The sequence below is a fragment of the Alteromonas sp. 4NH20-0056 genome (assembly GCF_057539655.1).
In genome coordinates this window covers 1-115343 of sequence record NZ_BAAJLS010000005.1, presented here as the reverse complement: position 1 = coordinate 115343, position 115343 = coordinate 1, and the positions used below count along the sequence as shown (strand labels likewise).

The 115343-nt window shown below is 43.3% G+C and carries 107 protein-coding genes, 1 tRNA gene and 2 pseudogenes (1 of these 110 running past the window's edge); 50 read left to right on the top strand and 60 right to left on the bottom strand.

The annotated features are described in order from the left end of the window. Together AC27EZ_RS11005 and AC27EZ_RS11000 are read right to left on the bottom strand one after the other, a co-directional pair. On the bottom strand, nt 1-14 hold the start of the coding sequence (locus tag AC27EZ_RS11005) for a DUF3703 domain-containing protein (protein ID WP_421131516.1). 352 nt of this gene lie to the left of the window's left edge; 14 of the gene's 366 nt are visible here — the first part of the coding sequence; its start codon is at nt 12-14; its stop codon lies off the left edge, out of view. Beyond that, nucleotides 11-637 (bottom strand): cation efflux transmembrane domain-containing protein, encoded by a 627-nt coding sequence (locus AC27EZ_RS11000; protein WP_487135361.1) that lies wholly within the window; start codon nt 635-637, stop codon nt 11-13. The genes AC27EZ_RS11005 and AC27EZ_RS11000 overlap by 4 nt, the downstream gene beginning before the upstream one ends. 81 nt (nt 638-718) lie before the next feature. Here AC27EZ_RS11000 and cadR point away from each other — a divergent pair, with 81 nt between their 5' ends. Continuing rightward, on the top strand, nt 719-1144 hold the full coding sequence (gene cadR, locus AC27EZ_RS10995; protein ID WP_421131518.1) for a Cd(II)/Pb(II)-responsive transcriptional regulator: 426 nt from the start codon (nt 719-721) through the stop codon (nt 1142-1144). A gap of 101 nt (nt 1145-1245) precedes the next feature. Here cadR and AC27EZ_RS10990 read toward each other — a convergent pair whose 3' ends face one another. Next, nucleotides 1246-1701 carry a hypothetical protein gene (locus AC27EZ_RS10990; RefSeq protein ID WP_421131519.1) on the bottom strand — a complete coding sequence of 152 codons (456 nt, stop codon included), beginning with the start codon at nt 1699-1701 and terminating at the stop codon, nt 1246-1248. A 941-nt stretch (nt 1702-2642) separates the two neighbouring features. Here AC27EZ_RS10990 and AC27EZ_RS10985 point away from each other — a divergent pair. The 6 genes from AC27EZ_RS10985 to AC27EZ_RS10960 all read left to right on the top strand — a co-directional run bounded on the left by AC27EZ_RS10985 (nt 2643) and on the right by AC27EZ_RS10960 (nt 8413). Further along, nucleotides 2643-4463: a copper resistance system multicopper oxidase gene (locus AC27EZ_RS10985; protein ID WP_487135360.1), complete on the top strand. Its 1821-nt coding sequence runs from the start codon at nt 2643-2645 to the stop codon at nt 4461-4463. Nucleotides 4464-4473: 10 nt separating this feature from the next. After that, nucleotides 4474-5223 carry a copper resistance protein B gene (locus AC27EZ_RS10980; RefSeq protein WP_421131521.1) on the top strand — a complete coding sequence of 250 codons (750 nt, stop codon included), beginning with the start codon at nt 4474-4476 and terminating at the stop codon, nt 5221-5223. A 22-nt stretch (nt 5224-5245) separates the two neighbouring features. Next, nucleotides 5246-5662: a two pore domain potassium channel family protein gene (locus tag AC27EZ_RS10975; protein WP_421131522.1), complete on the top strand. Its 417-nt coding sequence runs from the start codon at nt 5246-5248 to the stop codon at nt 5660-5662. A gap of 21 nt (nt 5663-5683) precedes the next feature. Next, nucleotides 5684-6193: a DUF305 domain-containing protein gene (locus tag AC27EZ_RS10970; RefSeq protein WP_032094218.1), complete on the top strand. Its 510-nt coding sequence runs from the start codon at nt 5684-5686 to the stop codon at nt 6191-6193. A 46-nt stretch (nt 6194-6239) separates the two neighbouring features. After that, the gene (locus tag AC27EZ_RS10965) at nt 6240-6980 is read left to right on the top strand and encodes a MauE/DoxX family redox-associated membrane protein (protein ID WP_032094219.1); all 741 of its coding nucleotides are present in this window, start codon (nt 6240-6242) and stop codon (nt 6978-6980) included. A gap of 95 nt (nt 6981-7075) precedes the next feature. Then, nucleotides 7076-8413 carry an APC family permease gene (locus AC27EZ_RS10960; RefSeq protein ID WP_487135359.1) on the top strand — a complete coding sequence of 446 codons (1338 nt, stop codon included), beginning with the start codon at nt 7076-7078 and terminating at the stop codon, nt 8411-8413. A gap of 106 nt (nt 8414-8519) precedes the next feature. On the opposite strand, the gene AC27EZ_RS10955 is transcribed toward AC27EZ_RS10960, so the two are convergent. The 6 genes and pseudogenes from AC27EZ_RS10955 to AC27EZ_RS10930 form a co-directional block, all read right to left on the bottom strand. Beyond that, complete coding sequence (locus tag AC27EZ_RS10955) at nt 8520-8729, bottom strand: hypothetical protein (RefSeq protein WP_421131524.1); 210 nt, start codon at nt 8727-8729, stop codon at nt 8520-8522. A gap of 52 nt (nt 8730-8781) precedes the next feature. Further along, the gene (locus AC27EZ_RS10950; RefSeq protein WP_421131525.1) at nt 8782-9147 is read right to left on the bottom strand and encodes a cation transporter; all 366 of its coding nucleotides are present in this window, start codon (nt 9145-9147) and stop codon (nt 8782-8784) included. A 59-nt stretch (nt 9148-9206) separates the two neighbouring features. Continuing rightward, nucleotides 9207-9859 (bottom strand): annotated as a pseudogene (locus AC27EZ_RS10945) (methyltransferase family protein). Then, complete coding sequence (locus AC27EZ_RS10940) at nt 9849-10148, bottom strand: DUF2933 domain-containing protein (protein ID WP_421131526.1); 300 nt, start codon at nt 10146-10148, stop codon at nt 9849-9851. The pseudogene AC27EZ_RS10945 and the gene AC27EZ_RS10940 overlap by 11 nt, the downstream one beginning before the upstream one ends. Nucleotides 10149-10177: 29 nt before the next feature. Beyond that, a complete protein-coding gene (locus tag AC27EZ_RS10935; RefSeq protein WP_421131527.1) occupies nt 10178-10534 on the bottom strand; it encodes a cupredoxin domain-containing protein in 357 nt (118 codons plus the stop codon). 9 nt (nt 10535-10543) lie between these two features. Then, complete coding sequence (locus tag AC27EZ_RS10930) at nt 10544-12895, bottom strand: heavy metal translocating P-type ATPase (RefSeq protein WP_421131528.1); 2352 nt, start codon at nt 12893-12895, stop codon at nt 10544-10546. A gap of 795 nt (nt 12896-13690) precedes the next feature. Here AC27EZ_RS10930 and AC27EZ_RS10925 point away from each other — a divergent pair. Next, nucleotides 13691-14692 carry a hypothetical protein gene (locus AC27EZ_RS10925; RefSeq protein WP_487135358.1) on the top strand — a complete coding sequence of 334 codons (1002 nt, stop codon included), beginning with the start codon at nt 13691-13693 and terminating at the stop codon, nt 14690-14692. A 175-nt stretch (nt 14693-14867) separates the two neighbouring features. Here the strand turns inward: AC27EZ_RS10925 and AC27EZ_RS10920 are convergent, their stop codons facing one another. From AC27EZ_RS10920 to AC27EZ_RS10870, 11 genes are all read right to left on the bottom strand, one after another. Further along, a complete protein-coding gene (locus AC27EZ_RS10920) occupies nt 14868-15938 on the bottom strand; it encodes a hypothetical protein (RefSeq protein WP_421131531.1) in 1071 nt (356 codons plus the stop codon). Between the two features lie 507 nt (nt 15939-16445). Beyond that, the gene (locus AC27EZ_RS10915) at nt 16446-16793 is read right to left on the bottom strand and encodes a cupredoxin domain-containing protein (RefSeq protein ID WP_013783923.1); all 348 of its coding nucleotides are present in this window, start codon (nt 16791-16793) and stop codon (nt 16446-16448) included. Nucleotides 16794-16958: 165 nt separating this feature from the next. Then, on the bottom strand, nt 16959-17312 hold the full coding sequence (locus AC27EZ_RS10910; protein WP_013783922.1) for a hypothetical protein: 354 nt from the start codon (nt 17310-17312) through the stop codon (nt 16959-16961). A gap of 94 nt (nt 17313-17406) precedes the next feature. Beyond that, complete coding sequence (locus tag AC27EZ_RS10905) at nt 17407-17814, bottom strand: hypothetical protein (RefSeq protein WP_421131532.1); 408 nt, start codon at nt 17812-17814, stop codon at nt 17407-17409. Nucleotides 17815-18099: 285 nt separating this feature from the next. Beyond that, nucleotides 18100-18582, bottom strand: a complete 483-nt coding sequence (locus AC27EZ_RS10900; protein WP_421131533.1) for a YybH family protein — start codon at nt 18580-18582, stop codon at nt 18100-18102. A 46-nt stretch (nt 18583-18628) separates the two neighbouring features. Continuing rightward, nucleotides 18629-19555 (bottom strand): copper resistance D family protein, encoded by a 927-nt coding sequence (locus tag AC27EZ_RS10895; protein ID WP_013783919.1) that lies wholly within the window; start codon nt 19553-19555, stop codon nt 18629-18631. A 28-nt stretch (nt 19556-19583) separates the two neighbouring features. Then, the gene (locus tag AC27EZ_RS10890) at nt 19584-20006 is read right to left on the bottom strand and encodes a copper resistance CopC family protein (RefSeq protein ID WP_487135357.1); all 423 of its coding nucleotides are present in this window, start codon (nt 20004-20006) and stop codon (nt 19584-19586) included. Between the two features lie 182 nt (nt 20007-20188). Next, entirely contained in the window at nt 20189-23326 is a 3138-nt protein-coding gene (locus AC27EZ_RS10885) for an efflux RND transporter permease subunit (RefSeq protein ID WP_421131535.1), read from the bottom strand. Beyond that, entirely contained in the window at nt 23323-25155 is a 1833-nt protein-coding gene (locus tag AC27EZ_RS10880; RefSeq protein ID WP_421131536.1) for an efflux RND transporter periplasmic adaptor subunit, read from the bottom strand. Before AC27EZ_RS10880 ends, AC27EZ_RS10885 begins: the two co-directional genes overlap by 4 nt. Beyond that, on the bottom strand, nt 25152-26513 hold the full coding sequence (locus AC27EZ_RS10875; protein WP_421131537.1) for a TolC family protein: 1362 nt from the start codon (nt 26511-26513) through the stop codon (nt 25152-25154). Before AC27EZ_RS10875 ends, AC27EZ_RS10880 begins: the two co-directional genes overlap by 4 nt. Next, nucleotides 26513-27037: a DUF411 domain-containing protein gene (locus AC27EZ_RS10870; protein WP_421131538.1), complete on the bottom strand. Its 525-nt coding sequence runs from the start codon at nt 27035-27037 to the stop codon at nt 26513-26515. Before AC27EZ_RS10870 ends, AC27EZ_RS10875 begins: the two co-directional genes overlap by 1 nt. A 761-nt stretch (nt 27038-27798) precedes the next feature. Between AC27EZ_RS10870 and AC27EZ_RS10865 the strand changes: the two genes are divergently transcribed. Next, nucleotides 27799-28482 carry a heavy metal response regulator transcription factor gene (locus AC27EZ_RS10865; RefSeq protein ID WP_421131539.1) on the top strand — a complete coding sequence of 228 codons (684 nt, stop codon included), beginning with the start codon at nt 27799-27801 and terminating at the stop codon, nt 28480-28482. Beyond that, complete coding sequence (locus AC27EZ_RS10860) at nt 28466-29863, top strand: heavy metal sensor histidine kinase (RefSeq protein WP_487135356.1); 1398 nt, start codon at nt 28466-28468, stop codon at nt 29861-29863. Before AC27EZ_RS10865 ends, AC27EZ_RS10860 begins: the two co-directional genes overlap by 17 nt. 281 nt (nt 29864-30144) lie before the next feature. Here AC27EZ_RS10860 and AC27EZ_RS10855 read toward each other — a convergent pair whose 3' ends face one another. The 4 genes and pseudogenes from AC27EZ_RS10855 to smc form a co-directional block, all read right to left on the bottom strand. After that, on the bottom strand, nt 30145-32079 hold the full coding sequence (locus AC27EZ_RS10855) for a BRCT domain-containing protein (RefSeq protein WP_421131540.1): 1935 nt from the start codon (nt 32077-32079) through the stop codon (nt 30145-30147). Nucleotides 32080-32266: 187 nt separating this feature from the next. Then, nucleotides 32267-33295 (bottom strand): annotated as a pseudogene (ligA, locus tag AC27EZ_RS10850) (NAD-dependent DNA ligase LigA); the annotation flags it as partial. 127 nt (nt 33296-33422) lie between these two features. Further along, nucleotides 33423-34895, bottom strand: a complete 1473-nt coding sequence (zipA, locus tag AC27EZ_RS10845) for a cell division protein ZipA (RefSeq protein ID WP_487135355.1) — start codon at nt 34893-34895, stop codon at nt 33423-33425. A gap of 20 nt (nt 34896-34915) precedes the next feature. Next, the gene (smc, locus tag AC27EZ_RS10840; RefSeq protein WP_487135354.1) at nt 34916-38377 is read right to left on the bottom strand and encodes a chromosome segregation protein SMC; all 3462 of its coding nucleotides are present in this window, start codon (nt 38375-38377) and stop codon (nt 34916-34918) included. A gap of 225 nt (nt 38378-38602) precedes the next feature. Between smc and cysZ the strand changes: the two genes are divergently transcribed. Next, on the top strand, nt 38603-39364 hold the full coding sequence (gene cysZ, locus AC27EZ_RS10835) for a sulfate transporter CysZ (RefSeq protein WP_487135353.1): 762 nt from the start codon (nt 38603-38605) through the stop codon (nt 39362-39364). A gap of 37 nt (nt 39365-39401) precedes the next feature. Here the strand turns inward: cysZ and AC27EZ_RS10830 are convergent, their stop codons facing one another. Further along, complete coding sequence (locus tag AC27EZ_RS10830; RefSeq protein ID WP_487135352.1) at nt 39402-40973, bottom strand: tetratricopeptide repeat protein; 1572 nt, start codon at nt 40971-40973, stop codon at nt 39402-39404. Nucleotides 40974-40984: 11 nt separating this feature from the next. Continuing rightward, entirely contained in the window at nt 40985-41881 is an 897-nt protein-coding gene (gene nlpI / locus AC27EZ_RS10825) for a lipoprotein NlpI (protein WP_487135351.1), read from the bottom strand. A 124-nt stretch (nt 41882-42005) separates the two neighbouring features. On the opposite strand from nlpI, the gene cdd reads away from it, so the two are divergent. Continuing rightward, on the top strand, nt 42006-42413 hold the full coding sequence (cdd, locus tag AC27EZ_RS10820; protein ID WP_487135350.1) for a cytidine deaminase: 408 nt from the start codon (nt 42006-42008) through the stop codon (nt 42411-42413). A 72-nt stretch (nt 42414-42485) separates the two neighbouring features. On the opposite strand, the gene AC27EZ_RS10815 is transcribed toward cdd, so the two are convergent. From AC27EZ_RS10815 to AC27EZ_RS10755, 13 genes are all read right to left on the bottom strand, one after another. Further along, nucleotides 42486-43079, bottom strand: coding sequence for a hypothetical protein (locus AC27EZ_RS10815; RefSeq protein ID WP_487135349.1), 594 nt, complete (start codon nt 43077-43079; stop codon nt 42486-42488). Then, nucleotides 43079-43657, bottom strand: a complete 579-nt coding sequence (locus tag AC27EZ_RS10810; RefSeq protein WP_487135348.1) for an RNA polymerase sigma factor — start codon at nt 43655-43657, stop codon at nt 43079-43081. Before AC27EZ_RS10810 ends, AC27EZ_RS10815 begins: the two co-directional genes overlap by 1 nt. Before the next feature lie 10 nt (nt 43658-43667). Further along, entirely contained in the window at nt 43668-44321 is a 654-nt protein-coding gene (locus AC27EZ_RS10805; RefSeq protein WP_487135347.1) for a TonB family protein, read from the bottom strand. Nucleotides 44322-44490: 169 nt separating this feature from the next. Further along, complete coding sequence (locus AC27EZ_RS10800) at nt 44491-44850, bottom strand: DUF4870 domain-containing protein (protein ID WP_487135346.1); 360 nt, start codon at nt 44848-44850, stop codon at nt 44491-44493. 146 nt (nt 44851-44996) lie between these two features. Continuing rightward, nucleotides 44997-45227, bottom strand: a complete 231-nt coding sequence (locus AC27EZ_RS10795) for a hypothetical protein (RefSeq protein ID WP_487135345.1) — start codon at nt 45225-45227, stop codon at nt 44997-44999. Between the two features lie 183 nt (nt 45228-45410). Then, complete coding sequence (locus AC27EZ_RS10790; protein ID WP_487135344.1) at nt 45411-46028, bottom strand: FMN-binding negative transcriptional regulator; 618 nt, start codon at nt 46026-46028, stop codon at nt 45411-45413. 102 nt (nt 46029-46130) lie between these two features. Beyond that, the gene (locus AC27EZ_RS10785; protein WP_487135343.1) at nt 46131-46424 is read right to left on the bottom strand and encodes a DUF1244 domain-containing protein; all 294 of its coding nucleotides are present in this window, start codon (nt 46422-46424) and stop codon (nt 46131-46133) included. Between the two features lie 102 nt (nt 46425-46526). Beyond that, nucleotides 46527-48638: a polyribonucleotide nucleotidyltransferase gene (pnp, locus tag AC27EZ_RS10780; protein ID WP_487135342.1), complete on the bottom strand. Its 2112-nt coding sequence runs from the start codon at nt 48636-48638 to the stop codon at nt 46527-46529. A 105-nt stretch (nt 48639-48743) separates the two neighbouring features. Then, nucleotides 48744-49634 carry a mechanosensitive ion channel family protein gene (locus AC27EZ_RS10775; protein WP_487135341.1) on the bottom strand — a complete coding sequence of 297 codons (891 nt, stop codon included), beginning with the start codon at nt 49632-49634 and terminating at the stop codon, nt 48744-48746. A 145-nt stretch (nt 49635-49779) separates the two neighbouring features. Continuing rightward, nucleotides 49780-51027: a glutamate-5-semialdehyde dehydrogenase gene (locus AC27EZ_RS10770; RefSeq protein ID WP_487135340.1), complete on the bottom strand. Its 1248-nt coding sequence runs from the start codon at nt 51025-51027 to the stop codon at nt 49780-49782. Beyond that, complete coding sequence (gene proB, locus AC27EZ_RS10765; RefSeq protein ID WP_487135339.1) at nt 51024-52133, bottom strand: glutamate 5-kinase; 1110 nt, start codon at nt 52131-52133, stop codon at nt 51024-51026. The genes AC27EZ_RS10770 and proB overlap by 4 nt, the downstream gene beginning before the upstream one ends. 14 nt (nt 52134-52147) lie before the next feature. Continuing rightward, a complete protein-coding gene (putP, locus tag AC27EZ_RS10760) occupies nt 52148-53647 on the bottom strand; it encodes a sodium/proline symporter PutP (RefSeq protein ID WP_487135338.1) in 1500 nt (499 codons plus the stop codon). A 416-nt stretch (nt 53648-54063) separates the two neighbouring features. Next, the gene (locus AC27EZ_RS10755) at nt 54064-55131 is read right to left on the bottom strand and encodes a DNA topoisomerase IB (RefSeq protein ID WP_487135337.1); all 1068 of its coding nucleotides are present in this window, start codon (nt 55129-55131) and stop codon (nt 54064-54066) included. A gap of 558 nt (nt 55132-55689) precedes the next feature. Here AC27EZ_RS10755 and AC27EZ_RS10750 point away from each other — a divergent pair. After that, complete coding sequence (locus AC27EZ_RS10750; protein WP_487135336.1) at nt 55690-56238, top strand: hypothetical protein; 549 nt, start codon at nt 55690-55692, stop codon at nt 56236-56238. A gap of 45 nt (nt 56239-56283) precedes the next feature. Here the strand turns inward: AC27EZ_RS10750 and AC27EZ_RS10745 are convergent, their stop codons facing one another. Together AC27EZ_RS10745 and AC27EZ_RS10740 are read right to left on the bottom strand one after the other, a co-directional pair. Next, complete coding sequence (locus tag AC27EZ_RS10745) at nt 56284-56985, bottom strand: SDR family NAD(P)-dependent oxidoreductase (protein ID WP_487135335.1); 702 nt, start codon at nt 56983-56985, stop codon at nt 56284-56286. After that, on the bottom strand, nt 56978-57529 hold the full coding sequence (locus AC27EZ_RS10740) for a DUF2878 domain-containing protein (protein WP_487135334.1): 552 nt from the start codon (nt 57527-57529) through the stop codon (nt 56978-56980). The genes AC27EZ_RS10745 and AC27EZ_RS10740 overlap by 8 nt, the downstream gene beginning before the upstream one ends. A 128-nt stretch (nt 57530-57657) precedes the next feature. Here AC27EZ_RS10740 and AC27EZ_RS10735 point away from each other — a divergent pair, with 128 nt between their 5' ends. From AC27EZ_RS10735 to AC27EZ_RS10725, 3 genes are all read left to right on the top strand, one after another. Beyond that, nucleotides 57658-59292, top strand: a complete 1635-nt coding sequence (locus tag AC27EZ_RS10735) for a diacylglycerol kinase family protein (protein WP_487135333.1) — start codon at nt 57658-57660, stop codon at nt 59290-59292. A gap of 3 nt (nt 59293-59295) precedes the next feature. After that, entirely contained in the window at nt 59296-60636 is a 1341-nt protein-coding gene (gene gdhA, locus AC27EZ_RS10730; RefSeq protein WP_487135332.1) for an NADP-specific glutamate dehydrogenase, read from the top strand. A 203-nt stretch (nt 60637-60839) separates the two neighbouring features. Continuing rightward, the gene (locus AC27EZ_RS10725; protein ID WP_487135331.1) at nt 60840-61283 is read left to right on the top strand and encodes a hemerythrin domain-containing protein; all 444 of its coding nucleotides are present in this window, start codon (nt 60840-60842) and stop codon (nt 61281-61283) included. Between the two features lie 112 nt (nt 61284-61395). Here AC27EZ_RS10725 and AC27EZ_RS10720 read toward each other — a convergent pair whose 3' ends face one another. From AC27EZ_RS10720 to rlmE, 9 genes are all read right to left on the bottom strand, one after another. Continuing rightward, entirely contained in the window at nt 61396-61554 is a 159-nt protein-coding gene (locus tag AC27EZ_RS10720) for a YqaE/Pmp3 family membrane protein (RefSeq protein ID WP_487135330.1), read from the bottom strand. 151 nt (nt 61555-61705) lie between these two features. After that, nucleotides 61706-64000, bottom strand: a complete 2295-nt coding sequence (locus AC27EZ_RS10715; RefSeq protein ID WP_487135329.1) for an EAL domain-containing protein — start codon at nt 63998-64000, stop codon at nt 61706-61708. Between the two features lie 174 nt (nt 64001-64174). Beyond that, nucleotides 64175-64260: transfer RNA gene (locus AC27EZ_RS10710), tRNA-Leu, on the bottom strand. A gap of 11 nt (nt 64261-64271) precedes the next feature. Continuing rightward, entirely contained in the window at nt 64272-64652 is a 381-nt protein-coding gene (secG, locus tag AC27EZ_RS10705) for a preprotein translocase subunit SecG (protein WP_487135328.1), read from the bottom strand. A gap of 10 nt (nt 64653-64662) precedes the next feature. Beyond that, nucleotides 64663-65409, bottom strand: coding sequence for a triose-phosphate isomerase (gene tpiA, locus AC27EZ_RS10700; protein WP_487135327.1), 747 nt, complete (start codon nt 65407-65409; stop codon nt 64663-64665). A gap of 96 nt (nt 65410-65505) precedes the next feature. Next, nucleotides 65506-66849 (bottom strand): phosphoglucosamine mutase, encoded by a 1344-nt coding sequence (gene glmM / locus AC27EZ_RS10695; protein WP_487135326.1) that lies wholly within the window; start codon nt 66847-66849, stop codon nt 65506-65508. Between the two features lie 9 nt (nt 66850-66858). Next, nucleotides 66859-67683: a dihydropteroate synthase gene (gene folP, locus AC27EZ_RS10690; protein ID WP_487135325.1), complete on the bottom strand. Its 825-nt coding sequence runs from the start codon at nt 67681-67683 to the stop codon at nt 66859-66861. Between the two features lie 81 nt (nt 67684-67764). After that, a complete protein-coding gene (ftsH, locus tag AC27EZ_RS10685) occupies nt 67765-69711 on the bottom strand; it encodes an ATP-dependent zinc metalloprotease FtsH (protein WP_487135324.1) in 1947 nt (648 codons plus the stop codon). A gap of 104 nt (nt 69712-69815) precedes the next feature. Next, nucleotides 69816-70445 carry a 23S rRNA (uridine(2552)-2'-O)-methyltransferase RlmE gene (rlmE, locus tag AC27EZ_RS10680; RefSeq protein ID WP_487135323.1) on the bottom strand — a complete coding sequence of 210 codons (630 nt, stop codon included), beginning with the start codon at nt 70443-70445 and terminating at the stop codon, nt 69816-69818. A gap of 95 nt (nt 70446-70540) precedes the next feature. Here rlmE and yhbY point away from each other — a divergent pair, with 95 nt between their 5' ends. Both yhbY and AC27EZ_RS10670 read left to right on the top strand, forming a co-directional pair. Next, entirely contained in the window at nt 70541-70834 is a 294-nt protein-coding gene (yhbY, locus tag AC27EZ_RS10675; RefSeq protein WP_421131572.1) for a ribosome assembly RNA-binding protein YhbY, read from the top strand. Between the two features lie 95 nt (nt 70835-70929). Beyond that, a complete protein-coding gene (locus tag AC27EZ_RS10670; RefSeq protein WP_487135322.1) occupies nt 70930-71706 on the top strand; it encodes a 3-hydroxyacyl-CoA dehydrogenase in 777 nt (258 codons plus the stop codon). Between the two features lie 105 nt (nt 71707-71811). Here the strand turns inward: AC27EZ_RS10670 and AC27EZ_RS10665 are convergent, their stop codons facing one another. Next, complete coding sequence (locus tag AC27EZ_RS10665) at nt 71812-74208, bottom strand: Lon protease family protein (protein ID WP_487135321.1); 2397 nt, start codon at nt 74206-74208, stop codon at nt 71812-71814. A gap of 271 nt (nt 74209-74479) precedes the next feature. Here AC27EZ_RS10665 and AC27EZ_RS10660 point away from each other — a divergent pair, with 271 nt between their 5' ends. The 16 genes from AC27EZ_RS10660 to AC27EZ_RS10585 all read left to right on the top strand — a co-directional run bounded on the left by AC27EZ_RS10660 (nt 74480) and on the right by AC27EZ_RS10585 (nt 90492). Then, nucleotides 74480-75103 (top strand): SRPBCC family protein, encoded by a 624-nt coding sequence (locus AC27EZ_RS10660; protein ID WP_487135320.1) that lies wholly within the window; start codon nt 74480-74482, stop codon nt 75101-75103. 272 nt (nt 75104-75375) lie between these two features. Then, nucleotides 75376-77979, top strand: coding sequence for a leucine--tRNA ligase (gene leuS / locus AC27EZ_RS10655; RefSeq protein ID WP_487135319.1), 2604 nt, complete (start codon nt 75376-75378; stop codon nt 77977-77979). 1 nt (nt 77980) lies between these two features. Then, nucleotides 77981-78499, top strand: coding sequence for an LPS-assembly lipoprotein LptE (locus tag AC27EZ_RS10650; protein ID WP_487135318.1), 519 nt, complete (start codon nt 77981-77983; stop codon nt 78497-78499). A 3-nt stretch (nt 78500-78502) separates the two neighbouring features. Continuing rightward, a complete protein-coding gene (holA, locus tag AC27EZ_RS10645; RefSeq protein ID WP_487135317.1) occupies nt 78503-79531 on the top strand; it encodes a DNA polymerase III subunit delta in 1029 nt (342 codons plus the stop codon). Nucleotides 79532-79537: 6 nt separating this feature from the next. Continuing rightward, nucleotides 79538-80170: a nicotinate (nicotinamide) nucleotide adenylyltransferase gene (nadD, locus tag AC27EZ_RS10640; RefSeq protein ID WP_487135316.1), complete on the top strand. Its 633-nt coding sequence runs from the start codon at nt 79538-79540 to the stop codon at nt 80168-80170. A gap of 15 nt (nt 80171-80185) precedes the next feature. Then, the gene (gene rsfS, locus AC27EZ_RS10635; RefSeq protein ID WP_421131580.1) at nt 80186-80503 is read left to right on the top strand and encodes a ribosome silencing factor; all 318 of its coding nucleotides are present in this window, start codon (nt 80186-80188) and stop codon (nt 80501-80503) included. A 48-nt stretch (nt 80504-80551) separates the two neighbouring features. After that, complete coding sequence (rlmH, locus tag AC27EZ_RS10630; protein WP_487135315.1) at nt 80552-81022, top strand: 23S rRNA (pseudouridine(1915)-N(3))-methyltransferase RlmH; 471 nt, start codon at nt 80552-80554, stop codon at nt 81020-81022. Between the two features lie 11 nt (nt 81023-81033). After that, nucleotides 81034-82929 carry a penicillin-binding protein 2 gene (gene mrdA, locus AC27EZ_RS10625; RefSeq protein WP_487135314.1) on the top strand — a complete coding sequence of 632 codons (1896 nt, stop codon included), beginning with the start codon at nt 81034-81036 and terminating at the stop codon, nt 82927-82929. After that, nucleotides 82926-84041 (top strand): rod shape-determining protein RodA, encoded by a 1116-nt coding sequence (gene rodA, locus AC27EZ_RS10620; RefSeq protein WP_487135313.1) that lies wholly within the window; start codon nt 82926-82928, stop codon nt 84039-84041. The genes mrdA and rodA overlap by 4 nt, the downstream gene beginning before the upstream one ends. A 2-nt stretch (nt 84042-84043) precedes the next feature. Next, entirely contained in the window at nt 84044-84928 is an 885-nt protein-coding gene (locus AC27EZ_RS10615) for a septal ring lytic transglycosylase RlpA family protein (RefSeq protein WP_487135312.1), read from the top strand. A 291-nt stretch (nt 84929-85219) separates the two neighbouring features. Continuing rightward, entirely contained in the window at nt 85220-86404 is a 1185-nt protein-coding gene (locus AC27EZ_RS10610; RefSeq protein ID WP_487135311.1) for a serine hydrolase, read from the top strand. A gap of 89 nt (nt 86405-86493) precedes the next feature. Further along, nucleotides 86494-86757 (top strand): DUF493 family protein YbeD, encoded by a 264-nt coding sequence (gene ybeD, locus AC27EZ_RS10605; RefSeq protein WP_487135310.1) that lies wholly within the window; start codon nt 86494-86496, stop codon nt 86755-86757. After that, nucleotides 86758-87414: a lipoyl(octanoyl) transferase LipB gene (gene lipB, locus AC27EZ_RS10600; RefSeq protein ID WP_487135309.1), complete on the top strand. Its 657-nt coding sequence runs from the start codon at nt 86758-86760 to the stop codon at nt 87412-87414. It begins immediately after the preceding gene. After that, nucleotides 87407-88369, top strand: a complete 963-nt coding sequence (gene lipA, locus AC27EZ_RS10595; RefSeq protein ID WP_421131587.1) for a lipoyl synthase — start codon at nt 87407-87409, stop codon at nt 88367-88369. The genes lipB and lipA overlap by 8 nt, the downstream gene beginning before the upstream one ends. 265 nt (nt 88370-88634) lie before the next feature. Further along, nucleotides 88635-89642 carry an asparaginase gene (gene ansA / locus AC27EZ_RS10590; RefSeq protein ID WP_487135308.1) on the top strand — a complete coding sequence of 336 codons (1008 nt, stop codon included), beginning with the start codon at nt 88635-88637 and terminating at the stop codon, nt 89640-89642. Between the two features lie 7 nt (nt 89643-89649). Further along, nucleotides 89650-90492, top strand: a complete 843-nt coding sequence (locus tag AC27EZ_RS10585; protein ID WP_487135307.1) for a DUF2797 domain-containing protein — start codon at nt 89650-89652, stop codon at nt 90490-90492. Here the strand turns inward: AC27EZ_RS10585 and AC27EZ_RS10580 are convergent. Together AC27EZ_RS10580 and AC27EZ_RS10575 are read right to left on the bottom strand one after the other, a co-directional pair. Beyond that, entirely contained in the window at nt 90489-91040 is a 552-nt protein-coding gene (locus AC27EZ_RS10580) for an NAD(P)H nitroreductase (protein WP_487135306.1), read from the bottom strand. The genes AC27EZ_RS10585 and AC27EZ_RS10580 overlap by 4 nt on opposite strands. A gap of 77 nt (nt 91041-91117) precedes the next feature. Beyond that, the gene (locus AC27EZ_RS10575) at nt 91118-91717 is read right to left on the bottom strand and encodes an HvfX family Cu-binding RiPP maturation protein (RefSeq protein WP_487135305.1); all 600 of its coding nucleotides are present in this window, start codon (nt 91715-91717) and stop codon (nt 91118-91120) included. Nucleotides 91718-91762: 45 nt separating this feature from the next. Here AC27EZ_RS10575 and AC27EZ_RS10570 point away from each other — a divergent pair, with 45 nt between their 5' ends. The 3 genes from AC27EZ_RS10570 (at nt 91763) to AC27EZ_RS10560 (ending at nt 94450) form a co-directional block, all read left to right on the top strand. Further along, nucleotides 91763-91969, top strand: a complete 207-nt coding sequence (locus AC27EZ_RS10570; RefSeq protein WP_487135304.1) for a hypothetical protein — start codon at nt 91763-91765, stop codon at nt 91967-91969. Nucleotides 91970-92064: 95 nt separating this feature from the next. Beyond that, a complete protein-coding gene (gene sppA, locus AC27EZ_RS10565; RefSeq protein WP_487135303.1) occupies nt 92065-93930 on the top strand; it encodes a signal peptide peptidase SppA in 1866 nt (621 codons plus the stop codon). 19 nt (nt 93931-93949) lie between these two features. Then, entirely contained in the window at nt 93950-94450 is a 501-nt protein-coding gene (locus tag AC27EZ_RS10560) for a SprT family zinc-dependent metalloprotease (RefSeq protein WP_487135540.1), read from the top strand. Here the strand turns inward: AC27EZ_RS10560 and yfbV are convergent. After that, nucleotides 94443-94892 (bottom strand): terminus macrodomain insulation protein YfbV, encoded by a 450-nt coding sequence (gene yfbV, locus AC27EZ_RS10555; RefSeq protein ID WP_487135302.1) that lies wholly within the window; start codon nt 94890-94892, stop codon nt 94443-94445. The two genes, AC27EZ_RS10560 and yfbV, sit on opposite strands and share 8 nt — an antisense overlap. A 354-nt stretch (nt 94893-95246) precedes the next feature. Here yfbV and trxB point away from each other — a divergent pair, with 354 nt between their 5' ends. From trxB to infA, 4 genes are all read left to right on the top strand, one after another. Next, nucleotides 95247-96206 (top strand): thioredoxin-disulfide reductase, encoded by a 960-nt coding sequence (gene trxB, locus AC27EZ_RS10550; RefSeq protein WP_487135301.1) that lies wholly within the window; start codon nt 95247-95249, stop codon nt 96204-96206. A 50-nt stretch (nt 96207-96256) separates the two neighbouring features. Further along, complete coding sequence (aat, locus tag AC27EZ_RS10545; protein WP_487135300.1) at nt 96257-97003, top strand: leucyl/phenylalanyl-tRNA--protein transferase; 747 nt, start codon at nt 96257-96259, stop codon at nt 97001-97003. Next, the gene (locus AC27EZ_RS10540; RefSeq protein ID WP_487135299.1) at nt 97000-97713 is read left to right on the top strand and encodes an arginyltransferase; all 714 of its coding nucleotides are present in this window, start codon (nt 97000-97002) and stop codon (nt 97711-97713) included. The genes aat and AC27EZ_RS10540 overlap by 4 nt, the downstream gene beginning before the upstream one ends. A 75-nt stretch (nt 97714-97788) precedes the next feature. Beyond that, a complete protein-coding gene (gene infA, locus AC27EZ_RS10535) occupies nt 97789-98007 on the top strand; it encodes a translation initiation factor IF-1 (RefSeq protein ID WP_006010397.1) in 219 nt (72 codons plus the stop codon). Between the two features lie 109 nt (nt 98008-98116). Here infA and clpA read toward each other — a convergent pair whose 3' ends face one another. Together clpA and clpS are read right to left on the bottom strand one after the other, a co-directional pair. After that, complete coding sequence (gene clpA, locus AC27EZ_RS10530; protein WP_487135298.1) at nt 98117-100384, bottom strand: ATP-dependent Clp protease ATP-binding subunit ClpA; 2268 nt, start codon at nt 100382-100384, stop codon at nt 98117-98119. A gap of 24 nt (nt 100385-100408) precedes the next feature. Continuing rightward, complete coding sequence (gene clpS, locus AC27EZ_RS10525) at nt 100409-100729, bottom strand: ATP-dependent Clp protease adapter ClpS (RefSeq protein WP_487135297.1); 321 nt, start codon at nt 100727-100729, stop codon at nt 100409-100411. Between the two features lie 201 nt (nt 100730-100930). Between clpS and cspD the strand changes: the two genes are divergently transcribed. Next, the gene (gene cspD / locus AC27EZ_RS10520; protein ID WP_421131600.1) at nt 100931-101149 is read left to right on the top strand and encodes a cold shock domain-containing protein CspD; all 219 of its coding nucleotides are present in this window, start codon (nt 100931-100933) and stop codon (nt 101147-101149) included. A gap of 225 nt (nt 101150-101374) precedes the next feature. Here cspD and AC27EZ_RS10515 read toward each other — a convergent pair whose 3' ends face one another. Further along, nucleotides 101375-103594, bottom strand: a complete 2220-nt coding sequence (locus AC27EZ_RS10515) for an NADP-dependent isocitrate dehydrogenase (RefSeq protein WP_487135296.1) — start codon at nt 103592-103594, stop codon at nt 101375-101377. Between the two features lie 348 nt (nt 103595-103942). Between AC27EZ_RS10515 and AC27EZ_RS10510 the strand changes: the two genes are divergently transcribed. From AC27EZ_RS10510 to AC27EZ_RS10480, 7 genes are all read left to right on the top strand, one after another. Then, entirely contained in the window at nt 103943-104485 is a 543-nt protein-coding gene (locus AC27EZ_RS10510) for a pseudouridine synthase (protein WP_487135295.1), read from the top strand. 234 nt (nt 104486-104719) lie between these two features. Then, nucleotides 104720-105829 carry a tRNA 2-thiouridine(34) synthase MnmA gene (gene mnmA / locus AC27EZ_RS10505; protein ID WP_487135294.1) on the top strand — a complete coding sequence of 370 codons (1110 nt, stop codon included), beginning with the start codon at nt 104720-104722 and terminating at the stop codon, nt 105827-105829. Next, nucleotides 105829-106455 (top strand): high frequency lysogenization protein HflD, encoded by a 627-nt coding sequence (hflD, locus tag AC27EZ_RS10500; protein WP_487135293.1) that lies wholly within the window; start codon nt 105829-105831, stop codon nt 106453-106455. The genes mnmA and hflD overlap by 1 nt, the downstream gene beginning before the upstream one ends. 14 nt (nt 106456-106469) lie before the next feature. Further along, entirely contained in the window at nt 106470-107837 is a 1368-nt protein-coding gene (purB, locus tag AC27EZ_RS10495) for an adenylosuccinate lyase (RefSeq protein WP_487135292.1), read from the top strand. Nucleotides 107838-107901: 64 nt separating this feature from the next. Continuing rightward, nucleotides 107902-109092: an adenylate/guanylate cyclase domain-containing protein gene (locus AC27EZ_RS10490; RefSeq protein ID WP_487135291.1), complete on the top strand. Its 1191-nt coding sequence runs from the start codon at nt 107902-107904 to the stop codon at nt 109090-109092. Between the two features lie 59 nt (nt 109093-109151). Then, a complete protein-coding gene (locus AC27EZ_RS10485; RefSeq protein WP_487135290.1) occupies nt 109152-110279 on the top strand; it encodes a JmjC domain-containing protein in 1128 nt (375 codons plus the stop codon). 8 nt (nt 110280-110287) lie between these two features. Beyond that, nucleotides 110288-110746, top strand: coding sequence for a GNAT family N-acetyltransferase (locus tag AC27EZ_RS10480; protein WP_487135289.1), 459 nt, complete (start codon nt 110288-110290; stop codon nt 110744-110746). 38 nt (nt 110747-110784) lie between these two features. Here AC27EZ_RS10480 and AC27EZ_RS10475 read toward each other — a convergent pair whose 3' ends face one another. Both AC27EZ_RS10475 and ydiJ read right to left on the bottom strand, forming a co-directional pair. After that, a complete protein-coding gene (locus AC27EZ_RS10475; RefSeq protein WP_487135288.1) occupies nt 110785-111201 on the bottom strand; it encodes a DUF4826 family protein in 417 nt (138 codons plus the stop codon). Between the two features lie 11 nt (nt 111202-111212). After that, entirely contained in the window at nt 111213-114254 is a 3042-nt protein-coding gene (gene ydiJ / locus AC27EZ_RS10470) for a D-2-hydroxyglutarate dehydrogenase YdiJ (RefSeq protein ID WP_487135287.1), read from the bottom strand. A 267-nt stretch (nt 114255-114521) separates the two neighbouring features. Here ydiJ and AC27EZ_RS10465 point away from each other — a divergent pair, with 267 nt between their 5' ends. Beyond that, the gene (locus tag AC27EZ_RS10465; RefSeq protein ID WP_487135286.1) at nt 114522-114737 is read left to right on the top strand and encodes a tellurium resistance protein TerC; all 216 of its coding nucleotides are present in this window, start codon (nt 114522-114524) and stop codon (nt 114735-114737) included. A gap of 237 nt (nt 114738-114974) precedes the next feature. Here AC27EZ_RS10465 and AC27EZ_RS10460 read toward each other — a convergent pair whose 3' ends face one another. Then, nucleotides 114975-115124 carry a hypothetical protein gene (locus tag AC27EZ_RS10460; RefSeq protein WP_487135285.1) on the bottom strand — a complete coding sequence of 50 codons (150 nt, stop codon included), beginning with the start codon at nt 115122-115124 and terminating at the stop codon, nt 114975-114977. Nucleotides 115125-115343: the final 219 nt, after the last annotated feature.

The following is a 115343-nucleotide window of genomic DNA, read 5'->3' as shown; positions in this document are numbered from 1 at the left end:
TGTGTAAAATTCATAACACTTCTCCATTAGATGCGCTGTTATTATGAAGTTCTTGCTTAGCATCTTTTAAGATTAAGACTGCACCTCGCAAAACGATGATTGAAACAATAAAGCCAATCACTAAATCGGCCCAGCGAGTGTCAAATAGATACACCGTCACGCCCGCTACAATGACGCCCATGTTGGCAATAACGTCATTCGCCGAGAAAATCCAACTCGCTCGCATATGTACTTCGCCGCTCTTCTGTTTTCTAATGATTGCTAAACATATAATGTTAGCGATTAAGGCAACAAAACCCATCCCCATCATTAACAATGACTCGGGGTCACTGCCTAATATCGAACGACGAGCAATATCAAATAAAATAATAAGGCCTAGAATCAATTGAAAATATCCGCTAATTTTTGCGGCGTTTGCTTTGTGAGTAATGGTTTTACCCACTGCATAAATACCAATGCCATACACAACCGCATCCGCAAGCATATCCAGTGAATCTGCAATAAGCGCTGTTGAGTCAGCCAATAACCCTACACTCATTTCAACGACGAACATCACGGCATTAATGCCTAACAACCAATACAACACCTTTTTTTGTTCTTGGTCTTTGATTTCAATGTCGCACCCACAGCCACTCATAAAAACACTCGCTTTACTGAATCATGACACAAGTGTAAACTCTATACTTGGTATAGAGTCAAGCGTGTCAGGTAAAGAAACATGAAAATCGGACAGTTAGCAGATAAAACAGGCCTAAGTATTCAAACTATTCGCTTTTATGAACGAAAGGCGTTGTTAGCAGCACCACAGCGCACGCAATCGAATTATCGAAGTTATTCGGACGAAGCACTAAAGCAGTTGCTGTTTATTAAGCAATGCCGTGCACTAGATATGACGATTGAAGAAATTAGTTTAGTACTAGAAACACGAACTAACCCAGAAAGCAGTTGCGAAAACGTCAATACCACAATAGACAAACATATTGATGATATTAAGCATCGAATATCTGAGCTAAACGCTCTACAGAAAACACTTAAATCCATACGAGCCGCTTGTAACGACGATAAGAAAATCAAGGAATGCGGTGTTTTGCACAGAATAGACAGCATTGTAGATTCGCACTGCCCTGCAAAACGTAACGACTGAGCCTCAATGACTCGTTCGCTAGCGAACGGTATAACAAGTTGTTGCCTCACGATAAATAGTATTTCCAATGAAACGCTAGTTTTACCGATTGATTTATAAAGTTACATATCCTGAAATCTATTTAATCCTTGAGCCATCCGCACAATTTCTTGATTTTCCAGTGCCAGTAAGTTGTCCAAAAGTTCTTTATGATGAGGGATTACAGCCTGCTCTCTTAGATAAGAATAAAGTGCTATCACTTCTTGATGTTGTTCAATTACGATTGCTGCAATCTCTGAGTCTGCCTTTTGTTCAAATGCGCCGTCGCAATGATCGTGTAAAACTATTGGATTCTTTTCCAAATATTCTATAAAGAGCGTTTCCAACTCTCCAGATTCCGCTTTTACTGAAAATGATTTAATAAGCGCTGCTAAATGCTCCTCATGAGCAATCAAGTATTGCATTGCCATTTTTGAGCGCTCAGAATTATTTGGTTCGCAATGCGTGAGGCAGCTTGCTAGTTGTTTATGTAAATCCATGGTCCACTCTAAAATATCTCTTACACTTTCTATTTTCATACTAACTCTCGATATCCCGCACAGATTAAAAAGGCTCCAGACAGAAATTTAAATTAAATACCGCTTAAAATCATAACGGCTAGATTACAGTTGCATTACAAATTTGTCAGATCCGCTCGTTTATATGGTATTTCACGTTGGGTCACTTTGAATTAAAAATTAAGCCATGAATACGTCACCACTTATTCGCTTATTTCAATTAAGAATGAGGCTAAAACTCTCATCTAAGCATGACTACTCATAGTCGGACTGCTTTTTGCACTACTCTCAAATAAGATTAGGAGAGAGTGACTATAAGGACATTAAGTTGTGCTCTACTTCCCAAGAACTAGGCGTTTTGACTTGATTTGTTGTAGAAGAGCGATTTTTTATTTCTGTAAGGTTGATTGCAATATTTACCTACATATGTGAACTTTTTACTCGATATTGACGGGGTTTGAGCAACGTTATGGACGCAAATAAAACAGATAAAGGATTACTTGGTGCATTTGTAAAATGCGCTGCGTGCCTCGCTTTGCTTGTTTTATCATTGTCTAGTGTTGCATGTGAGCCTTCAAACAAAAATGACGCAACGGTCAATTTCATTGAGTCTGCAACGACTCAACATCAATCTGACAATATGCAACATTTGGAACATTCGCAACACTCGGAACATCAAGATCATACAGAGTGCGACGGTAAGTGTTGTGACGGTGTTTGTGAGTGTAAATTAGGCTCGAGCTCTAACCTTTCATCAATGGTTGCACCTGTTTTGAAATCAATCAATGCACCATCTTTTTCAAACTTTTATTTCTTCAATTTTTATCATTTCTACTCGGGGTTTAGCCTCCTGAGGCCGCCTAAACTCAACTTCAATTCTTAAGCCGTTTGTCAGGTTAATACCTGACAAACATGTAGACAGTGCAGCGTATCGCACATATCGCTAAAGAAGTGAGGTTCTTATGAATAATCGAATGAAGCAACATAGGCGCATTTTTTTGAGAAACGCGGCTTATGCCACTGGTGGCTTTGCCCTGCTAGGTCAGATGAGAGCACCTTGGGCTTTCGCAGAGGGTTATAGCAATAGCAAAAATGACAACAGTATTGCAGAGGTAAACTACGGGGATGCAGTAGTAAGTGGAAAAAACATCAACATGACAATTTCTCGCCAGCAAAAGAAAATTGCCGGCGATGTTGCAAGCCCTATTACCATCAACGACATATCACCTGGCCCATTGCTCCGGTTAAGAGAAGGTCAGCAAGTTAAGATTCATGTTACCAACGAATTACCAGACAGCACGTCTATTCATTGGCATGGTTTTATTCTCCCATTTAACATGGATGGAGTACCTGGCGTTTCATTTCCTGGTATCGAACCTAACTCTACGTTTACCTATGAATTTGATATAAAACAAAACGGCACCTATTGGTATCACAGCCACTCGGGGCTGCAAGAGCAACTGGGGCACTTAGGCCCTGTCATCATTGACCCTTCCGACGGTGACATAGGTGCAGACAGGGAACATGTCATTCAATTAAGCGATTGGACCTTTGAAGATCCACACGATGTGTTCAGGCATTTGAAAGTGGCAGAGGGTTACTACAACTATCAACAACGCACCATAAGCGACACTGTTAAAGATATTAAAAAGCAAGGTTTTGTTAATACAGTAAAAGAAAGAGCTATGTGGGCGAATATGCGGATGAATCCCAGAGATATTCTCGATGTAACAAGCTCCACATATACATATTTAATGAATGGCAGAGATGCTCAAACCAACTGGACTGCGCTCTATAGGCCCAATGAAAGCATTCGATTAAGGCTCATAAATGGCTCCGCAATGACGTATTTCGATTTTCGTATTCCGGGCCTCGAAATGACCGTGGTGGCTGCTGATGGACAACCAATAAAACCCGTTAAAGTCGATGAACTTCGAATTGCGGTTGCTGAAACCTATGATGTAATTGTAAGGCCAATCGGCACGACTACATACACTCTTTTTGCAGAAAGCATGGACAGAAGTGGCTTCGTTCGTGGAACGCTCAGTACTGAACTTGGAAAAGAAGCGCCTGTACCAACATTGCGTGAAATGCCAGAGCGTGGCATGGCGGCCATGGGGATGAATTCAGATATGGCCGGGATGGAAGGCATGAACAAGCAATCTAATAAGCCAATGAATAAAGAGGGGTCTTCTGAGTCATCAATGGACACAATGAATGACCATTCATCGATGCATACGCGAGCGCTCCCGGTAAATAATATTAATATAGAGCATGATGAGGAGGGTCATGGACCCGGTGCAAGTATGCTTGCAACAAACCCTACCAGTCGACTTGATGAGCCAGGCATTGGCTTAGAGGACGCAAAACATCGGGTACTATTATATAGCGACTTGACCGGCGCTGAGGAATGGCCCGACACCAGAGAGCCGACCCAAACTATTGAATTACATCTTACTGGCAATATGGAACGTTATATGTGGTCGTTTGATGGACTCAAATTTAACGAAGTCGATGGCCCTATTCATTTTAGGTATGGCGAACGAATTCGTTTGATTTTAGTGAACGATTCTATGATGAACCATCCAATCCACTTGCACGGTATGTGGATGGAGTTAGAAAACGGGAATTATCCGCCCCCCCGAAAACATACGATAAGTTTAAAACCCAGCGAAAAAGTGTCGCTCTTGATAAGCGCAGATGCCCCCGGAAATTGGGCATTCCATTGTCACCTGCTCTATCACATGGATGCGGGCATGTTCAGAATCGTATCAGTCTCGTAGGGGAAATTATATGAAAAACACGTCTAAAATTTTCAGTACTTTACTAATTGGTCTTTGCGCATCGTCTAATGCGCAAGAGATTCCATCAGATTGGCCGAAACCAGTCGAACAGTACAACACGGGCATGATTTTATTTGACCGTTTTGAATATACACGCACAAACGATGAAGAAAACATCGGAGTGTGGGACATGATCGGATGGTACGGCGGTGATACCTATCGCCTTTACTTCAAAAGTGAAGGCGAAAACAAGCAAGATGATGGCGAACCAACAGATTTAGAGCGAGCTGAGCTCCTTGCTAGTAAATTAATTGCGCCATTTTGGGAATTTCAAGCCGGTATTGGCACAAGAGGACTGCTAAGTAGCGATACGAGTATGGAGCACTATGCCGTCATTAGCTTGTATGGGGTTGCTCCTTATCAATTCGAAATGGATAACTCCATCGTGATTAATGAGGATGGTGATGTCAGTTTCTCAGTAGAAGCCGAGTATGAAATAAGAGTAAGCCAAACGTCATTCTTACAACCGAGACTTGCCCTTGCTGGTTCGCTTTCAGAATCTGAAAGGTTTGACCGCCCCTCTGGCTTCAATTCGATACGCTTAGGTTTGCGATATCGCTATGAGTTTGCAAGAGAATTTGCACCATACGCAGGCATTTATTGGAGTCGGAGTCTCGGTAATAGCGCTGATATTGCTCGAAACAAGGGTGAGTCGGTAAGTGAAACTGGTTTCGTGGTGGGTGCTCGATTCTGGTTTTAAGCGCTTTAAAAAGGAGCAATCAATGGAAGTAATTATTCAGTTGATGATAGCTTTAGTCGCAATAGGCCTCGCTACGACGAGTCATTTTTTAAGCCTCAGAGCGTTAAAGAATTACGTTGTTAGCTCAGACCTCTCTGCATACTTAAAGCTCATTGCAGTAGTGTACGGCATAACCTTTAGCCAGTTGATAGCTGCCTTTTGGTTCGCCGTAGGGTTTCTGTTATCTATAGAGATCGGTCTAGGCGATTTGCAGGGATCAAGTTCTCTTTATTTTATTGAAATTTATTACTTCTCACTCATTAACTTAACCACCTTAGGACTAGCTCAACTAGAGCCAATTGGGCATTTAAGTTTCTTATCAGGTTTGGAGGCAATGACGGGCTTTTTGCTTGTTAGCTGTTCGGCCTCTCTAATATTTAAAACAATGAATCAGTCCTAGAAGGACAGACAGGATAACGTGATGACTAAATATACAAAATTTTTAGCAATGATCTTTACATCAACTGCGGCCATGCTGTTAATGATGTATTTCAATACATATGCATTTGACCACATTTTTTTTAGCGAAACGCGGTTTTACATGGCTATCTATATGGGCTCAATAATGGCAATCATTATGTTGCTATTTATGCTTAACATGTATGAGAACAAAGCCAAGAATTGGACAATTTTGCTAGGTAGCGGACTCATCTTTGTGATCTCACTGTACTTAGTCCGCTCTCAATCAACCATCGCTGATGAAGCGTGGATGAAAGCAATGATACCGCATCACTCTATTGCGATTTTAACTAGCGAGCGAGCCAATATCTCAGATAAGCGAGTCCTCAAGCTAGCAAACGAAATCATTGCGGCGCAAGAGCGAGAAATCAAGGAAATGAAATGGTTACTAGAGGACATAGAGAAGAATGGTGAAGTAAAAACTGAAGCTGAAGTTGAAAGTCGTCAAGTACCGGATTTCAGTCAAAAATAGACACGCCATTGGAAAATTACAAATTACTTATAGTTAGGAGAAGACCATGGAATTAAGAGCAAAATTATATCGAATGCATACAGATGAACACATTTGTCCCTATGGCTTGCGATCTAAAGACCTACTGGAACGAGAAGGGTATCAAGTAGAGGACCACAAGCTAGCAAGTCGTGAAGAAACCGATAAGTTCAAAAACGAACACGAAGTAGAAACAACCCCTCAAACGTTTATCAATGGAGAAAGAATCGGAGGGTATGACGATCTACGTGAATATTTTGATTTAGGGGAAGCAGGACAAACGGGCACCACCTATACACCTGTCATTGCAATATTTTCAGTTGCATTGTTAATGGCACTAGCAATCGCATATGCCTTTGTTCAAAGCAATTTTTTCATTCAAGTTATAGAATTATTTGTTGCATTTAGCATGAGCTTATTAGCGATTCAAAAGCTTAAAGATCTCTATAGTTTTACGAACTCCTTCATCACCTATGACTTACTCGCTATGAGGAATATACGCTACGGCTACATTTACCCCTTTGCCGAAGCGTTCGCTGGAATCGGAATGCTCGCAGGCCTGTCTGGTTATCTCGTTGGCCCTGTCTCTCTATTTATCGGGACAGTAGGCGCGGTTTCAGTATTCAAAGCGGTGTATATTGATAAGCGTGAACTCAAATGTGCATGCGTGGGCGGTGATAGTAACGTACCGCTTGGCTTTGTATCACTCACAGAAAATCTCTTTATGATTGCCGCAGGGTTATGGATGCTCTCAACCGCAATGATTTAAAGACGGTGGAGACATATTTAAAGCTTTAAAAACAAAATAGATTTGTGTCTCCACAAAATAGTCTTTCTTAAACCGCATTTTAAGGAATATTTACAATGAGTTCTCACAACGAAGATTATGAAAAAGGAAGCTTAAGTTTAACCGGTACAATAGCGATGGGCACTGGCGTAATGATTGGAGCAGGAATATTTGCGCTCACCGGTCAAGTCGCGGAATATGCAGGTTCGCTTTTCCCGCTGGCATTCATCATAGCCGCCATTATTAGTGGATTTAGTGCCTACAGTTACATCAAGGTTTCAAACAAATATCCATCTGCGGGCGGGATCGCAATGATATTAAAAAAGGCCTATGGACCAAGTGCCGTGACCGGAGGTGCCGCATTATTAATGGCACTTTCAATGATTATTAATGAAAGTCTGGTGGCCCGAACGTTTGGCACGTACACCCTTCAGTTATTTGATGTGCAAGAAAATAGCATATTAGTCCCAATACTAGCTATCGGACTCATCATTTTTGCATTTGTTGTAAATGTTGCGGGTAACAAGGTAATTGGAAGTGTATCCAAGGTTACAGCCGTTTTGAAAATTGGCGGCATATTAATTTTCGCCCTTGTAGCACTCTGGGCAGCAGGGTTTGCTTTTCAACCCGCTAGCGCTGATGTAAGTGCAAACTCCTCTGCTAGTGGATTTTTAGCTGGGACCGCATTGGCGATTTTAGCATACAAAGGATTTACAACTATCACCAATAGCGGCGACGAGGTGGTCAACCCAAACAAAAATGTTGGGCGAGCCATTATAGTGTCTTTATTAATTTGTTTGGTTATCTATTTATTAGTCTGCTATGCCGTAGGCTCCACATTAACGGTCGAACAGATAGTTGCAGCTAAGGACTACGCACTCGCTGAAGCGGCTCGTCCCGCTATCGGACAGTATGGTGTTTGGTTTACGGTGGGTATTGCAATAATAGCGACCGCATCGGGTCTACTAGCCAGCGTTTTTGCGGTTTCGCGTATGTTGGCAATGTTGACAGATATGAATTTGATCCCCCATCGGCACTTTGGTATGCCCGGTAATATTCAAAAACATACTTTGGTCTTTACTGTAATTGCTGCCGGACTACTTGCCGCTTTTTTTGATCTTTCAAGGATCGCATCTTTAGGAGCCATTTTTTACCTAGTAATGGATATTATCATTCATTGGGGCGTATTAAAGGTACTTAGAAAAGACGTTGGAGCAAACCCACTGGTGTTGATCACCGCAATTATATTAGATGCTGTTGTTCTTCTCGCATTCATTTGGATCAAAGGCAGTGATGATTTACAGATTATCATCATTGCTGGCATTGGCATTGTTGCCGTTTTTGCCTATGAGCGCTTTTTCCTCAGGCATAAGCGCGAAGATGATGGCGATGAAGGACATGCCCACGATGGCTAGAATGAAAAAACTTTGAGGATATAGTGCGGGAAATGTACGTTTATCGGCCTGAACATTCTATAAAAATGAATCAGTCCGATAGACGTGTGGATAGGAGCTCTACTAGTTACACCTTCACAGATATTGATTGCTTAATTTCACTCGGCTCGGTCTGGTTATTACCATTCACTTTATTCGCCTCCGCAATGGCGCTCTCTTCAGCTTCTTTCTTTTTACAGTTGGACGTTTCTGCTTCTGCTTCTGCTGTTTGATGATTTTTTTCCAATTTGTCATTCACAATCGGTTGATAAACTGGCGTGTTGTTAGAAATCTGCATTGATAATGTCTCCTTAAGATTAAAAAGGTTTTGACCGATGTTTTAAGTCTTTTTATTTAGAGCGCTTGCCCTGATCAGTTGTATGGCAGCTCCATGGCTTATGTTTGGCATTTTCGCGAATATTTTCGTCAACAAATTGATAATAGCCCTCTTTAAAATGCGTCCACCAATCGTCCGAAATGTCGGCTCTGTGCGTTCGAACTATATTCTCGATGCCATCCAGTTCACAATGCGTCGCATCATAACCAATATGAAGCGTGTTGGATGACTCTTCAAAAGACACTGCATCAACGCCGATGGTTGAATCTATATCTCTGATAATTAGGTCTAAATTGTCCGCAGTCACACCCGTCAGTCGAAGGTGACGAATTACTAAATTTAATTCACTCACACCAACTCTATGATGTTTGTTACTCATTGTTTTCTCCTGCCTATAAATATATTGATACCTTCGACCATCGCGTTTTACAAAAAACGTTAATTGCCATATTGTAGATTTGAACTGCTTAATTTAGGGAGCCAAGCAGGCGTGTTATCTTTGTATGCTAAATAACGCTCCCCAAATTCGGCTATCGCAGCCTTTTCTTCACGTTTCGCTAAGCGAATATAGACTAGTGTCAATATTGGAAACATGATCAATGTCGGGATGGTGGGCCATTGCAATAAAAAGCCAAACATTATGATAATAAAAGCTAAATACTGTGGATGGCGACATCTTGCATACCAACCTGTATTGGCAAGCGAATGGTTTTTCTGCGCATGATGTAGAACGTTCCACGCAGAAGATAAAATAAAGAAACCAGCAACTATGAGTACATTGCTAATAATGTGCAATATGCTCCAATGGGCATCCCCCTCAAGACCTGAAATCGTTTGGAGCAAATGTCCATTTTCATGTGCAAAAAAATCTGTGTTTGGGTAAAGCTCTGTTAACCAGCCTGACAAAAAATAGATGGTGAGTGGAAACCCATACATTTCTGTGAACAAAGCAAATATAAAAGCGGAAAAGCCCCCAAGCTTCTCCAATCGGTCTTTGATTGCGGTTTTACAAAGCTGAATGCAAAAAATATAAAAATGGCCGAATTTATGAAAACTAAGCCCCACAGGCCATAGTCGGATTCACCGTGCATCGTTTTCTCTCTTTTCTTCGATGTTTGTAGTTGTTTTCTGTTGAGGCCTTTCTTTGAACGTCATTTGGTCCTCTTCTGTCTCTTTTTGCTCGTTATTATGACGACCGTGCCCGTGACTCCCATGCATAAAAAAATGCATAAAGGGGCAAAGTAACAGAATCAGGTAAGGCAAATATGGCCACACATGCTCGCCATGCTCAAAAAATAAAGAGTAACTCGCAGCAGCAATGAGTCCCAGTGCAGCCCAGCCAGAGGGCGTTTTCCAAAATGACAAATTTGAATTGCTCATATTTATTTTCCTTTTTGAAAGCTAACGAATCATTGAACCGTTATCTTCCCTTTATACATTTGCATTTGACAGTGAAACGCGTACTCACCTGATGGTAGCGCTGGAAGTGATATAACTGTCTTCTTATTTAAAGGTAGCCGTTCTGAAATATCTAAATCGGGTATTGATAGCATTTCTGCGCAGGGAGTCGCATCAGCTCGATGAAATACTATTTGTCTTTCTTCATTCGCTCTGATTTTGATGTGTGCTGGTTGGTAAATACCGTCTTTTACCAAGACCTCTAACGAGCCTTCAGCGATACTAATATTGTGTGCTTTGTACAACCAAAACCACCAGACGATTAGAACAATAAGCGCAATTCCTACAAGGTTGATCCATAGCATCATCACAATCTCCTAATGCTCTTTTGCTTTAAACAATCGCAAACGATTGGCGTTGGTGACGACTGTTAGTGATGAAAACGCCATCGCAGCACCAGCTATTACTGGACTTAATAAAAGACCGAAAAATGGATATAAAACACCGGCAGCGAATGGAATACCCGCAACGTTGTAAATAAATGCTCCGAATAGGTTTTGCTTAATATTGGTTAGAGTGGCTTTACTCACCGCAATTGCGTCAGCAAGGCCATGAAGAGAGCCCCGCATTAGCGTAATGTCAGCGCTTTCAATGGCTACGTCAGTACCTGTACCTATTGCAAAGCCTACATCTGCGTGAGCTAGGGCGGGTGCGTCATTAATACCGTCACCTGTCATACCCACAATTTCTCCCATCGTTTGATACTCAGCTACTTTATTTGCTTTTTCCTCAGGCATAACTTCAGCCACAAACTCTGTGATACCTGCTTTTTCAGCTACTGCTTTTGCCGTTGAACGATTATCGCCAGTTAGCATTACTACCCGAATTCCATTGTTCTGAAGGCGCTTTATTGCATCAATAGAATCAGTTTTGATTGGGTCGGCAACTGCAATTACTGCAACAAGTGATGAATTAACCGCAAAATACATTGGGGTTTTAGCTTCAGAGGCTAAGCCTTGGGCTTTTTCGACGTAGTCGCTAATGTCAATATTTCGCTCTTTCATTAGCTTTTCGTTACCGAATAAAAGGGTATCGTCCTCTAACATCGCTTCCACTCCTTGCCCAGCAATGGAAGAAAACTGAGTCACTTTCTTAGGTTCTATGTTTTTTGCTTTGGCACTTTCAACTATCGCCATTGCTAGGGGGTGCTCTGAGCCAGCTTCGATACTCGATGCGAGCATTAGCACTTGTTTTTCATTTTGACCGGGTGCTAACAATACATCAGTTACCTTAGGTGCTCCCTCGGTAATAGTGCCTGTTTTGTCTAGAATCATCGTAGTAATTTTACTTGCTGTTTGCAGCGCTTCGCCGTTTCTTATCAACACACCCGCTTCTGCGGCTTTGCCTACTCCTACCATTACTGACATCGGTGTCGCTAAACCAAGTGCACATGGACAAGCGATGATGAGAACTGTTGTTGCCGACACAATTGCGTAAGCAATAGCTGGAGAAGGCCCAAAGTTTAGCCAAACTAGAGCGCTTATTACGGCGATGATCATAACAACGGGCACGAAGTAAGCTGAAATGATATCGGCTAAACGTCCTATCGGAGGCTTTGAATTTTGAGCGCGTTTTACCATGTTGATAATTTGAGCAAGCGCCGTATTTTTGCCTACGCGCGTTGCCTTAAAAATAATTGAGCCTGATTTATTAATCGTACCAGCGACGACTTCTACCCCCTCTGTTTTTTCTACAGGCATCGGCTCACCGGTCAACATAGATTCGTCAACTGTGGAGTGTCCTTCTACCACCACGCCGTCTACTGATATTTTTTCACCTGGCCTGACTCGAATAAGCTCATCGAGCAATACTTGTTCTATTGGAATGTCTTCATCTTTATCGTTTCTAATAACACGGGCTGTTTTAGCTTGCAGGCCAATTAAACGCTTAATCGCTTCTGAAGTCTTACCTCGCGCTTTAATCTCAAGAGCTAAGCCAAGATTGATTAAACCAATAATCATTGCAGTCGCTTCAAAATATACGTGTCTTGCCATTAGGGGAACCACATCAGGAGCAAACACAACCACCATTGAGTAAAGCCAAGCAGTTCCTGTTCCGAGAGCTATTAATGTGTCCATATTCGCAGAATGATTTTTAAATGAATTCCAAGCGCCCACATAAAAGTGTTTACCCGCAAAAACCATTACGCCAAGAGTCAGCAATCCGACGGTTAACCAAACGAGTCTTTCTGTAGTAGTTGTTACTGTCATTTCGCCAACGACCAGACTGTAAATCATCAATGGCACACCAAGCGACAACGCAACGGCCATTTCGCGCATTAATTTTTTGTAGTATTGCCAGTCGGCTTTTTCTTTTTCGTCCAGAGCTTCTTGCTCAGAATCGCTGTCGTCTAATTTTGCTTTGTATCCGGCTTTTTCCACTGCTTCTATAATATTTGAAACCGATGTATCTCCAGTTACCGTGACAACACGCTGAGCGAAGTTCATCTCTGCTCGTTTAACTCCAGGCAGATTGTTTAACGCCGCCTCAATTTTGTTGACGCAGCTGGCACAACTGGCTCCTTCAATTATAAATCGATTTTCTGATAGATTATTGGGCTCTTGGTTGGTTATGTCTTTGACCGCAGGAGTTTCGCTCGCAGATTGGGCTTGCTTGTTACAACAACAGTTATTCGCTGTCTTTTCGGTAACTTTTTCAGTTGCTGTCATTTAGACTCCGTCGTGTTATTGGCGCGTTTAACTTTTTTCTGTGCTCTGTATTTGTATAGATTCATTTTTTTTTGACTCTAATTGCATAGTAATTAGGGGCAATACGGGAACAAGACAAAAAGCAATAAGGTTGCTTTTATATTAAACATAATTTTAACGGTGTAAGATGCTAGGAACACGGCACTGGCATTACAGTTTGATTACTTTTCTGTCATTTATGAGATAAATATAATTGGTATGCGCAAAAACGACAATGTGAACGGCTACTAATTGACTAGAAGACTTTTAGCTAGAAATTGGACTCACCCAACATTATGAACATCTTTAGGCTATTATTCGCGAGAAACGAGGTCATGAGTAATCAATGATGTAGCCCTGAATTTTAAATTAAATTACCACTGACTACGCACAACTTTTTGCGCTTCGAGATAAATATTGATAAGTGAAGATTCACAAAAATGTATCATACTTTGTGGACGTTTCGACTGGCTGGATTGCCCAAGATAGCGGACGGATCTGTTTAGATGAATTTTATCCCTTCAGAGCGATAAACAGACATCAGATGGTCAGCTCGGGAGAATAGACCCCTAAAGACAAATATTAGAAATTCAGATTTGAAAATTCGGGGCTGGCCACACTTCGTAAAGCAGAAGCTCTAGACTCAATCAGATTTGGCCTGATGAGGCGTAAATTTCTTGATTAAAGTTAATTATGCACAAAATATAGGATCTGTAATTGCGATTGTTGATATTGCCCCAACTGTATTAGTAATCCGAATTGTAGGTGAAAAATAGTTTGAATAGTAATATTGAACATTTGGAAAAAACTCTTCCAGAGGACTTGACCATTTCACTCAGGCAGTTTGAGAGTGAAGAGTTTGCAAAAAAATTTGGAGAAACTTGCATATATATTTTGAGCGAGCTCTCCAAACGTTTCAATTTGTCTAATTTGGACGGAGTAACGATTGCTTATGATTATTCGAGTGAGGTAGCGGCAATAGATCGAGGTTCTAATGGTTTTGGTGAATTAAAACCAAGCACTGGTGATATAGAAGGAATCGCAATGGCTCCCGCAGTAATGCGAGACGGTAAAATCAAATCTCATCTTATATTAAATGCTAATTATCTAGTTCCTATGCTAGATTTTAACGGAGAGCATGTAGAAAAAGGTATAAACGTAATCGCACACGAGTGTGCGCATGTAGAATCAAATCACGCATTTTACGACTGCTTTCCAGAATATTCATACGGTAAAATAATTCGTAGCGTAACCGAATATCTAAGAATACTTGCTGGTCAGGCATCTTGGGATGAGTATTTTGCAACAAAGCTTTCCGCCACGATCGGAGACAGTGATCCAAAAGCTTTTCAAGAGACTTTTTTACGTGTTCTAGATACATCCGAAAAATCCATTCACTCAGTTCTTATTGACTACCAGCAACATCATGATGTAACTAAAGGTATCGAAGAAGTGGGAAACGCAGTTATTGAATTAATGAAGTTTGCTTCATATATGATTGGTGACTGCATAGGTAGAAAAGAAAACCCTTCAGAAATACCAAATGTAAAAGCAGCATTGGATAAAAGCTGGTTCTCACCTTATTTTTTCGAGTTGGTTAACTCTCTTAACGCACTCGATGAAGACTATCCTAATTGGCCTTCGTTTGAACCTTTTGAACGAGTTATGAGGCTTTACGATACCGTTTTAGCCCACTATGGTGTAGTTGTAGAAAGTAGCGATTCAGATTCACCTTACGTTCATTTTTATAAAATGCCATTTTATGATGATTACTTATAACAACACGTTTAATTTTTTAACTGACCGAGAAAAGAATGCTGAACGTCATTCCATTGATAACATATTAAGCTCAAACAAACCTGAGTCCTCGATAGGCAAACAATGGACATTAAACGCCTTAATAATCGACATCCGGTATGGCTGTCCTGCGTCGTACAAGCTATTGATTGACTTATTAAGCATAAATTCCCGGATATACCAAATTAATTGCTTCACGCACATCATCTGTATAGTTGTCTTCCACAGAATCTAGATACCTGTGAAACTCATCCCAGTTTCCTACAGAAAATATCTTTGTATCATAAGGTTCTAAAAGCATTAATTCAGGGTTCTCGCACCATTGCTTCATGGCCCTGTCTATAAAAATTGCATCGCTGTAAGGACCGAAAACAGAAATGCACTCAGAATCATAGAATAGTCCGGCCAGTTTCCGGCGTGCATTGATGGGGTTAGTGTATGCTCCGTTCTTGACCATCTTTCGTAAAACCGCAAAGATTCCACACGAAACCTTTATATTTGGAATGCTTGTAAAATAATGCGATGAAAAAAATGCGCTTATTCTGCTTAATCGCTCATCAATTTTCATGGTTGTTCTATCACAATGAAGTAGCGATTCTACGTACATCGTGTCCATTGGGGCATCCATATAACTCATCAGGTTTCCAGTTCCAACATTGGCAACCATCTGCAAATACTGATTAAGCAAAGATATCCCGTATCCTCTGGCCTCCATACTTACATCTTCTTCGAAGGAAGTTGTCAGTTTTGCCCAGTCCGGGAACAGATTTACCAGACCTTCGATTGCAGCAGCCTTTCCTTGTCGCATAGCCTCTAAGTCTCCCAAGTAGGGACGTAAATCGATCCAAATATAATCATCCCATCCATGGATTTCATCGCGAAATGCATCGCGCTCTTCGATAGGTTGAATAATTTCTGAATTGGACCTAAATGCGTCAAATAATCGATGCATTTGTTCCAGCTTGATCTCGTAGGCTTCTCTAAATTTATAGCCGCGTGCAGTTTGCTTTATGAATTTATAGAGGTTTTCTTGTTGCTCGTGTCTCCACAAGTGCGTTTCGTCTGTATGAACGGATGAATATGGACATACAACTAATTGCCTAGCAGCCATGTCTTTTATGCGATTGGCCGCATCTATAAATGATCGCTCTTGATCCCTAAAAGCATGAGACAGAAAAAACTGATCAAGATAAATTATCTTTTTTCGAATATCTGGGAGAGGGAACATTGTCCGTTCTCCACAACTATTACACCCTCTATTTAGGATGTTTCTACTGACATTGACGTTCCCATACTTTCCTGTAACACCGCACTTGGGGCATGGTTCATCGAGATATCTGGATATCAGCACGCTTTTTTCCTTGTGAGCTTAACAACTTAATATCGAACCCATGGGTCATTTATATAATTTGTTGGTTTTAATATATTAACTGCCGTGTTGCCAAAGATATATTTTTAATCATTAATTAATTTTTTAAGAAGATAAAACGATCATAGGAACGTTTTTTTGAATATAGGAGTAAGTCATTGAAACGTCTGTTTTACGCACTTTGTAGTCTATCAGTCATCTTTGACTGGCATCAATAGACAAGGATCAGGCTTTCCAAAGGCAGGCTCCAAACTGCTGTTTCAGATAAGAGAAGAGCGGCCGGTCGGAGTATATCAATAATCAAAAAGTAGTATGATACTCTTTTGTAGAGCATGACACTTTCGGTGTTTGTCAGCCTACACCAACCTACACTATTGTAAGTTTCCCAGAATACACATTCATCGCGCTATAAAACTCATACTCGCCTGGCGGATAAGCGGAAAAGTTCACCGATACTTGTTTATTAAGTTTGAGTCTTATCGATAATCCTAGCTCGGGAAAAAGTAGGTATTCAGAGCATAAATTTGAATCCGTTCTCAGAAAAACAATTTGATTAGCTTTACTAGCTTTCAATTTAACCCTTGGGGGTTGATAGTGAAAGTCTTTTACCTCGACTAAGATACTGTTGTGTCGATGTCGCTTTTTAATGTGCTGGCGAAAACTTAGTATTAGTAGTAAACATATTAAAAACAATGCGCCGCTAATCCATGGCATTTTAGAATCCTTTTATATAGTTCGCTGAACAGCTACTTTTTGTTTATAAAGAAACGCTCGTTCAAGCGATATTTAAGTTGGTTGGTACGTCTTGATTTATCAGGAGAGCGAATGAAAAAAAATAGGGCAGCCATTGCTACCCTCATTGGTTTGAGCAATGTCTAATTATTTATCGAACTCCACCATATCATGTTGGTATATTTCTCCTGTGACCACACTAGCGGTTGCAAAGTGTTCATCCTGCTTTTCTCCGAGACTCACTTTGCCCACAAACTCACGAGAATAGCCAGTTTCACCCTCATTTATAACAAGCTTATCCATTACCGTTCTGTAAACGTTAAATACATCGCCTGTTTCGAGGCTTTCTGTGTTTGCAACGCAAATAACAAGAGTGTTGTCATCTTTGACACTAACAACTTGGCCGCTCATTACATAATCATGGTATAAACTGTTGGCACAACCGCTTAGAAGCGCAGTTGCGATTAATATCAGTGTCGCTAATCTTAGTGTTTTATTCATTTCAAATTCCTTTAATACGTTTATCCTTAGCTCAAAACGCAACTACCTTGCTATCAAGCGGCGCAAACCATCATGCATATTAGTTGCTTGGCATCTATTTGTGTTCATGCACCTTTTTGGATTTTTCTACGGTATGCCCCATCATTTGCTCCATCATCTGAAGGCGCTTTTCCATCATGGACATTTTCATTTCAGCAGACATTTCCTTGCCATGCATCATGCTTGAATCACCTTTAGACTGATGCATCATGCCCATCATGTCTTGCATGCTTTTAGCATGCTCATTGAGCATTTGTTCTCGTTTCGCTGGGTCGTTTTCTTGTTTTGTTTTCTCTAAGGCACTGTTCATTTTTGTAATGTGTTCATTCATCTTTTCTATCGATGCATCATCCATCATATTCATCGGCATATGCGATTTATCGCTGTGTTGATGCGCACTGGTGATACTTAATGGGGAAAACATCAAAAGTGAGGAAAAAGCGATTATAAGTAGGTTTTTCATATTCAATTTCCTTGTTGTTGAGTTAATGATTTCTGTCTTTCGATGCAAACAAAATCTGCTTCTTGCATCAAATTTTGAAATGTAACTGTAATTCAAAATAAACGTTGTTTCACGGCAGAAGCATTACAATTTGATTACCTTTTGGTAATCAAACTTTGTGTAGTAATTAACTTGCAGGAGGGTTAAGCGGACTAGCATGAAAATGCGAAAGGTGGAAAAAAAATTTTGACAATAAGATAAACGCTGCCGACCCATTAATAACAGGAAATCGACAGCGCGGTGTTTTTAATTAGACCAATGAATATGCGTGATTTTCCAATCATCATTCAACTTTTCTAAACCTATGGTTTCGTTCCCAATATGGTTTACTTCTTTTCCTTTGTATTGCCCTTTCACCAAGCTTCTCGACAAAGATATTGCATGTGTGCCGTTTTCTTTTACATGATGCTCTATAATCTCAATTTGCATTTGTGACAAATACTTCATATCAGAGAGCATATGATGACTTGCATACTCTTGGGCGCTTCGCTCCACACCCTTTCCTTCAAAAATTAAAACATCATCTGCCAAAAGGCTTGCAGCTAAGTCGCCATTCCCTGTTTCTAAAGCTTTATGAAATTTAAGCACTAACGTCGCTGCATCGGAATCTGTTCCGCTAAAGTACTGTGATTCTTCGTTGTGTTTCTCATCTCCATGAGCATTAACTACTGCACTAAATGACAATAGAAATGCAAAAACAGTCAAGGGTCTTAAAGCAGTCATTTTCATAAACATTTTCCTTTTCTTATTTTGGCGAAAACGCCGATTATTTATGTTAAAGGTTCGGGCTCAGCGCAGTAGTTAACAGCGCTGTAAGAGACAAAATGAAAAGCCCAATAATGAACTCAAATTTGATTGATTTGAGTAATTTAAAGCGCACATTTTGATCGTTAGGTAGCCTAGGTACCCAAAAAAACTTATGCCCAGCTGCTAACGTGAGCATTAGAGCAACTGCAAAAAGTTTGGATAAAAAGGCAAGTCCATATTCGGTGAATATAAGGGTCGATGGGGAAGACAGTAGCTGTATCAACATTACTACACCAACCGTGACTAAGATAAACACCAACACTATGGCAATGTTACCGTAACGTTTCATGACGAAAGCTAATTCGGAGTGATTGAGTAATCTACAAGCAGTAATCAGTGGGTATAACGAGCCTACCCATGTCAAACCAATGAGGGAATGGATAACAATTTGAATTTCGCCCAACGTGACAAACTGACTAGCATGTCCGGTCAGGGAAAAAGTAAACGCTAGCGGCAATGAAAACATTGCGGTGCTTGTTAGCAGTAGCTTGAATGACACTAAACTCTGGTCACGTTTGAGTTTTTGTAATAGAAACCACGTAAGCAACGCGAACAAAACAAAGATAGCGCTACGAATTGCGGCAATAGTTCCTACCTGTGAGTGCCACATCATCTCCACCATGAAAGGAGAAAACATACCCGCTAATCCTTTCTCCGCCATATAGCCAGTCTGAAGAAAAAAACCAGCGACACTAGCAAAAAAACCAACAACTGAAAGCCGAAAAGAATAGTTTAAGGTAACCAGTTGCCAGCTTTTATGAGCCTTGAATGCTACGCGCTGCTTGCTGCCTTTTAAAAGTAACAAAGTAGCGCTAGAGCTCATAACACCCATCATCCCTAAATAGACTAGGAATTTGCCTAACACTAAAAATGCGGTCCACCATTCTGGCAACATATCGATTTACCTATTTAACTCTTGATAACTAATGAGTCATACCTGAATGATCCATCGAAGTATTTTTCATGTCTTTGTGCTTCATTCCTTTCATTTTTTTGCTCACATGCACCATAAATGAAAGCTGTCCCTTCATTTTATGACCGTCATCTCCCATAATGGTCCATGAGACTACGTAAGTATCCACAGCAAGCAAAGGTAAGCTGAAACTATAGTTTTTGTTTGCGTCCATCGAAGGTTCAAAGCCAACATCCACAAGCTCACCTTTTTTACTTTTAACCTTTAAGTCAACAAGACGCACATCATCTGCAAAATTGAGAGCCAGGTTGTCTGGACTTTCCATCAACATAGCATTGTCTTTCGGCATTGATGAGGCCAACGATGTATGAGCATATGCTTGTATGCTTAAGCTCATACTTAAAACAAAAAGTGCGATGATTATTGATTTCATATTATTTCCTTAATAGATAGTTTGTTTAAATAATGTAGTTGTTCTTGTTTGTTGTCGTAAAAAGTGAATCGTTGGTGATAGGCCGAATTTCACAGACGCATAGTCGCGGGCGAAAAAGTTCGCCACGCTACTACATGTCAATAGTCCTCTTATGAAATGTCGTTCCTTGCTTGAAGCTAGCATCAGAAAGTATCCGGCAAGTGTTGAATTTGCCTTCTCTTCCACAGAAAATAAATTGCGGGTAAAACCAACAAGGTCAGTAGTAAAGCGCTAACCATGCCACCAACCATCGGAGCAGCAATACGACTCATGACTTCAGACCCAGTGCCTGAGCCGTAAAGTACGGGTAATAAGCCAAATATTATGGTCGCTGTGGTCATCATAACCGGTCGGACACGTAATCCAGAGCCATGAATAACCGCTTCAGTTAACATGTTTATGGTGGGTTTGACGCCCTCAGATTTACATTTTTCGATTAAGGCTTGATACTCCTGATTTAAATAAACAAGCATAATTACGCCAATTTCTACGGCAACACCTGCAAGTGCAATGAAGCCGACGCCGACGGCAACTGAAAAGTTAAAACCCTCTATGTACATCAGCCAGATACTTCCCACCATAGACAGTGGTAAAGTCCCCATAATGATCGCGACTTCGATGAAGTTGCGAAAGTTGAGATACAGTAAAATAACGATGATAGCTATGGTCAAAGGAACCACATAGGTTAATTTCTCTTTAGCCCGCAACATATACTCATATTGTCCAGACCAGTTCACCGAATAACCTGCCGGTAAGACTAATTGCTCGCTCACTGCTTTTTGGGCTGAAACCACATAGGAACCAATATCTACACCATCGATATCCACATACACCCAGCCATTAAGCCGTGCATTTTCACTTTTAATACCTGGAGGACCATCTTCAATATACACATCCGCCACATCGGCCAAAGCAATTCGTTTACCCTGTGGTGTAACGATAGGTAATAAAGATAAGGACTCAGGCGATGAACGATAAGACTGAGGATAACGAACATTTACAGGGTAACGCTCTAAACCTTCAACACTCTGAGTCACATTCATCCCGCCGATAGCACTTGAGACAACTTGTTGGACGTCAGCGATGTTTAGACCATATCGTGCTGCCTTTTCGCGCTGAATATCTACTTTGACATAACGTCCTCCTGCGACACGCTCAGAATAAACAGAGGCAGTGCCGTTAACATCGGAAAGTATGATTTCAATTTGCTGTCCGATTTTCTGAATTTCCTTGAGATCAGGGCCACCAATTTTAATACCAACGGGCGTCTTTATACCTGTTGCCAACATGTCAATTCTAGTCTTAATTGGCATTACCCAAGCATTCGTTAGGCCCGGCAATTTGACCACTGAGTCAAACTCCTTTATTAAATCATCAGTTGTTAAGCCTTCTCGCCACTCCTCTTTAGGTTTTAATTGAATGAAGGTTTCTATCATCGTTAAAGGAGCCGGATCGGTTGCGGTATCAGCGCGACCTACTTTCCCAAACACGGTTTCGACTTCTGGGACCGTTTTGATCAGTTTATTGGTTTGTTGCAACAACTCTCGGGCTTTGCCAATCGATATACCCGCATAGGTTGTTGGCATGTACATCAAATCCCCCTCATCCAAAGGTGGGATAAACTCGCTGCCAATCTTGTTCACAGGCCACAAACCTATCGCTAGTACTAAAGCCGCAGCTAACATCGTTACCTTAGGGAAACGCAGAACAGTTCTAAGCGTCGGCATGTACAAAAAAGTTAAGAAACGATTGACTGGATTTTTGCTTTCAGCAAGTATTTTACCGCGCACAAAATATCCCATAAGAACGGGCACAAGCGTAATTGCAAGAGCTGCTGAGGCTGCCATTGCATAGGTTTTGGTAAAAGCAAGCGGTGAAAACATGCGCCCCTCTTGTGCCTCAAGCGTAAACACAGGCACAAAACTGACTGTTATAATTAGAAGACTGAAAAACAATGCAGGGCCCACCTCAGATGCTGAATCCACAACTATTTGCCATCTATTCTCTTTGGTTAAGGGGGTGCGCTCCATGTGTTTATGCATATTCTCAATCATCACAATCGCCCCGTCGCTCATCGCACCAATAGCAATAGCAATTCCACCCAATGACATGATGTTGGCATTAATACCTTGCATGTACATCACGATAATTGCTGTGATAATCCCTACTGGAATACTAATGATCGCAACAAGTGACGAACGTACATGAAACAAGAATGCAATACACACCAGTGCAACGACGATAAACTCTTCCACTAATTTCGATGCAAGGTTGTCTACCGCTCTTTCTATTAGTGCAGAGCGATCGTAAACCGTGACAATTTCGACCCCATCGGGTAAGCCTTTTTTAAGGTCTTCAAGTTTTGCTTTGACGCCGTCAATCGTTTTTTGCGCATTTTCACCAAAGCGCATAACAACGACACCGCCAACGGTTTCCCCTTCACCGTTTAACTCAGCTACCCCCCTTCGCATCTGTGGACCAAGACGAACATCAGCAATGTCTTTTACCAAAAGCGGCGTTCCATTTTCGTTTACACCCAAAGGAATGAGCTCAATATCCCTTTTACTCTCTATGTAACCTGTGGCACGGACCATGTATTCAGCTTCAGCCATTTCGATGACCGATGCGCCTACTTCCTGATTGCCGCGCTTAATCGCCGTTTGAATGTGAGAAAGCGGAATGCCATATGCTCGCAACTTCTCCGGATCGACCTGCACTTGATATTGCTTTACCATGCCTCCAATAGCTGAAACTTCAGAAACGCCTGGCACCGTTTGAAGCTCATACTTAAGGAACCAATCCTGTAAGCTTCGTAGTTGGCTGATATCGTTTTGTCCCGTTTTATCAACAAGTGCATAGAGATAAACCCAACCCACGCCGGTAGCATCTGGCCCCAATTGTGGTCTTGCGTTTTCGGGTAGATTAGGAGCAACTTGCGATAAATATTCAAGCACTCGACTACGCGCCCAGTACAAGTCGGTGTCGTCATCAAAGATGATGTAGACATAAGAATCGCCAAAAAACGAATATCCTCTCACTGTTTGTGCCCCGGGCACTGACAGCATTGCGGTAGTCAAAGGATAGGTAACTTGATCTTCTACCACTTGAGGCGCTTGTCCTGGATAACTAGTTTTTATAATTACCTGTACGTCCGACAAATCGGGTAATGCATCAACCGGCGTGTTTTTAATGGCAAACAACCCACCACCCACGAGAATAAGCGTAGCCAGTAGAACAAAAAATCGGTTATTGACCGACCATCTAATTATGGCAGCTATCATTGATGAGCTCCTTGATGGTCTGAATGATTAGAATGATCCATGTCTTGGGTATGGTTCATGTCTGTCATCGAGCCCATGATGTGGACAGTTGCCACTTCAAAACTTCCAGAGTCGGTTTTGACAATTTCCATGTGCAGTGACATACCGGCTTTCAATTCTTCAATAGCAACGCTATCGGCAACATCGAAATCCATTGTCATACTCGGCCATTCCCACTCATCAATAGGACCGTGATCAACGTTGATTTTTCTGCTCTCCATCATCACGTTATTTATGGTTGCCTCTGTCCAAACCGACATAATAGGCTCTTCCATACTGTGCATTACGTCATGAGCTGAATCAGTGCTCTCCTCAGAGCTATCCATGTCATTCATCGAATCCATGATATGAACGGTGGTTACTTCGAAACTTCCAGAGTCAGTTTTAGTGATTTCCATATGAAGTGACATGCCGGCTTTCAACTCATTAATGTCGACGCTTTCGGCAACGGTGAAATCCATTGTCATGCTCGGCCATTCCCACTCTTCAATAGCGCCATGATCAACATTTATCATTCTATGATCTGTCATCACGCTGTTTACGGTCGCCTCGGTATATACCGACTGCGCAGTCGCTTCAGGCTCCTCCATCCTTTTGAAATCAGAACTAATGCTGCTTTCTGAATCGAGTAAGAATTGTGCTGACGTAACGATTTTGTCGTTTAGTCTCAAGCCTGATAAGATCTCCGAATATTCATCAACTACCTGTCCTACTTCTACTGACACCGACTTAAACTTACCGTCTCCAAGTGCTAAAACCACTCTATCTTGGCTACCAGTTCTGATTACCGCCTCAGAGGGCACAAGTAAATTCTCACCTGTTAAGTCGGAATGGATCGTTACCTGAGCGAACATGTTAGGTTTTAGTGCATAATCATCATTGGTAAATCTCAGCCTGACTTTAAGCGTCCTAGTCGTTTCATCTAGGGTTGGATAGATATAATCAACCTCTCCTGTCCACTCTTTACCTGGGAGATATTCTAAAGTCATAGTCACAGGCAAACCCTCTTGAATTTGAGCAGACTGTCGCTCAAACACCTCAGCATCGACCCAAACTTTATCCAAGGCACCAATTGATAAAATTGTCAGTCCTGGCTTTACGTAAAACCCTTGACGCACATTCAAGTTATCAACAAAGCCAGTTTGGGGTGCATAGAAGGTTATTGTTTGCTGAACTTTACCAGTTGAGATAAGCGATTGAATCCCAGATTCTGGCATTTGCAGCGCTTTTAACCTTGTTTTTGAAGCCTCTATCAGCTCCCTATTTGAGCGTTTTAAGGCAATAAGATATTCTTCTTGAGCATTTACAAGTTCGGGAGAATAAAGCGCGTATAGTGGCTCGCCCTTTTTGACATATTCGCCCGCTGCTTTTACGTATAGCTCATCTATCCAACCCTCTACCCTTGGGTGAATATGAACGAGTGTGTCCTCATTATATTGGATATAACCTACTGTTTTTATAGGTACGTGCAAAGACCGCTTTTCTACTTTAGCAGTACGCACACCTAAATTGTTCACTACAGTTGGCGAAATCTTCACCGTACCTGGGCTATCGCCAGCGCCTTGTTCATCTTCGTAAACAGGTACTAAATCCATGCCCATAGGGGACTTCCCAGGCTCATCTCTTCTATAGTTTGGATCCATTGGCGCAACCCAATACAAAGGCTGCTTTTCTCCAGCATCCGCCTCACTATCATGTGAGTCATTTGAGCTTGGTAATATTGAGTAGGTCAGAGCTGTCATTACAGCGCCTGCTATTACGCCTATAGCGATTGCGTTAACAGTTTTCATTGGTTTGCTCCAAATTCAGATACAGCTTTAAGACTCTGCTCAGAAAAAAAGTAATTTAGTTGAATGTTTGTTTTAAGTAGTTCGACTTCGATTTCTAATGCGTCAATACGAGCATTTAGATCAGCAATCCTAGCTCTCACAACTTCAGCAAAATCACCGTCATCATTGGTATAAGCTGTTAACGAGGCTTCGGCTTGTTCGCTTGATTGCTGGAGAATATTCGTGCGATATAAGGTCTGTCTCTCCAACAGCCGTTCTCTTGCTGCAAATATGGATTGCAGTTGAGCAAGCATGCCTCTAAGCACTAATCGCTTTTCAGTTTTAATTGCTTCTGATTCGTTAACGGCGGCGCTTACTTCTTTATCTTGTTTATTTTCCGTAAATAAGGGGAGGTCAAAACTAATGCCAATCGAAAGAAAATCTGCACGGCTTCTGTCCATTTGATCATCCGCTCGATATGCATAACTGGCATTTACTCCCCATTGCGGCTTGTATTGTTGTTTCGCTAGTTCAATGCCAGTCTGACTAGACTTTATTCGGCTTTCAACAGCTCTTATTAGAGGATGCGAGATAAGTATATTTGCCAACATTTGTTGATTATTAGCTTTCAATATCTTGTAGTAGGCGTTCTCTATTCCTTCAATTTCTGGCAACGTTTTTGGTAGTTCAAGAGAGGCAACATTTACCGAGTTATTGAACGTGCCTGAATTGCCGCCGGTCAACCATTCTAAAAGTTCGGCCGAGGCTCTTTCTTTTTGAGAAGATAGCTTTGTGAGTCTGTCTTCAAGTCGCGCTAGTTCCAACTGCGCTCGGATAATATCTTGTTGCCTGACTTTACCGACGGCAGAGGAGTAATTCGCTTCTGCAATTTCACTGAGTTGTTCAAACAAAGATCTGTCTTTCTCAATTAGCGAAATGCTTTGCTGCGCTTGATAAACGTCTAACCACTTCATAGAAACGGCAACTTGTGTTTTGGCCATTCTGTCCAATCGCATAAATGGATGCTGCGTCGCCAATTCTTCGAGTTGCTTGCGTCTAATACTTAAGCTTTCTCCACGAGGAAACACCTGTGATATGCCCGCTTTAATTTGAGTCATAGGCTCTTGGTCGAATGCAAAACCATCAGTAGGGACGTTTGCCAACCCTAATGACACAACTGGATCAGGCAAAGTATCTGCGGCGATACTTGAAAAAATAGTCGCGTTTTCCCGATATTGGCTACCTTCCAACCAAGGGTCCTTTTGAATAGCTTGGGCAACAGCCTGCTGCAAAGTAAGGGGGGTCTTTTGTTCTGCTGATATTTGACTACTTGTTGTAACAAGCAAAATTAGGCATGCAAAGCCTTTAAAAGCACTCATCAGAATTGCTCCTCATACGAATTCACCTCTGCAAAAACCTCTGCTGTACCGTCATCTTTGAGCAATAACACTTGATATGGTCTGAATTGATCGCCGTTCTCCATTCCTGGACTGCCAACAGGCATACCCGGCACTGAGAGGCCGATAGATCCTTGCGGAACATTATCTAAGTATTTAACAATAAATTTGACGGGTATATGACCTTCGAAAACATACCCTTCAGTTGACACCGATGTATGGCAGGAGCGGTACATTGGTTCGATTCCGAGATCTTGTTTTTTAGTAGTGAGAAAAACAATATCATCTACATCGGTTTGGATGCCTTGCGATTCAGCATGATCAATCCATCCCTGACAACATCCACACGACTCGCGTTTAAAAACGTCCAACTTTAAACTCGACTCAATATCTTGGGAATTGGTCTTGTTTTGTTCAGTAGTAACTGATTCATTTGTGCATGCAACGACGATAGTCACTGAAATAAGCAGCACTAATATAGTAAAAAGCAATTTTATTGGCTTCATTTGATTTCTCTTTCTAACAATTTAAATGTCGGCCACAGCCTTTATCGGGCGGCGTTCGATATTGGAATTTTGACGAGCTTCGCCAAATTTTTGGAGTTAGGCTAAAGAGCGTTTTGGGGGACGTTGCAAGCGACCAAGGACAGCGTCGTCTGCATCCGTGATAAAAGTGTTGGGCTTGAGGGATTTGAAGTCGATTGGAGTTAAAATGTCAAAATTCACGAGCATCGCGATGGACACAATGCCTAGTGGACAAGCGCACCCGTCGCCACAGCAATCCGCGTCCATCTGACTCGTCTCATGACTATTTTGTGATGAATTGTGGTCGTTATCCATAAGGTGTTGCTCATGCATGTCGTTTTGCATGTCGCAGCCAGGGCTGGACATCGCAAACGAATCTGCAACTTGAGTGCTTAAAAATATTATAAGCAAAACAGTTTTAATGCATTTACTGACCACACCGACCCTTAATGAATAATCTAATACGACTTTACTATTCTTGAAATAACTTTGATAAGGTATTCTAAATATAGTTCCAGTTGAAGAGTATAGTTAAGCAACATGGCAGTGCGATTACCTGTTCATTACAATGTTGTAATCTAGTCAGAGCAATCGTTGGTTATTTTTATGCATTGGAATATATTGCTTGTGAGTGAGGTACGTTTTGTTGGCCCGAGTTGCAAGATCCAATCTCGAACACCCACTTGTTAAACATTTAGCAACACTAAGTACCGAAATCGCATTAAACATGACGTGAGTGAACTATGAAAATTTTGGTAGTCGAGGATGAAAAGAAAATCGGTGACTATATAAAGCAAGGACTAGCAGAGTCTGGATTTGTCATTGAACTCGTGCGCAATGGTTTAGACGGTCATCATAAAGCGATGACAGGCGAGTTTAATCTAATAATATTAGACGTCATGCTCCCAGATATTAATGGTTGGCGGATTTTAGAGTCATTACGTCAATCTGGCAATCAAACGCCGGTCTTGTTTTTGACAGCGAGAGATAGTGTAAATGACAGAGTAAAGGGTCTAGAGCTGGGCGCTGACGATTATCTAGTCAAGCCTTTTGCTTTTGCAGAATTGTTGGCTAGAGTCAGAACCCTTTTTCGAAGAGGAAATACAGTAGCTGCCAACCTGCTACAAGTCGCAGATTTACAAATGGATATCCCGTCTCGTGTTGTAAAACGCGCTGGCCAATCCATTAATTTGACGACAAAAGAGTTTTCGCTTTTAGAACTCATGGTCAGAAGACAAGGAGAGGTGCTCCCTCGCTCGTTGATTGCGTCTCAAGTATGGGATATTAATTTCGACAGCGATACAAACGTCATCGATGTAGCGATACGCCGCTTAAGAGCTAAGATTGATGATGCATTTTCCCCTAAATTGATTCAAACGGTTCGTGGTATGGGATACAAGCTAACAACTGATGAAGAGCAAAATTAAAAGGCAAAAGCCGTACTCAATTTCCTTTCGAACAATGGTATTTGTGGGAATAGCTATCTTCGTGTGTTTGTGCGTTATGGGCGCACTCGTAGTCACCTCCATCGAAGATCATTTTCAAGAACAAGATGCCGACGAGCTTGATGAGGTGTTTCATGCCATTAAGTTAAAGCTCGAAAAGTCACATAATCAGTCAGTACAACCCAGTAAGCTTTTATTTCAGGCTGTTTCAGGTCATCATGGTGTGTACTATTATGTTGAGGATGCCGAAGGAGATACAATATTTTCAAGCGAAGGAGCCGACTTTTCTTTCTTTCCTAAAACAGCCAAAACATACACATCAATTAATCCCGCAGACATGCTGTTATTTAGCGATGAAAACCATATGCATAGAGCCATTAAATTAGGTTTTAACACGCATGATACTAGCTATACCATCATCGTTGCTTCAAACATGGAATTTCATATGACATTTATGAACAGCCTTTTGAAATCGATTATTGGCATCATTATTTGTTCGGGCATTATTACAGTCTTAGCTGCGCGTTTTGCGATTTACAGAAGCCTATCACCATTAAGAAAGCTTACGCGAAAAATTGAAACCATCACCGCCGATAATCTTGATATACGACTAAACCCAGATGAGGTACCGGAAGAATTAATCACTCTAGTAAATTCTTTCAATACCATGATTGAGCGGCTTGAGGATGGATTTGAAAAACTATCCCACTTCTCAGCCGATATCGCGCATGAATTACGAACCCCAATAACTAGCTTAACTACCCAAACCCAAGTGATGTTGGGACAAGCTCGGTCAAATGACGAATATGCTGACATACTTTATTCGAATTTAGAAGAATATGAGCGTATGACGAAAATGGTAAGTGATATGCTGCTATTAGCTAAAACCGAGCACGGTCTTATCAAGCCATCAATTGAACCTTTAGATATTCAACAGGAAATATCAAGCCTACTCGATTACTTTAATTTACTCGCTGACGAAAAGCATATAAACATCCAAGTCACCGCATCCGCCCTTACTATTCAATGCGATAAAACCATGTTCCGACAGGCAATAGGAAATCTGATTTCAAATGCGATTAGACACGCTCCTAGTAATAGTACGGTAGAGATCAAAACGGAGTCCAAAGGAAAAAAGCAGAAAATAATGGTGTTAAATAACGGGGAGAAAATTGAGCCTCAGCATATTCCCAAATTGTTCAATCGTTTCTATCGAGTTGACCCATCTCGACAAAGAGATGGGCAAGGTACAGGCCTTGGATTGACTATTGCTAAATCTGTGATGAAAATCAATGGAGCCGATATGTATGTCGAATCAGATGAAAGTAAGACGGTTTTTATTATCGAGTTTAGCGATACTTAAAAATAAGATGATGACGACGGGTAATCATGTTTGGAAAATTGCTAATTTATCGGGCTATTTATTGAGATCGCAATATGAATTAAATTAAGACTTATGAACATGTTAATTAGAGCATGTTCAAATATTAATAAAATAAATGAAAATTATTTTGAACATGCTGCATTACATGAGCCCAATTTGTCGTTAGATTATTTATTGGTCTGACTAACGGGAAAACCTATTTTAATTATCGTGTATTCTTACAACCGTGTTACCCATTTCGCCAAATCAATAAAGGAGCTTTACCTAATAAAATCAAGATACTGCTGCTCTGACAAAACTTTTACTCCTTTTTCTTTTGCTGCGTTAATTTTAGTTTCACCAACTTTATCGCCTGTCACAAGATAAGTTGTCTTTGAAGTTACCGATTTTCCAACTTTTGCGCCTAAGGCTTTAGCATTCTTTTCCATATCAGATCGGGAACCTTCAATCATAGTGCCTGTAAAAACGATTATTGCTCCAGATATCGGTGATGACAATTTTTCAGTATTTTCTATAGCTGTTGGTCTTAATGCAAAGCCTAAATCATAAACCTTAAAAAATTCTTCCCTTATATTTTCTAAACCCTCTTTAATAGCCTCAGCGCTAATTTCAGCGAATCCATCAATTTGGATCATGTCAGAAACTGTGAGTTCAAATAAACTAACTAATGAATGATGTTCTAGAAGTTTTTCGCAATTCCCTGAACCTAACCGGCTAACCCCAAACGCAGATAGGAATCGCCAGTCTTCAATCTCAATACTTCTGCTCGCTTGGAGTTGATTAAATAAATTTATCGCCGTCTTCTCACCAAAGCCAATCCTTAAGAAATCGTCAACTTCTAAGCCATATATTTCATGGATATATTTAACTCCAAAGCTGGTCAGCTTTTCAATCGTCTTAGACCCAAACCCATCATTATTACCAAGAGTTTTGAAAAAATGAACTAAGGTGTTTTCAGTTTGCGCGGGGCAGTCTATTTTATTAGGACAAATTAAATTATCTGATTCCCACAACAAATGAGATCCGCAACTGGGGCATGAATCAGGAATATCAGGTGCAACCTTCGTTAAGACCTCTTCAATTTTGGGAATTACTAAACCACTTCTCACCAACCTAATTATAGCGCCAGCTCCAACGCCATTTGTTTTGACCATATTGTAATGGTGAACTGTCACTCTGCTTATAGTGACTCCACTTAATTTCGTTGGCACAAGTTCGGCTACAGGTGCTATCCTTCCAGTTCTTGATGTTTGTGGTATAACCCTAACTACTTCGACATTTGCAGATTCTTCATTTACTTTAAATGCTATTTGCCACCTATGGTTACGTCTTGTCGCGCCCATATACTTTTTAATAGTCTCATTTGTAGTCTCTAAAATTACACCATCCACATCAAAGTCTACCGAACTCCAAATACCCTCAACGATTGATTCAAACTCATCCATCAACACCGAAATTTTGACTGTATTATTTTTAAGAAGAGCGAAGGGATAAAATACACATGCGCCATCTTTTATAGCCTTCTGGATTCTGTTATCAACCTTCTTTTCAGCTATAATAGCGGCTTGGATATTTCTAGAATTTTCAAAATAACTACTGAGTACCTCAGTGAAATAACTTTTTTTAATAACTATTTCACCGGGCCCCAAACCACGCTCTCCGGAGTTGGCTACCTTCAATCCGCGTTTAAATGCTCTTGTTACATCTTGTCCTCTATAACCATCCCCTCTGGTATATAGAGTATCACCGTCATCAAAGGCTGCATAACCATCGAGTTTAGGTGTCACCCTAATATCAATCTCTTCTTCAGGTACATTCGTCTCTTGAGCTGCTTTTTGTATTCTCTTTACCCACTTCTCGATATCTTGAAGTGAATATGCTTTTTCCGTTGACAACATTCTTTCTGGAAGTTCGACTGTTTTAGACTCAATTAAAGGCTCTGGCTCAACAGTGTTAAGGTATGGATGAAGATGATTTTGATCTCGCAATAATGAAATGTATATATCATATTGCTTATCTGACAGAATCGGACTACCCGCCCGATAAAGGGCGTTGGATGCTTTTAGAATAAATACTAACTCTTCAGTATTTAAGTCTGACCGAGAGAACAACGATACTAATTTTTCTGGCTTAAATTCTTCACCTATCTCATTCAATATTTCCAATTGTTCTTTGGTAAAGTCAATATTCAGCATATCAAAGCCCTCTATTTAAACGAACAACTAAGGTGGTATTGTTATATCCTAATGATGGCTGATAAATATCCGTTTGGAAAAACGATGTAAGGGTATCGTTGAGACCTTTTGTGAAGACATTAATTAAATAATGTAACTTGAGTATTTGAACAAATCTATTTGAAACAATTTTGTCCATGGTGACACCCATTGCGCCCGTTCTTCCAACCTGGTATTCAACATCAATAAGGGTGGTAACTTCTTCTTGCGCAGGAAACTTTTGTGCAATCGCCCAACGAGGTGCTCGTGCAACAAACCCTAATCGGCCTTGTAACGCAACGTCATCCACTTTAAATACCACACCATCAATGTCGTATGGCAACGCATCACGTTTTTCAAGGATATGGTTGTAGTACTCTAGGCAACCATTACCACCTTGTGCTGTATTAATATCAGGACAAAGTGGCAGCCCCCATTGTGCTAACTGCGCCAATCGCGCGCTGTGAGAACTGGGTAAAGCAAAGTCGTCTGGCGCAACAACGCCTAAAGAGTACGAATAAAACATAAGTGGACGCTTGGCTGTAATTTTTGAGTCTAGTTGCCTCAAACTACCGGCCGCTGCATTTCTAGGGTTAGCAAATACCTTTTCACCTTTTTCACGCTGCCGGTTATTGAGGGCCTCAAACCCCTCTTTCGGCATAAAGACTTCTCCGCGTACTTCTACGCGCTCAGGCCAATGACCCCCTCTGAGCGTAAGCGGTATATTGGCGATGGTACGAACATTGGCTGTGATATTTTCGCCTACTTGTCCGTCACCTCGCGTTGCAGCACGAACGAGTTCACCGTTTTCATATAAAATGCTAACAGCCAAACCATCAAGTTTTGGCTCGCAACTAAACGTTAACGTATCGGTGTTATTGATCCTGTCATTAATGCGCTTTTCAAAGGCCAATAAAGAAGCATCATCAAACGCATTGTCTAATGAAAGCATCGGCACGTCGTGTGTCACCTGTTCAAAAGAAGCCAGTGCTTGCCCGCCCACTTTTTGACTTGGCGAATTTGGGCTTTGTAACGATGGATGTGCTTGTTCCAATGCAATGAGTGCCTGCATGTCACGGTCATATTGTGCATCAGGCACTGATGGTTCGTCTAACACGTAATATTGATAGTTATACTCGCTAAGCAGTTCACGAAGCGCTGCTACCCGTTTTTCTGCTTCAAGAAGACTTTCAGACATAATTTTAGTTTTACTACAAAGTAAGGGCTAACCGATACACGTCAGAAAACATGAGCTCTGCTCGTGTGCTAAATATAAAAAAGGGCGTGTTATTTCCACGCCCTGTCACTAAAAGAAAAGACGATAATTAGCTACGCGCAATCATTCTTTTTCGTTCAAATTCTCTAATTTTCTCAACGTATTGTTGCAGGCCTTGCTTGGTTAAGACGCTGCGACGACCATCGAGTACTTGTGCATCAAATTCGTCGGCAAGCTTACGTGCCGCATTATGCATCATATTGAATACTTGATGAGGGTCCCCTTCAATAGGCAGGATCATGAATAGTGAAACACCTTGTGTGGTGAAATTCTCTAAACTGTCAATATCGAACACACCTGGCTTAAACATATTCGCAAGACTGAACAAAACCGGCCCCTTGCCATTGGCATTCACGTGCCGATGAAAGATATCTTGGTCGCCAAACTTAAACCCAAGGGTAAGTAGCATGGGTAACAAGGCTGCCCCTGCAATAGGTTCATCATCCTTAGTACGAACGTTCAATACAAGTACTTCTTGTTCTTGTGCAACGTCGGCCGTTTTGTCTTTCTGTGACGATGTTGTCGAACTTGATTGCGGCTGTTCAACAGGCGCGTCAGTTTGGCTTTCGTCAAAATCGATTCGCATTTGATCATCACCGAAGTTAGGCTCTTGACGCGCTTTACGACTTATCGTTTTGCTTCGCTTCGATTTTGCTAACCGCTTACCCTGCTCTTGAAAACCCGCCGCTGACGCACTTTCAATTTTTTCTGGCGCGCCACTTTGAAGCGTTTCAGGGGCGTCAAGACTGAAGTCATCAACTTCTGGTTCTTGCGTTGTCGATACTCCAGGGACGTCATCGTCCTGTGTATCCGTATGATAAAAAGGTTCGGTACGCATCGGTACCGCATCAGCACTCTGCACAATGTTGTGTTCGCTTAAACTATCGCTATTGTCTGTCGTAGTGCTATCTTGCGACGTTTCACCGTCTTTCAATAAAAAACCTGGTGGCTCTGGAAACGGAACGACGGCATCGTAACTGCTTCCATTCTCAGCTCGCATACCGCTCATGCCGCTTGCCATGTGAGGCTTTGGATTAGTTACGACTGACCCATACAGCTTTTCTTTTACTAGCTCAGAGGGTCGTTGGCTTGCTGTCGTCTCATTTTTTTCAGTAATCACCTCATCGTTGCCAATTATATTAGCCGGTCGTTCAGCGGTGTTCTGATTGCTTTGCTTTTGTGAGCCAGTGGTGTCGGCGTCAGTTTCATTGTGATCATCTAATACATTGCTCTGCGCATTGCTATAGGGGGTGTCAGGCTGTTCACCTGCCTTACTTGACTTATCTTCAGAACCCGCCGAGTGAGAGGAGACAACACGCACTTCGCCTAAACCAAGGTCGTCAAACCCCTCTTTACCATCATACTGTCCGTCATCGTCATCATCCTCAACAACACGAGGCGCTACACGCGCTTTCTTAGTATCCTGGTTCGTTTTTCGAATTTTCCAAATGCCGTGCGCTAGCACAGCAAGAATAAATACTGTTCCTATAAGGAGCAAAAATAGACGTAATTCATCTTCCATTTTAACTTCGTCGCCCTTTGTTATGCTTCTGCGAATGCAATAGCTTCATCAACATCTACTGCAACCATTCTTGATACGCCTGGTTCAGCCATGGTTACACCAGTCAGATGACTTGCCATTTCCATCGCAATTTTATTATGGGTGATATATATAAACTGCACCGTTTGAGACATCTCAGACACCAAATTACAAAAACGACCTACGTTAGCGTCATCTAATGGTGCGTCGACTTCATCGAGTAAACAAAACGGCGCTGGGTTTAATCTAAAAATAGCAAACACCAATGATAAAGCGGTTAGCGCTTTTTCTCCACCGCTTAACAGATGAATTGTACTATTTTTCTTACCTGGTGGTCTCGCCATAATGGTTACGCCAGTTTCAAGAAGATCATCATCGGTTAGCGCCAAGTATGCAGAGCCACCTCCAAACACTTTAGGGAACAATTGTTTTAAATCTTCATTTACTTGTTCAAAGGTATTCGCAAATCGCGTTCTCGTCTCTTTATCAATTTTGCGAATTGCCGATTGAAGCGTTTCAAGCGCATCAACAAGATCGCCATACTGAATATCTAAATGCTTTTTGCGTGCCGACTGCTCTTCAAACTCTTCCACTGCCGCAAGGTTTACCGCGCCTAGACGATTAAGGTTCGCTTGCACACTGTTGAGGTCAGACTCCCAGCGTGCCTCATCAGCCTCATCAGGTAAACTGGATAAGATGTCATCGACAGCGTAATTGCCTTCAGCTAACTGTTCAATGATCGTCTTAGCGCGAACTTTAAAGCCTTCAACTTCTATATTTAATTTTTCAATATCGCCATGTAAACGCTGCATATCATTCTGCAATGCCCCTTGCGATTTTTCCGCTTCTTTTATCGCTGCATCAAGATGCCCGCGTGCCTGTTCACTGCTAAGTTTTTTATTTTCCACCAGCGTTTTTTGTGCGAGCAATTGTTGAAGTTCTTCTTTCTGCTGCCCCTCAGGCATCACTAATGTATCAAGCTCTTCGCGCAATTTTTGATACTGATTGTCGTAATCTTTTAGCTGTTGCTGGTTACGCGTTACCTGCTCTTCATACAGCGTGCGCTGATTCACCAGGTTATTTTTTTTCAATACAAGCTCATGATTTTCTTGTGTTATTAAATCTATTTGTCGCCGTATTGATACGATATGTTGTTCATGATGTTCGCGCTTTTCTTCCATTTGAGCGATATCAACTTCGTGCGCCAGTATTTGTCCCTCAACTTCTTCTAACTTTTCAGATAAAACCGAAAGCTGTTGCTCTTCTGTGGTAAGCAGTGCGGTTTGCTTTTCTAAGTTAGCTTTAACCGTTTTTGCTCGCGAGGCAAACTGCTCTATCTGCATTTCGATGAACGCCAATTTATTAGCAAGCTGAGTGCAGACATTATCTTGCTCTCTACATGCTGCCTCATGTTGGTCTTTTTTAATTTTTGCGTCGTGCAATCGTTGTTGTGTATTGTCGTGTTCATCTTGCGCCGCTTCAAGCGCCGCCTCGCACTGCTGTAAAGACGCCTTCAACGCAATCAATTTATTGCTTCGCTGCACAACACCGTCTTCAACATCACCATGTTGAATGACCCAGTCAACACCACACCAAAAACCGTCGAGGCTTACAACACTTTGATGAAGAGACAACGACGGTGCCAATGCCAGCGCGTCGTCTTTTGTATTAACAACAGAAATCGCATTGAAAAAACGTGGAACGCGGTCGCTGCCGATCACCGAGGCTAACGTCCCTTCCGTTTTCTTAGTCGTCAATGCCTGCTGTGTCATAACAAGCGCCGACGCGGGCAACCCATCATGATTAGGTAACGTTAGCTCATCGCTGCCTACTAACGGTTGATTAAGATAGCTAAGGATACTTTCTACCGCGACTTCATATTGTTCAGGTACCGACAACCCTTGCCATAACGGCGACAAATAGTGGCTTTCATCTAAAGAAGTACGGCGTTCTGCATCTTCTTGAAGTGCCTCTAACGCGCCAATAGTAGACATCAACTTTTGATGCTCTCCTCTTAGCACTACGCATTGCTCAGCGTGCTCGCTTAGCGTTTGGGAAGCGACAGAGAAAGCGTGAGAGGAATCTTCTCTCAGGTCATCGAGCGCATCGAATTGCGCACGTGCCTCATTCAATTGCTGTTGCAGTTCTGAAACCTGATCTGCGCCATCGTTTTGTTGGATTTGGTTTAGTTCTTCATTCAGTTCGCTTATGCGCTGAGACGTTCGAAGTTGCATGCTCATCGTAGACTGAATTTGGCTATGGCACTCTTGAACATTGCGTTTGAGCGAATGATAGTGCTGCTCATGGTCACGACTTTCATGGTTAAACTCGCGTAGAGCTTGCTCCGCGTCTTCTAAGCTTATTTTCGCGCTTTCTAACTCGGCTTCTTTTAACGCCATTTCGGGTTCTATATTACTTAGTTGTGCGTTCGATGAATGCGTAGCTTGGTTGGCGTCATCAAGCGATGTAATAAGCAATGTGCGTTTATGGCTAAGCGCTCCCATTTCATCTTCTATTTGGGCTTTTCGCTGCTTTGCATGCAATGTACTTTGTTCAAGTCGCGTAATGGCGGTACTGCAGGTAAAAAGTTGCTGCTGATAATCCTCAATATCGGCATGTAGCGCTTCAACCTGAGCACGCTGGGCAGCAGTGTCTGCGGCTTCGCCACCAAGCCGAGCCTGATATTCTTCATACGTTTTCTGTAATGTATCAATTTGCTTTTTTAATGCGTCTGACTGTTCATTATTTTTCATTAGACGCAACGTAAGCAATTCACCTTTAAGCAATCTTACTTTTGCACGGAGTGCCTTATAACGTGTTGCGGCTTCGGCTTGACGTTCAAGTTTAGCAAGCTGACTTGCGAGCTCGTCGCGCACATCGTCCAGCCGTGATAAATTATCTTGGGTATGTTTTATACGGTTTTCAGTTTCGCGCCGGCGTTCCTTGTACTTTGATATGCCAGCAGCCTCCTCGATGAATACGCGCAGTTCATGAGGCTTTGACTCAATTAAACGAGAAATCATTCCTTGCTCGATAATGGCATAAGACCGAGGCCCTAACCCGGTACCGAGGAACAAGTCGGTAACATCCCGTCGACGACACTTAGTCCCGTTTAAAAAATACGTAGATTGCGCATCTCTGGTAACTAATCGCTTAACAGCCAGCTCATTATAATTGGCGAACTCGCCACCAATGCGCCCAGCGCTATTATCAAAAATAAGTTCAACGCTGCATTGACCCACAGGCTTTCGCGATGATGAACCGTTGAAAATAACGTCGGTCATAGCATCGCCACGAAGATTTTTGGCAGAACTCTCGCCAAGCACCCATCGAACGGCATCGATGACATTTGATTTGCCGCAGCCATTTGGCCCTACTACAGCGGTCATATCACCGGGAAATGGAATAGAAGTAGGCTCGACGAAGGATTTAAAACCCGCTAGCTTTATCTTTTTGAGTCTCACACTAATGCTCCATAAAAAATGAAAGCCATTCGGTGGGAAATATACATAAATTTCTGAGGCTTACGCGGTGCATAGAGCGCATTAAAACGTTCGTCATTATTATTTTTATTGCGTGACTTTATCAAATCTAACAGCTTGTAACAATTACCATTTAACGTGATTAACGGTGACTTATATAATAAACCCGTTACTATGAATACGTTCAAATGCCTTCAAGGAGTAATAATGAATTCAAGTGGTCGGTCGCACAGTGGCGTACACTATTTTTTCGAAGGGTTTTCACTTATAAAAACCAAAGGGCTTAAGCGCTTCGTTTTTGTGCCTCTTGCGATTAATTTAGTGCTTTTTTCTGTTGCGTTTTATTTTTTGTATGGACAAATAGAAGTGGGTATTAGTTATGTGATTAACTTAATTCCCGAGTGGCTTGGCTGGATTAAAACTGTCGCAAGCTTTTTCTTATGGCCACTTGCCGTGATTAGCGTATTACTTATATTTGCGTTGATATTTGGTACCTTAGCCAATTGGATAGCGGCGCCATTCAATGGCGTGCTGTCAGAAAAAATAGAGCGCCACCTAACTGGGCAATCGCTCGGTGACGACGGGGTATTGGCACTCGTAAAGGATATTCCTAGAACTCTAGGTCGGGAACTTGCCAAGCTTCTATGGTATTTGCCTCGCGCAGCAGGTTTTTTACTACTGTTCTTTTTTCTGCCTATTTTTGGTCAGATTTTATGGTTTTTGTTTTCTGCATGGATGATGGCAATTCAATATTGTGACTACCCCTATGATAACCACAAAGTCACATTTTCTCGCATGCGTTCGCATCTTGGTGAACACAAAGGTAAGGCAATGAGCTTCGGCATCATGGTTAACATTTTCTCACTGATCCCCGTCGTAAACTTCATTGTAATGCCCGTCGCTATTTGTGGTGCTACGTCTATGTGGGTTAGCGCACTTAAAGACACTGTGCGCTCACCACAACAGTAAGCATATAGACAGTCCGTGGGTATTGCCTGCCCACTCTCTATTCCTCTGTGGTGCTATCCCTTTCCTCATACACATTAAGCCACACCCCCGCCTTTTTTGTATTTCCAGCTTTGTGAAACGCTTGGAAAAAATTCATAGATATGGGGCGATGAGCGCTTTCATTCTGTAGCTGTTGCTCCCAGAGCGCCAAGTAAATAGCTGGTATACGGCCAGTGTCGTGATGTTCCATAAAGGTAATATAGTTACTTGGCTTGTAGCTGTTAACACCGAGAGCTTCACAGGTTTTTGACGGTGAGATAACCAATGATGCATTACGTTTTATCAACCAACGATCAACTGTTTCAAGAGGCTGATAGGTTACCTCTCCGTCAACAACAAGATTCGGAGGCGTGAAGTTTTCAATACTATCCGCCGTACACAACCTTCTGGCCGCGCGGCTAGAAAGGGGATATTCGTCTACAAAGCCCGCGAAATGGGCGAGCTCATGCACAAAAACAGAATAAGCATCAGTGATGTCTAAAAACATCACGCCATTTCTCACATTGGCCTTCCCCTGTGCAGAGACAATAACGGCATGTGTGATATCAAAGCGCTTTGCGACTTCAGCGAGCGGGGTAATGTTGCAGCCTAGTAAACCACTTTTCTGAAAATTTGCGCTGCATGTGAGCGTTTCATTTTCTAACCAAATAGGTTCGTTCACACACAGAGAAAGGCCCTTGAGTCTGTCATCGTTTTTATATTGTGAATAAAGTGAATCAGCCCGTGTCATAGTAACTAACGAGGTACCAAACAACTGAATACGTTGTTTACACATTTTGTTGGTTGGCCACACGATTTGTGACACGTTTTTAGGGCGCGTCGCAGAGTAGGTCTGTGTAATATGTAATGCACGTTTGGCCTGCTCATTCCCCTCGCTAGCAGACTTCTTAAAATAATGTATGGCTTGTTGTTTATCCCCTTCATCCCACAACAAACGCGCAAACTTAAAGGCACTTTGGCGGTCGAGATCCGCGGTAATTTTAAGCCAAGGTTTCGCTTTGTGTGACTCTCCCCTTAACAGGTACCAATCAGCGAGGGCGGCCTGTGCTGGAGAATAGCCATTATTCGCAGCTTTGACCAACCACCTTTCCCGCTCTTCTGGGTTATCGGTAGACATTGCATAAGATAACTGGGCTTCAGCGACACCGCCTTGCGCCGCCAGTGCAATAAAACGTTCCCCTTTACCGTCAACGTTAAGTAATTGGTATAGCGCCCACGCAGCTTGAGGGCTGCCTAGTGATACGACTTTGCGTAACCAATACTCTGATGAGGTTGAAGACGCCAGCGTTACAAGCGCCGTTTGTGCGTCGATACTTCCCTGCTTTGCCGCTGACCACAGTAGCGGCGCAACATGGTGAATGGTTTCACCTTGATTTGTTGTAGGAGGAATAAGCGCGATAGCGTTTGAATTTGACGCGTTAAGTTCACTGCGCGCTGTGTCGTCTAAAACAAGCACGCTTGAACGCATTGCGCTAGCATGCTCTGCATTACGTAACAACTGTTCGATATAGTGACCGCTGTCACCAGTTATCAAGCAAAGCGCTACCAGCGCAAGAATAAGGCCTCGCATGTTATAATGCGTTAGTCGTTTGAATCATTATTCGACGACTGCCTGAGACGGTGCAACTCCATCCTTGCGTACCGATGTTCAACGTAATCGAAAACATTGGTGCTCAGTGCAAGTTTGAAGTAATTAGACGCAATACCTTCATTACCATCCTGTAGGTGATACTTACCTAAGTAGAAATACGCTTCGCATAAGCGATCCGTAAGCGCTTTTTGACTTCGAACCCCACTAAGGAGCTGGTTAAGCACTTGGTTTTCGTCAATAACTCCTAAAAACAAATCGATTAATGACGTTGCCCAGTGTTCACTGTCTAGCTTGGGCCTTACGCTCATTAGATACTGCTGACCTTGCTCTGTTGATAGCGTGTTATATGCAAAATAGGTCCACAGCACCCTAAATGGATCGGTATTGTCTAAGTCAGAGAAATGGGTTAGATCATCAATAGCAAGCTCGGCACGCCCGCCGTAATACAAGGCAATCCCTCGATTAAGAAACGCAAACGTATAATCTGGATCGATTTCTAATGTAGAGTCGAAAGCTTCATACGCCTGTAAAAAATCACTTTGTTGAATATAATGTATACCGAGTGAATTGTAGGCTTCTGCCATGTTTGGTTTTATATTTATTGCTTGGTTATAATCAAACTGCGCTAAGCCAGCCAACCCAACACTGTCGTAAAGCATTCCCCTTTGAAAAAACAACTCTGCCCTATCGTTTTCACTTAACTCTGTACTCGACAAGATTTGATTGTAGCGCGCAATAGCCATTTCGGAGCGAGGGTTAATCGGCGCAGGTTCAGCAAGTAGCAGATTACCCATTTGTGGTTTTTCCACTACCACAGATGTTTTAGCGCAACCGCCTAAAAACAAAACAAAAATAGAAAAAAAGGTGAGACTAACGTTTCTGCACATGGTAAAAAGCATTCTATATTGTAGGAAAAAAATCCGCGGTAATATATATCGCAGCTGAATGCCGCCAACCTTCTCGCATTTGGTACAAAAAGTAAAGGATAACAGGCGGTGATTAAAGGTCCCCATGAGTAAAAATAAATTAGAACAATTAACGACACTAGCATTTGACGCACAACGCCACTCTCACTCTCCATATTCATCATTTAAAGTCGGTGCAGCACTTGTCACTTCAAGCGGTGAAATCTTTGCTGGCTGCAACGTTGAGAGTGCCGCATTTCCTCTTGGCCAATGTGCCGAAGCGACAGCCATCGGTAACATGGTCACCAATGGATTTAAGCGTATTGCCCACATTGTTATTGCAAGCCCGAACGAAGACTTTTGTTTTCCGTGTGGAGGATGCCGTCAGAAAATCGCGGAGTTTGCACCAGACGAGACTCGTGTCACGATGGTCACGCAGTCTGGCAACACGCACGATACGACCATTGGTGAATTACTTCCTAATGCATTTAGAGCTCATGATTTAGATAAATAAACGTAGGTTGGGGAATGGCATAGTCATCCCCCTATTCGGCGTAAAGGTGTTATGAAGCTTCTACAGTATCTATTAGCACATCAATGGCTTTGAAGAAGGCTCGATGAGCAGAATTTTTCCTTTTTCGTTCATCGACATAGCAACTTGTGCACCTAAGGCAATGTCACCTCGAATACTCTCTTGCATACTCAATGCACTAACAAGCGCGGCCGAAAGGATAATCGTGTGCTGTTGGCAATCGACGAACTGCCATTCACCTTCATTAGCAATAAGGGTAACCGGTTTCGTTAGTACGCGTTCAGAAAGCTCAGTGGCTCGTGCATAGTCTGTTGTATAAGCATTAAACTGTTTTGCGTATGTATTGCGTGAAGCAATCTCGTTCTCTAGCGTATGATATTCGACCGCAACATTAATAGGTGCTGTCGCAAGACCCTGTGAATATTGCGCACTCAATTGATAAACGCCGTATAACACCACAAGTGAAAATGCTGCCGCAGAGAAACTCACCCACTGCGGAGTGAATACACTGCGCAGCCCTTTTGATGCTTCGAGTTTATTAACGCGACGGTTATGGGCCATTGTTGAATGCTTTATATGGCCAGGTACACGATGCTTGCATTGTTCTTTTTCGTAAGCAGATTGAAGTTCGTCGTCTGACATTGCCATTATTTATTCCTCAATGAAGATTTGAGATTATCTTTCGCATACCGAATTCGCGTTTTAATCGTCTCTGAAGGGGCATGGCAAATTTCACTTATTTGCTTAACACTAAACCCCTCTAATTGCAGAGAAAGCGCCTCTTTTTGTACAAACGGCAAGCGCATCATCATGCTGTTTAAATCTGTTTCATCAACACTACCGCTTGGTGCATTATCGCTTGTGTGTTCGTCAGTAATATCGCTGTCATAAAGTATGCGTTTAGTTCGGCGTAGTTCGTCAATAAGCGCATGCCTACCTATGGTAAAAATCCACGCTTCAACGCTTGTATCTTTCTTGTAAAGGTGCTTTTTCTCAATGACTTTTACCCAAGTCTTTTGAGAAATGTCCGCCGCCAAATCGGCGTCGGACAATACCACGAGAAAATAATAGAGCTTGTTGGCATACATATCGAACAACATTGACAGCGCCGTATCGTCACCCGTTTTCACGAAGCTATCCATTAAACCCTCGGCCGTTGATACCCCACGCGCACCGTGTGCAAAGCGTTCCTTCAACGATATCAATATCCCAGCAGCATAACTCATAAGCTCATCCTTACTCCGCGAGCGCGAACTCCAACACTACTACCATTCCCGTTTGTTGAACAGGCTTTCCGCCTTCCATTTTCGGTTTGTATTTCCATTTAGATAGCGCACGGCGCGCCGCTCTGTTGAAGATGTTTTTAGGGGTTGCGTCTACCACCACAATATCTTCCACACTGCCACTAGCAGAGACATTGAATGTAAGTTTTACCCATCCTTCAATGCCCTCACGCGCCGCTTGCGCAGGATACGTTGGATCGCGCCGAAATTGAGGTGAAGCCTGCATATCGCTTTGCCCACCAGACAAGTTTATAGAAACATTAATATCGTTTTTAGGCACCTGCGTTAACGTGCCGAACCCATTTTGATTATCATTGGGTACCGGCTCAGGCTTTTCAGGATGAACTTTTGGCATTTCCACAGGCTTTTCCATAGGCTTAATTTTCTGTCGTTCTATGGTGTTCGGCTCATCTATTGCTAGAACTAATGGGCCTAGCGTGACGTACGCCTCAGGCTCTGGCGGCCGGCCATCTTGCTCTATAAGCTTTGCCATCATCGCAAACAAAGAAAACGTAATAATGCCCCCAATTACCACAGTACCTGCCAGTCTCAGCGATTTATTGCGATCCGCACTATTGTCAAAATAAAACGTGTGTAGTGTATGCATGGTATTTCCCCTCTTTTTCTAACTAAACGCACAACTACGGAAGAAGGGGTGAATATTTTTGAAGGAATATTAAATGACGGTTAACAAGACCGTCGATAAAACAAAACGTAAAGAAGAAAGAAAACGAGGCAGACCTAATGCATTATCACATCTACCTCGTTAGAGGCGTTTAGTATTTGAGGAATTTTATGCTCAGCGGATATACCCAAAACTCACCGTTATTAGCTTTAACGGCGGCGACAATGGCGAACACGACATTTAGCAATAATAGAAGTACCAACCCCAGATAGCCGATTAATACAATCATCAAGATTCCGCAAACGAAACTGTAAATGATGAAGCTAATGAGCCAATTAATCGTAACCCGCCCATGCTTATCTATGTCTACGTTCTTGTCTTTATTTGCTACCCACATAATCACGGGAAGCACAAACCCTAAACCAGGCATAACAATGCTTGCCAACTGACTTAAATGGATAAGCATGCAGTATGCATTGACTTGCATTCCCCAGTATTCTTTTTGTTCCATAACATCGTCTCCTTTTTATCATCACAGGCTAAATACTTATCAATACTGCTAACGTTACCATTAAACAAGATACGTTTAATAGTTTTAGAGGCAACGCCTATTTACGTTACTTAACGTCACAAACATGGCGATATTTCAAACCCGCGCTATCCAAGATCGGATTCAGCTATGCTGTTTAAACGTTTAATACAATGTAAAAAAATAGAGAATGCCGATACCCCAGCACAAAGGCTTCCAACCTGAGGTATAGACAGCGAGAACGCCCCCGTAACGAACGACTCTCCTATCGTGGAGCCTAGTACGGCTAACGCTGCGAGTAGCACTGCAAAAGCGATGATTAATATCGCCCACGTTCTTACTACAATCCATTTCGACATTTTCTTTCCCTAGTGCTGTTAATTAGCGTTATTAGTTATCGTTATTAATTAGTGATGTTCGACAGTAAACCCAAGACTTTACCGAAGCCGCTTTACTCGCAGCGACGACCAGCTCATTGTTACTGTCCGCCTATTATGCCTTAGATGCAATTCAATGTATTTCGATGTGGATTGCATGTTGCCTCAGTCGCTACCCGTGCCTAGTTGTCGATGCCTCATGTACTCTGCAAGTTCAACTGAATTGGGATGCTGACTTGAGGCCAGTGCAGCAAAAACACGGCGTTGGTCTTCAATGCTTTTATGCTGACCCAGTTTTTCTTTTGCATGAATGTCATCGACTTCTATTTTGAAACCCACCACCGCTTTTAACAGTTTATCGGTATAGTCTGTTGGCATTAACTCAAGGTTTCTTAGCACCTCTGGTTCATATTTTTCAACCGCTGCGTCTATTGCAAGCAGTGTCTCACTGCTGCTAAGCGTTTGAAAAACGCCGAAGCATTGAACCGATGCATAATTCCATGTAGGTACAGCCGGCCTTGACGCATACCATGTTGGAGAAATATATGAGTGAGGTCCGTCAAACATTACTGATACACGCTCTCCTGATGCACTCTTCCACTGAGGGTTGGCACGGGCCATATGGCCAACGATGATACCTTTATTGCCTTGTGAGGTGTCCAAAATAAGTGGAAGACGTGTGGCTTCTAAATTTTGAGAAAGTAACGTACCAAAGCCAAACTCTGATATGAAGCGATGAATAGCGTCTGCTTCTGAAATTTCCATATTTTTCGGAGTGTACATTTTTACGCTTTACGTCATAGGGGAACTGACCACGAGTTTATGTGATCCTGGCGTACTTTTCACTTACCCTTACATATAAAAGCCAGCAGGCGCTGGCTGAGACTATTTATTTTGTCGCGCCGCAAGCTTTTCGAGTTGCTCGTCACTGGCCGGAAGCTGATGATGCTCTTTCCACTGTGAGTACGGCATTTTGTAGACAACTTCGCGAGCTGCGTCGTAATCTATTTCAACGCCCCTTTCACTCGCCGCAGACGAATACCACTTAGCTAAACAGTTACGGCAAAAATCAGCCAAGATCATTAAATCAATGTTCTGAACGTCTTTATTGGCGTCTAAATGTTCTACCAATCGGCGAAACACCGCAGCTTCAACGTCGGTTTGGGTTTGCTTATCCATCCCTACTCCTTAATGTGATTTTTAAAATAAAAAAAGGGAGCCATGCTCCCTTTTCTACTTCAATGTTTCTACAAAAGCCATAAGACTCTTGTTACATCAGTATTACTCTGCGTCGTCAGACTTAGGTGCTGGGCGCTCTAGAAGCTCTTTAATGCTTAAACGTACACGGTTTTGGCGATCAATTTCCATAACCTTAACGTCAATCATTTGGCCTTCTTCTAGGTAGTCTGCCACTTTGTTCACACGCTCATGAGCGATTTGTGAAATGTGTACAAGACCTTCTTTGCCTGGAAGCACTTCAACGAACGCACCGAAATCAACAATACGAGTAACCTTACCGTGGTACGTTTTACCCACTTCGATTTCTGCCGTTACTTGTTCAATTCTACCGATAGCGATATCTGCTTTCGCACGCTCAGTAGCAAAGATTTTGATAGTACCGTCATCTTCAATTTCGATATTCGTATCTGACTCTTCAGTAATCTGACGGATCATTGCGCCGCCTTTACCAATTACGTCACGGATCTTGTCTTGGTCAATCTTCATTGTGTAGATGCGTGGAGCAAATTCACTAAGCTCTTCACGGTGACCACCGATTGCTTCATCCATTACGTTAAGGATGTGCAAACGTGCTTCTTTTGCCTGTTTAAGGGCAATTTGCATGATCTCTTTCGTGATACCTTCAATCTTGATGTCCATTTGAAGTGCAGTAATACCACCTGTGGTACCCGCCACTTTAAAGTCCATATCACCAAGGTGATCTTCGTCACCAAGGATATCTGAAAGTACAACAAAGTTTTCGTCACTCTTCACAAGACCCATCGCGATACCCGCAACTGATGCCTTGATAGGAACACCCGCATCCATAAGTGCAAGTGAAGTACCACAAACAGACGCCATTGAAGATGAACCGTTTGATTCTGTAATTTCAGAAACGATACGTACTACATACGGGAATTCTTCTTCGCTCGGCATTACTGCTTGAATACCACGCTTCGCCAAACGACCGTGACCAATTTCACGACGCTTAGGAGAACCAATCATACCCGTTTCACCAACACAGTATGGAGGGAAGTTATAGTGAAGCATGAAGCGGCTGTCGCGACGGCCTTGAAGCTCGTCAATCATCTGCGCATCACGTTCTGTACCTAGCGTAGCAGCAACGATTGCTTGCGTTTCACCACGAGTGAAAACAGCAGAGCCGTGTGTACGTGGTAAAATACCTGTCGCAACATCGAGTGCACGAATCATCTTAGGATCACGACCGTCAATACGAGGTTCACCAGCAAGAATGCGTGAACGAACTACGTCAGACTCTAAGTCATGAAGAAGGTTAAGCACTTCTTTTTTGTCTTGTGTGTCGTCTTCAGCAAGAATTGCTTCAAGTGCCTTGTCAGTTGCAGCAGTTACTGCATCTTTACGCGCAAGCTTGTCAGAGATTTGGTAAGCAGCAACCATTTCAGCTTCAGCTAACGCTTTCACTTTTTCTTTAAGGGTTGTATTTTCTGCTTCTGGTTTCCAATCCCACTTATCGATGTTAACGCCAGCAGCAAATTCATTTACCGCAGTAACCACAGTCTGTAGTTGCTCGTGACCGAACATAACTGCGCCTAGCATGACATCTTCAGAAAGCACGTCGGCTTCTGATTCAACCATTAATACCGCGCCTTCAGTACCCGCAACAACAAGGTCAAGTTCGCTTGCTTCTTGCTCTTCAACACGTGTATTTAGAATGTATTCGCCGTTTGTATAACCAACGCGCGCTGCACCGATAGGACCATTGAATGGAATACCAGAGATTGCAAGTGCAGCAGAAGTACCAATCATCGAGATGATATCAGTAGGAATATCTGGGTTAGCAGACATTACCGTGATAACAACCTGTACTTCGTTCTTGAACCCTTCAGGGAATAACGGACGAATTGGACGGTCGATTAGACGTGCTGTTAAGGTTTCGCCTTCTGAAGGACGACCTTCACGCTTGAAAAAACCACCAGGGATTTTACCAGCAGCGTAAGTCTTTTCTTGGTAGTTAACAGTTAGTGGGAAGAAATCTTGATCTGCTTTCGCTTCTTTCTTACCAACAACCGTTACTAGTACAGCAGTATCATCCATGCTTGCCATGACAGCTGCTGTTGCCTGACGAGCAATTACGCCCGTCTCAAGTGTTACAGTATGCTGACCATACTGAAATGATTTAGTAATAGGAGTCACTATTTGTCCTTTAATTTCATTCTTATTTATCGCTTATAATCGCGGCGCATAGTATAGCCATGAACGCACACTATTGCCATTACCAAATTGATTTACTACGCGGCGTTATGAAACGCTATTTGACAATACACTTTGCGCGTATTCATCCTCTTTCATCGCCTTGAACCATAAGCTGAGCCAATCTGAGCACATTTTGTGTTCAAGAGCCAGTGCTTCATCGGTCGGGCAAAAAAGACTAACCCTGATGACAACTTTGGCCAATTCATTGGTTTTTATTTCAATCTCTGGGTCTATTTGTATAAATTCTTGTTCTAGATGACGTTCAATCAGGCCTTTATAACGTTCTGCTACATCTCTAAAATATTCGCAATGGGCTTGTGCGCGTGCCTGAAACGCGGGTAACAAGCTGTATGCGTTGACGATCGGCTCATTTACAATTTCAAAAGAATGTAGTTTGTACCGGCGCAAGAAGTTTAAATTACGCACGGTTTGGGTAACAAGTTGACTGTTCGGAACATACACGTGCTTACCGGTATAGTTGAACGATTCACTATCGACTTCAAGCAGAGCGGTTTTCGCCCAGTCCATTTCCACCACTTCACCCACAACGTTATTCATTTGGATCCAATCTCCTACCCTAAATGGCCTTGCACCTAAGTAGTAAATAAAACCCATAAAACATTGAATAAACTCTCGCGTCGCGAGTACGATAGCAACCATGAACGCAGCAATAGAGATAGCAAGATTTTGTATTTCTGAAGACCACACCATCATGAGTATAATAATGATGAGCGCATTGCCGAGTTGTTCAAGAATATTAATTTGATTTCTGCGATCTTCGCCACTTCTGTTACTGCTTAACTTAATTAGTTTTAACAAGCCCTTCTTTATGTAATGAAGGACGATAAGCAATAACAACGAGGTGGCGAGTTTATATTCGGAGGTAAACGACAGTAGTTGACGCCAAATTAAGTCTGGGTCAATCGCTATTTCCATGCCTGTACTCCTAATAAACCTATGATAAAAAATAAAAAAAGCGCTGGTTGTTAACCAGCGCTTTAATTATGAAGTATCTATGGCCCTGACACAATGCAGACCAGTATTACTTTCGTAAGAAAGCGGCTTTTCCTAAAGATTCAGCTTATGCGCGAATCTGGCCTTCGCCATTAACAAGGTACTTCTCAGACGTGAGTGACTCGAGCCCCATAGGTCCGTAAGCGTGTAGTTTAGTGGTCGCAATCCCAATTTCTGCGCCAAGACCTAACTGACTGCCGTCAGAAAAACGCGATGATGCGTTAACCATAACCACGCTTGCGTCAACGGCACGTTGAAACAACTTGGCTGCAGCTTCGTTTTTCGTGCAAATAACTTCGGTATGGTTGCTTCCAAACTTGGCTATATGTGCAATGGCTGCATTAAAATCATCAACAACACGTACAGCAATTTCAAGCCCCAAATACTCTTCGCCATACGCATCTTCACTGATAACATCTGCATCGTCGAAAAACGCACTGCCCGCTTGGTTCACGTGAACCGTTACGCCGTGTTCTTTAAATGCTTTAGCCACACGAGGTAGAAACTCATCGGCAACCTCACTGTGTACTACTAGTGCTTCAAGCGCATTACATACGCCGGTACGCTGCGTTTTACCGTTAAGCAATATCGCCAATGCTTTATCAAGGTCAGCGTCTTTATCAACGTACAAATGACACACGCCTTTAAAATGCTGGATAACCGGCACTTTTGCGTTGTCAGTAACGTAGTTGATAAGCCCTTCACCACCGCGAGGAATGATTACGTCAATATAGTCGCGTTGTTCCATCAATTCTTGCATCAACGCCCTGTCTGCATTAGGTATAACCGTTACCAACGCTCTTGGAAGACCATGTTTCTCTAACACGTCTTGCATCAACCCAGATATGGCTAAACTGGTATCTAACGCTTCTTTACCGCCACGAAGAATGACGGCATTACCTGATTTAAAACAAAGCGCACCCGCGTCTGCGGTAACGTTTGGACGTGCTTCATAAATCATGCACACAACGCCCAAAGGAATTCTCATTTTTTTAATTTCGATACCGTTAGGGCGTGTACCAATAACGCGCTCTTGACCCACCGGATCGTCTAATCCGATAATCACCTCAATGCCTTCGGCCATCGCTTCAATGCGTTCATCATTCAAAATGAGGCGATCAATCATTGCTGCATCTAAATTGTTTTCTTTTGCCCGAGCGACTTCTTTTTCATTCACTTGAACGATAGTACTTTTATTTGCTCTTATCGCTGCAGCCATATCGCTAAGCACCGCATTTTTTTTCGCTTCGTCTAATATAGAAAGCACCTGCGCGGCTTCTTTTGCCTGTTGGGCTAATTCCGTAATAATACTCATTCTTCCTCCAAATTTGCTACGTGCTGATCAGAAATAATAGGGCCAGTTTTCTCTTCGAACTCACTGGCGAACTCGTCGCTGTCCTGATTAGCAATAAAATTAAGTAGACAACTGCTGTAATTCGATTTTGCCTTGACCAACTTTGTGCCATCAGCTTTTCTCACTAAAATGGTATCCCCTACCGAGAATTCCCCATTTACGCCGATGATTTCACTACTTGTAAGTTGTTCACTGTCACTCTCTAATGATTCATCAAAATCGCTTTCCACAATTACTTCGCCCTGTGCGTTAGATGTATGTCTCATCCAATGCACATTCTCCTGCATAGGTTTAGCATGGGCGCTAAAATGTGTACCTGGGTTGTTGCCAGACAGCAACATATTAAACGATGTTTCTGTAAAACCATTAATAATATAAGTGTCTATACCATGCGATACGGCTTTTTCAGCCGCCTCGATTTTTGTGCGCATACCGCCCGTGCCGACACCACCTTTAACCGCACCGCCCGCCATGGCATAAATGCTTTCGTCGATAGTGTCAACGTCGCGTAGCAGCTGCGCATCATCATGCTCATGTGGGTTCTTGGTATATAACCCGTCAATATCTGAGCATATGATGAGTGCGTCCGCATCAGCCGCCGCAGCAACCATTGCAGACAAGTTATCGTTATCGCCCACTTTGAGTTTGTCAGTTGTTACCGTATCGTTCTCGTTTACGATAGGTAACACACCGTGTTCAAGTAAACTAAAAATCGTTTCACGAATACTGACATAACGCTCTCTATCACGTAAGTCAGCGTGGGTTAATAAAATTTGCGCTGATGGAAAATCAAATAATCGATCCCACGTCGCCATCATTTCGGTTTGCCCAGCGGCTGCCATCGCTTTTTTGATAGCAATATGAACATTTTCAGTCTCTGGGAACAGATGTGAACCTGCCGCTACCGAGCCAGAAGAAACGAGAACAACTTGTGTCCCATTTGCTCTGCATTTAACAATGAATTGTGCGATGCTCAAAAGATAGTGGCTACTACACCCCTTCTTGTTAGGTGATATAAGTGCGCTACCTACTTTGATAACCACACGATTCCAACTAGGATGACTCATAATTAATACTTACCTTAAGATTGTTGATTCGCTAATTCTAGGCTGACTTCATCGAACGTTTCTGCCACCGCTTTGCTAGGCGACGCAGAAAAAGAAGAGACAACCCACAGGCTCACAGCACTCACTGCAAACCCTGGAATAATTTCGTACATAACACTGCTTAGTGTTTCACCGTTACTCAAAACGGGCGCATAAATCCAAAACAGAACGGTAACTGCCCCAGATATGATCCCTGCTAACGCCGCAGTATGGCTTAGGTCTCGTTTATACAACGAGAAAAGCACGAGAGGACCGAAAGCAGCACCAAAACCTGCCCACGCGTTACTGACTAACGACAAGATACTGTTTGACGAGTCCATCGCTAAAAACAGTGCAACGGCGGCTACGCCAGCAACACCTACACGACCGAGCGTAACGGTTGTCTGTTCTGCCATCTCTTTTTTATTCACTACACGCAAAATATCTTCTGTTAGCGAACTCGCCGATACCAAAAGCTGAGATGAAATAGTGCTCATAATGGCTGCGAGTATCGCTGCCATTAAAAAGCCGCTAATTAACGGGTGAAACAAGAGTTGGGAAAACACGATAAAAATGGTTTCAGCATCATCTATCGGTAAACCAAAGGCATTAGCATACGCAATACCGACAAACCCTGTGCCTAATGCTCCCACTATGGTAACGAGCATCCACGACATACCAATATTTCGTGCCACGCTGACTGATTTCACTGAGCGTATTGCCATAAAACGAACAATAATATGTGGTTGTCCGAAATACCCGAGTCCCCACCCTAAACTCGAAATCAAGCCGATTGCTGTGAGTGATGCGACCGATTCAGAAAAGTCTGGAATTGATAAGTACGCTGACTCTGTCATTTGAGCCGCGCTATCAAACTGCATAAACGCGACAACAGGGACCAAAACGAGCGCGACAAACATAATGCATCCCTGAACGAAATCAGTAAGACTCACCGCTAAGAACCCACCCAATAGTGTGTATGACACAACAACGCCAAGCGTGATAAATAAACCTAGTTGATAGTCGACGGAAAAGGCGCTTTCAAAAAGCTTTCCGCCAGCAACCAGGCCCGCAGACGTGTATAGGGTAAAAAACATCACTACGATCACTGCAGATACAATTCGAACTGATGCATTGGGCGTATTAAAACGTTTTGCAAAGAACTCGGGAACGGTGAGCGCGTCGTCAGCGTATTCGGTATACAAGCGAAGCTTGGGGGCGACTAGGAGATAATTTGCTAGCGCGCCGGCAACAAGACCTACAGCGATATACACGGCGTCAAAGCCTGTAAGAAACATGGCACCGGGCAACCCCATCAGCATCCATCCTGACATATCAGATGCACCCGCTGACAGCGCGGTAACTTGAGGGCTGACTTTTCTACCGCCTAGAATATAACCCGAAATGTCACTTGTGGATTGCTTATATGAAAACAAGCCGATGCCGAGCATCGCAATAAAATAGATACTCAACGAAATGTAGCTTTCGATTGGCATAACGTGGGTTGTAATCCTCTACTGCTAAGAAAACCTAATCATCCGTGCCTCAGCGCTGGCGATGAATATTGATGCGATACCGTTTACGCTTCTCTTTATTAAAAGGTGCGTAGACAACACTTCAATACATCGAACTAAAATGATTAGAGTTCAAATAATATAAAGGTTTCTCAGATTTTTTCAAGTTCAAATTTTAGGCTACATGTTCAAAGGAGCAAGAAAACATGAAAATCAACCCAACCACTCACGTCACTACAATTACCAATCAAAGAAAATTAAAAGCACCTTCAAAACAAAAACTTACCAAAAAATAGTATCTGCAAAATTAAAATAACTTGTCGATAATTTATGCATAATTATTGATATTTATATTCACTTATTACCATTTGGAATATTTTTTCAGCTAAGCGCATTTGTTAGGATATAACCTTCAACAAGAGCCTTTCCAACCGTATATTCTTAATCGACTCTTCGCATTTTTTATTTAAAATAGTATTTACGTTGCTTATAAGGTCTCTTCGCATTTTTCTATCATCTATTGCGGCAAATAGCTTCGGATGAATGTAATACTTTCGGCATACTACAGGAGTGTTCCCTAACGCTTTTGAGACATGCTTCGCCAGCGTGGGAGCCCACTTTCTGTTTTTCCTCGCGTTTACTGAAGCTTCAACCTCTGGCAAAGCACGTAACGCAATTCTGCTCGCAGCCCACGTTCTAAAATACTTACAACTGTAATCATCTGACATATGTCGCTGTATAAAATGATTCATGTCTTCACTGGTCAGGTCACGCCACTTGGCATCGTCGCCTTGATAACGAAATATTGCGTACCCCTGTAAATTGATACACTCTTTAACAAGTGTCGACAACATGGGGTCATTTATTTCAACAGTTCGCGCCTTATTATGCTTACCGGTGTAATTAAACAGGATCCGATCTTCTCTCACTTCCGCGTGTTTTCGGCGCAAGGTGCTCAACCCATAGGTACTATTTTCTTGCGTGTATTGTGCATGACCAATCCGCGCGCCTGTTTTATCAAGCAGCAGCCCCACAAGTGCACATGCTCTTTCCACGCCCCATTCATTAGTTTCAAGATAGCTAAAGCAACGCTGCCGAAAATCCTCAATAGACAAACCAAATTGACAAAGTGAAGCAAACTTCGCGGCCTGCTGCTGTTTATGCCATTGATGGTGATAGATGTATTGGCGTCTATCTTTCTCATCATGTCCAATGGCTTGTATACTCGCTGTTGGTAGCTTACTGATACGAACTGAACGCCAATTTGGCGGGATGACGAGACGTTCTATTCGCCTCAACGCCTTGGCTTTGTTTACTCGCCTACCGTTTTTATAACGATAATAAAAACCCCTTTCTGCGCTGCCCTCACGCATGATGTGAAGATGTTCATCGTGATTCGCCACACGCACAATATCTTCTTCGAGCGTCGCTTCAGCATCATGTTTTCTACGTCCATTTTTACTCATGGTTACCTATCACTCGCATTGTATTGCATACTTCTACGGCTAAATGTGCCCGATAGACGTTTATTATTGAGATAAGTAAAGCTAAAGCAAAATCAGTGCCCACGAAAAAACATGACACGTAGCCGTATTTTTTATGTTCTAACGCTTACAGACGCTGTGCGCTCGGGCACTGAACGCATTGCGTAATAGATGGATAAGCAGCACCTGTTGCTAAACAACGTGACATTTTTTCACTGTCAGGCGCATTTTTACGCACTGAGCAGAAATTTTCGTGTTTGTCTGCTGGCATCGGCAATCGGCAAAAAACCAACTTTCTCAAGATAAAACTTTCTTAACATTCATTTATTGAGCATAAATATCAATTACTTAGCGATGTAACACTTCATACAAAACAACGTTCAATAGACCTAGCGTCGCCCGTTTAAAACAAAGGTACATAATTTGAATGGATAGTAATCAAGCATTACGTAAATCTATCCTAACAAGGACGAGACATAGAAATCTCTTAAAGCAGTTTTTCGTAACGAGTAATCAAACGAACAGAAAATTGGAGAATTCATGACTAATTCGGAATATGACATCAAAGCACTTTTGACACCGGATGCTCAGGGTCAAATTGCCGCAATTTATGATAACAAAGCGCAGGCAACTAGTTCAGCCCGTGCTTTAATAGAACGATCTGTAGTATCAGAGTCACAAGTTACGCTTATCGAAGGCACTGAAGACGATTTTGGTAAAAAGTTAGAACAAGACAGCACCGTTATTGGCAATTATCTTTGGAGCTCGCATCTTAAGATGGGGGCGTTGGGGTTGGGCGCAGGATTTATTGTAGCTAGCCTATTGGTTGCTTTCGGCCCAGCGTTAACGCAGCAAAACCCCATCTTCACGTTTATCGCATTAATCAGCCCAGGGTTATTCTTAGGACTTTTTATTGCGGGCCTTTTCGCGCTGCGCCCAGATAGAAACAACATCATTCAAACGGTTAGGCATGGTTTGCGTAACGGAAAAGCGGCGTTGGTAGTGAATACGAAAACACCAGACGGCGTGACGAAAGTTAAAAATATTTTGGAAAATCACTCGAATAATATTGTGATAGCCATTCGCTAACCATCTAAAAACGGCCCTTTGGGGCCGTTTATTTTTGCGTTATCTTCACCAGTCAATCTGCGCTTTGTCTCTCAAAAACGCGCCATTGGGCCCGCCCTTATCATGTAATCCTAACCAGAGTGCGGTTTCGGCTCCCTCTTCAGGTGTACGCGGCGCACTTGCACCTCCCATACGCGTATGAACCCAGCCGGGGCACATGCTATTCACCGTAACGTCACAATCGTCGCCATGACTCGCTTTTATATCACTCGCTATTTTTACCGTAAGTGCATTAAGTGCGGCCTTGCTAACAGCGTAGGAAAGCGGGCCTTCTAAGCCCTCTTTAAAACTACCCCACCCTGAAGATACGTTTATAATGCGTCCAAATCCCGACGCCAACATATCTGGAAGAATATGCTTTATTAGCGTTAGTGGCGCAGCAACATGAAGTTGCATTGCATCATGTAAATCATTGCTCGTAAGCTCTTCCCATCCGCAACTGTTCAACGCGCCCGCGTTATTGACCAGAATATCAAAAGGGCCATAAACCGCGTTGGCTCGCACAAACGCGTCAATAATGCTTTGTTCTTCATCTAGCGCCATTTCAATAACATGAACGTCACCACCAACGATGTCTTGCCGCGCTTCAAGGCCTAGGGTTTCATCTCTGCACGCCATTACAACTTTACACCCCTGCTGCGCAAAGCCCCGAGCTATCTCAAGCCCAATACCTCTGTTTGCACCGGTCACCAATACTGACTTAGTCATATATACCTTCCTTTTTGCGAGTCATAGTTTTCTCGACATAATTGGCAATAAAAAACATAGCAGGAAATGCAAACGCCCATACTGCGCCGACAAAAATATACGTCATCAAAACAGATTGCCCTAGCGTAACCGCACCGAAATTAGCTCCCGCAACATAACTTAATGGCGCGAAAACGGCCCCGCCTATTGCTGCGATAAGTGGGCGATTTTTAAATAGTGTCATACTGTGTAACAGGGTGCCTGCTAAACCAGACCACAATAAGCCTAACCAAATTGGAATCAGCCAAGATGGTGTATTGGCTATCTGATGTGTGGTATCGAAGCTATAAATGCCAAAGAACGTCAGGCTACTATCCACCACTACACCGAACAAAAAGATAACAACGAACAATACCCCATCAACGAAACGTTTCTTGGAAATGGTAAGCCACACTATTAAGAGGCCAATCACGTAGGGGATTGACGCATTTTGAAGTAATACAACAAGCCACCAAATTGATTGAAACCATACAAAATTTGTAATTTTTAACGCGTTGTCACTCATACTATTCTTTTCATTAATGTTTACAGCATTTACGGGCTTCACAAGAATCTAGTTCATATGTAGATATTTATAAACGAAAACAAAACGTTCAACGTATGCATCCTAATGAAATACAAAGGATGTTGATAATGAAAATGGTTAAGTATTATGTTTTAGGCGCGTTGCTGGCGCTTTACCTAACATGGATAGTCCCGTTCGTTATAGTAAAGGTACTATTAGGGTGGATAGCATTTTCACTCATTGCGGTTAGCAGTGCCTACCTGCTTAATTACCCCGAGCTATTTAGAAAGCGGCAAGACGGTTCAATACCAATTTATATACGTTGGGTTTTCATCCCGTTCTTACTCGGGACGGGGCTTTTCAATGAATATGCGAGAAGAACCGATAAAGTCCCGCCACTACAAAAAATAGATGATAACTTATTTTTAGCATGTCGAATGTCAGGACAACATGTACCGCTGATGAAAGACAATGGTGTTAACGCCATTTTAGATGTTACTGCAGAATTCGACGGATTAGATTGGACTGCGTACCAGCAAGAATTCGAGTATCTAAACATTCCTGTGCTTGATCACACCAGTCCAACAGTTGAACAACTTACCACCGCAATCAATTGGGTAGACCAACAAATTCGAAGCGGCAAAAAAGTTGTCATTCACTGCGCGCTGGGCAGAGGAAGAAGTGTTCTAGTTACCGCGGCTTATCTACTTGCACGTGATGACACACTGTCAATCGTAGACGCCATGAACAAAATTCAGTCTATACGTTCTACCGCTCGGTTAAACAAACGGCAACTACACGCTTTATCGCAGGTGAAAAAAGGCGGCAGACTCAACCTAAACAAGTCGCTTGTATTAGTGGTAAACCCCGTATCAGGAGGGGGCAAATGGAATGTCGAGAAGGACGAAATATTATCCCGTCTTAACCCACACTTTCAAATAAGCATTCTTGAAACTACGCCTGAAATAAGCGGTGAAGTACACGCAAGGGATGCGATCCACAAAGGTGCGGATATTGTCGTTGCATGCGGCGGTGACGGTACGATAACCGAAGTGGCGAGTGCCGTAATTGGCTCCAACGTCACTATGGGTATGATACCTCTGGGCACGGCTAATGCACTTTGCCAAGTGCTTCAGGGTTTTATGAGTAAGATAATGCCCATATCAACAGCATGCGACATCATTATAAACGGCGAACGTACAACGATAGATACAGCGCAATGTAACGATAGATTAATGTTATTGGTTGCGGCCGTAGGGTTCGAAGAACAAATGATTTCGTCTGCTAGTCGCGACGAAAAAAATGCCGGAGGGCAACTAGCCTACATTCAGGGGCTCTACAACGCTATAACGAAGAACGAAAACTTAGCCTTTTCTCTGTCATTGGATGACGGTGAGTCGCAGCAACTTGAAACACCAAGTTTTGTTATAGCGAATGCCGCGCCCCTAACAACCGCCCTAGCACAAGGTGATAACCCGCCCTCAATAACCGATGGAAAAGTAGATATCACATATCTACTTCCAAATGAAAATGCTGATAGGCAATTGTTATCGATAGCGGAACTGATGTTTAGTCCAGCGGAGTCCAAACGTAAATCACAAAGCATTGTTCACCAAAAAGCAGAAACAGTGTCCCTCACTTTTCCAGAAGAAGTGCAATACGCCGTCGACGGCGAAATCTTTTCTGCATCTACAATTACGGTAACTAGCAAACCACAAAGCCTACGTGTTCTTGCTAGTAATACCATTTCTTCGGAGCAATAACGAATGAGCAGTACGAGTAACATTGACCAATTAACCGAGTTCTTGTCTGAACGATTTGAAAATGAGCCGGAATACCTTCAAGCAACCCAGGAAGTGCTTGCTGATATTGTTCCAATATCAAACGCAAATGAAGCCTATAAACGTTATGACATCGTAAAGCGACTTTGCTTACCTGAGCGCGTTATATACTTTACCGTTAGCTGGGTAAACAGCGCAGGAGACGTGGAAGTTCATCAGGGTTGGCGGGTTCAACATAACTCCGCAATGGGCCCGTATAAAGGGGGCTTGCGTTTTCACCCTTCAGTATCATTATCGGTATTAAAATTCTTGGCCTTTGAACAAAGCTTTAAGAACGCACTGACCGGGCTACCAATGGGCGGGGGGAAAGGCGGGTCTGACTTTAATCCCAAGGGGCGAAGCGATCGCGACATTATGCTTTTCTGTCAGGCGTTTATGCGTGAATTACAACGCCATATTGGCGCACAAACCGATGTACCCGCGGGTGACATTAACGTTGGTGCCAGAGAAATTGGCTACCTATACGGTGAATACCGCCGCTTAAACAATCGATTTGAGGGCGTTTTAACGGGCAAGGGGCTTGAATTCGGTGGAAGTCATGTAAGAACAGAAGCGACGGGCTTTGGGCTCATCTATTTCCTACTAGCCGTGTGTGAAGCGCAAAGCACACCGTTAAAAGAAAAGCGTGTTTTAGTATCAGGCGCGGGCAATGTTGCTTTACACGCAGCGCTAAAGGCTATACAAAAAGAGGCTTGCGTGCTCACCCTATCGAATAGCAGTGGCTTTTTATTTAATGAGCATGGGTTTTCAGAAGCTGATATAACGTGGGCTATTAGTCATCGTGCTAACGAAGAAAATATTCTGATTAGCTTGTCAGAGCGCACTGGTGCCACATGGCATAAAAACAAAAAGCCATGGCACATTGCCACTGACATTGCCCTTCCCTGTGCGACACAGAACGAATTAGACGAGGCCGACGCGAAACAGTTGATTGATAATGGCTGCCGGATGGTGCTTGAGGGCGCCAATATGCCCTGCACTGACAAAGCGCAAGCTGTTTTTCATGAAACACAAACAACCTATGTACCCGGCAAAGCCTCAAATGCAGGGGGTGTTGCACTCTCTGGGTTGGAAATGAGCCAAAACGCTGTTTTTAAGCCCCGTAGCGCATCTACGCTAGATGAAGAGCTCAATGACATCATGAAAGACATCCATGCTCGATGCGTTGAAGAAGGCAATGAAGACGGCCATGTAAATTATATGAAAGGTGCGAACATCGCTGCCTTTAGACGTCTTGCCGAAGCCATGTTGGCACAAGGAATTTAACTACCTTTATACACAGAAGATAGAGTGAACATTACTCTATCTTCTGTGTAAATCCTTCACGCCGCTTTCCTTCTATTTGCAATACACACATGCTTTATATTAAAACATCATGAAAATCATAGCCATAGAGCCTTAACACATATGGAATGAATATCGCATGGTCTACCGAGTAGATTATTATTATTTAGTGTAAGGAAGGTACTATGAAAATTTTTGAAGCGTTACGTCAAGATCATGAAAAACAGAGATTGCTACTTAAAATATTAGCTGAAACCAGTGGCGATACTGAAGCACGAAGAGAATACTATCAAGAGTTAAAGGACCAGTTAGAAAGCCATGCCGTGGCTGAGGAACGCCACTTTTACACACATCTTTTAGAAAAAGATGGGGCAGTAGATTTAACTCGTCATGGTATAGCTGAACACCATGAGATAGATGAATTAATCAGTACGCTTGATTCTACCGAAATGAGTTCACCTGCTTGGTTGCATTATCTTAAATCTTTGAAAGAAAAGGTTGAGCACCACCTTGCTGACGAAGAACAAGAGTTCTTTCAAATTGCAGGTTCACTGCTTAACGATAAGCAGAAAGTGGATTTAGCAGACGGTTACCAAAAAGAAATGAAAAAAGAGCTCGAATCAGCATAACCACTGATTCGTAATATATACAGTAAAGGCCGGAGTTCACGGCCTTTTTAATGCGCTAATAAAAAACCGGCTTTCAAGCCGGTTTTTTTAAATTTGTAACATCTATCAATTGCTAGCGCTTGGCAATGATATAAACAGCGTGAATTACGCCTGGAAAATACCCTAACAGCGTTAGTAAGATATTAATCCAAAATTGGGCACCTATGCCAACTTGAAGAAATACACCTAGCGGTGGCAAAAGTATCGAAAGTAAAATGCGTATGATATCCATAAAATTTCCTTTTATTGCAGTTTTTTTATAGTGTTGTGAACTATATGCCCACTAACCCTGCTTGAACATATAAATCGTGGGCGTTTTTGCTGTCACAATAAATCAATGCACAATTACTGCCAACATTACGCATATTTAACGCTAATGGGTATTAGCTTAAAGGTGTATTTTCCAACCAGCTTTCAAGGTCTGCCTTTTTAAGTGGCCTAGAAATGTGATAGCCCTGAGCAATATCACAGCCCCACTCTTTTAAGATATTCAATGAAAGCTCATCCTCGACGCCTTCTGCCACCACTTTAAGGCCAAAAATGTTCGCTAAGCTTAAAACAGTATGCACAATCTGTTGATCGTTTTCGTCACTGGCTAGAGACAAAATAAAACTCTTATCGATTTTTATCGTGTCTACAGGCAGGTTTTTAAGGTACGCAAGCGAGGAATACCCCGTTCCGAAGTCGTCAATAGCGAAATGAAAACCACGGTTTTTTAACGAAGTGAGATTTTCAATTGCCAAGCTTGCATCTGATACTAAGTCACTTTCGGTGATTTCAAGTTCTAAGTCTTCAGGCGCTAACCCTGCATCAGTAAGTAGCTGAACCAATTTCGACAGCAATATATTATTCTGGATATCTTGAGTGGAAAGGTTCATTGCGATACTAAATTGATAACCTTTGGTTCTAAAGTCTGAAAGGTCATTAATGGTTTGCTGCATTACCCAGGTAGTAACTTGCTCAATAAGTCCTGCCTGTTCAGCAATAGTAATAAATTCATCTGGCGGTACAAACCCCAAGGTTTCATTATTCCAACGTATTAAGGCTTCCATACTACAGACTTTCATTGCACGTAAATCTACTTTTGGCTGATACACCATGGACAACTCATCTTGGTTGCTCGCTAATGCGCGCTTGAGCTCAGTTGTAATGGTTAAACGCCTCACATACCTAGCTTCAAGTTCAGGCCTGTATTTTACCATCCACGTTGCTGTATGAATTGCCTCGTCGGTCACAATATTCATTTTTCTGAACAGCTCTTCAGAGGTAGCAGCATCGTTGGGACAATCGATAACCGCCATCGCCACTTTGAGTGGGATAGCAATAAGATTACTCTCAACGGGCTGTTCCAGAATATGCTTCAGTGTTTCTAATTGGTCGTCATCTAACGATGTATCGCTAATATATAAAATTTCACCGCCGGCGAGGCGTGCAGACGTACCTGGCCAACGTAGTAAGCGTTCTGACAATGCTTTCAGCGCATTATCGCCATTCGAATAACCATAAAGATCGTTAATCGTTCTAAACCCAATTACCGTTATGGCAATAACCTGTAACGGCTTATTAGCTTGCATTTCTTGTTCGAAGAATTGCTCAACATAGTTGCGATTATAAAGCCCGGTCAGTACATCATGTTGTGCTTGATATCTAATTCTCTGCTCACGCAGTTGAATGCTATCTTGCATGCTATCTACAGCAGCTGCTAACTCTGTGATTTCCAACAATGAAGACGGCTCTTTTAGCACCGTCCCGTAAGACCCCGACGCAACGAGATTGACTGCTTTTACTAAGTTGGATACGGGTTTACTTACATTGCGTGCTAACAGTAGCGAGACACCCAGCGCGATAAAAATAGTAAGGAACATTACTGATAGAATCGATAACTGAATATTGGTAAACGATGCAAACGACGGTGAAGCATCAATAGCCGCAGTAACAGTGACCGGAGATTCACCAAATTCAGATGAAAAGCTCACATCTCGGCTAAAGTAGGTCAGTTCTGAGCCAAACGTGACATCCCAATAGCTTGGCGACCCTTGACTGTTGAGTACAGTTACCGCTTTTCCCTTATCTAAGGTAGATGCAATAACATTACCTGATATTTTATCCGATACGATGATATCAGCGTCGACTAAACGCTTTAACTCATTCAACAACACTTCATCAAATTTTACGCCAATGAGCATATAATACCGAAGCGTAGGAATTTCTACTTTATAAAGATTAAGTTGTATTAGCGTATCATCAATAATAAACAACCCGCTTTCATTATTTTTTGCGACAAGAGCAGTACTTTCTAGCGATTGCGAGCCCACAGTAAATAAGTCGGAATAGCTTGCAACAATAGAATGGTCTAAATCGACAAGGGCAATAACGTCGGTATTGATACGTGCTGCATAACTCTGAAAGGCGGCTTCAATAGAGGGAATATCAGAGGTACCTACCGCACGTCTGAAGTCATAAGAGCGCAGTAGTACGTTTGAAACGCTTTTGATAATTTGCTTTCTATCTTCAATCAGCCTATCGAGCACGTTACCGGTGACGGTGATGTCTTGGCTAATGTTTTGTTCTAGAAGCGTATTTGCCGAGCGCCACACAGCGGTAACTATTAACAATGCAGTTATTAATATACCAACCAGCAATGTACGAAATAGGCTTTGCCTAACTGTTAATTGCACACCACTATCCATGTTGCTAACTGACGCATAAGAACTCGAACTATTAAAAATACACGATGTAGTTAGGATAGCGCATAAAAGAGAATACGAGTAGCCTTAACGCGCTGTATTTATTCTACATTCATTTTATTACGCGCAATAAAAAAGGCTAGCAATCATGCTAGCCTTTCAATTTGGTGCGGAAAGCGGGACTTGAACCCGCACGAGCTATGCTCACCACCCCCTCAAGATGGCGTGTCTACCAATTCCACCACTTCCGCGAAAACTTTTATTAGTTAGGTACGTCGCTTGACGTATCTTCAGCCTGAGGTACTTCCTCAGCTTCAACAATCGGTACATCTGCATCGGCTGGCGCCTGAACTGGCACTTCAACTGCTGCTGGAACGTCTAGGTTTTCCCACTCATCGTCTGCACTCTCACGGTTCGCTGTCATCGCACCTAATGTAAGGCTGATAAAGAAAAACAAACCCGCTAAAATTGCAGTTGTACGAGTCATGAAGTTACCAGAACCCGATGAACCGAAAACGGTATTAGAACCACCAGAGCCAAAAGATGCGCCCATATCTGCGCCTTTACCTTGCTGAATAAGTACAAAACCGATCAGCAGTAACGCTACAACAAGATAGGCTACCAATAGCACTTCATAAACCATAAATACCTCGTCAGTTTGCCGCTTGGCAAATTGAAATAAAATCTTCTGTTTTTAGGCTGGCTCCACCAATGAGGCCACCATCAACATCTTTTTGGGCAAACAATGTACTTGCATTGTCCGCTTTTACGCTTCCGCCGTAGAGAATTTGCAGCGATCCTGCTAATTCTTTATCAATATCGGCAAAATACGTTCTTATAAAACTGTGCACTTCTTGCGCCTGTTCTGGCGATGCCGTTTTACCTGTTCCAATTGCCCAAATAGGCTCATAGGCAACAACACACTGCATTAGCTCATCTAGTGATAGAAGCGCACTAACCGCGGCAAGTTGTTCAGATAAAAAAACATTTACTGTATTGTCTTCGCGAACATGCAATGGTTCGCCAACACAAACGATGGGGATTAACCCTTCGGCAATCGCTTTTTTTGCCTTTTGAGCAACAAGTTCACTGCTTTCACCGTGATCTTCTCTTCGCTCTGAGTGACCTACGATGACATAACGACAACCAATTTCTTTTAGCATACTGCTAGAAATGTCACCGGTATGTGCCCCATTATCAAGAGGGCTGACGTCTTGTGCGCCAACGTTAATGTATTCGTTATCAATCGCTGATAACAACACTGAAGGAACACACAACACCTTTTCAACATTCGGCGCTACCGTAGCGTCAAATGCAGTATTAAACTTGCTGATTTGCGCCAGAGTTCCATTCATTTTCCAGTTGCCCGCTACAAGCGGCTTTCTTGCAATTGTTTTCACAACGACGACCTTAGCCCTGTCTTAAAGCGGGCGTGATATTAACGATTCCAGCTAAGTTTTACAAGCAATAAAACGCAAAAATTACTGTCACACCAGCTAATTGGCGAGATTACGAACAACTGCCGCAATATGCTCAGCCCATTTGTTTGATTGCGCCTCATCATCCGACTCAACCATCACTCTTACTAATGGCTCTGTTCCGCTCTTACGTAAGAGCACCCTTCCCCGTTTGCCTAATGCACTTTCTGCCTCTTGTTTCGCTACAAGTACATCCTGATGCGCTGTGTAATCAACACCTTCTGTTGAATAGCGAACGTTGATTAAGGTTTGGGGATACATCTCAAAGCCGCTGCTCAGTTCGTGCAAATTAAGACCCGTCCGCAACATTGCAATAAGTACCTGAAGTCCTGCAACAATGCCATCACCCGTTGATGATACAGCAAGGTTCAGTACGTGCCCTGAATTTTCACCGCCAATCAGCCACCCTTTTTGTTGCAGCAGTTCCATAACATAGCGATCGCCCACGTTACTCCGCGCAAAGGGCACTCCGAGCTTCAATAACGCGTTTTCTAGACCTAAGTTGCTCATAAGCGTCCCGACCACACCGCCTTGCATTCGACCATTTTTTAATGCATCTCTAGCAATAATATAAACAATTTGGTCACCGTCTAAAACGTTACCCAAATGGTCAATCATCATGATGCGATCACCATCACCATCAAGTGCGAAACCAAGGTCAGCACTGACTTCTTGAACTTTATCAATAATTGGCTGAAGTGATGTAGCCCCAACGCCCTCATTAATGTTTAATCCATTAGGCGATGTACCAATTTCTACGACCTGCGCACCAAGTTCTCTAAGCACATTAGGCGCTATGTGGTACGTTGCACCATGAGCGCAATCAACTACAATTTTCAAGCCCGTTAACGATAACTCTGACGGGAACGTGCCTTTACAAAATTCGATATAACGCCCAGCGGCATCGTCAATGCGCGTCGCCTTACCTAACTTATCTGATGCTACGCAGGTCATCGGCTTATCGAGCATACTTTCTATCGCAAGCTCAATATCATCATCAAGCTTAAAGCCTTGTGCCGAGAAGAATTTAATACCGTTATCGTAATAAGGATTGTGAGAAGCGCTTATTACAATGCCAGCTTCAGAACGAAACGTTTTTGTTAAATAGGCGATTGCCGGTGTGGGCATTGGCCCTAACAAGCCAATATCTATGCCGGCAGCTGAGAGACCGGCCTCGAGCGACGATTCCAACATATAGCCTGAAATACGCGTATCTTTACCAATTAACACTTTATTTGTGCCACGCCCAGCAAGTACTTTACCCGCAGCCCAGCCTAACTTAGTGACAAATTCTGGGTTAATGTTACTTTCGCCCACTTTGCCACGAATGCCATCAGTGCCGAAATATTTACGCTCGCTCATTGTTTATCCTTATTCTACTGATAAAAGCATATTAACTAGTTTTACCGCGTCCGACGTTTCCTGTACATCGTGAACACGGATTATTGGTGCTCTCATTTGTGCTGCAATTGTAGCGAGACTAATACTTCCCGCCAAGCGTTCATCTACATTTCGGTCTAACAATTTTCCGATCATCGATTTTCGCGACATGCCAACGAGCACCGGATAACCCAACTGCATGATATCTGGAAGATGTTTTAACAGTGAAAAATTGTGTTCCAACGTTTTCCCAAAACCAAACCCTGGGTCTAACAAAATACTGTCTGTCGCTATTCCAGCGTCTTCACACGCTTTAACACGCTGCTGTAGAAACGTTTTCACATCAGAAACGACGTTAGCGTAATGTGGCGAGTGTTGCATAGAACGCGGCTCGCCCTGCATATGCATTAAACATACAGGCACATGAGATTCAGCGGCGACCTGCAACGCGCCAGGCTCTTGAAGTGCACGCACATCGTTGATAAGTGCAGCGCCCGCTTTCACGGCTTCGCGCATCACCACAGCTTTGCTGGTATCAATTGAAATGACGCAATCTACGTTATTGCTTAACCGCTCAATGACGGGAATAACGCGCGATAACTCTTCATCTACGCCAACAGCGTCGGCGCCTGGTCGTGTCGATTCGCCACCGATGTCTATAAACGTGGCCCCCTCTACAACCATCCTTTCTGCATGAATCAAGGCATTATCAAGCAGTGAAAATTGCCCACCGTCAGAAAATGAGTCTGGCGTTACATTTAAAATACCCATTACCTTAGGGCTCGTTAAATCAATGGTTTTATCTTTAAATTTCATGCGCGTATTTTTAGTAACTTATACGGATTAAACATAAAAAAAACGCCAGAAAGTCTGGCGTTTTTTAAGTAATGATTTGGCTTAGCTAGGTAGGTCGCCTGGCTTACCAACCGGTGGTTTGTTAACACCATCGCTAGTAATTTCACCTTCGCGTACCGGTGTACCGCCGCTTGGCTTGTCGCCGCCTGATGGCGATTTATCATCCCAACCTGACGGTGGACGCACTTCAACTCGGTTCATCAGATCATCGATTTGCTTCGCGTCAATTGTTTCATACTTCATCAGCGCGTCTTTCATCGCATGAAGAATATCCATATTATCGTTCAGGATTTTCTCCGCTCGTTGATAATTGCGCGTAATGATATCTTTAACTTCTTCATCAATTGCTAGCGCTGTCTGGTTGGACATACGTAACGAACTTGACTGACCGCGACCTAAGAACACTTCGCCTTCTTCTTCAGCGTAAAGTAATGGCCCCATTTTACTGGACAAGCCCCACTGCGTAACCATTTTGCGTGCAATGTCAGACGCACGTTCAATGTCGTTTGATGCACCTGTTGTCACGCCCGCTTCACCAAGGGTTATCTCTTCTGCAATTCGACCGCCATACAAGCTTGAAATCATGCTTTCAAGTTGCTGCTTGCTATGGCTGTACTTATCTTCCTCTGGAAGATACATAGTGACACCCAGTGCACGTCCGCGAGGAATAATCGACACCTTGTAAACAGGGTCGTGCTCTGGGACTAATCTACCTACAATAGCATGCCCAGCTTCGTGATAAGCCGTATTGGTCTTCTCTTCCTCAGACATAACCATCGATTTGCGCTCAGAGCCCATCATGATTTTATCTTTCGCTTTCTCGAATTCTTCCATCGATACAAGGCGCTTGTTACCACGCGCAGCAAACAAAGCCGCTTCATTAACCAAGTTGGCTAAGTCTGCACCAGAGAAACCTGGCGTACCGCGAGCAATGACAGACGGTTCAACGTCGTCTGCAATCGGTACTTTGCGAACGTGGACTTTAAGGATCTGCTCACGTCCACGAATGTCTGGTAAGCCAACAACGACTTGGCGGTCAAAACGACCAGGTCTAAGTAGCGCTGGGTCAAGCACGTCTGGACGGTTCGTTGCCGCGATAACAATGATACCTTCGTGGCCTTCAAAACCATCCATCTCTACCAACATTTGGTTTAATGTTTGTTCACGTTCATCGTGACCGCCGCCAAGACCTGCACCACGTTGGCGGCCCACAGCATCTATCTCATCGATGAAAATAATACATGGCGCTGCTTTCTTAGCCTGTTCAAACATATCGCGAACTCGCGAGGCACCAACACCTACAAACATCTCAACAAAGTCAGAGCCAGAGATAGTAAAGAACGGAACTTTAGCTTCGCCAGCAATCGCTTTGGCTAGCAGCGTTTTACCCGTTCCAGGAGGGCCTACCATTAGTACGCCCTTAGGTATCTTGCCGCCAAGTTTCTGAAACTTTGATGGGTCTCGAAGAAAATCAACGAGTTCAGAAACATCTTCTTTCGCTTCATCACAGCCAGCAACATCGGCAAACGTGGTTTTGATTTGGTCTTCACCAAGCAACCGCGCTTTACTCTTACCAAATGACATCGCGCCGCGGCCGCCACCACCTTGCATTTGACGCATGAAGAAAATCCATACACCAATAAGCAGTAGCATTGGGAACCACGAAATAAAGATAGACGCTAAGAAGCTTTGTTCTTCCGGCGGCTCGCCGTAAACGCGCACGTCGTTTTTCACTAAATCTGAGACAAGCTTGTCGTCAAAATAAGGAACAAACGTTTGGAATGTTTCACCAGAACGGCGCGTTCCGCGAATTTCGCCACTGTTATTAATGCGAACTTCACGGATGTTACCTTGCTCTGCTTCTTTTAAGAATGTTGTGTAGTCTGTTTGTGCTCGAGCTGAGTCACTAGGTGAAAAACTCTGAAAAACGGACATCAACACAACGGCGATAACCAACCATAGGATTAAATTTTTTGCCATATCGCTCAATGCTACTAACCTCTAAAAATCAGACATTCTGGGATCGTTATCTGTGACAATGCACAAAAACTATCCTGAAATTGTCGCAACGAAAATCGCTTACTGAAAGCCTACTACACTTTATACCCACACGCTACCAAATACACCTCTCGAGAGCGTGCCCTCGACGAATCTGGTTTTCGCGTTTTAATCGTTGTAAATGAACCCTTTAGGGCATTCATAAACTCTACAAACCCTTCACCTTGGAAAACTTTTATTACAAATGTTCCACCGGGTTTGAGTACGTGGTGACACATATCTAACGCAAGCTCACACAAATAGATGGACCTTGACTGATCGACAGCAGCATTACCCGCGAGGTTTGGCGCCATATCAGACAACACTATGTCTACGTTCTTTCCACCGATTCTGTTCAATAATGCTTGAAGTACTGCATCCTCTCTAAAATCACCCTGAAGGAAATCTACCCCAACAATGGAGTCCATTGGTAAAATATCACAGGCAATAACCTGTCCCTGATCACCAACAAGTTTAGCAGAGAGCTGAGACCACCCACCTGGCGCAGCGCCTAAATCGACCACTGACATACCGGGCTTGATAAGCCTGTCTTTTTTCTGGATTTCTTCGAGTTTATATATTGCACGAGAACGCCACCCTTCTTTTTGGGCTTTCTGTACATAATGATCGTCGAAGTGTTCTTGTAACCAGCGCTTACTGCTGGCGGAGTGTTTCTTTTTTGTCATTCCAACACAATGTAATTAGGATTGTAGACGAGATGGCGGTAGAATACGTTATTTCAAGCATAAACTGATATATAAATCGTAAGAAAATTGACTAAATGAAACTTTCAAATAAACAAAAACAATTTTTAAAAGGCCTCGCACATCCAATGAAGCCAGTGGTACAACTGGGTTCAAATGGCCTCACAGAGGGCGTTGTTGCTGAGATTGACAATGCACTTAACCATCATGAATTAATAAAAGTTAAGGTTCCGACTGACGATAGAGAAGAGAAATCGTTAATCATGGATGCGATTGTTCGTGAAACACAATCTGAAAAACTTCAGGTTATTGGTCACACGCTAATAATCTACCGTCCGACCGAAGAGCGTAAAATACAGTTGCCAAAGTAAACGTATTTTAATTCGGCTGATGCAGTGTCACCGTAGTTTTTCTGTCACCTAACCGTTAACATTGTGTTAAAAACCAATCAACAAACGGATTCACAATGACAGAAAAGACTTTGACTGCGGTGATCACGGGCGGCTGCTCTGGTCTTGGACACGCAACGGCCATGGTACTTCGAGAGGCAGGCGCGAACGTTTGCTTACTTGATCTCAATGAAGAAATGGGTGCCCAACGCGTTAGCGAGCTAGGTGCTGACAATACATTTTTTGTTAAGGTTGATGTAAGAGACGAAAACGTTGTCCAGCACGCTATTGATGCGTGTATTTCTCGCTTCTCGTCAATAGATGTACTCGTAAACTGTGCCGGTATTGCACCAGCAAAGCGTTTGTTAGACAGAGAAGGTAACCCTGCCCCTCTCGGCGACTTTCAAAAAGCCATTGATATTAACCTTGTTGGTAGTTTCAATGTGGCGCGCATCGTTGCCGCTGCAATGGCAAAACAAACGCCGGTAAATAGTGATGGAAGTCGCGGTGTTATTATTAATACAGCGTCTGTTGCAGGCTATGAAGGGCAAATTGGCCAGACTGCCTATGCCGCAAGTAAAGGCGGCATTATTGGGTTAACCTTACCCATGGCACGTGATTTAGCGCCTCTTGGCATTCGGGTTAATACTATTGCGCCCGGCGTTATGGGTACCCCAATGTTGCTAGCAATGCCTGAAAAGGTGCAAGATGCCCTGTCTGCTAATGTTCAATTCCCTAAACGACTAGGCTTACCCGAAGAATTTGGAAAGCTTGTACTGCATATTGCACACAACACCTATATTAACGGTGAGACTATTCGTTTAGATGGCGGTTTGCGCATGCCTCCAAAATAAACGGAGCGCGGTTTGTAAACGTAAAAAGGGAGCATTTGCTCCCTTTTTTTTACTTCTTCTCTCGCACCACAGAACGCATCTTATCTTTAATAAACGACGAGTACCCTACTCCCCGTCCCCGCCATTTACAATCAAGGCGATATTATACAAACGGTTCACTGCATGATAATTAATGGAATTTTTCGGATAACGACCTTTGCTACTAATCTTGCCCGCTTCTTGCTGCATTAGAATAGATAAAGCGTCATCCACAGTTTCAACGGTATAAATATGAAACTGCCCTTTTTTCACCGCATCGATGACTGTCGTGTTCAGCACTAAGTTTACTGCATTGGATTTTGGAATTATAACCCCTTGCGTGCCAGTCAAACCGCGATGCTGACAAAGGTCAAAGAAGCCTTCTATTTTTTCGTTGACCCCGCCTACGGCCTGAACCTCGCCGTTTTGATTAATTGAACCCGTAATAGCTAACGTTTGAAGGCAAGGTATTTCTGTTAAGGCAGAAATAAGCGCAACCAGTTCACCTAGCGATGCACTATCACCGTCTATATGACCGTAAGACTGCTCTAGCGCAATATTTGCTGATAACGTTAATGGAAAATGCTGAGCGTATTTATTACCTAAATACCCCGTTAGCAACATCACGCCTTTGGAGTGAATGGCTTGGCCTAGTTCTACCTCGCGCTCAATATCAACTACACCGCTTCCACCAACGTATACGGTTGAGGTAATTCGTGCAGGGGTACCAAATGCAGTATCGCCAACATCTAGCACGGTCAGCCCGTTTACCGTGCCAATCGCAGAACCTTCTGTCGCTATAAGCACATGCCCTTCTTTAATATCGTTAAGCAAGGCTTGGCTTACTCTGCCGGTTCTTCGTTTTTTTGCACTTAGCGCGGTTTTCAAATGCCCTATCTCTAAGGTATCTGCCCCCGCTTTTTTGCAAAAGAAATGCGCCTCGTTAACCAATTCAATTACTTCTGCGAAATGTGCTGATAATTTATTTTGATGCTCTGCCATTCGCAGGGAATACTCTACGAGCCGCGCCATTGCAGTTAAACTTATATCTTTTACATCAAGCGTACGTAAATGACGTCGCACTTTTCCAACAAAATCAAACAGAGACTGGCGGGACACCTCTATCTCAAGGTCGAAATCAACCAGAACGCGAAACAGTTCATCAAACTCATCGTCGTAATCTTGTAACGTATAGTATAAATCGCGAGACCCCATCAAAATAATCTTTACATTAAGATCGATGGGCTGAGGATTCAGTGTAATTGCGTTCACCATTCCTACATCTTGCTGTGGCAAATCCATACGCAGACGGCCAGATTTAACCGCAAGTTTTAACGTGTCCCATACATAGGGTTGCTCAATAAGCTGGTCAACGTCTAGCAGTAAATATCCCCCATTAGCTCGATGCAATGCACCGGGGCGGATCATACGGTAGTTGGTAAACACACTGCCGTGAATATTGGTGTATTCGATTTTGCCAAACAGGTTTTGGTAAGTAGGGTTAGGCTCATAGTAAACAGGGGCTGAGGCGTCAACCTGATTCGCGACCAATACGTTAGGCAAAAACTGTTCCTCAAGATAGATTCGCCTGTCGAAGTCTTCCGTTTTATCCTCTCGTTGCTCCTCTGACTTAATAACTAAAATAGCGTCGATAAGCGCTGACTTTAACTTTTTTAAATACTTAAGCGTACCAATGTCAGATGCATAGCTGTGCTCAAGCATTTTCAGTAGCGGCTTAATGCCGTGTTCAGCCGTTTGTTTATCTAACGCTTTTAGCTGCTCAGCATTTTCACGCTTCCAAATAGGCAAACTGAGTAAGCTCTCGCTGAGGCGGTTTTCTAATTCATCGATAAGATCATAGAAATACTGCCTCTTTTGATCGTCTAACGAGGCAAATTCAGTATCCGTCAGCGGTTTTCCATCAATTATGGGAGAGAAATTTATTGTTCCAGCGTCTTCATAGAGGGCGACATCGTTTGCTTGAGCATAACGCTCTACCGTATCCATCGCACTGTTATATTTACTCTCAAACTCCCGCACAATACTGCTTCTGCGTCGCTGATAGCTAGGGTTGTCAAAAGCAACGGGAAAGGTATTCAGAATATCATCGAGTAATGTAGCTATATCTTTATGGAATTGCTTACCGCCGCCAGCAGGAAAACGTAATGCGATAGGTTCGCGCTCTTCATCGAAATTGTTGATATAGCAGATATCATCAATCGCACCACGATGCGCTACCTCACGTTCTATATAGTCTTTAACGAGAGTGAAGCGGCCTGTAGCAGGTTCACCCATAACGTAAAGGTTGTATCCTTTCGCCTGAATGCCCAACCCAAATGTAAGGGCTTCACGGGCCCGCTCTTGGCCAATGAAGGTCGCATTAAGCGCTTCGTCGTCTTTTAACGCGCTGGCAATCGCGCGCCGATTTATGCTAGGTGATAATGCGTCAAAGTCTAACGCGAATGCTTTACTGTCTGCAGACATGGTGTTCTATCTTTAATTCTTTAGGTAAGTGAAACCCTAATTAACTTGAGTGTCAAACGCTTATCAGCATTAACATGGCATTGCACTGTTAATTGAGCAACAAACAACCATTAAGACACAAAATAAGTAAAATTGGATGACCCTCATTAACAATAGTCGATTCGCCGCTAACACTTTGTCATTTTATTCTGTTAGCGTTACACCATACGTGCATTTTAATGAACCACGTTAACGCGCCAGGCACACCGTTCAAAGAAAGGTAGACGAAACAATGATAAAAATAACTCACCGCCCTTTTACCCGCTCTGTTCTGATATTGATTACCACATTGTTCGCATTGCCCAGCATGGCTGACATTAACTATGCAGATAACACGGGTTTTTCTATCACAAATGTTAGTGAAAGCAACGCACCCGTTGATGCGGTTTATACGCACTTTATAAAACACGTCGATATGTGGTGGCCAAAAGATCATACGTGGTGGGAAGGCAAACTGCACATCGAAGAAAAGGCTGGCGGCTGCTTTTGTGAAACCACCGATATCGCCAGTGCTATGCATATGCAAATCAGCGTTATTGAGCCTAACAAGAAGGTCGTCATGATTGGCGGTCTCGGACCGCTTCAGGAGATGGGGATAAACGGCGCGTTAATTTGGGAGTTTAACGTGCTTGAAAGCACAACTTATGAAGATAGTAACAACGCCAAAAACCAACGCGATAATGTTCAGAAACAGAGAACAAAAGTCACGCTGACGTATAACGCAGCCGGAACTATTCACTTCAATGGTAAAAAAGCAACGAATGACGATGCGGTCAATTTGGTTACTATTGTTGATAGCGTGCAGGCTCAACAACTTACCGCGTTAACAATGTTTAGCGACGCCCGTTTTAAGTGATAGTGAACTTACCGTCGTTGCGCATTTCATTGAAAACCATTAAACATAGTGTCAGATAGCACGCTTTATGCTCGTTTTTCAACCAAGCAGCAATAAAAATTGCGTAGTTCGGTGCTAAGCTATTGAGGCATGGCTTAGCGCTGAGGTATTCTATTGGGCTATATGTATGTTGCATGGGAAGATCCCACGTGCAAAATAGAGCAAATATGCTAAAAATGCGCGTCATACCCACCCATAAACGTTTTAACTCTTAATGCGGAAGCCTAAGTTTCATGGCCGATAATCAGTACAACCCGAAAGAAATTGAACAACGCGTTCAGCAATACTGGGAAGACAACCAATCTTTCAAAGCCAATGACGACGTAGATAAAGAAAAATTCTACTGCCTGTCGATGTTTCCTTACCCAAGTGGAAGGTTACACATGGGACACGTTCGGAACTACACCATTGGTGATGTAATAAGTCGTTATCAACGTATGCAGGGTAAAAATGTACTGCAGCCAATGGGATGGGACGCGTTTGGATTGCCAGCGGAAAACGCTGCAATCAACAACAATACTGCCCCGGCTAACTGGACATATTCGAATATCGACTACATGAAAGCGCAGTTGCAATCATTGGGTTTCGGATATGATTGGGATAGAGAAGTAACCACGTGTAAGCCAGACTACTACCGTTGGGAACAATGGTTTTTCACGCGCCTTTATGAAAAAGGCTTGGTATACAAGAAAAACTCAACGGTAAACTGGGATCCCGTTGACCAAACCGTACTGGCAAACGAACAAGTTATCGACGGTCGTGGATGGCGTTCTGGGGCATTAGTCGAACAAAAAGAAATTCCACAGTGGTTTATAAAAATTACTGACTATGCCGAAGAGTTGCTTAATGACTTAGAACAGTTAGAGGAATGGCCTGACCAAGTTCGTGCCATGCAAGCAAACTGGATTGGTCGTTCAGAAGGCGTAGACATTACATTCGCCCTTTCTGCGCCAGCAGGTGAAACCGAATCATTAACCGTTTATACCACTCGACCTGACACGTTTTATGGTGTTACGTATGTGGCAGTTGCGGCACAGCACCCGCTTGCAGAACATGCAGCAAAAAACAACCCTGAACTTGCCGCATTCATAGAAGATTGTAAAAACACAAAAGTTGCAGAAGCCGAATTAGCCACGATGGAAAAGAAAGGCTGCGCAACCGGCATAACGGCTGTGCACCCTCTTACTGGCGAAACGCTACCGGTTTGGGTCGCTAACTTCGTTTTAATGGATTACGGTTCTGGCGCAGTAATGGCCGTTCCTGGACACGACCAACGCGACTGGGAATTTGCAACAAAGTATCAGTTAACCATCAAACAAGTGATTAAAGCCGCCGAAGGCAAGGAAGACGAGTGTGACTTGTCAGCCTCTGCTTATACCGAGAAAGGGTGCTTAATAAATTCAGAAAAGTTTGATGGCCTCGATTTTGACGCGGCCTTTAACGGCATAGCGGACGAACTTGAAAGTAAAGGCTGCGGTACAAGAAAGGTAAATTATCGCCTTCGCGACTGGGGTGTAAGCCGCCAGCGTTATTGGGGGACACCTATTCCAATGTTGAATTTGGAAAACGGTGAGTCTGTTCCTGTGCCGTCTGACCAACTGCCTGTAGTACTTCCTGAAGATGTTGAAATGGATGGCGTAACGTCACCGATTAAAGCCGACCCTGAGTGGGCGAAAACAACCTACAATGGCCAGCCAGCGCAACGCGAAACCGACACCTTTGATACCTTTATGGAATCGTCGTGGTATTACGCACGCTATGCATCTGCGACAAATCAAGACGCCATGCTAGACCCTGCGTCATCAAGTTACTGGCTGCCAGTCGACCAATATATTGGTGGTATCGAACACGCAATACTTCACCTTCTTTACTCTCGATTTTTCCACAAATTGTTAAGAGACGAAGGCCTTGTCGATTCTGACGAACCATTTAAGCGTCTTTTGTGTCAAGGTATGGTATTAGCCGACTCTTACTATCGTGAAGATGCAGCGGGTAAGAAAACATGGTTTTCTCCTACCGATGTTTCTACAGAAAAAGACGAAAAAGGCCGAATTGTAAAAGCGTGGCTTACCGCTGACGGCGAAAGCGTTATTCATGGCGGTATGACAAAAATGTCAAAGTCGAAGAATAATGGCATCGACCCGCAACAAGTTATCGACCTTTATGGCGCAGATACAGTAAGACTGTTTACCATGTTCGCGGCGCCACCAGAACAAACCCTTGAGTGGGTAGACTCTGGCGTAGAAGGTGCAAACCGTTTCTTACGACGCATTTGGAAATTAGTGACTGAACATGTAGAGCGCGGTACGCCTGCCACTTTAGATGCTTCATTGTTAACCAAGCCTCAACAGGCGCTTCGCCGTGAAGTCCATAAAACAATTCAAAAAGTGTCAGATGATCTCGGACGACGTCAAACTTTCAACACGGCTATCGCGGCCATTATGGAGCTGTTGAATCACCTTCAAAAAGCGCCTCAAGAAGACGCGCAAGATATCGCTATCATGCGCGAAGCGGTTGAGTCGGTGTTATTGCTCCTAAACCCAATTACCCCTCATATTTCTCACACGTTATGGAACGTGTTGGGTCATGAGGGCGATATCGACACCGCCGCTTGGCCTATTGCTGACGAAAAAGCGCTTATCGAAGACGAGAAGCTTATTATCGTCCAAGTTAATGGTAAGTTACGCGCTAAAATGACGATTGCTGCTGATGCCAGTAAGGACGATATTGAAGCCGCCGCGAAAACGCAGTCTAACGTTCAACAGTTTCTGGAAGGTAAGGCCATTAGAAAAGTGATTGTTGTTCCTGGAAAGCTAGTAAATATTGTGGCTAACTAACATGAGCGCTTTTCTCCGATACACATTCATGCTTTTAGTTGCAGGCTTTATAACCGGCTGCGGATTTCATTTACGAAGTGCGCCGACGTTACCCGATAACGTTAATACGGTTGTAATTGACAGTGCGCGCGCTCACGCGCCGCTTGCTAAAGCACTAAATGAACGTTTGAATGTGTACGGTTTAAGCAAAACAGGGTCATCTGTTTCAGACCGTAACCAGAGCGTAAACATCTACCTTCTTCCCGAAAATCTTGAAAGAAGGTTATTGTCTGTTTACGCATCTGGCCAAGTCGCAGAATACGAGCTTATCTATATTGTACGCTATCGTGTTCTGTTTCCTGACAGTGACCCTATTGTCGCCCAATTTGAAGTAGTGAGAGATTATCAGGATGATCCTGATCAGGTCCTAGCAAAGTCTAGAGAACTCGAACTAGTGCTTGATGAAATGAGAACCGAAGCGGCAGACATTCTCATTCGCCGTCTATCTAGCCAAGCAGCCAGCTTGGCATTGAAAAACTAACCAATGCAAATTTACCCCAACCAGTTTTCCAGAGAGATTGGGTCGCAACTGCGGCCCTGTTATCTTGTTTTTGGTGATGAGCCCCAGCAAAAATTTGAGGTCATTGAGCAAATTCGAGCGCGGGCAAAACAATCGGGGTTTGACGAACGTATTGTATTAGTCGCCGATTCAGGCTTTTCTTGGAACGAACTTATTGACGCGACCCAAAGCTTGTCGTTGTTCTCTAGCCAACAGTTTATTGAGCTAGAACTACCAACAGGCAAGCCCGGCGCTGAAGGCAGTAAGGTTTTACAACAAGTCGCCTCTACCCTTAACCCAGACATGCTGTTACTGGTACATGGCCCCAAAATTGGGAAAGACGTACAGCGTGGAAAATGGTTTAAAGTTCTTGATGAAATTGGGGTAAGCACGCTTTGCTACCCACTTGAAGGGAAGCAACTTGCGGCATGGATCCAAAATCACATTGCGTCTCATCAATTAACAATCACACCGCCTGGCGTGAAGATGATTGCGGACTTTTGTGAGGGAAACCTGCTGGCAGCGAAGCAAGAAATTGATAAACTTGCCCTGCTCTACCCTGGTACAAGCATTAGCGAACAACAGATTGAACATGCAATGGTCGACCAATCTCGTTACAGCGTGTTTCAGCTTGTTGATGTCATGCTAAGTGGCGACGCCCAGCGGTGCGTGAAAATGTTGTACCGACTGGAAAGCGAAGGCCTTGAACCCAACATAGTCATTTGGGCGCTTATTAGAGAATGGGAACAACTGTGGAAGCTAAAAACGTCTATGGTCAATGGAAACCCTATTCAGTGGCAAAAATTCGGTATATGGAAGAATAGGCAAGGCTTTTATCAGCAGGCGCTTCAGCGCTTGGACATTGTGCAGCTTGAAGCTATCCAGAGTGCATTAAGCCAAGCCGACCTGGCATTTAAACAAAGTGTTATACAGCGGCCTTTCGTCAAGCTCTGCCATCTTTGCATGATGTTTATGGGGTTTAATTTAACTGCTGTCCCGTTTTTGGATCAGTAGCCTGATATGCGAGCGTTACTTGGCGGTACATTTAATCCCCCCCATTTCGGCCACTTAAAGCCCGCGTTACATGCAATAAACGAATTAGGCATTGAAACGCTAGGGTTGATGCCCTGCAAGATTGCTCCACATAAACACGTTTTTATGGACGAAAAGCATAGAGTTAACATGGTTAAGTTAGCATGCGAATTTGACGACCGTCTCTATCCAGAACTTATTGAGCTTACGCTTCCCTCGCCGTCTTACACGGTGAATACGCTAAAAGTACTACATAAAAATACCGATGAGAGAATCTGTTTTCTCATTGGCGCCGATTCACTGTATAATCTAACCAAATGGTTTGAGTGGAATGCCTTATTAGATTATTGCCATCTTGTCGTTATGCGCCGAGACGGGGAAACCTTTACGCCTCCAAAAGAGATAGCGCAATGGGTAACAGAAAATCGGGCACAAAATGTTAATGAATTACAAACGTCCTCTACAGGTCGCGTGTTTCTTATTAACACACCATTGCACCCAATATCATCGACGCAACTAAGAGCGTTAATTACAGACAGCGACAGCATAGATGCTGCTGCGAAGTGGTTACCTGAACCGGTTGCAACGTATATTAATACGCATCATTTATATAAAAGTTAATTAAGAGAGGAAACGTTGGAGAGTCAACAACTTAAGCAGTTTGTTTTAGACAAAATTGATGACATGAAAGGCAGAGATATCGTTGAACTAAATGTCCAAGGTAAATCTACCATTACCGATTTAATGATTATTTGCTCGGGAAATTCAAAGCGTCATGTGTCTTCAATAGCTGAAAACGTCATGGTTGAAGCAAAGAATGCTGGCAATCCGCCTATCAGCACCGAAGGTAAAGACACCGGTGAGTGGGTACTGGTTGATTTTGGTGATATCGTTTTGCACGTGATGCAAGATGAAACCAGAGATTTTTATCAACTAGAAAAGCTGTGGTCTTAATTCGTTAAGCTTATCAGCTAGTAGCTTTGCTAAAGAGGGGCGCGCAGTATGCGTATTCAAATCGTCGCCGTAGGAACGAAAATGCCGGGGTGGGTTAACACCGGCGTTGAAGAGTTTATTCGACGCTTCCCCTCGGATTTACCGGTGACAATCACTGAAATTCCAGCGGGCAAACGCGGAAAAAACGCCGACATCAAACGGATCCTTGATAAAGAGGGAGAACAGATGTTGGCCGCGATCCCTAAGGGTAATAAAGTCGTTACCCTTGAGGTAACTGGAAAGCCGTGGGATACGCCAACTTTAGCGAAACAGCTTAATCGTTGGAAGATGGACGGTAGAGATGTCAGCTTACTGATTGGCGGCCCCGAAGGCTTGGCACCATCATGCATTGCGGCGTCGGAGCAAAAATGGTCATTGTCAGCGCTTACCCTCCCCCATCCGCTTGTGCGTATTATACTAACCGAAAGCCTTTATAGGGCATGGTCCGTGACGCAAAATCATCCTTATCATCGAGAGTAAGTAACCCTATTATGCATCGGAAGCGTCAGGCCATTAGAGACCACTCTGCAGAAGCAAACCTTTTTGCTCGACGAGCGACTATTGCGTTTATTATTGTGGTGCTGATGCTCGGTGTGGTGCTGCGTAATCTTTATTCCTTGCAGGTCACGCAGTTTAACGATTACCAAACCCGCTCAAACGGTAATAGAATTAAAGTCTTACCTGTTGCCCCTAATCGCGGCCTTATCTTCGATAGAAATGGCGTTTTACTGGCAGAGAACCGACCGGTTTTTAATTTAGAAATAACGCCCGAACAAACAGAGAATATTGAAGAAACATTAGATGCCCTCGGCGCACTAATGACTATCACTCAGGATGAGCGCGACACATTTTTAGCCAATCTGAAAGGTCAACGGCGTTTTAAGCCTATAGTACTTCGTGCGCAGTTGAGTGAAGAAGAGGTGGCATTATTTTCTGCAAGTAAACACCGATTCCCCGGTGTTCAGATAGACGCACGGTTAGCTCGCCACTACCCCTATAAAGACACACTTACACACGTGCTGGGCTACGTTGCTCGTATTAACAAACGAGACTTACAAAAGCTTGTTGAAGCAGGGCAAGAAGATAATTATGCTGCGACTCACGATATCGGAAAACTGGGAATAGAGAAATACCACGAAGAGCTTTTACATGGCACTGTGGGTTATCAACAAGTTGAAGTGAATAATCAAGGCCGTATTATTAGGGTGTTAAATGTTGACCCGCCGGTGCCGGGCAAAGACATTGTGTTAAACCTAGATTTATCGCTTCAACAAGAAGCACAGCGCTTGCTAAAAGGCCAACGTGGGGCCATTGTTATCACTCACGCCAAAACGGGTGGTGTGCTCGCGCTCTATTCAAACCCTGGCTACGATCCAAATTTGTTTGTTCATGGCATCAGTAGCAAAAACTATGCAGCGTTGCTTGAATCCCCCGACAGGCCGCTTATAAACCGCGCGACACAAGGCCAATACCCACCGGCGTCTACTGTAAAGCCTCATCTGGCATTGGTGGGTTTAGAAGAGGGCACTATCACTGAAGGCTTTACGATTAAAGACAATGGGCGCTACAAGCTTCCCAACGTGTCGCATGTCTGGCGCGACTGGAAAAAATGGGGACACGGCGATGTAGATGTCGCCAAGGCAATTGAGGTGTCTTGTGATATCTACTATTACGATTTAGCCTATAACTTAGGTATCGATAAAATCAGTGACGCCATGTATGAATTCGGTTTTGGTGACTATACCGGCATCGACTTATATGAAGAATCTGACGCGAATATGCCCAGTCGTGGATGGAAAAGAGCGCGATTTAACCAACCTTGGTACGTAGGTGATACGATCCCGGTAGGTATAGGCCAAAGTTTTTGGACGACGACGCCTATTCAGTTAACACATTCAATAAATACCCTGATAAACCGAGGTGAACGTTATATTCCGCAAATTATTAGAGGGTATATGCAGCCCAATAAAACGGTGGACTTAATCCCGTTGAAATCACTTCGCCCCATTGAGATTAAAAACCAATCTAATCTCGATATCGTGCTTAATGCCATGCACGACGTAGTACACGGCGAAGAAGGTACGGCTCGTCATGCTTTTGTAAATACCCCTTACCAATCTGCTGGAAAAACAGGTACCGCACAGCTATTTTCTGTAGGACAAAATGAGAAGTACGTCGCTGAAGATGTTGACGAGCGTCTTCGAGATAATGCGATGTACGTGGGCTATGCCCCGTTTGACGATCCCGAGATATCGGTAACTGTGGTGTTAGAAAATGCGGGTGGAGGTAGCTCAAATGCAGCTCCCATCGCTAGAAAAGTAATGGATTTTTATTTTCGAGACCGAGTATTCGAAAGCCCTACTCCAATAAGTGAAAGTGAAAAATGAAACGTACGGCGTTAAACCCCAATAAAGTCGGCTTTTTTCAAAAGCTACATATCGACGTATGGTTACTTTTAGGCCTACTGGCATTAATGGGGGTTGGCCTGGTAACACTGTACTCAGCCTCCGGGCAAGATGCTGCACAAATGCAACGTCAGTTTACGCGTTTAGCACTTAGCGTGCTGGTGATGGTCGTTTTAGCGCAACTGCCTCCTGGCTTTTATCGCAGGCTATCACCTTATGCCTATGTTGTCGGGCTGCTTATGTTAGTTGCTGTTTTACTGTTTGGTGATATGGGTAAAGGTGCGCAGCGTTGGTTAGATTTGAAGTTTGTGCGTTTTCAACCGTCAGAATTAATGAAATTAGCAGTTCCCATGATGGTAGCTTGGTACTTAAGCAAATTCACCATGCCACCTAAAACATCACTGGTGGGCTTCGGTTTCGCGATGGTGGTTGTCCCCACTATTTTAATCGCAAAACAACCCGACTTAGGCACATCATTACTTATTGCAAGCTCTGGCATTTTTGCCATATTCCTGGCAGGTATGAGTTGGCGCCTTATCGGCCTAGTTGCAGGTCTTGGCGGTGCATTTGCTCCAGTAATGTGGTTTTTTCTGATGAAAGATTACCAAAAACAGCGGGTACTTACCTTTATGAACCCTGAAAGCGATCCGTTGGGTTCGGGTTACCACATTATTCAATCTAAGATTGCCATCGGTTCGGGCGGAACAGAAGGAAAAGGCTGGCTTCAAGGAACACAATCTCAGTTAGAATTTTTGCCTGAACGCCATACCGATTTTATCTTCTCAGTATTTAGTGAAGAGTTCGGCTTGATAGGTGTGATTGGGCTGCTTTGTATTTATCTATTTATTATCTTACGTGGTCTCATTATTTCTAGCCGCGCACAGAATGCCTATGCAAAATTATTAGGCGGTAGTATTACCCTAACCTTCTTCGTTTATGTGTTTGTAAATATGGGAATGGTATCAGGCTTATTGCCTGTGGTCGGTGTACCCTTACCTCTCGTCAGTTATGGCGGCACATCAATGGTGACATTAATGGCAGGATTTGGCATTCTGATGTCTATTGCAACACAAAAACGGTTGGTTTCAAGATAACGATGCGCGTTTTCCTTCTCTCATTATTCAGTGTTGTTGCCCTTAGCGCCTGCTCGACAAGTGAGCCTAGCCGTTATTCACAAAAAACAGATTCAGCCCCGCGCTTCGTTGCAAAAACACCAACCACCGCCGATGCCGTGCCTAAGTTTGAAGCCTACCGCATGTTTAATTCTCGCCCTTACACTGTTCTAGGCAAGCACTACACCCCTATGCAATCGGGCAAAGGGTTCGAGCAAACGGGACACGCTAGTTGGTATGGACAGAAATTTCACGGTCACCTCACGTCAAACGGTGAAACATACAATATGTTTGCTATGTCAGCAGCACATAAAACGCTTCCGCTTCCGTCATACGTTCGGGTAACCAATCTTGACAATAAGAAGCAAGCGATTGTAAGAGTGAACGATAGAGGCCCTTTTCACCAAAATCGCATTATTGATTTATCTTATGCTGCTGCCGTAAAGCTTGGCTATCACAATAAGGGCACCGCAAACGTTAAAATTGAAGTGATTCATTTTGATGAAGACAACAATGTTACTGTGGGGAACGGTTCAACACTAACCTACGATGAATATTTAGGTATTGATGTTGCTGAGCCTACTTCTCTGGCTTATGAAACACCAACCCCAACGGTGTCAGAGAGCGTGCCTAATGCCGACAAAGCCCTCTACATTCAAGTTGCGGCACTGTCGGATGGCCAGCGCGCAAAGTCGCTTTCTAATGTTCTGTCTGCGCTTTATCAAGTCCCCGCTCACATTCCGAAAAATGATGATATATATAAGCTTCAGCTTGGCCCCATTGATGACGTATCAACCGCATCTGAACTACTCATCCAGCTTAAAGAAAATGGTTACCCACATGCATATACGGTAGAGGTTGCGCTGTAACATACCGCGATGTCTACCCCGCTCGGCATTCGCATAGTTTGTGTTCGAATTGTGTCATTCAACGGGCAATCCTGTGGTTTCTTCGCCTAAATACTACTTCTGACTAAACTTTTTTGCTAAAACCTAGTCCTAGTATAGGCCTTACGTTACACTGTACGGCTTTAGGGTATCTCGAGAATCACTCGCGGTGCTTCAACGCGTTATTATCGTAGTGTTCCCTGGTGAGCAATTAAACGTTATACGCAACAATTTGCTTAAAATAATCAAAAAAACGGTCAAAGAAACTAAACCATGCATAGACATATTCAACGCGCAAAACCGTCTTTCTTCATTGCTTTATTAACGCTGTTAAGCGTATTTGCATTCACGACACAAGCTGCAGTCGTTACCCCGCCAGCGCCATCGGTGGCGGCGGAAGGGTTCCTTCTGACGGACTATGAAACTGGTCACATCATTGCATCTAAGAATGAAGATATGCAGCTCGCGCCTGCTAGCCTGACAAAAATAATGACGATTTATGTTATCGGTAAAGAATTACAAGCGGGCAATATCAGCCTTTCCGATGAAGTAACGATTTCAGAAAATGCATGGGCAAAGAAATTCCCAGATTCTTCAAAAATGTTTATTGAAGTGGGTACCAAAGTATCAGTAAGCGATTTGTTGCGCGGTATCGTGGTTCAGTCAGGCAATGACGCGTGTGTGGCAATGGCCGAACATATCGCAGGCTCTCAATCTGCATTTGCAAGTATGATGAATGCGCATTCACAAGCCCTCGGCTTGACGGGCTCTCATTGGGTAAATGCACACGGTCTTCACGACCCTGATCATTACACAACACCACGTGATATGGCGACATTGTCTCGTGCACTTATCGCCGAAACCCCTGCAATGTACAAAATTTACAGCGAGAAAGAGTTTACGTTTAACGGCATTAAGCAATACAACCGAAATAGCCTTTTGTGGGACAAGAGCCTAAATGTAGACGGGATCAAAACCGGCCACACCTCTGACGCTGGTTATAGCTTGATTACATCAGCAGAACAAGGTGGAATGCGCCTTATCTCTGTTGTAATGGGCACCGACAGCGAACGTGCTCGAAAAGTTGAAAACAAAAAGCTGCTTCGTTATGGCTTCCGCTTTTTCGAAACAGTTACCCCTTACAGTGCGGGAGACAGCTTTGTTGCCCACCGCATCTATATGGGCGATAGAGAAACGGTAGACCTTGGAATTAATCAATCTACCCCCATTACCATCCCACGCGGACAAGCTGCGAACCTAGAAGCTAACTTCGAACTTGATAAAAAGCTAGAGGCACCTCTCGCGAAAGGGCAAGTTGTTGGCACATTGTACCTTCAATTAGAAGGTGAAGATGTTGCCAGTTACCCATTGGTAACCCTTCATGAAGTCAACGAAGGAAGCTTCTTTAATCGTATTAAAGACTATATTATGTTGCAGATAGGTTTAGACGAAGACTAACTATTTGCATACAAAAACTAGTTCAAATACGGCCAGGTTTGTTACAATCTGGCCGTTTTTGTTTTTAACGACTGTACCGAGGATATCGCATGGATACCCGTTTTGACGAATTATTAGATTTTCCAACGCATCAAACCTTTAAAGTGATGGGTGTCGCACACGAAGATCTACCTAACATGGTAGTAGCATGTCTTCAGGAACACGCTCCTGGTGACTACACGCCATCAATTAAGCCTAGCCCCAAAGGCAATTATCATTCTGTTTCAGTCAGTGTGCGTGTTACAAGCAAAGAGCACATGGAGACGATCTACACTGAATTGGCAAAAATTGAACTTGTTCGAGTAGTATTGTAAGTGAGTGAACAACATTCTCCGCTAATAGTCAGGCAATTGGGCTTGCAAGATTACGAGCCAATTTGGCAAGCTATGCAGCGCTTCACTGATACGCGCGACGATACCACTGCTGACGAGTTATGGCTGGTCGAGCATAAACCTGTTTTTACTCAGGGACAAGCAGGTAAAGAAGAGCATATTTTGATGCCTGGCGATATCCCTGTGGTTAAGGTAGACCGAGGCGGTCAGGTCACTTATCACGGCCCCGGACAGCAGGTTATTTATCTTATGCTTAACATCCGTAAGCGTAAGCTTGGGGTGAGGCATTTGGTAAATGCCATGGAAGAATCTGTGGTTGCTTTGTTAGCACAGTACGGTATTACTGCTTATCCAAAGCCAGATGCTCCTGGCGTTTATGTAGAAGAAAAGAAAGTGTGCTCGCTGGGTTTAAGAATTCGTAATGGATGTTCATTTCACGGGCTCGCGTTAAATGTTAACATGGACCTTGCACCCTTTCAGAGAATCAACCCGTGCGGGTATGCGGGTATGGAAATGATAGATACCGCCAGACTGAACGGACCACAATCTCTTGACGAAGCCGGGAGCAAATTAACGGCCCTGCTTCTTGACGCTCTTTCCATTACGGAAACACGAAATAAAGAAGGTTTTGATGAGTAACGCACGACCTAAAGCCGGAGTTAAACTTCGCGACGACGAGAAAGTTAAACACATTCCAGTAACCATTATTCCTACTGAAAAGGAAGAAATGTTACGTAAGCCTGAATGGATTAAAATAAAGCTTCCCCGTACGACTGATAAAATTGATCACATCAAGAAAACACTCAGAAAGAACAACCTTCATTCTGTCTGTGAAGAAGCGAGCTGCCCCAATTTAGCAGAGTGCTTTAATCATGGTACGGCAACGTTCATGATATTGGGTGACATTTGCACACGTCGTTGTCCATTCTGTGACGTTGCACACGGCAAGCCATTACCTCCTAGTGCTGAAGAGCCAGAGAAATTGGCAAAAACCATTGCAGAAATGAATTTGCGCTACGTTGTTATTACGTCAGTTGACCGTGATGATTTGCGGGACGGTGGAGCACAGCACTTTGTTGACTGCATTAACGCTATTCGTGAGCACAGCCCTTCTACCACCATTGAAGTGTTAGTACCCGACTTTAGAGGCCGAATGGATCGCGCGTTAGAAATCTTTAAAAATGGCGTTCCAGATGTTTTCAATCACAATCTTGAAACCATTCCGCGTCTGTATCGTGAATGCCGCCCTGGCGCAAACTACCAGTGGTCTCTCGATTTATTGAAGAAGTTTAAAGCGCAGCACCCTGACATCATGACTAAGTCTGGATTAATGATGGGAATGGGTGAAGAAAACGAAGAGATTCAAGGGGTATTAGACGACTTACGTGCTCACAACGTAGATATGTTAACGCTTGGTCAGTATCTTCAGCCAAGTAAACATCACTACCCTGTTAAACGCTACGTGCATCCTAAAGAGTTTGATGCACTAGGTGATTACGCCAAGGAGATTGGCTTCACTCATGCAGCGTGCGGACCTATGGTGCGTTCAAGCTACCATGCAGATCAACAAGCCGCGGGTAAAGAAGTTAAATAGCCCATTGAACATGCGGTACGTTACTCTAAACGTACCGCGTTGTTTTATTCCCTGCTTTGCTGCCTCACGTTTACACACGTCTTCATTACAATTTCATTCATTGTCTGGCATTTCCGGCTCTCATTTTCTTCTTGTATTTACTCATGTTTACACTATTCGATTGCATAAAATAAAAATGCACCGAATTACTAATGACATACCATATGGTGCTGTTAAAATGCCGACCATCTTTAGATGGATTGCGGCTGAGTCGGGATAGCAGAAAATGAGAAAACATATATACATTGCCTATACTGGTGGCACTATTGGTATGAAGCCCTCTCAGCAAGGTTATATACCAGCAGCAGGCTTTTTGGGCGATACCCTTCGTGCTATGCCTGAGTTCCATCGGTCTGAAATGCCTCTTTTCACACTGCACGAATACGATAACCTTATCGACTCGTCTGATATGGACCCGTCAGATTGGCAACGCATTGCCGATGATATAAAGCAAAACTACGATGATTACGACGGCTTTATTATTCTTCATGGCACAGACACCATGGCATACACATCGTCCGCACTCAGCTTTATGTTGGAAAACCTGTCTAAACCCGTCATCGTTACCGGCTCTCAGATACCTTTAGCTGAATTACGATCAGACGGGCAAGTTAATTTGTTAAATGCGCTTTATGTGGCGGCGAACTACCCGATTGCTGAAGTCAGTTTATTTTTTAACAATCGACTATTGCGCGGTAATCGTAGTAGAAAGGTAGATGCAGATGGCTTTAGCGCATTTGATTCACCGAATTTTCCACCACTGTTAGAAGCGGGTATTAATATTCGAGTCAAAGCGGGGACATTAAGTACACCTACCGATACCCCGCTTTGTGTATCAAGCGTAATTGCTCAACCTATCGGTATGGTAAGCTTGTACCCTGGTATATCGCCTGAAGTAATCAAAAATACCCTACAACAGCCCGTTAACGCACTGATCTTGTTAAGTTACGGTGTGGGTAATGCACCACAAAACCCGGCACTGATTAAACAACTCACTTATGCAAAAGAGAGAGAAATCCCAGTGTTGAATTGCACGCAGTGTATGCGCGGCCGAGTCAACATGGGTGGGTATGCCACAGGACACGGCTTGAGGGAAGTTGGCGTGTTATCAGGCAGCGATATGACACCAGAGGCCGCGTTAGCAAAACTTCACTATTTATTAAGTAAAAATCTCCCTTACGACGAACTTACTCGACGCCTCACGACCAACCTTTGCGGCGAAATGAGCGAATAGGACTATCATGACAACAACATATTCTGGTGCGCTTAGAAAGATGCACACCCGCGCAAATGACGACAATATGGTTCAATATCAACTGCCTGTTGGCGAGACACTGGTTGATGTAAATGCCGCTATTGGCCAGCACGTATCGGTGTCATTTGCAGGTGAAATACATTGCGTGCATTGCAGTAGGAAAACAAAGAAGAGCTTTAACCAAGGGTATTGTTATCCTTGCTTAATCTCGTTAGCCCAGTGCGATAGCTGCATTATCAAACCTGAAAACTGCCATTACCATGAGGGAACATGTCGTGAGCCTTCATGGGGAGAAGAATTCTGTTTTAGCGATCACTTTGTTTACATCGCCAATACAGGCTCTTTAAAGGTGGGTATTACGCGCCATGTTACCGATCAAGTATCTTCTCGTTGGATGGACCAAGGCGCAACGCAAGCCACGGTGATGCTTCGTGTGCCTGACCGATTAACAAGTGGATTGGTAGAAACCCTCTGTAAAAAGCATATTGGCGATAAAACCAACTGGCGCACCATGCTCAAAAGTAAACCTGATGATGCTGATTTAATTGCGGTGAGAGACGAATTGCTCGCGAGTATTGAAGAGGAATTAGAAGCACTAAAGGCAGAAAAGGGATTGCAGTCTGTGAGTGCCGTTGATGGCCCAGTTCACTCAATACACTACCCGGTAGACACCTACCCTGTGAAAATAAAGTCAATTAACCTTGATAAAACCCCCGACTTTGAAGGCGTATTAACCGGCGTAAAAGGGCAATATTGGATGCTTGATGGTGATAGAGTCATCAACATGCGCAAGTACGCCGGCTATCAGGTAAATGTCGCTATTGGTTAACGCCAAAACTCAAAAAAGTCACTCGAATTGCGCTCAGGCTTGGGCGCAGGTTCGAAAGCTGGCGTTCCCATATATAAAAACCCGACAAGCTCGTCTTCAGACGCGAGTCCTAGCCCGTTTTTAACGGTTTCACATTGCGCATAACTGCCCGTGCGCCACATGCCGTTAAATCCTTGTGCTACCGCAGCCATTTGCATGGCCATAACCCCGCAAGACGCTGATGCAATTTGTTCGACACGGGGGACTTTGTCATGCTCTTTGTATTTAGCAACAGCCACTATCACCATTGGTGCTCGGTGTGGTAATTGAACGGCGCGCTCAATTTCTTTCTCTGATTTATCATTTTCAATCGCTGACTTTTCGAAGAGCTGGCCCAATTTATCTAGGCCCTTACCTTCACAGACAATGAAACGCCACGGTGTGAGACACGCATGGTCAGGCGCGCGAAGTGCCGCTTGCATGATGTTTTCCAATGCATCTCCTGACGGAGCTGGCGCAGACAAACGAGGTTGTGAGCTTCGATTTAATAGCAATGACAATGCATCCATATAGCCTCCAGCAATACTATTTCCAATAATAAATTCGTACGTATTATCGCAGTAAAAGACCAGACTACAATGGCGACCTATCTATTTTTCGTTAAATAATAATCGACGCTAACATACCGTCCGCCACCGTAGAAAAAGAGAACAAGCAGCATGATAAAATAAGTGGCACCAAACTCAATACCATTATTAAGCACCACAAAATTACCACTAGAGGTAAGCCAATCATAGTTTCCGTGGGTTTCAAGCAATGACTTGGCAGCCGCCAGTTTTTCCGGCGATGCCATAATTCGCTCGTTCAGTAACAAGGTGCCGTCAGCAAACCATGACGACGCATCAGATATCGCAAGCCATCCGTTCTTGGCATGAACACTTACCATGGCAACAATCATCGTGACCATCAAGGGGATGCTCACTAGCCGTGTTAACAAGCCAAAAAGGATAAGAATGCCGCCGACTAATTCAGCTGCGGTTGCTAACAACGCAAGAAGATAAGGAAGCGGAAGACCCAACCCGTAATCTTCGTTTCCAAACCATTCGACAATATTTGAGAAGTTACTGGCCTTATTCCAACCAGCCTGAATCATAACAGGTGCTAGATATAGCCTTAATAACAGTAGCGCGATACCATCAGCATGACTTATGCTTTTTATTATATTGTTGTATGTTTTGACCAGCATTGGCAGTAACCTCATAGTGTGTGTTGTAAATAGGAACGGAATAGTGTGAAAAATATTTCATCAAAACCACGAAGTGACCACGCCAAAACGCAAAAGCCTTCTGCGTTTACCCGTATAATGCACAGAGGACACCGCAAAGTTGGGTTTAAAAAAAGCACTTCAGACTTAATAATGCAGTTTAGCGCTGAAGATCATAAGCGTATCGCCTCGGTTATTGCGTCTTGGTTAGATAAAAAAGAAAATAGCAGGTAACACGACAAGACTTACAAAAATTTACAATTAAGTTAGCGATAATATTTTAAATCGGTAACATACTAAGGTTATTCAAATTAAAGGTAATTATATCTATGGCTGCTAAGGGTAATTGGACTAAATCATTATTTATTGGTCTTTGGACGGTACTCAACTTCACCCGAAAGCTTTTCTTTAATGTTATCTTTCTTGCCATATTTATTGGGCTTATCGTTGCTGTAACAAATTCAGAAGACGAACAACTAACCGTAAATAGCGGCAGTGCGCTTTTGCTGACCCTTAATGGGAAACTGGTAATTGAAAAAGAAGCCGTAGACCCCTTCGAACAATTTATGCAAGACGCATTAGGCTCAGAACCTGACAATCCAGAAGTGTTGGTGCGCGACGTCGTTAAAGTTATCGAAAATGCGCAAAATGACAGACGAATTAAAGCCCTTGTACTTGATTTGCAGGCACTTACTGGCGGAGGTCTGGATAAGCTACGCGAAGTCGCAAAGGCGATAGATGAATTTAAGGCGTCTGAAAAACCCGTTTATGCTATTGGTGATTATTTTACTCAAGACCAATATTATCTTGCTGCACATGCCGACCATATTTATCTAAACCCAATGGGATCGCTCCTTATTGAGGGTTACGGCCGCTACGGTATGTATTTCAAAGACATGCTAGATAAACTCAAGGTAACTACCCACATCTTCCGTGTAGGTACCTACAAGTCTGCCGTTGAGCCACTGATTCGTAACGATATGTCACCAGAAGCCAAAGCCGCTGAAAAACAATGGTTAGACGGCTACTGGGCACAATACAAAGCAGACGTTGCTGCGGCCAGAGGCATCAACGTGGATAATTTTGATGAGACCCTCGACGGCCTTTTATCAAAATTCGAAGCCGCCGGCGGCGACTTTGCACAATATGCGCTGCAAAACAATTGGGTTGACGCACTTAAAACCCGTGAAGAAGTGCGCGCTGAACTGGTTGCTCTGGTTGGCGACGACAAAAACCAATTAGGCGTAAATATCACCAAATTTAACACGTACCTTAAAGTGGTTAATCCACCGATGCCAGTCGTAGATACTGACATGGACAAAGTCGCTATTGTCGTGGCAAAAGGCACCATCCTTAATGGTAACCAAAAAGCGGGCAATGTGGGCGGCGACAGCACTGCGCGCTTGCTACGTAAAGCCCGTTTAGACGATAATGTTAAAGCGGTCGTGCTACAAATAGACTCTCCCGGCGGCAGCACGCTAGCATCAGAAGTCATTCGCCAAGAAGTTCTTGAACTTAAAAAGGCTGGCAAACCTGTCGTGTCTTCAATGAGCACTTATGCAGCGTCTGGCGGGTACTGGATTGCCGCTAATACCGATAGAATTATCGCAAGTCCGAGTACGATAACAGGCTCTATTGGGGTGTTCGGTATGTTCATGACATACGAAAACTCATTGAATTATCTTGGCGTAAACAGTGATGGCGTGGGCTCTACTGAGCTTGCAGGCTTTTCAACGGTACGCCCCCTCGCCCCTGAATTTGGTCAAATTCTCCAGCGCAACGTTGAAACGACGTATCATAATTTTCTTACGCTTGTCTCAACAGCGAGGGATATGGACATTGATGCAGTAGATAATGTCGCTCAAGGGCGCGTATGGATAGGCACAGACGCCTTAGAGTTGGGGCTGGTCGATGAACTAGGCACATTGCAAAATGCAGTTACAGCAGCCGCTGAGCTGGCTGAATTAGAGCATTACGATAGCTTCTATGTTCAGCGCACATTATCAGCGCAAGAAATATTCTGGAAAGAGTTTTTTGGTCAGGCATTTACCTTCGTGGGTAAATGGCAATTTGCGCAAGCTGATGGCGCCCTTATTTCAGAATTTAAACGTGTGCTTAATGAATTCAGTTTAGTCAATCAACTGAATGATCCGAAAGGAACCTACATACTTTGCTTAGAGTGTAAGGTTGACTAAATAGTCACCGGTTTCTCTCATCGCTACATCTGATTTAAATAATGAACAGCATCAGTTAATCACTGATGCTGTTCATTGCTATTACTTAACTGCCGAGCAGTTTTTCTCCCGGTCGTTTACTCAGCCAGCACTCACATTTCGTCGCTCAGGTAAAAATGCCGGAACCGCGTTTCTACAACAAAATAGAATAAATTTGCACCCTACGTTATTTAAAGAAAACACAGAGGCATTTATTCATACCGTTATTCCCCATGAAATTAGTCATCTATTAGTTTGGACATTGTACGGGCGCGTAAAGCCACATGGCAAAGAATGGCAGGCCATAATGAAAAACGTTTTCAACCTGGTCCCCTCTACTACACATAACTTTGATATAAGTAACGTCAGAACAACGGAACATGCTTACCGCTGTGGTTGCCAAACTCACCACTTAACGACACGACGACATAATAAGATATTGCGCGGCACTGAATACCGCTGCAAGGCGTGCGGAATAAAACTAGCTAAAGCCGTTATTTAAACCAATGCTGGGTAAAAGCATTATCGAGATCACTGAATGCCGTTTTTAATAACTTTGCAAGCTCAGTGTAGGTTGGCTTAGATTTGGCTGATGCAATCTGGCACCCTTGTGAGCGCATTTTGGCGTGAATATCTTGATACCATGAGTTTAATTGGGGTGGCAGCGATTGTTGAGAGCGATGCCCAAGCCATAATAGGCCTTGAAGAGGTAGGCTTAAGAAAAACGCACCAATTGCGATAGTTTGGGGAATATATCCCGCGCCCATATTTTCAAGTAATAGCGCGCAAGCCAATATTGCTGCTGGCGGCATTGTTTTAATCGCAAACTTTGTTGCAGACACGACGCGATTCTCTGGAAATAAACTATATAATTCCTTACGTACAGGCCATGTTGCCATGTAATCCTGCCCGCTTCTGAGCATTGACATTACAGACTGAGACATTAAACACCTCGATAGTTAAATGTAGCCGTTTATGTACCTACGTTGTGCCACTAAATACTGGCGGCGTTATCAACAAATTGTAATACGACCAGTGAGTAATACAAGTAAACAAATAGCTTAAGATCATCATCCGTTTGTAAAGTCGATGAATTATGTTTAATAATCGTTCAAAGTGACGACAAACTCACATAACGTCAGTGACAATACGCGTTCAAATAGGCATCATAGCCATTATCGTCGTTAAATATAACGTCAGGGCGCGTTGGCAGTTGAAAAACACTGCAACCGGCCTCACCTATCCGAATATCTTAGTTTTTAGCCCTTATCTTATTAGGGCATACGTTGGAGAGTAAAATGGCAGAAAGCAGACACGTACGTCTTCTTATACTCGGTTCTGGCCCAGCAGGCTATTCAGCTGCTGTATATGCAGCACGGGCTAACCTACAACCGGTTCTATTAACGGGTATACAGCAAGGTGGTCAGCTTACCACGACAACTGAAGTTGAAAATTGGCCGGGCGATCCAGAAGGCCTTACCGGGCCAGACCTTATGGTACGCATGCAAAAACATGCTGAAAAATTTGATACCGAAATTATTTTTGACCATATCAACAAAACAGATTTAACCAAACGACCTTACACGCTTTATGGCGACAATGGCTCGTACACCTGCGACGCACTGATTATTGCGACAGGCGCATCTGCAAAATACTTAGGGTTAGAGTCAGAGCAAGCATTTATGGGTAAAGGCGTATCAGCCTGTGCTACCTGTGATGGCTTCTTTTACAGAAACCAGAAAGTTGCGGTTGTTGGTGGTGGTAACACTGCAGTTGAAGAGGCATTGTACTTGTCTAACATTGCATCTGAAGTTCACGTTATCCACCGCAGAGACACGTTCAGAAGCGAAAAAATTCTTGAGCAACGTCTTCGTGATAAAGCAGAAAACGGTAACGTAGTGCTACACCTTAACAAGACACTCGATGAAGTGCTTGGCGATGAAATGGGTGTGACTAAAATACGTATTAAAGAGACCGAAGGCGACGCGACAGAAGAACTGGATGTAATGGGTTTATTCATCGCTATCGGCCATAAACCAAATACCGACATCTTCGATGGCCAACTTACCATGAAAGATGGCTACATTGTGGTAAACAGCGGGCTTCACGGCAATGCGACACAAACAAGCGTTGAAGGGGTATTTGCAGCAGGTGATGTAAGCGATCATATTTATCGTCAGGCAATTACCTCTGCGGGAACGGGCTGTATGGCTGCGTTAGACGCTGAGAAGTTCCTAGACGGCCTTGCGTCCGAATAGGACTAACCTATCTGCGAGGTAGGCCCTAAACCCGTTTAGGGCCTTTGACTATGATCACATTGCCATTTTTAGAGGCTAACTCCCCCTTCCCTCCCGTGTCTAGTGCATTAGACGACCCAAACGGGTTGTTGGCATACGGAGCAGATTTAAGCCCACACCGTTTGTTCAGCGCCTACAGTCAGGGTATTTTTCCATGGTTCAGTGATGATGAGCCGTTATTGTGGTGGAGTCCGACGCCAAGAGCCATTATCCCGCTTGACGAATTTAATGCGTCAAAAAGTTTACGTAAGCTGGTAAAAAAACAGCGCTATGTGGTTACCTTAAACCATGCCTTTACTGACGTAATTCAGGCGTGCTCAACCATTCCCAGAAAGAAACAGAACAGCACTGAAACAAGCACTGATACGTGGATTACAGACGATATGATGTCGGCCTATATTAACATCCATAATCTGGGACTAGCTCACTCTGTAGAAGTTTGGAATGGCGATACCCTTGTCGGTGGGCTTTATGGTGTGGGCATTGGGAAAGTGTACTGTGGTGAATCTATGTTTCATCGCGAGCCTAATACGTCCAAGCTCGCCATGTTTGCACTGGTTACGCATATGAAGCGTCATGGTATGGCGTTTATTGACTGCCAACTACCTACCGAGCATTTAGCGACAATGGGCGCGACGTCTATCCCAAGAGCAGAGTTTGTCTCAAAATTACAGAAAAATAACCAAACGTTGGAAGAGTCAGGCAAGCTCAAAAGTGAATACATAGCACAATGGGAACGTCAGGTGATCACGCCATGAAATTCGGTATTACGCAGACATTCAACTGTAGCTACTTACCCGGTAAAGACGAACGCTTGTTAGTTTATGCAGAGTCTGACGACTTGCAGGCGCTGCATTACAGTCAACTTATTCAAGTTGGTTTTAGACGCAGTGGTGAACAGATTTATCGGCCACATTGTCAGTCGTGTCACGCATGTCAATCAGTGAGGGTTCCTGTAAACACCTTTACTCCAACGAAAAGCCAAAAGCGAATAGTTAATCGCAATGCGCATTTCACCATACTGATATCACAACAGCCTAAGGAAAGTTACTACCCGCTTTACGAAGCCTATATCACTCAAAGGCATCAAGACGGCAGTATGTATCCTCCCAACCGCGACCAATTTAATAGTTTTATTTTATGTCAGTGGAAGTCCCCGATTTTCATTGAAGCTTATGATGGCGACACATTGATTGCAGTCGCGGTAACCGATGATATAGAGGATCAAAATCATCACGGTGCTCTTTCTGCGCTCTACACGTTTTTTCATCCAGACTATCATCAACATTCATTGGGAACCTGGATGATTTTGATGCAAATCGCCACGGCCGAAACGCTAGGGAAGCCATTCGTATATTTAGGCTATTTCGTTGATGGCTGTCAGAAAATGTCGTACAAGCAACAATTTCGTCCATTTGAGCAGTTTATTGGCGATCAATGGGTACGTTTTGATAAAAAACCTACTTAATTGCTTTACACTACAGGCAAGATTAGTTAAGGTCTGCGCGGCAAAATTTTTGAATTACTGAGGTAACTGCTTTACATGGCAAAAGAAGATTGTATTGAAATGGAAGGTACGGTACTTGATACCCTGCCTAACACTATGTTCCGCGTAGAACTTGAAAACGGTCACGTTGTGACAGCCCATATTTCTGGCAAGATGCGCAAGAACTACATCCGAATTCTTACTGGCGATAAGGTCACTGTTGAGATGACTCCTTACGACTTATCTAAAGGTCGTATCATTTATCGCGCCAGATAATGAGCCATTGAGCGGTCACGCAACAACTAAAAAGCCCGATTATTAATCGGGCTTTTTTAATGGTGAAACGCAATGGCCTTGTTATGAAACAAGGCACCTTTTTCGCTAACTAGGCTTCTTCTTTAACGGCGTCCATTCCTTTTACCGTGAAGGCCAGTTTGTTGTCGCCAAGCTCAATTTTGACCGAGCCACCTTTTATCAGCTCTCCGAATAAGAGTTCATTGGCTAACTCTTTTTTCACTTCTTCTTTTATCAAACGAGACATTGGGCGAGCACCCATCGCTTTGTCGTACCCTTTCTCGGCAAGATAAGCTCTGGCCTCTGGGGTAACTTCCAGCGATACGCTTTTGGCATCCAGCTGCGCTTGCAGTTCAATGATAAACTTATCGACCACCTGCAAGATAACCTCTTCGTCTAAGTGGTTGAACCAAATAATGCCATCTAAGCGGTTTCTAAACTCCGGCGTAAATATCTTATTGATTTCACTAAGCGCATCAAAACTGTGATCTTGCTGCTTAAACCCAATAGATTTACGCACAGTTTCTTGCACACCCGCGTTGGTCGTCATAACTAACACGACGTTTCTAAAATCAACTTTGCGCCCGTTGTTGTCTGTCAACGTACCGTGGTCCATAACCTGTAGCAAGATGTTGTAGATATCGCTATGCGCTTTTTCTATCTCATCGAGTAACACAACAGAATACGGATTTTTAATAACAGCGTCGGTTAACAAGCCACCTTGATCGAAGCCCACATAGCCTGGAGGCGCACCAATTAAGCGGCTTACTGCATGACGCTCCATGTACTCAGACATATCGAAACGCACTAACTCAACGCCCATAATTTTTGCGAGCTGCTGAGTAACTTCGGTTTTACCCACCCCTGTTGGACCGGCAAACAAGAAATTACCAATAGGCTTTTCTTCTTGGCCTAAACCAGAGCGCGATAACATAATGGCATCGTTAAGGCTCTCAATGGCCTTGTCCTGTCCGAACACCACCATTTTAAGGTTTCTGTCTAGGTTCTTAAGCACTTCTTTGTCTGACGCCGACACCGACTTCTCTGGGATACGCGCCATTTTAGAAATAATTTGCTCGATATCGCCTACGTTAATCGTTTTCTTGCGTTTTGACTGCGGAAGAAGACGCTGGCTAGCACCTGCTTCATCCATTACGTCTATCGCTTTGTCAGGGAGATATCTTTCATTAATATACTTTGCAGACAGTTCAGCGGCTGCCTGAATCGCTTTTTGCGTAAACCGCACGTTATGGTGATCTTCATAACGGCTTTTAAGGCCTAGAAGGATCTTAGTGGTATCGCTTACGCTTGGCTCGGTCACATCAATTTTTTGGAAACGACGAGCAAGCGCACGATCTTTCTCAAAAATACCTTGATACTCTTGGTACGTGGTAGACCCGATACAACGAAGTTCGCCACTTGATAACTTAGGCTTAAGCAAGTTAGACGCGTCCATCACGCCACCTGATGCCGCGCCCGCTCCGATAATCGTATGTATTTCGTCAATAAACAAAATAGCGTCCTCGTCTTTAGCTAACTCTTTAAGTATGGCTTTAAGACGTTTTTCGAAATCACCTCGGTATTTTGTACCCGCGAGCAATCCACCCAAATCAAGTGAGTACACTGTACTGTTGGCAATAACATCAGGGACATCGTCATTTACAATCCGATACGCTAACCCTTCGGCTATAGCAGTTTTGCCCACACCGGCCTCTCCAACAAGCAGAGGGTTGTTTTTACGGCGGCGGCATAGTATCTGTATAGTACGCTCCACTTCCGCGTCACGGCCGATTAAGGGGTCTATTTTGCCCTCTTTTGCTGTTCTGTTTAGGTTGCTCGCATATTTGCTTAATGCTGAGCCCCCTTCTTCGCCCCCTTCAGACTCTTCGACAGAATCTGAATTAAGCGGCTCGTCATCTTCCGACTTACTTACGCCATGGCTAATGAAGTTCACCACGTCTAGTCGTGTGACGTCTGCTTTTTTGAGAATAAATACAGCTTGAGATTCTTGTTCGCTAAAAATAGCAACCAGCACGTTTGCACCAGTAACTTCATCTTTACCTGAAGATTGGACATGGAAGACTGCCCGCTGAAGCACACGCTGAAACCCTAATGTAGGTTGCGTCTCACGTTCATTGAGTTGTTCATCAAGAATAAGTGGGGTCGTGTCTTTAACAAAAGCAAGTAGTTCGTTTTTAATCGCCTCTACGTCTGCGCCGCACGCATTCAATGCCTCACGGGCAGCAGAGTTATCTAGCAAGGCTAACAATAGATGCTCAACCGTCATGAACTCGTGACGGTGCTCTCTTGCAAATACAAATGCGTTATTCAGCGTTTGCTCTAATTCTTTATTTAACATATCGCTTGCCCTCTACAAAATACCTTATGCCTGTTCCATCGTGCACATCAATGGATGTTGGTGCTTACGCGCATACTGGTTAACTTGCATGACCTTTGTTTCGGCTATCTCTGCAGTGAAAATCCCGCATACCGCTTTACCTTGGTAATGAACAGTTAGCATAAGTTGATTGGCTTTTTCAGTATCCATATTGAAAAAATTCATAAGTACTTCAATGACAAAATCCATCGGTGTGTAATCGTCATTGTTTAACAACACCTTGTACATAGGTGGTGGCTGCGGTTTTTGGCGCTGCCCTTCTTTTTGCTTTTCCTTATCAATACTAATAGCGTTGTCTTTACTCATAACTTAATAATAGTGTGTTAATGCCAAATGTGTTTCAAACTTTAATTAAAAATTTATTTTCATTTGCGCTTGACATAATGTGGTTAAAAAATCTACATTTTAATTATGATGTTTTATTCATAAAGAAAAACGTCGCGATGCTCTCATATCTATTGTGGGGGCATAAACATGTGAGTTCAAGGATTAAGAGGAAGTCGGAGTATGGCGATTGGCAAAGTTAAATGGTTTAACAATGCGAAAGGGTTTGGATTTATTGTTCCAGAGGAAGGCGGAGAAGATATCTTTGCTCATTATTCCACGATTCAAATGGAAGGGTATCGCTCTTTAAAAGCAGGCCAGGAAGTTACTTACGAGGTACAGCAGGGACCCAAAGGGCTACACGCCGAAAACATTGGCTTTAAAGAAGAGCCAGAACGCTAGAAATAAATCTTTAAAGGTTTGGTCAACATTACGTTGGCTGAACCTTCTTACCTGTAAAAATCCTGCGTTACCAACGATGGTTTCATCGCATCATTTCGAGTGCATTTTTTTCGCATTACAATGTTGTAATTATCTGTGTTTCTTAATTTACCCGCTTTGCCGGTATCACCGAGCATTACGCATAAAAAAGCCCGAGCATTGCCCGGGCTTTTGTTATTACTTACGTTATGCAGATAAGATTGATGCTAACGTTTGGCTAGGTGCCATCGTCGCGCGCAACTTATCTTCATCTGGGTAGTAGTAACCACCAATATCTTGAGGCTGGCTTTGCGTAGCGTCAATCTCAGCAATAATTGCATCAATATTGGCAACAAGGGTGTCGTACACCGCTTTAAACTGCTCAGCAAGCGCTTTGTCTTCTGTTTGCTTAGACACTTCTTCTGCCCAATAAAGCGCTAGATGAACATGACTGCCTCGGTTGTCTAATTGTCCCGCTTTACGCAGCGGAGATTTACCGTTGTTAAGCAATGCTTCTGTTGCTTTATCAAGCGCAGTCGCAATAATCTTAGCTTTTGGGTTGTCATGCTTGATAGCAACATCTTCTAGCGATACGGCTAACGCCAAGAATTCACCTAATGAATCCCAACGCAAATGCCCTTCTTCAACAAACTGTTGTACGTGCTTAGGCGCAGAACCACCCGCTCCCGTTTCATAAAGACCACCACCGGCCATTAGTGGAACGATAGATAGCATTTTTGCACTGGTACCTAGTTCTAATATCGGGAACAGATCAGTCAAGTAATCGCGAAGCACGTTACCCGTAACTGAAATAGTATCTAAACCACGGATAGCACGTTCCATGCTGTATCGAATAGCACGCACTGGCGACATTATCTGAATATCTAACCCATCAGTGTCGTGGTCTTTTAAGTATGCCTCTACTTTCTGGATCAGTTGAGCATCGTGTGCACGCTCATCGTCTAACCAGAATACTGCAGGCATGCCTGATTGACGCGAACGTGTCACTGCAAGCTTAACCCAATCTTGAATAGGTGCATCTTTCACCTGACACATACGCCAGATATCGCCTTCTTCTACATCATGCTCAATAAGCACGTTTCCGTCTTGATCAACAATTTGTACTGTACCGTCGGCTTCAAGTTCAAACGTTTTATCGTGTGAACCGTATTCTTCAGCTTTCTGCGCCATTAAGCCAACATTTGGCACCGTACCCATTGTTGTTGGATCGAATGCGCCGTGTGTTTTACAGAAGTTAATAACTTCTTGGTATATCGTGGCATACGTACTTTCTGGAATGACCGCTTTCGTGTCGTGCGCCTTTCCATCCGGACCCCACATTTGGCCAGAGTTACGGATCATTGCCGGCATAGATGCATCTACAATAACATCACTCGGTACGTGAAGGTTAGAAATACCTTTGTCTGAATTTACCATCGCCATCGGTGGGCGATTAGCGTAGCACGCGTTGATATCGGCTTGAATTTCTGAACGCTGGCTTTCTGGAAGCGTTGCGATTTTATCGTAAACGCTGCCCAAACCGTTGTTTGGATTAACACCCAACTCATCAAATAATTCGCCATATTTGTTGAACAGGTCTTTATAAAAAACTTTTACACAGTGCCCGAATACGATGGGGTGAGACACCTTCATCATGGTCGCTTTAACGTGCAGTGAGAATAAAACGCCCGTATTTTTAGCATCTTCGATTTGTTCTTCGAAGAAAGCACATAATGCTTTCTTACTCATAAACATACCGTCGATAACTTCGCCTGCGAGTAAATCAACACGTGGCTTCAACGTTTTCTTGCTGCCATCTTTGCCTGTGAACTCAATGCTCACGTAGCCGTCTTTTTCTACAGTTAACGATTTTTCGCCAGAGTAGAAATCGCCACCGCGCATGTGCGCAACGTGAGACCGAGAAGCTTGTGACCATTCACCCATTGAGTGAGGATGTTTGCGTGCGTAGTTTTTAACAGCCGTCGGGGCGCGACGGTCAGAGTTACCTTCACGTAATACAGGGTTTACTGCACTACCTAATACTTTTCCGTAACGCTCTCGTATGTCTTTCTCTTCGTCAGAAGATGGTGCGTCAGGGAACGCTGGAACGTTAAAGCCTTTTTCTTGGAGTTCTTTGATAGTGGCGCGAAGCTGAGGAATTGAGGCACTAATATTTGGAAGCTTGATAATATTAACGTTCGGATCTTGCGTTAATGCACCGAGTTCTGCCAACGCATCTGATACTTTCTGCTCTTCCGTTAAGAAATCCGGGAATGTAGCAAGCACACGTGCAGCAAGTGAAATATCACTTAACTCAACTTCGATACCTGCAGCACCCGCAAACTTTTCTATTATCGGAAGCAACGAGTATGTCGCTAGCATTGGCGCTTCATCAGTCTTTGTATAGATGATCTTAGACTTGGTCATTATATACCTCAAGGTTGTCGGTAACGCTTTACCGTTTATTTAGTCCGTTACTACGCCCCACGCCATAAAACCGGTGAACCCAAAAGCATGGAACGAAATGAATTTTCCCACTCTGTGTGCGCACAGAGATATTTATAATTAATTTCACTGAATAAATGCGCCACTTGTTTGTTTGAAAACGACGCATAAATATATTGCAGCGCACAATAGTATAGGGTCGAAATGTTCAGTTACAAGTCATACCATTGTCTTAACCGATAAGATCACAGAAATTCGCGAATAAACGACGTAAAGTTATCGTTGTGATAAACTTGTCTGTGTTGTTTTCAAATCAAAATACATTTACCTATGCAGAAAAATTCACGTGTTGTGCTCTTTAACAAGCCTTTTCAGGTGCTTTCTCAATTCACCGATGCAGATGGTAGAGAGACGCTCAAAGACTACATAGATGTACCTGATGTATACGCAGCAGGAAGATTAGACAGAGATTCAGAAGGCCTGCTCGTGCTCACTGATGACGGTAAGCTGCAGCACAAGCTCGCGCACCCCAAGGCAAAAACAAGCAAAACCTATTGGGTGCAAGTAGAGGGAGAGCCTGACGATGCATCCATAGAACAGCTGTGCAAGGGCGTGACCTTAAAAGACGGACTCACAAAACCCGCTAAAGTAACACGCATGGCCGCGCCAGACGTATGGGATCGCACTCCGCCCGTACGTTTTAGACAATCAATTCCAACCAGTTGGCTCTCTATTACAATAACCGAAGGGCGCAATCGACAGGTACGCAGAATGACGGCACATGTCGGTTATCCCACATTGCGGTTAATTCGATATCGCGTCGGTAACTGGACATTAGACGGCATCAGCAATGGCCAATACGTAATAGTGTGACAAGCACATTGCCTTAACAATAACAGGTTATGGCAGTTTGTTATGGCTTAGAAGGTTTTCGTGTAAGTGCTGCACGGTTGAAAACCTCGGTTAACCTTGAAAAGTCATTGTAATTTATGTGCTTTGTGTAGATGAACAATATTTTAATGTCTGCGCTGAAATGTGTGAATTACGTTCATTTTTCTGATAAAATCCGCCGCCTAATTTTAACCAATAGAAAGTGTAATTCACGTTGTGACTGAAATTGAATCAAACGCTAGCAAAAAAGTAATCGTCGGCATGTCTGGCGGTGTCGACTCTTCTGTCTCTGCTTACCTACTGCTTCAACAAGGCTATCAAGTAGAAGGCCTGTTCATGAAGAATTGGGAAGAAGACGATAACGATGAGTACTGCGCGGCAGCAGAAGATTTAAAAGATGCACAAGCGGTCGCTGACAAGCTAGGTATTGAATTACACACCATCAATTTTGCTGCTGAATATTGGGACAACGTATTCGAGTATTTTCTTGAAGAATACAAAGCCGGTAGAACGCCAAACCCTGACATCATGTGTAACAAAGAAATCAAATTTAAGGCATTTCTTGAGTTTGCAGCAGAAGATTTAGGCGCTGATTATATTGCAACCGGTCATTATGTTCGTCGTCGTGAGAAGAACGGCAAGTGGCAAATGCTGCGCGGGCTAGATAGTAATAAAGACCAAAGCTATTTTCTATATACCCTCGGCGAAGAACACGTGGCCAAAACGCTGTTTCCCGTCGGTGATATTGAAAAGCCGCTAGTGCGTAAAATTGCTGAAGAGCAAGATTTAATTACCCATGATAAAAAAGACTCAACAGGCATTTGTTTTATCGGTGAAAGAAAGTTCAAAGACTTTTTAGCGCGCTACTTACCCGCACAACCTGGTGTTATCGAAACCGCTGAAGGCGAAGAAATTGGCACCCATGAAGGCCTTATGTATCATACATTAGGGCAGCGTAAAGGTTTGCACATTGGTGGGTTAGCCGACTACGGTGACGACCCATGGTATGTGGTCGATAAGGACGTGCCACGCAACGTTTTAATTGTTGGGCAAGGCGCCGACCACCCTCGCCTTTACTCTAACGGACTCGTTGCCAAGCAGCTTCATTGGGTAGACCGCACCCCCATTACTGAAACGACACGTGCCGTTGTAAAAACGCGCTATCGTCAGTCTGATATCCCGTGCACCATCACCCCCCTTGACAATGACACGATAGAGGTCGTTTTCGACGAACCGCAAAAAGCGGTAACGCCAGGACAGTCTGCTGTATTCTACCGTGACGAGGTGTGTTTGGGCGGTGGTATTATTGAGAGTTATATTCGCTAATGCTAGATGTAGATATTGAAAACAACTTAGCGCTAGCCGGGGTTGCGCAGGCCGCCGCTCTGGTTCAGCAAATCGCGCGCAAAGGCACGGCAAACGATGAATACATCGAGGCAAGTTTATCAAGTATCCTGGTAACTGACCCTGAAACACCGCAGCAAGTTTTCGGAAAACTGAGTAACCTGTCACTTGGATACAATACTCTGGTTGCTCAACTTTCCGATAAACAAGCAACGAAAGACACCGAAATTACGCGCTACATAGCGAGTATATTAGGCTTAGAAAGGAAGCTAAGTCGAAAAAATAAAGCAATGAACGAGCTGGGCGACCGCATTTCTCATGTGCAGCGACAGCTCGCGCACGTAGATTTTGAGAATCCCCAGGTCGTTACATCGCTCGCAAGTATATACAGTGATATTGTCAGCCCTCTTGCCCCACGTATTCAAGTGGCAGGTAACCCTGATTACTTGAGCCAACCTGCAACACAGCGAAAAGTAAGAGCCCTTTTACTTGCCGGTGTTCGTTCCGCAGTAATGTGGCGACAAATGGGTGGTAAACGACGCAATATTTTATTTAAACGAAAGCAGATTTTGAATAGTGCTGTAAAGGCGCTTAGGTTGATAAACTAGTTGAGGAGCTTAAGGTGGAACTGAGTCAGTTAACTGCAATTTCCCCTGTTGATGGTCGGTATGCTGGGAAGAGCGTTGAATTACGTAGTATTTTTAGTGAATTCGGCTTATTGAAATACCGTGTTGTTGTGGAAGTAAGATGGCTGCAAATGCTATCAAGCAACCCGCACATTAAAGAAGTTCCTGCATTTTCGGAACCCTCGAACACATTGTTAAACAACATTGTTGCTGAGTTTTCTGTAGACGATGCAATGCGTATTAAAGAAATAGAGCGTACTACCAACCATGATGTGAAAGCGGTTGAGTATTTCCTCAAAGAGAAAGTTGCAAGCAATAGTGAGTTGTCTGCCGTAAATGAGTTTATTCATTTTGCGTGTACGTCAGAAGATATCAATAACTTATCCCATGGTCTTATGCTTACTGAAGCCCGTGATACGGTATTGCTACCTTACTGCGATAAGCTCATAGAGGCATTAGTTACACTCGCCAAGTCTTATCAACATATTCCTATGATGGCAAGAACACACGGTCAGCCAGCATCGCCTACTACCATGGGCAAAGAGATGGCAAACGTGGCGATGCGTTTAAAGCGTCAACGTAGCCAAATTGCTGACGTAGAGGTGTTAGGTAAAATAAACGGCGCTGTAGGTAACTACAATGCGCATTTATCTGCCTACCCAGATGTTGATTGGCATGAGGTATCAGAGACATTCGTGACGTCATTAGGCCTTACGTGGAACCCTTTTACCACGCAAATTGAGCCGCACGATTATATCGCCGAGCTTTTTGATGCGGTTGCTCGTTTCAATACAATTCTTATTGATTTCGACCGTGACGTGTGGGGCTATATTGCATTGGGTCATTTCAAGCAAAGAACCGTTGCCGGTGAAATTGGCTCGTCGACAATGCCTCATAAAGTAAACCCTATCGACTTTGAGAACTCTGAAGGTAATTTAGGGTTAGCAAACGCGATGTTCAATCACTTATCCACTAAACTTCCAGTGTCTCGTTGGCAACGTGACCTAACCGACTCTACGGTACTAAGAAACTTAGGTGTTGGCGTTGGCTACTCGGTAATTGCTTACCAAGCGACACTGAAAGGGATAAGCAAGCTAGAAGTAAATGAACAAAGTTTACTAAACGAACTAGACAATAACTGGGAGCTGCTTGCAGAGCCTATTCAGACGGTTATGCGTCGTTATGGCATCGAAAAACCGTATGAAAAGCTGAAAGAGCTGACGCGCGGTAAAAAAGTAAATGCAGAGATTATCGCAGAATTCATCGACAATCTTGAATTACCTGACGCGGCTAAAACAGAAATGAAAGCATTAACACCAGCGAACTATATTGGTGATGCAATTAGGCTGGTCGATCAGTTATAACTGACAACAAACCTTTCTATTATAAAAGCGCGGTATGACCGCGCTTTTTTGTGGGAAGCTAAAAATGACGTTAAGCCAATACAGTACCGATATATTACTTAAAAAACTAAGCATCACCTTTGTTGTATGCTTAGTTTTTCAGTTTCCCCTATCCATTTATCACCCCACGCCTACCGCTATTCAATTAACGCTTTTCACGCATATAGTATTAGCAGTCGTTACCTATTACTTAGCGTTAACTAAGCATGTTGAGCATGCTAGAACTCTTTTATTGTTGAGTTGTTTGTCGTACCTAACCCTCGCGACCATAGCATGGCCTAAAGATACCTATATTCAACATTTTCTCTTAGTGGGGGCAGTAGGTTGTGCATTTCTATTTAAGCACGACGAAAAAAAGCAACGTGTAGGTTGGCTCAGCGCTTTTACCCTTACTTTTTGCGTTATCGACTTTACACTAAGTTATTCGTTGCCCTCCTCTGAACAAATCATACGACAAGCAAATTGTATTACGCTATCGGTGGCTATCATCTTTATCGGGGCGTTAATACAAAGGCATCTTTACGCGCGAACCGTAATATTTAAAACGCAGTACGAAGAGGTGAAACGCGCGCTTTATAATGTAATACCTGCATGTGCGGCAACCTTTCCATACGACTTTTCTACACGTAAGGATATTAACAGTGCGAGTGTTATTTTTACTGATCTTTGTGGATACCAGTCTTTCACCAAAGACAGTGAAGCGCACGACGCCTTTAAAGCCATTGATAGCTACTACCGTATTATGGATGACCTCGCACATGAGCTTAACGTGTGGCCGCTGAAGACTAATGGTGACCAATACATTGCACTGGCGGTCGCTGAGGTTGATGAAAAGGACGAGAGAGCGACAACGTTAAAAATAGCGTCAAAAAGTGTGGTTTATGCCATAAGATTGCTGAACGGCATATCTGAATACAAGAAAGACAATCCAAGTTTTACTTGCGGCATTCGTATTGGTATCGCTACTGGCACCGTTACCGCTGGTATGCCCGAGCGACGCCATGGTACCTTTGATATTTGGGGCGACACCGTTAATAAAGCAGCAATGCTTGAACAGTACAGTAATAAAAATTGCCTGACGATATGCACAGATACACATGAGCATTTACCACCATCATTCCAACACTACTTTTCATCAACATGCTGTGCGACAAAAGTTGGAAGCATAGCCGCATTTACGTTAAGCGAGTCAGCGCTTGAAGGAATAACATCGTAATTGCGACTAGTATCAATAGGCGTGATGAAAGATAATGCGCGCACTTTACTGGAGGGCATATGCAAACATTCGATATCAATGACTTTTTACAACACTATTGGCAACAAAAGCCTGTAGTGCTTCGGGGCTTTTTTTCTCAATTTAACGACCCTATCGACGAGCATGATTTAGCAGGCTTAGCGCAAGAAGAAGATATCGATAGCAGAATTATCAGCAACAATAGTGGTAACTGGCATGTTACACAGGGCCCTATTACTAATTTTGAAGACGCATGCAAAGGAAAGTGGACCTTATTAGTTCAGGGCGTCGATAGGTATATTCAAGACGTTTCATCAATCATCACGCCATTTTCATTTATCCCAAATTGGCGACTTGATGACCTTATGGTGAGTTTCGCCAACAAGGGGGCGGGTGTTGGCGCCCATATTGATCAATACGATGTTTTCCTAGTGCAAGGAAAAGGAAAACGCAGATGGCGTGTGGGAAACCCAGGAAATTATAACGAAGTATTTCCTCACCCCTCTCTTCGACAAATAGAAGCATTCGTTCCTATTATTGATGAGGTGTTGCTGCCTGGCGATGTATTATATATTCCGCCTGGATGGCCGCATGACGGAAAGGCATTAGAAGACTGTATGACGTACTCCGTGGGTTTCCGTGCACCGGAGGCCCTTCAACTTGCAGAAAGCCTTGCCATGATGCTTGAATGCTCAGTAAAAAACACACGATTCACTGACCCAAAACGCTCTGCGTGTGAAACGCCTGTCAATATCACATTAAACGATATTCAGGCGCTGAAGAAACAGCTTATACATACGATTGAAAGCCAAGAGTTTACGCAAGCACTAATGGCATCTATCAGCGAGCAAGGTATTCCAGAATTTCCTGTAGAGCCGCCTTTCAGTGTTGAAGAGATAGCGAACGAGATTGCAGCGGGGGCAAGTACTCGGCCAGCTCCCGGAATAAAACCGCTACTGTTAATGCAAAGTGAGGAAAGCCAAGTAAATGCACTTTATGTGAATGGAGAACAGTTTTTATTTAATGATGAAGATAAGCCTAGCTATATAGCGCTTGGCGAGGGAACCTTACTAAACGCTGTCTCGCTTCCCGACTCCCCATCATTTGCCTTTTATGAAACCTTAACTACACTTATTAATAACGGTTATTGGGAGTGGGTAGAGGAATAAAATTTATTATGTCATTTACGGTACGTAGTGCAGATTGGAGCAACGACGGCGAAACGCTTATGGCCTTAAGAAAGCGCGTTTTTGTTTTGGAGTGGCGCGTACCCGAGCATAAAGAATTCGACGAAGCCGACCTTGATGCATTTCATGTTCTGATAGTAGATGATAAAAACAGCCCTATTGCCACAGCGAGATTAACACGCTGTGGCGTACTAGGAAGAATAGCAGTGAAGCAAGGGTATCGATGCCTTGCAATCTATCGCACGATATTTGCGACACTTATTGAAACAGCAAAGCGAGAATCCGTTCCTGTTGTGAAGGTAGCATGTAACTTAGACAGCGTTCCCTATCACCAGAGCATTGGTTTTCGTCCTGCAGGACAGGTGTTCATGGATGCTGGAGTACCACGACAGCAAATGCAATGCGGTGCAGAGCGCTTTCCCCTACCCGATGTCACTCAAATCCACTGAACAATAACCCCTTTCGCTCCCCAAATTAATTTAGGTGCTTAGCTCCAAAGTTGTGGTGCATTTTGCATGGCAAATAAGCTCTCTGCACGGTTTTGTAATAACTCTGCGTATTCCTTTTGCGTTGCATCGTCACCGGCGGCCTGAAGAAGATTCTCTGCCTTTAACTGCCAGGTCATACCAAAGTGACGAAGCACTTCTTTCACATTTGCTGCATTTTGGAGCGCAGTATAGTCACTCGGCAAGTCACCACTGATAGCCCAGTAAAACTTGCCATCTATGGCTTTGATTTTCCATACTGCTAAGTACGGCGCAAGGTAACGGCTTTCATCAGTTACCACTGATTCAAATAATACTCCGTTCTCAGCCAAGTGCTTATTTGCTTTTTGAAATTGTATGCGCGCCCACTCTGACTGCTGGGCCTGAGTAAGTTGTGGTTGCTGTACTTGTTCTGTCATTTTATTTTTCTCTAATTATTGTCCATCGCAGCTAAAAGTAGTTGCAGTGGATGACGAGGTTTAAATTTCTCGATTCTGGCAACTTGACTTCTGCAAGAGTAGCCCGTTGCCATAATTGCATTCTGTGGGTACGCTTTTACGGCGGCTTCCCAACTTAGGCCATAAATAGCCAAAGATTTGTCTTTTTGATCTGCTTCGTGTCCATATGTTCCGGCCATCCCACAACATCCAACGGCAACAAGGTCTACAGGTTGCCCTATTTTACTAAAGATTGTCTGCCATTGTTTTTCAGAGGCTGGCAATGCCGTTTTTTCTGAGCAGTGGCTAAGTAAAGCAAGCGACTCAGTCGACGGTGTTGTTATCGAGCGCTCCCAAGTGTTATCGGGTATGCCGAGAAGCCATTCGTGCACTGTGTTTACAAAAAACTCGCCGCGTTTAGAACCTAGCGTTTTCGTGTATTCATCACGGTAGCAAAGTACCAGCGACGCATCTACACCCACCATTGGAATTGATAACGAAGCAACCTCGTTCAAAAACGCTGCAGTGTCAGTAGCCGTTTTAGCAAAACGCGTTAAAAAGCCTTTAACGTGTTCAGGTTTACCATTTGGCTTAAAGGGCAACAATACTGGTTTGTAGCCAAGTTGTGTGCAAAGCGAAACAAAGTCTTCCACCACCGATGCATCATAGAAGCTGGTGAACGGGTCTTGAACAATAAGCACAGTTTTAGCACGTTCGGCGTCGGTCAACGAGGCCAATGTATCATAATGGTAGCGCGTAACGCTTTCGTTCAAACGCTGTTTAAGGGACGGCGACGATAATACTGGTGTATCAACGTACCCGACGGTTTTTTCGATCGCGCTTTGCATCCAACGTCGATTTAAGAACATGTTCACAAATCGTGGCATAGACGCCATTATTGGCGCCATACGCTCGATATTCGCAACCAAGTGGTCTTTAATTGGGCGCATATAGCGCTGGTAGTAAATTGATAAAAATGTTGACCTAAATTCGGGCACGTCTACCTTAACGGGGCATTGGCTTGAACACGACTTACATGCCAAACAACCATTCATGGCCTCAAGTACCTCGTGAGAGAAGTCCTCTTGATCATCGCGAGAGTTTTTAAAACGTTGCCACAGCGACGTTTTAAATTGCTCAGCACGCAACGACGTGCTGTCAACGCCCTCTTTGGCTAACAGCCTAATCCATTCACGAATTAACCCTGCTCGGCCTTTGGGACTGTGTCTTCTGTCACGCGTCACTTTGCTTGAAGGACACATAGGTGATGTCGTTTCATAGTTAAAGCACAACCCATTACCATTACACGACATCGCTGGCGCAAATGCGTCTTTAAACGCCACAGGAATGGTGCGGTCATAGGTTGCCCGTTTGGTGTCGCTGACTTTTACTAAGGTGTCTGAAGACCCAAGGGGCGTGCATATTTTCCCTGGATTCATTTTGTTATGAGGGTCAAAGGCGCTTTTTATTTTACGCAACTCTTTAAACAGCATATCGCCAAAAAATGCCGGGCCATATTCACTTCGATAGCCCTTTCCATGTTCGCCCCACATCAGCCCGCCATATTTGGCAACCAGCGCGACGACTTCATCGGAAATCTGATGCATTAGTTTTTCTTGCTCTGGATCACACAAATCAAGTGCAGGCCTGACATGTAATACGCCGGCATCTACATGTCCAAACATACCGTAATGCAAACCGTGTGAGTCGAGCAACGCTCTAAATTCCAAAATAAAGTCTGCGAGGTTTTCAGGAGGGACGGCCGTATCTTCTGCAAAAGCAATTGGCTTCTGCGCGCCTTCAGTTTTCCCTAATAGGCCTACCGCCTTTTTACGCATCGCGTATATCTTACCGATGTCTGCTTTACTGAACGTAACTTGGTAGCCAATAACACCGTTGCTTCCGTTTTTTGCGTCTTGCGTCAATTCTTCTTCAAGTCGAGCAATTCTTTCCTTTATGCTCTCTTCATCATTGCTGTTGTACTCCACCATGTTGAGACCTAGCATCTCTTTATGGGGAATGTCGGTAATGAGTTCAGAAATTGAGTGCCAAATAATGTCCGTTTTCGCCAAGTTCAGCACCGTTGAATCTACCGTTTCAACCGATGTTGCACTTGCAGCAACCATCGCAGGCGCATGCCTTAAAGCTGACTCGAAAGAATCATACTTAATATTCACTAATGCTTTATGCGTCGCAATGGGGGTAAGCGAAAGCGTAGCTTCTGCGACCATCGCTAACGACCCCTCAGAACCGGTAATCAACCTACTGACGTCTATTTTCTGCTCATCAGCATTATAAGCGTGTTCTAAATCATAGCCAGTGAGAAAACGATTAAGGCGCGGGAACTTCTCGATAATATCATTTCGTTTTTCAACGCAGGTCGCAATCACCTGACGCAATATCCGAGAATAGGTATCACTTCCACGTGCTTGTTGCTTTGCCTCGTCTAGGCTAAGCGGCGACGTAGTAATCACCTCGCCATTGGCCAACACCGATGTTAACCCTAATACATGGTCGCTCGTTTTACCATATACTAGCGAGCCTTGCCCCGACGCATCAGTATTGATCATGCCACCTACAGTTGCACGGTTACTTGTTGAGAGGTCTGGAGAAAAGAAATACCCATGTGGGCGCAATGCATCATTAAGCGCGTCTTTCACTACCCCTGCTTGAACGCGAACCCATTGTTCCTCGACATTGATTTCGAGCACTTTATTCATGTGTCGCGACAGGTCAACCACAATGCCATCGGTTAAACTTTGGCCGTTTGTACCCGTGCCACCACCTCGCGCAGAAAACTTTACTAAAGGATGCTGATTGACGAGCTCACCGATAACCGCAAGGTCTCTCACATCTTTGGGAAATAATACGGCTTGAGGAAGTTTTTGGTAAACCGAGTTGTCGGTGGCAACAGCCAATCGACTGGCATAGCTGTATTCAATATCACCAGAAAAACCAGACTGAGTAAGTTGGTTTAGATACAATTGATAATGTTCAGAAAGACTATGTTGGGGCGCGACGCGTGGAAGACTCAATGCAATACAACCTCCGAATTCAGTATTGATACTAAGTATACCTACACCCAGCTTGACTCTCTACACCAATAAAGATTTTTCACACGGTTTTAATACTTATTGTTTACGTAAGGCCGTTAACAAATAGGTAACTTGTTACACTTTCATGAGTGGGTTACATCTATTTACACTTTCAATGTTTATCTAGTGACCGCAAAACGACTACACTTCATGGTAGTATTACGTCGTGATACTTTTTAAAAATTCTTTAGACAAGAGCAACCACACATGAAAGCATTAAGACTTACGTTAGGCGGGTTACTGTTTGTAAGCGGTGTTATATTTACGCTTATACCTGGCTCTATATTGCTGGTATTAGGCGGTTTGGTATTGCTTAGTTATGACTGGCCCCGCGCACGCTCGATACTTACTTTTACGCAGAACAAGATGCGCATCAGCGCGAGAAGAATTGACAAGTTTTTTCTGGCGAGAAAATACCGTTAAAGTCCGCCGATTTGTAAAATGCAGCCTGTGGCAAGAAAACAGGCTATAAGCCTAGTTTCCTTTTTTCAAATAGATAGGCGTCACCAACAAAGGTAAGCAACCATGCTTGCGCCTATTTATTTTCAATGGCAATAGTTACGAATCAAATACTGTAACTCTTTATGTTTAATTACAGGTTTAATGCGAAAACTTTCCAAATAGCCGACTAATACTTAACGTCGGCAAACACGAATACGATTATTCGTAGTTACGTTCCATCCACATCAGTTTCATTTTTAACTCATTAATTTCTTTCTGCGCTTCAGCCAGAAGCTCTTTCACAGAAAGGGATTGATGCATTTTTTCTTGCGTGTCATTTGCTGAAACAGTGCTGTTATTATGTGTCATAGGAACTCAACCACGTTATTTAAAAATTGTGAAAACAAACTGTAAGTTACTTTGTAATATTACATTTTTAATTACAGAAAGTCATGTTTCTTGCGCTTAATTTTCATACTTTATCGAAATGTTCATCGTTTATTTAACGAATACTGTATGCATTAATTGCCACTGTTTTCCCTCTTCATCACCACGTTTGTATAACGTAAAAAAAAGAGACCCGAAGGT

Excerpts from the sequence above, each read along its gene's own strand:
- AC27EZ_RS11000 (WP_487135361.1), bottom strand. The coding sequence starts at position 637 with ATGAGTGGCTGTGGGTGCGACATTGAAATCAAAGACCAAGAACAAAAA.
- cadR (WP_421131518.1), top strand. The coding sequence starts at position 719 with ATGAAAATCGGACAGTTAGCAGATAAAACAGGCCTAAGTATTCAAACT.
- AC27EZ_RS10990 (WP_421131519.1), bottom strand. The coding sequence starts at position 1,701 with ATGAAAATAGAAAGTGTAAGAGATATTTTAGAGTGGACCATGGATTTA.
- AC27EZ_RS10985 (WP_487135360.1), top strand. The coding sequence starts at position 2,643 with ATGAATAATCGAATGAAGCAACATAGGCGCATTTTTTTGAGAAACGCG.
- AC27EZ_RS10980 (WP_421131521.1), top strand. The coding sequence starts at position 4,474 with ATGAAAAACACGTCTAAAATTTTCAGTACTTTACTAATTGGTCTTTGC.
- AC27EZ_RS10975 (WP_421131522.1), top strand. The coding sequence starts at position 5,246 with ATGGAAGTAATTATTCAGTTGATGATAGCTTTAGTCGCAATAGGCCTC.
- AC27EZ_RS10970 (WP_032094218.1), top strand. The coding sequence starts at position 5,684 with ATGACTAAATATACAAAATTTTTAGCAATGATCTTTACATCAACTGCG.
- AC27EZ_RS10965 (WP_032094219.1), top strand. The coding sequence starts at position 6,240 with ATGGAATTAAGAGCAAAATTATATCGAATGCATACAGATGAACACATT.
- AC27EZ_RS10960 (WP_487135359.1), top strand. The coding sequence starts at position 7,076 with ATGAGTTCTCACAACGAAGATTATGAAAAAGGAAGCTTAAGTTTAACC.
- AC27EZ_RS10955 (WP_421131524.1), bottom strand. The coding sequence starts at position 8,729 with ATGCAGATTTCTAACAACACGCCAGTTTATCAACCGATTGTGAATGAC.
- AC27EZ_RS10950 (WP_421131525.1), bottom strand. The coding sequence starts at position 9,147 with ATGAGTAACAAACATCATAGAGTTGGTGTGAGTGAATTAAATTTAGTA.
- AC27EZ_RS10940 (WP_421131526.1), bottom strand. The coding sequence starts at position 10,148 with ATGAGCAATTCAAATTTGTCATTTTGGAAAACGCCCTCTGGCTGGGCT.
- AC27EZ_RS10935 (WP_421131527.1), bottom strand. The coding sequence starts at position 10,534 with ATGATGCTATGGATCAACCTTGTAGGAATTGCGCTTATTGTTCTAATC.
- AC27EZ_RS10930 (WP_421131528.1), bottom strand. The coding sequence starts at position 12,895 with ATGACAGCAACTGAAAAAGTTACCGAAAAGACAGCGAATAACTGTTGT.
- AC27EZ_RS10920 (WP_421131531.1), bottom strand. The coding sequence starts at position 15,938 with ATGTTCCCTCTCCCAGATATTCGAAAAAAGATAATTTATCTTGATCAG.
- AC27EZ_RS10915 (WP_013783923.1), bottom strand. The coding sequence starts at position 16,793 with ATGCCATGGATTAGCGGCGCATTGTTTTTAATATGTTTACTACTAATA.
- AC27EZ_RS10910 (WP_013783922.1), bottom strand. The coding sequence starts at position 17,312 with ATGAATAAAACACTAAGATTAGCGACACTGATATTAATCGCAACTGCG.
- AC27EZ_RS10905 (WP_421131532.1), bottom strand. The coding sequence starts at position 17,814 with ATGAAAAACCTACTTATAATCGCTTTTTCCTCACTTTTGATGTTTTCC.
- AC27EZ_RS10900 (WP_421131533.1), bottom strand. The coding sequence starts at position 18,582 with ATGAAAATGACTGCTTTAAGACCCTTGACTGTTTTTGCATTTCTATTG.
- AC27EZ_RS10895 (WP_013783919.1), bottom strand. The coding sequence starts at position 19,555 with ATGTTGCCAGAATGGTGGACCGCATTTTTAGTGTTAGGCAAATTCCTA.
- AC27EZ_RS10890 (WP_487135357.1), bottom strand. The coding sequence starts at position 20,006 with ATGAAATCAATAATCATCGCACTTTTTGTTTTAAGTATGAGCTTAAGC.
- AC27EZ_RS10885 (WP_421131535.1), bottom strand. The coding sequence starts at position 23,326 with ATGATAGCTGCCATAATTAGATGGTCGGTCAATAACCGATTTTTTGTT.
- AC27EZ_RS10880 (WP_421131536.1), bottom strand. The coding sequence starts at position 25,155 with ATGAAAACTGTTAACGCAATCGCTATAGGCGTAATAGCAGGCGCTGTA.
- AC27EZ_RS10875 (WP_421131537.1), bottom strand. The coding sequence starts at position 26,513 with ATGAGTGCTTTTAAAGGCTTTGCATGCCTAATTTTGCTTGTTACAACA.
- AC27EZ_RS10870 (WP_421131538.1), bottom strand. The coding sequence starts at position 27,037 with ATGAAGCCAATAAAATTGCTTTTTACTATATTAGTGCTGCTTATTTCA.
- AC27EZ_RS10865 (WP_421131539.1), top strand. The coding sequence starts at position 27,799 with ATGAAAATTTTGGTAGTCGAGGATGAAAAGAAAATCGGTGACTATATA.
- AC27EZ_RS10860 (WP_487135356.1), top strand. The coding sequence starts at position 28,466 with ATGAAGAGCAAAATTAAAAGGCAAAAGCCGTACTCAATTTCCTTTCGA.
- AC27EZ_RS10855 (WP_421131540.1), bottom strand. The coding sequence starts at position 32,079 with ATGCTGAATATTGACTTTACCAAAGAACAATTGGAAATATTGAATGAG.
- zipA (WP_487135355.1), bottom strand. The coding sequence starts at position 34,895 with ATGGAAGATGAATTACGTCTATTTTTGCTCCTTATAGGAACAGTATTT.
- cysZ (WP_487135353.1), top strand. The coding sequence starts at position 38,603 with ATGAATTCAAGTGGTCGGTCGCACAGTGGCGTACACTATTTTTTCGAA.
- AC27EZ_RS10830 (WP_487135352.1), bottom strand. The coding sequence starts at position 40,973 with ATGCGAGGCCTTATTCTTGCGCTGGTAGCGCTTTGCTTGATAACTGGT.
- nlpI (WP_487135351.1), bottom strand. The coding sequence starts at position 41,881 with ATGTGCAGAAACGTTAGTCTCACCTTTTTTTCTATTTTTGTTTTGTTT.
- cdd (WP_487135350.1), top strand. The coding sequence starts at position 42,006 with ATGAGTAAAAATAAATTAGAACAATTAACGACACTAGCATTTGACGCA.
- AC27EZ_RS10815 (WP_487135349.1), bottom strand. The coding sequence starts at position 43,079 with ATGGCAATGTCAGACGACGAACTTCAATCTGCTTACGAAAAAGAACAA.
- AC27EZ_RS10810 (WP_487135348.1), bottom strand. The coding sequence starts at position 43,657 with ATGAGTTATGCTGCTGGGATATTGATATCGTTGAAGGAACGCTTTGCA.
- AC27EZ_RS10805 (WP_487135347.1), bottom strand. The coding sequence starts at position 44,321 with ATGCATACACTACACACGTTTTATTTTGACAATAGTGCGGATCGCAAT.
- AC27EZ_RS10800 (WP_487135346.1), bottom strand. The coding sequence starts at position 44,850 with ATGGAACAAAAAGAATACTGGGGAATGCAAGTCAATGCATACTGCATG.
- AC27EZ_RS10795 (WP_487135345.1), bottom strand. The coding sequence starts at position 45,227 with ATGTCGAAATGGATTGTAGTAAGAACGTGGGCGATATTAATCATCGCT.
- AC27EZ_RS10790 (WP_487135344.1), bottom strand. The coding sequence starts at position 46,028 with ATGTACACTCCGAAAAATATGGAAATTTCAGAAGCAGACGCTATTCAT.
- AC27EZ_RS10785 (WP_487135343.1), bottom strand. The coding sequence starts at position 46,424 with ATGGATAAGCAAACCCAAACCGACGTTGAAGCTGCGGTGTTTCGCCGA.
- AC27EZ_RS10775 (WP_487135341.1), bottom strand. The coding sequence starts at position 49,634 with ATGGAAATAGCGATTGACCCAGACTTAATTTGGCGTCAACTACTGTCG.
- AC27EZ_RS10770 (WP_487135340.1), bottom strand. The coding sequence starts at position 51,027 with ATGAGTATTATTACGGAATTAGCCCAACAGGCAAAAGAAGCCGCGCAG.
- proB (WP_487135339.1), bottom strand. The coding sequence starts at position 52,133 with ATGAGTCATCCTAGTTGGAATCGTGTGGTTATCAAAGTAGGTAGCGCA.
- putP (WP_487135338.1), bottom strand. The coding sequence starts at position 53,647 with ATGCCAATCGAAAGCTACATTTCGTTGAGTATCTATTTTATTGCGATG.
- AC27EZ_RS10755 (WP_487135337.1), bottom strand. The coding sequence starts at position 55,131 with ATGAGTAAAAATGGACGTAGAAAACATGATGCTGAAGCGACGCTCGAA.
- AC27EZ_RS10750 (WP_487135336.1), top strand. The coding sequence starts at position 55,690 with ATGACTAATTCGGAATATGACATCAAAGCACTTTTGACACCGGATGCT.
- AC27EZ_RS10745 (WP_487135335.1), bottom strand. The coding sequence starts at position 56,985 with ATGACTAAGTCAGTATTGGTGACCGGTGCAAACAGAGGTATTGGGCTT.
- AC27EZ_RS10740 (WP_487135334.1), bottom strand. The coding sequence starts at position 57,529 with ATGAGTGACAACGCGTTAAAAATTACAAATTTTGTATGGTTTCAATCA.
- AC27EZ_RS10735 (WP_487135333.1), top strand. The coding sequence starts at position 57,658 with ATGAAAATGGTTAAGTATTATGTTTTAGGCGCGTTGCTGGCGCTTTAC.
- gdhA (WP_487135332.1), top strand. The coding sequence starts at position 59,296 with ATGAGCAGTACGAGTAACATTGACCAATTAACCGAGTTCTTGTCTGAA.
- AC27EZ_RS10725 (WP_487135331.1), top strand. The coding sequence starts at position 60,840 with ATGAAAATTTTTGAAGCGTTACGTCAAGATCATGAAAAACAGAGATTG.
- AC27EZ_RS10720 (WP_487135330.1), bottom strand. The coding sequence starts at position 61,554 with ATGGATATCATACGCATTTTACTTTCGATACTTTTGCCACCGCTAGGT.
- secG (WP_487135328.1), bottom strand. The coding sequence starts at position 64,652 with ATGGTTTATGAAGTGCTATTGGTAGCCTATCTTGTTGTAGCGTTACTG.
- glmM (WP_487135326.1), bottom strand. The coding sequence starts at position 66,849 with ATGAGCGAGCGTAAATATTTCGGCACTGATGGCATTCGTGGCAAAGTG.
- folP (WP_487135325.1), bottom strand. The coding sequence starts at position 67,683 with ATGAAATTTAAAGATAAAACCATTGATTTAACGAGCCCTAAGGTAATG.
- rlmE (WP_487135323.1), bottom strand. The coding sequence starts at position 70,445 with ATGACAAAAAAGAAACACTCCGCCAGCAGTAAGCGCTGGTTACAAGAA.
- yhbY (WP_421131572.1), top strand. The coding sequence starts at position 70,541 with ATGAAACTTTCAAATAAACAAAAACAATTTTTAAAAGGCCTCGCACAT.
- AC27EZ_RS10670 (WP_487135322.1), top strand. The coding sequence starts at position 70,930 with ATGACAGAAAAGACTTTGACTGCGGTGATCACGGGCGGCTGCTCTGGT.
- AC27EZ_RS10665 (WP_487135321.1), bottom strand. The coding sequence starts at position 74,208 with ATGTCTGCAGACAGTAAAGCATTCGCGTTAGACTTTGACGCATTATCA.
- AC27EZ_RS10660 (WP_487135320.1), top strand. The coding sequence starts at position 74,480 with ATGATAAAAATAACTCACCGCCCTTTTACCCGCTCTGTTCTGATATTG.
- leuS (WP_487135319.1), top strand. The coding sequence starts at position 75,376 with ATGGCCGATAATCAGTACAACCCGAAAGAAATTGAACAACGCGTTCAG.
- AC27EZ_RS10650 (WP_487135318.1), top strand. The coding sequence starts at position 77,981 with ATGAGCGCTTTTCTCCGATACACATTCATGCTTTTAGTTGCAGGCTTT.
- holA (WP_487135317.1), top strand. The coding sequence starts at position 78,503 with ATGCAAATTTACCCCAACCAGTTTTCCAGAGAGATTGGGTCGCAACTG.
- nadD (WP_487135316.1), top strand. The coding sequence starts at position 79,538 with ATGCGAGCGTTACTTGGCGGTACATTTAATCCCCCCCATTTCGGCCAC.
- rlmH (WP_487135315.1), top strand. The coding sequence starts at position 80,552 with ATGCGTATTCAAATCGTCGCCGTAGGAACGAAAATGCCGGGGTGGGTT.
- mrdA (WP_487135314.1), top strand. The coding sequence starts at position 81,034 with ATGCATCGGAAGCGTCAGGCCATTAGAGACCACTCTGCAGAAGCAAAC.
- rodA (WP_487135313.1), top strand. The coding sequence starts at position 82,926 with ATGAAACGTACGGCGTTAAACCCCAATAAAGTCGGCTTTTTTCAAAAG.
- AC27EZ_RS10615 (WP_487135312.1), top strand. The coding sequence starts at position 84,044 with ATGCGCGTTTTCCTTCTCTCATTATTCAGTGTTGTTGCCCTTAGCGCC.
- AC27EZ_RS10610 (WP_487135311.1), top strand. The coding sequence starts at position 85,220 with ATGCATAGACATATTCAACGCGCAAAACCGTCTTTCTTCATTGCTTTA.
- ybeD (WP_487135310.1), top strand. The coding sequence starts at position 86,494 with ATGGATACCCGTTTTGACGAATTATTAGATTTTCCAACGCATCAAACC.
- lipA (WP_421131587.1), top strand. The coding sequence starts at position 87,407 with ATGAGTAACGCACGACCTAAAGCCGGAGTTAAACTTCGCGACGACGAG.
- ansA (WP_487135308.1), top strand. The coding sequence starts at position 88,635 with ATGAGAAAACATATATACATTGCCTATACTGGTGGCACTATTGGTATG.
- AC27EZ_RS10585 (WP_487135307.1), top strand. The coding sequence starts at position 89,650 with ATGACAACAACATATTCTGGTGCGCTTAGAAAGATGCACACCCGCGCA.
- AC27EZ_RS10580 (WP_487135306.1), bottom strand. The coding sequence starts at position 91,040 with ATGGATGCATTGTCATTGCTATTAAATCGAAGCTCACAACCTCGTTTG.
- AC27EZ_RS10575 (WP_487135305.1), bottom strand. The coding sequence starts at position 91,717 with ATGCTGGTCAAAACATACAACAATATAATAAAAAGCATAAGTCATGCT.
- sppA (WP_487135303.1), top strand. The coding sequence starts at position 92,065 with ATGGCTGCTAAGGGTAATTGGACTAAATCATTATTTATTGGTCTTTGG.
- yfbV (WP_487135302.1), bottom strand. The coding sequence starts at position 94,892 with ATGTCTCAGTCTGTAATGTCAATGCTCAGAAGCGGGCAGGATTACATG.
- trxB (WP_487135301.1), top strand. The coding sequence starts at position 95,247 with ATGGCAGAAAGCAGACACGTACGTCTTCTTATACTCGGTTCTGGCCCA.
- aat (WP_487135300.1), top strand. The coding sequence starts at position 96,257 with ATGATCACATTGCCATTTTTAGAGGCTAACTCCCCCTTCCCTCCCGTG.
- AC27EZ_RS10540 (WP_487135299.1), top strand. The coding sequence starts at position 97,000 with ATGAAATTCGGTATTACGCAGACATTCAACTGTAGCTACTTACCCGGT.
- infA (WP_006010397.1), top strand. The coding sequence starts at position 97,789 with ATGGCAAAAGAAGATTGTATTGAAATGGAAGGTACGGTACTTGATACC.
- clpA (WP_487135298.1), bottom strand. The coding sequence starts at position 100,384 with ATGTTAAATAAAGAATTAGAGCAAACGCTGAATAACGCATTTGTATTT.
- clpS (WP_487135297.1), bottom strand. The coding sequence starts at position 100,729 with ATGAGTAAAGACAACGCTATTAGTATTGATAAGGAAAAGCAAAAAGAA.
- cspD (WP_421131600.1), top strand. The coding sequence starts at position 100,931 with ATGGCGATTGGCAAAGTTAAATGGTTTAACAATGCGAAAGGGTTTGGA.
- AC27EZ_RS10515 (WP_487135296.1), bottom strand. The coding sequence starts at position 103,594 with ATGACCAAGTCTAAGATCATCTATACAAAGACTGATGAAGCGCCAATG.
- AC27EZ_RS10510 (WP_487135295.1), top strand. The coding sequence starts at position 103,943 with ATGCAGAAAAATTCACGTGTTGTGCTCTTTAACAAGCCTTTTCAGGTG.
- hflD (WP_487135293.1), top strand. The coding sequence starts at position 105,829 with ATGCTAGATGTAGATATTGAAAACAACTTAGCGCTAGCCGGGGTTGCG.
- AC27EZ_RS10490 (WP_487135291.1), top strand. The coding sequence starts at position 107,902 with ATGACGTTAAGCCAATACAGTACCGATATATTACTTAAAAAACTAAGC.
- AC27EZ_RS10485 (WP_487135290.1), top strand. The coding sequence starts at position 109,152 with ATGCAAACATTCGATATCAATGACTTTTTACAACACTATTGGCAACAA.
- AC27EZ_RS10480 (WP_487135289.1), top strand. The coding sequence starts at position 110,288 with ATGTCATTTACGGTACGTAGTGCAGATTGGAGCAACGACGGCGAAACG.
- AC27EZ_RS10475 (WP_487135288.1), bottom strand. The coding sequence starts at position 111,201 with ATGACAGAACAAGTACAGCAACCACAACTTACTCAGGCCCAGCAGTCA.
- AC27EZ_RS10465 (WP_487135286.1), top strand. The coding sequence starts at position 114,522 with ATGAAAGCATTAAGACTTACGTTAGGCGGGTTACTGTTTGTAAGCGGT.
- AC27EZ_RS10460 (WP_487135285.1), bottom strand. The coding sequence starts at position 115,124 with ATGACACATAATAACAGCACTGTTTCAGCAAATGACACGCAAGAAAAA.